106 protein-coding genes, 1 tRNA gene, 1 pseudogene and 2 riboswitches (2 of these 110 only partly in view) are annotated in these 113,918 nt (G+C 59.2%); of the genes and pseudogenes, 59 read left to right on the top strand and 49 right to left on the bottom strand.

Annotation, left to right across the window (positions count from 1 at the left end; genetic code table 11):
• A protein-coding gene (locus tag ACSV9I_RS14360) for a hypothetical protein (RefSeq protein ID WP_054159143.1) crosses the window boundary here: on the bottom strand, positions 1–187 show its 5' portion. Its footprint begins 101 nt before the window's first position; 187 of the gene's 288 nt are visible here — the first part of the coding sequence; the start codon lies at positions 185–187; the stop codon falls past the left edge of the window.
• A 412-nt stretch (positions 188–599) separates the two neighbouring features.
• A riboswitch (SAM riboswitch) is annotated at positions 600–677 on the top strand.
• A gap of 88 nt (positions 678–765) precedes the next feature.
• On the opposite strand from ACSV9I_RS14360, the gene metA reads away from it, so the two are divergent.
• Together metA and ACSV9I_RS14370 are read left to right on the top strand one after the other, a co-directional pair.
• Positions 766–1,695, top strand: coding sequence for a homoserine O-acetyltransferase MetA (gene metA, locus ACSV9I_RS14365; protein WP_438329503.1), 930 nt, complete (start codon positions 766–768; stop codon positions 1,693–1,695).
• Between the two features lie 130 nt (positions 1,696–1,825).
• The gene (locus tag ACSV9I_RS14370; protein ID WP_438329504.1) at positions 1,826–2,836 is read left to right on the top strand and encodes an aldose epimerase family protein; all 1,011 of its coding nucleotides are present in this window, start codon (positions 1,826–1,828) and stop codon (positions 2,834–2,836) included.
• A gap of 124 nt (positions 2,837–2,960) precedes the next feature.
• Here the strand turns inward: ACSV9I_RS14370 and ACSV9I_RS14375 are convergent.
• A tRNA-Gly gene (locus ACSV9I_RS14375) sits at positions 2,961–3,035 on the bottom strand.
• Between the two features lie 268 nt (positions 3,036–3,303).
• On the opposite strand from ACSV9I_RS14375, the gene ACSV9I_RS14380 reads away from it, so the two are divergent.
• From ACSV9I_RS14380 to ACSV9I_RS14395, 4 genes are all read left to right on the top strand, one after another.
• Positions 3,304–3,825, top strand: coding sequence for a prolyl-tRNA synthetase associated domain-containing protein (locus tag ACSV9I_RS14380; protein WP_082352560.1), 522 nt, complete (start codon positions 3,304–3,306; stop codon positions 3,823–3,825).
• 67 nt (positions 3,826–3,892) lie between these two features.
• Complete coding sequence (gene trxA, locus ACSV9I_RS14385; RefSeq protein ID WP_438329505.1) at positions 3,893–4,879, top strand: thioredoxin; 987 nt, start codon at positions 3,893–3,895, stop codon at positions 4,877–4,879.
• A gap of 88 nt (positions 4,880–4,967) precedes the next feature.
• On the top strand, positions 4,968–5,645 hold the full coding sequence (locus tag ACSV9I_RS14390; protein WP_054159146.1) for an LON peptidase substrate-binding domain-containing protein: 678 nt from the start codon (positions 4,968–4,970) through the stop codon (positions 5,643–5,645).
• 8 nt (positions 5,646–5,653) lie between these two features.
• Entirely contained in the window at positions 5,654–5,851 is a 198-nt protein-coding gene (locus ACSV9I_RS14395) for a Trm112 family protein (protein ID WP_054159147.1), read from the top strand.
• 36 nt (positions 5,852–5,887) lie between these two features.
• Here the strand turns inward: ACSV9I_RS14395 and ACSV9I_RS14400 are convergent, their stop codons facing one another.
• Complete coding sequence (locus tag ACSV9I_RS14400) at positions 5,888–7,129, bottom strand: ubiquinone biosynthesis hydroxylase (protein WP_082352561.1); 1,242 nt, start codon at positions 7,127–7,129, stop codon at positions 5,888–5,890.
• 56 nt (positions 7,130–7,185) lie between these two features.
• Here ACSV9I_RS14400 and tesB point away from each other — a divergent pair, with 56 nt between their 5' ends.
• From tesB to ACSV9I_RS14430, 6 genes are all read left to right on the top strand, one after another.
• Positions 7,186–8,070 carry an acyl-CoA thioesterase II gene (tesB, locus tag ACSV9I_RS14405; RefSeq protein WP_054159149.1) on the top strand — a complete coding sequence of 295 codons (885 nt, stop codon included), beginning with the start codon at positions 7,186–7,188 and terminating at the stop codon, positions 8,068–8,070.
• 227 nt (positions 8,071–8,297) lie between these two features.
• Complete coding sequence (locus ACSV9I_RS14410) at positions 8,298–8,636, top strand: P-II family nitrogen regulator (RefSeq protein WP_156318603.1); 339 nt, start codon at positions 8,298–8,300, stop codon at positions 8,634–8,636.
• Positions 8,637–8,663: 27 nt separating this feature from the next.
• Positions 8,664–10,097: an ammonium transporter gene (locus ACSV9I_RS14415; protein WP_054159151.1), complete on the top strand. Its 1,434-nt coding sequence runs from the start codon at positions 8,664–8,666 to the stop codon at positions 10,095–10,097.
• A 212-nt stretch (positions 10,098–10,309) separates the two neighbouring features.
• Positions 10,310–12,946 carry a DNA translocase FtsK 4TM domain-containing protein gene (locus ACSV9I_RS14420; protein ID WP_438329507.1) on the top strand — a complete coding sequence of 879 codons (2,637 nt, stop codon included), beginning with the start codon at positions 10,310–10,312 and terminating at the stop codon, positions 12,944–12,946.
• A 124-nt stretch (positions 12,947–13,070) separates the two neighbouring features.
• A complete protein-coding gene (locus ACSV9I_RS14425; RefSeq protein ID WP_438329509.1) occupies positions 13,071–13,724 on the top strand; it encodes an outer membrane lipoprotein carrier protein LolA in 654 nt (217 codons plus the stop codon).
• A 119-nt stretch (positions 13,725–13,843) separates the two neighbouring features.
• Entirely contained in the window at positions 13,844–14,647 is an 804-nt protein-coding gene (locus tag ACSV9I_RS14430) for an exodeoxyribonuclease III (protein WP_438329510.1), read from the top strand.
• 24 nt (positions 14,648–14,671) lie between these two features.
• Here the strand turns inward: ACSV9I_RS14430 and ACSV9I_RS14435 are convergent, their stop codons facing one another.
• The gene (locus tag ACSV9I_RS14435) at positions 14,672–15,127 is read right to left on the bottom strand and encodes a cyclic nucleotide-binding domain-containing protein (RefSeq protein ID WP_054159154.1); all 456 of its coding nucleotides are present in this window, start codon (positions 15,125–15,127) and stop codon (positions 14,672–14,674) included.
• A gap of 144 nt (positions 15,128–15,271) precedes the next feature.
• Positions 15,272–15,955, bottom strand: coding sequence for a response regulator transcription factor (locus ACSV9I_RS14440; protein ID WP_054159155.1), 684 nt, complete (start codon positions 15,953–15,955; stop codon positions 15,272–15,274).
• Between the two features lie 124 nt (positions 15,956–16,079).
• Here ACSV9I_RS14440 and ACSV9I_RS14445 point away from each other — a divergent pair, with 124 nt between their 5' ends.
• The 4 genes from ACSV9I_RS14445 (at position 16,080) to ACSV9I_RS14460 (ending at position 19,413) form a co-directional block, all read left to right on the top strand.
• Positions 16,080–16,637 carry a L,D-transpeptidase family protein gene (locus ACSV9I_RS14445; RefSeq protein ID WP_438329513.1) on the top strand — a complete coding sequence of 186 codons (558 nt, stop codon included), beginning with the start codon at positions 16,080–16,082 and terminating at the stop codon, positions 16,635–16,637.
• A gap of 160 nt (positions 16,638–16,797) precedes the next feature.
• Entirely contained in the window at positions 16,798–17,628 is an 831-nt protein-coding gene (locus ACSV9I_RS14450; RefSeq protein WP_438329514.1) for an aldo/keto reductase, read from the top strand.
• 125 nt (positions 17,629–17,753) lie between these two features.
• Positions 17,754–18,551, top strand: coding sequence for a basic amino acid ABC transporter substrate-binding protein (locus tag ACSV9I_RS14455; RefSeq protein WP_438329516.1), 798 nt, complete (start codon positions 17,754–17,756; stop codon positions 18,549–18,551).
• 40 nt (positions 18,552–18,591) lie between these two features.
• Positions 18,592–19,413: an amino acid ABC transporter permease gene (locus ACSV9I_RS14460; protein WP_438329518.1), complete on the top strand. Its 822-nt coding sequence runs from the start codon at positions 18,592–18,594 to the stop codon at positions 19,411–19,413.
• A gap of 15 nt (positions 19,414–19,428) precedes the next feature.
• On the opposite strand, the gene ppk2 is transcribed toward ACSV9I_RS14460, so the two are convergent.
• Positions 19,429–20,322, bottom strand: coding sequence for a polyphosphate kinase 2 (ppk2, locus tag ACSV9I_RS14465; RefSeq protein WP_054159158.1), 894 nt, complete (start codon positions 20,320–20,322; stop codon positions 19,429–19,431).
• Positions 20,323–20,657: 335 nt separating this feature from the next.
• Between ppk2 and leuC the strand changes: the two genes are divergently transcribed.
• Both leuC and ACSV9I_RS14475 read left to right on the top strand, forming a co-directional pair.
• Positions 20,658–22,067: a 3-isopropylmalate dehydratase large subunit gene (leuC, locus tag ACSV9I_RS14470; RefSeq protein ID WP_054159159.1), complete on the top strand. Its 1,410-nt coding sequence runs from the start codon at positions 20,658–20,660 to the stop codon at positions 22,065–22,067.
• A gap of 193 nt (positions 22,068–22,260) precedes the next feature.
• Complete coding sequence (locus ACSV9I_RS14475; RefSeq protein WP_438329520.1) at positions 22,261–23,091, top strand: EamA family transporter; 831 nt, start codon at positions 22,261–22,263, stop codon at positions 23,089–23,091.
• A 109-nt stretch (positions 23,092–23,200) separates the two neighbouring features.
• Here ACSV9I_RS14475 and rplS read toward each other — a convergent pair whose 3' ends face one another.
• Complete coding sequence (rplS, locus tag ACSV9I_RS14480) at positions 23,201–23,737, bottom strand: 50S ribosomal protein L19 (RefSeq protein ID WP_054159160.1); 537 nt, start codon at positions 23,735–23,737, stop codon at positions 23,201–23,203.
• Between the two features lie 278 nt (positions 23,738–24,015).
• Between rplS and ACSV9I_RS14485 the strand changes: the two genes are divergently transcribed.
• On the top strand, positions 24,016–24,762 hold the full coding sequence (locus ACSV9I_RS14485; protein ID WP_438329522.1) for a sulfite exporter TauE/SafE family protein: 747 nt from the start codon (positions 24,016–24,018) through the stop codon (positions 24,760–24,762).
• Here the strand turns inward: ACSV9I_RS14485 and trmD are convergent.
• From trmD to ACSV9I_RS14515, 6 genes are all read right to left on the bottom strand, one after another.
• Positions 24,744–25,445, bottom strand: a complete 702-nt coding sequence (gene trmD, locus ACSV9I_RS14490; protein ID WP_438329524.1) for a tRNA (guanosine(37)-N1)-methyltransferase TrmD — start codon at positions 25,443–25,445, stop codon at positions 24,744–24,746. The two genes, ACSV9I_RS14485 and trmD, sit on opposite strands and share 19 nt — an antisense overlap.
• Positions 25,446–25,451: 6 nt before the next feature.
• Positions 25,452–26,030, bottom strand: a complete 579-nt coding sequence (rimM, locus tag ACSV9I_RS14495) for a ribosome maturation factor RimM (protein ID WP_438329525.1) — start codon at positions 26,028–26,030, stop codon at positions 25,452–25,454.
• Between the two features lie 124 nt (positions 26,031–26,154).
• Positions 26,155–26,529 carry a 30S ribosomal protein S16 gene (gene rpsP / locus ACSV9I_RS14500; protein WP_054159164.1) on the bottom strand — a complete coding sequence of 125 codons (375 nt, stop codon included), beginning with the start codon at positions 26,527–26,529 and terminating at the stop codon, positions 26,155–26,157.
• A gap of 64 nt (positions 26,530–26,593) precedes the next feature.
• Positions 26,594–26,914, bottom strand: coding sequence for a chorismate mutase (locus tag ACSV9I_RS14505; RefSeq protein WP_054159165.1), 321 nt, complete (start codon positions 26,912–26,914; stop codon positions 26,594–26,596).
• Positions 26,915–26,924: 10 nt separating this feature from the next.
• Entirely contained in the window at positions 26,925–28,502 is a 1,578-nt protein-coding gene (ffh, locus tag ACSV9I_RS14510; protein ID WP_438329528.1) for a signal recognition particle protein, read from the bottom strand.
• Positions 28,503–28,779: 277 nt separating this feature from the next.
• Positions 28,780–29,364 (bottom strand): hypothetical protein, encoded by a 585-nt coding sequence (locus tag ACSV9I_RS14515; RefSeq protein ID WP_438329530.1) that lies wholly within the window; start codon positions 29,362–29,364, stop codon positions 28,780–28,782.
• A 99-nt stretch (positions 29,365–29,463) separates the two neighbouring features.
• Between ACSV9I_RS14515 and ACSV9I_RS14520 the strand changes: the two genes are divergently transcribed.
• The 11 genes from ACSV9I_RS14520 to ACSV9I_RS14570 all read left to right on the top strand — a co-directional run bounded on the left by ACSV9I_RS14520 (position 29,464) and on the right by ACSV9I_RS14570 (position 40,181).
• Entirely contained in the window at positions 29,464–30,546 is a 1,083-nt protein-coding gene (locus ACSV9I_RS14520) for an MBL fold metallo-hydrolase (protein ID WP_438329531.1), read from the top strand.
• Between the two features lie 76 nt (positions 30,547–30,622).
• Positions 30,623–30,753: riboswitch (TPP riboswitch) on the top strand.
• A 94-nt stretch (positions 30,754–30,847) separates the two neighbouring features.
• Entirely contained in the window at positions 30,848–32,686 is a 1,839-nt protein-coding gene (thiC, locus tag ACSV9I_RS14525) for a phosphomethylpyrimidine synthase ThiC (protein WP_438329533.1), read from the top strand.
• On the top strand, positions 32,683–33,666 hold the full coding sequence (locus ACSV9I_RS14530; RefSeq protein ID WP_438329535.1) for an FAD-dependent oxidoreductase: 984 nt from the start codon (positions 32,683–32,685) through the stop codon (positions 33,664–33,666). Before thiC ends, ACSV9I_RS14530 begins: the two co-directional genes overlap by 4 nt.
• Positions 33,663–33,860, top strand: a complete 198-nt coding sequence (thiS, locus tag ACSV9I_RS14535) for a sulfur carrier protein ThiS (protein WP_438329537.1) — start codon at positions 33,663–33,665, stop codon at positions 33,858–33,860. Before ACSV9I_RS14530 ends, thiS begins: the two co-directional genes overlap by 4 nt.
• Before the next feature lies 1 nt (position 33,861).
• The gene (locus ACSV9I_RS14540) at positions 33,862–34,638 is read left to right on the top strand and encodes a thiazole synthase (protein ID WP_438329539.1); all 777 of its coding nucleotides are present in this window, start codon (positions 33,862–33,864) and stop codon (positions 34,636–34,638) included.
• Positions 34,635–35,240: a thiamine phosphate synthase gene (locus ACSV9I_RS14545; protein ID WP_438329540.1), complete on the top strand. Its 606-nt coding sequence runs from the start codon at positions 34,635–34,637 to the stop codon at positions 35,238–35,240. The genes ACSV9I_RS14540 and ACSV9I_RS14545 overlap by 4 nt, the downstream gene beginning before the upstream one ends.
• 85 nt (positions 35,241–35,325) lie before the next feature.
• Positions 35,326–36,237, top strand: a complete 912-nt coding sequence (gene dapF / locus ACSV9I_RS14550) for a diaminopimelate epimerase (protein WP_438329541.1) — start codon at positions 35,326–35,328, stop codon at positions 36,235–36,237.
• Positions 36,234–37,526: a tRNA (N(6)-L-threonylcarbamoyladenosine(37)-C(2))-methylthiotransferase MtaB gene (gene mtaB / locus ACSV9I_RS14555; RefSeq protein WP_438329543.1), complete on the top strand. Its 1,293-nt coding sequence runs from the start codon at positions 36,234–36,236 to the stop codon at positions 37,524–37,526. The genes dapF and mtaB overlap by 4 nt, the downstream gene beginning before the upstream one ends.
• A gap of 19 nt (positions 37,527–37,545) precedes the next feature.
• Positions 37,546–38,925 carry a signal recognition particle-docking protein FtsY gene (gene ftsY, locus ACSV9I_RS14560; protein WP_438329669.1) on the top strand — a complete coding sequence of 460 codons (1,380 nt, stop codon included), beginning with the start codon at positions 37,546–37,548 and terminating at the stop codon, positions 38,923–38,925.
• A gap of 27 nt (positions 38,926–38,952) precedes the next feature.
• A complete protein-coding gene (locus ACSV9I_RS14565) occupies positions 38,953–39,594 on the top strand; it encodes a septation protein A (RefSeq protein ID WP_438329545.1) in 642 nt (213 codons plus the stop codon).
• Complete coding sequence (locus ACSV9I_RS14570) at positions 39,591–40,181, top strand: DUF2585 domain-containing protein (protein ID WP_438329547.1); 591 nt, start codon at positions 39,591–39,593, stop codon at positions 40,179–40,181. The genes ACSV9I_RS14565 and ACSV9I_RS14570 overlap by 4 nt, the downstream gene beginning before the upstream one ends.
• Before the next feature lie 3 nt (positions 40,182–40,184).
• On the opposite strand, the gene ACSV9I_RS14575 is transcribed toward ACSV9I_RS14570, so the two are convergent.
• Genes ACSV9I_RS14575 through ccmA form a run of 5 tightly spaced genes read right to left on the bottom strand, consistent with a single transcriptional unit; the run spans position 40,185 to position 43,076 of the window.
• Positions 40,185–40,775, bottom strand: coding sequence for a DsbE family thiol:disulfide interchange protein (locus ACSV9I_RS14575; protein WP_438329549.1), 591 nt, complete (start codon positions 40,773–40,775; stop codon positions 40,185–40,187).
• Positions 40,772–40,948 (bottom strand): heme exporter protein CcmD, encoded by a 177-nt coding sequence (gene ccmD / locus ACSV9I_RS14580; protein ID WP_438329550.1) that lies wholly within the window; start codon positions 40,946–40,948, stop codon positions 40,772–40,774. The genes ACSV9I_RS14575 and ccmD overlap by 4 nt, the downstream gene beginning before the upstream one ends.
• Positions 40,945–41,712, bottom strand: coding sequence for a heme ABC transporter permease (locus ACSV9I_RS14585; protein ID WP_054159179.1), 768 nt, complete (start codon positions 41,710–41,712; stop codon positions 40,945–40,947). Before ACSV9I_RS14585 ends, ccmD begins: the two co-directional genes overlap by 4 nt.
• A gap of 60 nt (positions 41,713–41,772) precedes the next feature.
• Positions 41,773–42,432, bottom strand: a complete 660-nt coding sequence (ccmB, locus tag ACSV9I_RS14590; RefSeq protein WP_054159180.1) for a heme exporter protein CcmB — start codon at positions 42,430–42,432, stop codon at positions 41,773–41,775.
• Positions 42,429–43,076 (bottom strand): heme ABC exporter ATP-binding protein CcmA, encoded by a 648-nt coding sequence (gene ccmA, locus ACSV9I_RS14595; RefSeq protein ID WP_438329670.1) that lies wholly within the window; start codon positions 43,074–43,076, stop codon positions 42,429–42,431. Before ccmA ends, ccmB begins: the two co-directional genes overlap by 4 nt.
• Before the next feature lie 274 nt (positions 43,077–43,350).
• On the opposite strand from ccmA, the gene acnA reads away from it, so the two are divergent.
• Positions 43,351–46,044: an aconitate hydratase AcnA gene (acnA, locus tag ACSV9I_RS14600; protein WP_438329552.1), complete on the top strand. Its 2,694-nt coding sequence runs from the start codon at positions 43,351–43,353 to the stop codon at positions 46,042–46,044.
• Positions 46,045–46,235: 191 nt separating this feature from the next.
• Positions 46,236–47,006 (top strand): DUF1223 domain-containing protein, encoded by a 771-nt coding sequence (locus tag ACSV9I_RS14605; protein ID WP_438329553.1) that lies wholly within the window; start codon positions 46,236–46,238, stop codon positions 47,004–47,006.
• Positions 47,007–47,292: 286 nt separating this feature from the next.
• Here the strand turns inward: ACSV9I_RS14605 and ACSV9I_RS14610 are convergent, their stop codons facing one another.
• The 10 genes from ACSV9I_RS14610 to chvE all read right to left on the bottom strand — a co-directional run bounded on the left by ACSV9I_RS14610 (position 47,293) and on the right by chvE (position 60,411).
• Positions 47,293–49,470, bottom strand: a complete 2,178-nt coding sequence (locus tag ACSV9I_RS14610) for a TonB-dependent siderophore receptor (protein WP_438329554.1) — start codon at positions 49,468–49,470, stop codon at positions 47,293–47,295.
• 181 nt (positions 49,471–49,651) lie between these two features.
• Positions 49,652–50,284, bottom strand: a complete 633-nt coding sequence (locus ACSV9I_RS14615) for a 2-dehydro-3-deoxy-6-phosphogalactonate aldolase (RefSeq protein ID WP_438329557.1) — start codon at positions 50,282–50,284, stop codon at positions 49,652–49,654.
• 4 nt (positions 50,285–50,288) lie between these two features.
• Positions 50,289–51,218: a 2-dehydro-3-deoxygalactonokinase gene (locus ACSV9I_RS14620; protein ID WP_438329559.1), complete on the bottom strand. Its 930-nt coding sequence runs from the start codon at positions 51,216–51,218 to the stop codon at positions 50,289–50,291.
• 10 nt (positions 51,219–51,228) lie between these two features.
• On the bottom strand, positions 51,229–52,743 hold the full coding sequence (locus tag ACSV9I_RS14625) for an aldehyde dehydrogenase (NADP(+)) (RefSeq protein ID WP_438329561.1): 1,515 nt from the start codon (positions 52,741–52,743) through the stop codon (positions 51,229–51,231).
• A gap of 21 nt (positions 52,744–52,764) precedes the next feature.
• Positions 52,765–53,694, bottom strand: a complete 930-nt coding sequence (locus tag ACSV9I_RS14630; protein ID WP_438329562.1) for a Gfo/Idh/MocA family protein — start codon at positions 53,692–53,694, stop codon at positions 52,765–52,767.
• An 11-nt stretch (positions 53,695–53,705) separates the two neighbouring features.
• On the bottom strand, positions 53,706–55,451 hold the full coding sequence (araD, locus tag ACSV9I_RS14635) for an L-arabinonate dehydratase (protein ID WP_054159187.1): 1,746 nt from the start codon (positions 55,449–55,451) through the stop codon (positions 53,706–53,708).
• Positions 55,452–55,501: 50 nt separating this feature from the next.
• Complete coding sequence (gene araD1, locus ACSV9I_RS14640; protein ID WP_438329564.1) at positions 55,502–56,467, bottom strand: AraD1 family protein; 966 nt, start codon at positions 56,465–56,467, stop codon at positions 55,502–55,504.
• 9 nt (positions 56,468–56,476) lie between these two features.
• Positions 56,477–57,688, bottom strand: coding sequence for a multiple monosaccharide ABC transporter permease (mmsB, locus tag ACSV9I_RS14645; RefSeq protein ID WP_054159189.1), 1,212 nt, complete (start codon positions 57,686–57,688; stop codon positions 56,477–56,479).
• The gene (mmsA, locus tag ACSV9I_RS14650) at positions 57,688–59,223 is read right to left on the bottom strand and encodes a multiple monosaccharide ABC transporter ATP-binding protein (protein ID WP_438329565.1); all 1,536 of its coding nucleotides are present in this window, start codon (positions 59,221–59,223) and stop codon (positions 57,688–57,690) included. The genes mmsB and mmsA overlap by 1 nt, the downstream gene beginning before the upstream one ends.
• A 117-nt stretch (positions 59,224–59,340) precedes the next feature.
• The gene (gene chvE / locus ACSV9I_RS14655; RefSeq protein ID WP_054159190.1) at positions 59,341–60,411 is read right to left on the bottom strand and encodes a multiple monosaccharide ABC transporter substrate-binding protein; all 1,071 of its coding nucleotides are present in this window, start codon (positions 60,409–60,411) and stop codon (positions 59,341–59,343) included.
• On the opposite strand from chvE, the gene ACSV9I_RS14660 reads away from it, so the two are divergent.
• Both ACSV9I_RS14660 and ACSV9I_RS14665 read left to right on the top strand, forming a co-directional pair.
• Complete coding sequence (locus ACSV9I_RS14660; RefSeq protein WP_438329568.1) at positions 60,410–61,525, top strand: LysR family transcriptional regulator; 1,116 nt, start codon at positions 60,410–60,412, stop codon at positions 61,523–61,525. The genes chvE and ACSV9I_RS14660 overlap by 2 nt on opposite strands.
• 103 nt (positions 61,526–61,628) lie before the next feature.
• Positions 61,629–62,027, top strand: coding sequence for a DUF2794 domain-containing protein (locus ACSV9I_RS14665; RefSeq protein ID WP_054159192.1), 399 nt, complete (start codon positions 61,629–61,631; stop codon positions 62,025–62,027).
• 3 nt (positions 62,028–62,030) lie between these two features.
• On the opposite strand, the gene ACSV9I_RS14670 is transcribed toward ACSV9I_RS14665, so the two are convergent.
• Positions 62,031–62,582 carry a GNAT family N-acetyltransferase gene (locus ACSV9I_RS14670; protein ID WP_054159193.1) on the bottom strand — a complete coding sequence of 184 codons (552 nt, stop codon included), beginning with the start codon at positions 62,580–62,582 and terminating at the stop codon, positions 62,031–62,033.
• A 419-nt stretch (positions 62,583–63,001) separates the two neighbouring features.
• Between ACSV9I_RS14670 and ACSV9I_RS14675 the strand changes: the two genes are divergently transcribed.
• Both ACSV9I_RS14675 and ACSV9I_RS14680 read left to right on the top strand, forming a co-directional pair.
• Entirely contained in the window at positions 63,002–64,036 is a 1,035-nt protein-coding gene (locus tag ACSV9I_RS14675) for an aspartate-semialdehyde dehydrogenase (RefSeq protein WP_054159194.1), read from the top strand.
• A 184-nt stretch (positions 64,037–64,220) separates the two neighbouring features.
• Entirely contained in the window at positions 64,221–65,042 is an 822-nt protein-coding gene (locus tag ACSV9I_RS14680) for a lytic murein transglycosylase (protein ID WP_438329570.1), read from the top strand.
• A gap of 75 nt (positions 65,043–65,117) precedes the next feature.
• Here the strand turns inward: ACSV9I_RS14680 and ACSV9I_RS14685 are convergent, their stop codons facing one another.
• A complete protein-coding gene (locus ACSV9I_RS14685) occupies positions 65,118–65,765 on the bottom strand; it encodes a carbonic anhydrase (protein WP_054159196.1) in 648 nt (215 codons plus the stop codon).
• Positions 65,766–65,819: 54 nt separating this feature from the next.
• Entirely contained in the window at positions 65,820–66,701 is an 882-nt protein-coding gene (gene pdxY / locus ACSV9I_RS14690) for a pyridoxal kinase PdxY (RefSeq protein ID WP_438329572.1), read from the bottom strand.
• A 182-nt stretch (positions 66,702–66,883) separates the two neighbouring features.
• Here pdxY and ACSV9I_RS14695 point away from each other — a divergent pair, with 182 nt between their 5' ends.
• Together ACSV9I_RS14695 and ACSV9I_RS14700 are read left to right on the top strand one after the other, a co-directional pair.
• Positions 66,884–71,674: an NAD-glutamate dehydrogenase gene (locus ACSV9I_RS14695; RefSeq protein ID WP_438329574.1), complete on the top strand. Its 4,791-nt coding sequence runs from the start codon at positions 66,884–66,886 to the stop codon at positions 71,672–71,674.
• A 97-nt stretch (positions 71,675–71,771) separates the two neighbouring features.
• Positions 71,772–73,118 (top strand): MFS transporter, encoded by a 1,347-nt coding sequence (locus ACSV9I_RS14700; RefSeq protein ID WP_438329671.1) that lies wholly within the window; start codon positions 71,772–71,774, stop codon positions 73,116–73,118.
• Positions 73,119–73,180: 62 nt separating this feature from the next.
• Here the strand turns inward: ACSV9I_RS14700 and purH are convergent, their stop codons facing one another.
• From purH to htpX, 4 genes are all read right to left on the bottom strand, one after another.
• On the bottom strand, positions 73,181–74,797 hold the full coding sequence (purH, locus tag ACSV9I_RS14705) for a bifunctional phosphoribosylaminoimidazolecarboxamide formyltransferase/IMP cyclohydrolase (RefSeq protein ID WP_438329576.1): 1,617 nt from the start codon (positions 74,795–74,797) through the stop codon (positions 73,181–73,183).
• A 106-nt stretch (positions 74,798–74,903) separates the two neighbouring features.
• Positions 74,904–76,580, bottom strand: a complete 1,677-nt coding sequence (locus ACSV9I_RS14710; protein ID WP_438329577.1) for a heparinase II/III family protein — start codon at positions 76,578–76,580, stop codon at positions 74,904–74,906.
• A gap of 189 nt (positions 76,581–76,769) precedes the next feature.
• A complete protein-coding gene (locus tag ACSV9I_RS14715; RefSeq protein WP_438329579.1) occupies positions 76,770–78,149 on the bottom strand; it encodes an RsmB/NOP family class I SAM-dependent RNA methyltransferase in 1,380 nt (459 codons plus the stop codon).
• Positions 78,140–79,102, bottom strand: a complete 963-nt coding sequence (gene htpX / locus ACSV9I_RS14720; protein WP_438329581.1) for a zinc metalloprotease HtpX — start codon at positions 79,100–79,102, stop codon at positions 78,140–78,142. The genes ACSV9I_RS14715 and htpX overlap by 10 nt, the downstream gene beginning before the upstream one ends.
• Before the next feature lie 119 nt (positions 79,103–79,221).
• Between htpX and ACSV9I_RS14725 the strand changes: the two genes are divergently transcribed.
• Together ACSV9I_RS14725 and ACSV9I_RS14730 are read left to right on the top strand one after the other, a co-directional pair.
• The gene (locus ACSV9I_RS14725; RefSeq protein ID WP_054159203.1) at positions 79,222–79,428 is read left to right on the top strand and encodes a DUF1674 domain-containing protein; all 207 of its coding nucleotides are present in this window, start codon (positions 79,222–79,224) and stop codon (positions 79,426–79,428) included.
• A gap of 195 nt (positions 79,429–79,623) precedes the next feature.
• Positions 79,624–79,881 (top strand): annotated as a pseudogene (locus ACSV9I_RS14730) (thermonuclease family protein); the annotation flags it as partial.
• A 122-nt stretch (positions 79,882–80,003) separates the two neighbouring features.
• Here ACSV9I_RS14730 and acs read toward each other — a convergent pair.
• Positions 80,004–81,956, bottom strand: a complete 1,953-nt coding sequence (acs, locus tag ACSV9I_RS14735) for an acetate--CoA ligase (RefSeq protein ID WP_438329583.1) — start codon at positions 81,954–81,956, stop codon at positions 80,004–80,006.
• A gap of 232 nt (positions 81,957–82,188) precedes the next feature.
• Here acs and ACSV9I_RS14740 point away from each other — a divergent pair, with 232 nt between their 5' ends.
• On the top strand, positions 82,189–82,902 hold the full coding sequence (locus ACSV9I_RS14740) for a DUF1013 domain-containing protein (RefSeq protein WP_054159205.1): 714 nt from the start codon (positions 82,189–82,191) through the stop codon (positions 82,900–82,902).
• 57 nt (positions 82,903–82,959) lie between these two features.
• Here ACSV9I_RS14740 and ACSV9I_RS14745 read toward each other — a convergent pair whose 3' ends face one another.
• On the bottom strand, positions 82,960–84,888 hold the full coding sequence (locus tag ACSV9I_RS14745) for a propionyl-CoA synthetase (RefSeq protein ID WP_438329584.1): 1,929 nt from the start codon (positions 84,886–84,888) through the stop codon (positions 82,960–82,962).
• 106 nt (positions 84,889–84,994) lie between these two features.
• Positions 84,995–85,654: a YggS family pyridoxal phosphate-dependent enzyme gene (locus ACSV9I_RS14750; RefSeq protein ID WP_438329586.1), complete on the bottom strand. Its 660-nt coding sequence runs from the start codon at positions 85,652–85,654 to the stop codon at positions 84,995–84,997.
• A gap of 192 nt (positions 85,655–85,846) precedes the next feature.
• Between ACSV9I_RS14750 and leuS the strand changes: the two genes are divergently transcribed.
• Genes leuS through holA form a run of 3 tightly spaced genes read left to right on the top strand, consistent with a single transcriptional unit; the run spans position 85,847 to position 90,030 of the window.
• Entirely contained in the window at positions 85,847–88,468 is a 2,622-nt protein-coding gene (gene leuS / locus ACSV9I_RS14755; RefSeq protein ID WP_438329588.1) for a leucine--tRNA ligase, read from the top strand.
• Entirely contained in the window at positions 88,458–88,973 is a 516-nt protein-coding gene (locus tag ACSV9I_RS14760; protein ID WP_438329590.1) for a hypothetical protein, read from the top strand. Before leuS ends, ACSV9I_RS14760 begins: the two co-directional genes overlap by 11 nt.
• Before the next feature lie 10 nt (positions 88,974–88,983).
• The gene (gene holA / locus ACSV9I_RS14765) at positions 88,984–90,030 is read left to right on the top strand and encodes a DNA polymerase III subunit delta (protein WP_438329592.1); all 1,047 of its coding nucleotides are present in this window, start codon (positions 88,984–88,986) and stop codon (positions 90,028–90,030) included.
• Here the strand turns inward: holA and ACSV9I_RS14770 are convergent.
• The 8 genes from ACSV9I_RS14770 to hemE all read right to left on the bottom strand — a co-directional run bounded on the left by ACSV9I_RS14770 (position 90,027) and on the right by hemE (position 98,692).
• The gene (locus ACSV9I_RS14770; protein ID WP_054159211.1) at positions 90,027–90,908 is read right to left on the bottom strand and encodes a ParB/RepB/Spo0J family partition protein; all 882 of its coding nucleotides are present in this window, start codon (positions 90,906–90,908) and stop codon (positions 90,027–90,029) included. The two genes, holA and ACSV9I_RS14770, sit on opposite strands and share 4 nt — an antisense overlap.
• A 26-nt stretch (positions 90,909–90,934) precedes the next feature.
• The gene (locus tag ACSV9I_RS14775) at positions 90,935–91,729 is read right to left on the bottom strand and encodes a ParA family protein (RefSeq protein ID WP_054159212.1); all 795 of its coding nucleotides are present in this window, start codon (positions 91,727–91,729) and stop codon (positions 90,935–90,937) included.
• Positions 91,730–91,751: 22 nt separating this feature from the next.
• A complete protein-coding gene (gene rsmG / locus ACSV9I_RS14780) occupies positions 91,752–92,366 on the bottom strand; it encodes a 16S rRNA (guanine(527)-N(7))-methyltransferase RsmG (RefSeq protein WP_438329673.1) in 615 nt (204 codons plus the stop codon).
• Between the two features lie 5 nt (positions 92,367–92,371).
• The gene (gene mnmG / locus ACSV9I_RS14785) at positions 92,372–94,246 is read right to left on the bottom strand and encodes a tRNA uridine-5-carboxymethylaminomethyl(34) synthesis enzyme MnmG (protein WP_438329593.1); all 1,875 of its coding nucleotides are present in this window, start codon (positions 94,244–94,246) and stop codon (positions 92,372–92,374) included.
• A gap of 32 nt (positions 94,247–94,278) precedes the next feature.
• On the bottom strand, positions 94,279–95,616 hold the full coding sequence (mnmE, locus tag ACSV9I_RS14790) for a tRNA uridine-5-carboxymethylaminomethyl(34) synthesis GTPase MnmE (protein ID WP_438329594.1): 1,338 nt from the start codon (positions 95,614–95,616) through the stop codon (positions 94,279–94,281).
• Between the two features lie 46 nt (positions 95,617–95,662).
• Complete coding sequence (rho, locus tag ACSV9I_RS14795) at positions 95,663–96,928, bottom strand: transcription termination factor Rho (RefSeq protein ID WP_156318605.1); 1,266 nt, start codon at positions 96,926–96,928, stop codon at positions 95,663–95,665.
• Positions 96,929–97,119: 191 nt separating this feature from the next.
• Entirely contained in the window at positions 97,120–97,656 is a 537-nt protein-coding gene (hemJ, locus tag ACSV9I_RS14800) for a protoporphyrinogen oxidase HemJ (RefSeq protein WP_438329595.1), read from the bottom strand.
• A gap of 4 nt (positions 97,657–97,660) precedes the next feature.
• Positions 97,661–98,692: a uroporphyrinogen decarboxylase gene (gene hemE, locus ACSV9I_RS14805; protein WP_438329597.1), complete on the bottom strand. Its 1,032-nt coding sequence runs from the start codon at positions 98,690–98,692 to the stop codon at positions 97,661–97,663.
• A gap of 402 nt (positions 98,693–99,094) precedes the next feature.
• Between hemE and ACSV9I_RS14810 the strand changes: the two genes are divergently transcribed.
• From ACSV9I_RS14810 to dnaQ, 5 genes are read left to right on the top strand one after another with little or no spacing between them, the layout of a single operon-like run.
• Positions 99,095–99,916: a pyruvate, water dikinase regulatory protein gene (locus tag ACSV9I_RS14810; protein WP_438329598.1), complete on the top strand. Its 822-nt coding sequence runs from the start codon at positions 99,095–99,097 to the stop codon at positions 99,914–99,916.
• A 33-nt stretch (positions 99,917–99,949) separates the two neighbouring features.
• Positions 99,950–100,549, top strand: a complete 600-nt coding sequence (locus ACSV9I_RS14815) for a Maf-like protein (protein WP_438329600.1) — start codon at positions 99,950–99,952, stop codon at positions 100,547–100,549.
• Positions 100,542–101,399: a shikimate dehydrogenase gene (locus ACSV9I_RS14820; protein ID WP_438329601.1), complete on the top strand. Its 858-nt coding sequence runs from the start codon at positions 100,542–100,544 to the stop codon at positions 101,397–101,399. The genes ACSV9I_RS14815 and ACSV9I_RS14820 overlap by 8 nt, the downstream gene beginning before the upstream one ends.
• Positions 101,399–102,004: a dephospho-CoA kinase gene (gene coaE, locus ACSV9I_RS14825; protein ID WP_438329603.1), complete on the top strand. Its 606-nt coding sequence runs from the start codon at positions 101,399–101,401 to the stop codon at positions 102,002–102,004. The genes ACSV9I_RS14820 and coaE overlap by 1 nt, the downstream gene beginning before the upstream one ends.
• A complete protein-coding gene (gene dnaQ, locus ACSV9I_RS14830; RefSeq protein WP_054159221.1) occupies positions 101,997–102,698 on the top strand; it encodes a DNA polymerase III subunit epsilon in 702 nt (233 codons plus the stop codon). The genes coaE and dnaQ overlap by 8 nt, the downstream gene beginning before the upstream one ends.
• A 46-nt stretch (positions 102,699–102,744) precedes the next feature.
• Here the strand turns inward: dnaQ and secB are convergent, their stop codons facing one another.
• Both secB and ACSV9I_RS14840 read right to left on the bottom strand, forming a co-directional pair.
• The gene (gene secB, locus ACSV9I_RS14835) at positions 102,745–103,218 is read right to left on the bottom strand and encodes a protein-export chaperone SecB (RefSeq protein WP_054159222.1); all 474 of its coding nucleotides are present in this window, start codon (positions 103,216–103,218) and stop codon (positions 102,745–102,747) included.
• An 86-nt stretch (positions 103,219–103,304) separates the two neighbouring features.
• Positions 103,305–103,793 carry an FxsA family protein gene (locus tag ACSV9I_RS14840; RefSeq protein ID WP_438329604.1) on the bottom strand — a complete coding sequence of 163 codons (489 nt, stop codon included), beginning with the start codon at positions 103,791–103,793 and terminating at the stop codon, positions 103,305–103,307.
• A 146-nt stretch (positions 103,794–103,939) separates the two neighbouring features.
• Between ACSV9I_RS14840 and ACSV9I_RS14845 the strand changes: the two genes are divergently transcribed.
• The 5 genes from ACSV9I_RS14845 (at position 103,940) to gyrB (ending at position 109,263) form a co-directional block, all read left to right on the top strand.
• Positions 103,940–104,638 carry a Tim44/TimA family putative adaptor protein gene (locus ACSV9I_RS14845; RefSeq protein WP_054159223.1) on the top strand — a complete coding sequence of 233 codons (699 nt, stop codon included), beginning with the start codon at positions 103,940–103,942 and terminating at the stop codon, positions 104,636–104,638.
• Complete coding sequence (mltA, locus tag ACSV9I_RS14850; RefSeq protein ID WP_438329606.1) at positions 104,635–105,753, top strand: murein transglycosylase A; 1,119 nt, start codon at positions 104,635–104,637, stop codon at positions 105,751–105,753. The genes ACSV9I_RS14845 and mltA overlap by 4 nt, the downstream gene beginning before the upstream one ends.
• Positions 105,750–106,322, top strand: a complete 573-nt coding sequence (locus ACSV9I_RS14855; RefSeq protein ID WP_438329608.1) for a Smr/MutS family protein — start codon at positions 105,750–105,752, stop codon at positions 106,320–106,322. The genes mltA and ACSV9I_RS14855 overlap by 4 nt, the downstream gene beginning before the upstream one ends.
• A complete protein-coding gene (locus ACSV9I_RS14860) occupies positions 106,319–106,684 on the top strand; it encodes a helix-turn-helix domain-containing protein (RefSeq protein ID WP_054159226.1) in 366 nt (121 codons plus the stop codon). The genes ACSV9I_RS14855 and ACSV9I_RS14860 overlap by 4 nt, the downstream gene beginning before the upstream one ends.
• 143 nt (positions 106,685–106,827) lie before the next feature.
• Positions 106,828–109,263: a DNA topoisomerase (ATP-hydrolyzing) subunit B gene (gene gyrB / locus ACSV9I_RS14865; RefSeq protein WP_054159227.1), complete on the top strand. Its 2,436-nt coding sequence runs from the start codon at positions 106,828–106,830 to the stop codon at positions 109,261–109,263.
• Positions 109,264–109,361: 98 nt separating this feature from the next.
• On the opposite strand, the gene ACSV9I_RS14870 is transcribed toward gyrB, so the two are convergent.
• On the bottom strand, positions 109,362–109,952 hold the full coding sequence (locus tag ACSV9I_RS14870; RefSeq protein ID WP_438329611.1) for a nitroreductase family protein: 591 nt from the start codon (positions 109,950–109,952) through the stop codon (positions 109,362–109,364).
• Positions 109,953–110,199: 247 nt separating this feature from the next.
• Between ACSV9I_RS14870 and ACSV9I_RS14875 the strand changes: the two genes are divergently transcribed.
• The 5 genes from ACSV9I_RS14875 to trpB form a co-directional block, all read left to right on the top strand.
• Positions 110,200–111,489, top strand: coding sequence for a polyhydroxyalkanoate depolymerase (locus ACSV9I_RS14875; RefSeq protein ID WP_438329613.1), 1,290 nt, complete (start codon positions 110,200–110,202; stop codon positions 111,487–111,489).
• A gap of 134 nt (positions 111,490–111,623) precedes the next feature.
• Positions 111,624–112,061 carry a DUF2852 domain-containing protein gene (locus tag ACSV9I_RS14880; protein WP_438329616.1) on the top strand — a complete coding sequence of 146 codons (438 nt, stop codon included), beginning with the start codon at positions 111,624–111,626 and terminating at the stop codon, positions 112,059–112,061.
• A gap of 92 nt (positions 112,062–112,153) precedes the next feature.
• The gene (locus ACSV9I_RS14885) at positions 112,154–112,912 is read left to right on the top strand and encodes a M48 family metallopeptidase (RefSeq protein WP_438329618.1); all 759 of its coding nucleotides are present in this window, start codon (positions 112,154–112,156) and stop codon (positions 112,910–112,912) included.
• Positions 112,913–112,982: 70 nt separating this feature from the next.
• A complete protein-coding gene (locus tag ACSV9I_RS14890; protein ID WP_438329620.1) occupies positions 112,983–113,657 on the top strand; it encodes a phosphoribosylanthranilate isomerase in 675 nt (224 codons plus the stop codon).
• Positions 113,654–113,918, top strand: partial view of a tryptophan synthase subunit beta gene (gene trpB / locus ACSV9I_RS14895; protein ID WP_054159232.1) — the beginning only. It continues 956 nt past the right edge of the window; 265 of the gene's 1,221 nt are visible here — the first part of the coding sequence; it begins with the start codon at positions 113,654–113,656; its stop codon lies beyond the right edge, outside the window. The genes ACSV9I_RS14890 and trpB overlap by 4 nt, the downstream gene beginning before the upstream one ends.

Genomic DNA, 113,918 nt, shown 5'->3' on the forward strand with positions numbered 1-113,918 from the left:
GATCGATATCGATTTCGGCAACGCAACGATCGAAGGTCTCCCCGTCGAAACGCACGCGGTATTGTCGGCTTCCACCTGTTTCCGGCAGGGTGGCGAGCACTTTGCAGGCACCACCTGCACGGGCGAGACGGACAGGACCGTCCTTCAGGACGATCATGTCGCCAATGGCGTATTTATGCTTGCTCATGGGTCTCCTCCGGGTCCGGCCGCGGTCACGATAAACTTCCGGCGGACACGTGGCCGGCCGGATCAGATTTTTCCGTCGATTGATAAAGAGCCCGACTGTCAGTGCACCAAAAGCGCTGGCACAGGTTGTCGGATGGCAAAGTCTGGTAGAAGGCGAAGGTCGGTTGTGTCCCGCACCCGGGGATCCATCCTCGCAGGGATAGGGCGCTCACAATCGGACACATGAAGAAGAACGTTGGAAACAGCCTGTCAGATCCGGTTGGAAATACAAGCTTTATCTCGCATTTGAACCCGGGAACGGCGAGATCACGCAGGGGCCAATGAGACCTGCATCGAGCGAAGGCGCAACTTCGCCATGACGGCTCGACCGCTTAGCTCCCCATTGATTCGCCGCCTCGACAGGCGTAAATAGAATAAGGTTCCGTGGTGATTTGGCCGGCCGGCTTGCAGCCACGTAAAATAAGTCGCTAAAGGGCCGAGGGAGTTATCAAGACTTTCCGAGGACCGGTAGCGATCTGCGCTGCCGGTATTTTTGTTTCCGCGGCTGTGTCCGCCGTGACAAGGAAAGTCGAGAGTAACATGCCGATCAGGATTCCAGACACACTGCCCGCCTTTGAAACCCTCGTGAATGAGGGCGTGCGGGTCATGACCGAGACCATGGCTGTCCGCCAGGACATCCGCCCGCTGCAGATCGGCCTGCTGAACCTCATGCCGAACAAGATCAAGACGGAGGTCCAGTTTGCCCGCCTGATCGGGGCATCGCCCCTGCAGGTCGACCTGACCCTGGTGCGCGTCGGTGGCCACAAGGCGAAGAATACCCCCGAAGAGCATCTTTTCTCGTTCTACCAGACCTGGGACGAAGTTAAGGACCGCAAGTTCGACGGCTTCATCATCACGGGCGCCCCGGTCGAAACACTGCCCTTCGAGGAGGTGACCTACTGGCCGGAACTCGCGGCGATCCTCGACTGGACCGAGACCAATGTGCATTCGACGATGAATGTCTGCTGGGGTGCCATGGCGGCGATCCACCATTTCCACAAAGTGCCGAAGCATGCGCTGAAGGAAAAGGCGTTCGGCGTCTATCGTCACCGCAACCTGGCGCCCTCGTCGGTCTATCTGAACGGCTTTTCCGACGACTTCCAGGTGCCGGTGTCGCGCTGGACCGAGGTTCGCCGCAAGGACATCGAACAGGTCAAGGACCTCAACATTCTGCTGGAATCAGACGAAATGGGTGTCTGCCTCGTCCAGGAGAAGCGGGCAAACCGCCTCTATATGTTCAACCACATCGAATATGATTCGACATCGCTGGGGGACGAGTACTTTCGCGACAAGGTGGCCGGCATCCCGATCAAGCTGCCGCACAATTATTTCCCGCACAATGACGACACGCTGACGCCGCTCAATCGCTGGCGCGGCCATGCCCATTTGCTGTTCGGCAACTGGATCAACGAGATCTACCAGATGACGCCTTATGACCTTGCCGAGATCGGCAAGGACCTTCAAGGTTGACGGTGGTCAGCGACCGCCACCGGAAGCGTTGAGGTCGCGATGCGGGCAATGCGCTCGTCTGCGGGTGGACCGAGACGGCAGCGAGGAAATCGGCACGCGTGCCGGACATGAAAGACAAAGCGAGGAAGACATGACAAGGCAGGTATTCGGCGTGATGCCGACGGGCGAGGCTGTCGAGCAGGTGGTGCTCTCGGGCGGTGGGTTGACGGCATCGATCCTCACCTTCGGCGCCGTTTTGCAGGATCTTCGCCTTGAGGGTCATGACGCACCGCTGGTGCTCGGTTTCGAGGACCTCGCCGGCTATCTCGACCATTCGCCCTATTTCGGCGCGACACCCGGCCGCTGCGCCAACCGCATCGGCAATGGTCGCTTCTCGCTTGAAGGCAGAGACTACCAGCTGGAACTCAATGAAAAAGGCGTCACGCACCTGCATGGCGGCTCCGACGGCATGGGCCGGCGGAACTGGACGATCCTCGAAACCACAGCCGATAGCGTGACCATGGAGATCGAGGATCCCGATGGCCGCGCCGGCTATCCCGGCACCACCCGCACGCGCGCGACCTTCGCCCTGAAGCCGGGCGGCATCTTCTCGGTGATCTATGAGACCGTGACCGACAAGCCGACCATCGCCAATGTCTGCCACCATGCCTATTTCAATCTTGACGGCAGGCCCGATATCATTGGCCACGACCTGATGATTGCCGCCGATCACTACACCCCCGTCGACGAGCGCCTGATCCCGACCGGCGAAATCAAGTCCGTCGAGAACACGGCCTTCGATTTTCGCGAGATGCGGCCGATTCGCCTTGACGTAGACGGACAGCAATTCGGCTACGATCACAATTTCTGCTTTTCCAGCGCCCGGATGGGCAAACGCAGCGTGGCCCTTGCCCGCAGCGTCAATTCCGGCGTGACCATGGAAATCGCCACGACCGAACCGGGCGTGCAATTTTATGCCGGCGGCAAGGTCTCGCCTGCCGTGCCGGGATTGGAAGGCCGCCGTTACGGCGCCTTTGCCGGCTTCTGCATGGAGACGCAGATCTGGCCGGACGCGATCAACAAGCCGAACTTCCCGAACGCCGTGCTGCGGCCAGGCGAGATCCTGCGCCAGGAAACAGACTATATATTCTCGAAGAGCTGAGGATCGATATTGCCGGTTGCGGGTGTTGCCTGCAGCCGGCCTCGGTCAGACCCCGTGCGGGGCCGACAATGGCGACTTCCCGGCGGTGCCGGTTTCATGCCTATCAGTCTTTGGAAGAAGAAAATGGAGCGGGTGAAGCGATTCGAACGCTCGACCCCAACCTTGGCAAGGTTGTGCTCTACCCCTGAGCTACACCCGCTCATAACCGCGATCCTGGGGTAGTGTCTGGATCGTGGGCCGTCCGTCTTGCGGCGACGGGCGGTATATGGCCCAACCGATTTTCAAATGCAACAGGGAAATTACAGTTCGAGGCGAAAAATTTTGAAAATGATCGCCGAGCCGGCGCAAACCACGGAAAATACGGGCTTTTTTGCCGTAAACGAGATTGCCAGATGTCGGCGTCCAGCCTATTTCTGGCATCAGTTCCGGCTAGACCAGTCAAATCGAGCCCGAAAAGAGGATTCTCCATGACCACCGAAATCGCTACCGCAGCACCAAAGACCGCTGAAGACCTTTTTCGCTTCCTCGACGGGCTCGGCATCGCGCACAAGACGAAATACCACCCGCCGGTGTTCACGGTGGCGGAATCCGTATCGCTGCGCGACGAGATCCCTGGCGGCCATACAAAGAACCTCTTCGTCAAGGACAAGAAGGACAACTACTTCCTTCTGACGGTGGAGGAGAATGCAGCCGTGGACCTAAAGACAGTCCACACGATCATTGGTGCCGCGAGCAAGGTATCCTTCGGCAAGCCGGAAAAGCTTCTGGAATATCTCGGCGTTGTACCGGGATCCGTGACGGCCTTCGGCGCAATCAACGACAGCGGAAACAACGTCACCTTCGTGCTTGACGCCGACCTGATGCAACACGAAGTGATCAACGGCCACCCGCTTTCCAACGACGCCACCACCTCGATCGGACGCGACGATCTGCTTCGCTTCATGGAAGCAACTGGCCACACGCCGCTTGTCTTGAAAGTAACGGGCTGACATACGATTTTAAGAGGATCTGCCGGCCTGAAGCGGGTGCTGGCAAACAAGGCGGGAGACGCGCGAGATGAGCGATTACGGAAACCCATACGGCGGATATGGAAACCAGACGATGACGGCCAGCGCCCAGCTGGGCGGCGCGCCGGCGCAACCGCAATCGCCGGCGCCGACGGCGGCCGAGCTGATCAAGGACACGACGACAGCGAACTTCGCCAGGGACGTGATGGAGGAATCGCGTAAACAGCCCGTTCTCGTCGATTTCTGGGCTCCTTGGTGCGGCCCCTGCCGGCAATTGACCCCGATCATCGAAAAGGCCGTTGCCGAAGCAGGCGGACGCGTCAAGCTCGTGAAGATGAACATCGACGATCACCCGGCGATCCCAGGGCAGCTTGGCATCCAGTCGATCCCGGCTGTTGTCGCCTTCGTGGATGGACGTCCGGCCGATGGCTTCATGGGCGCGTTGCCGGAGAGCCAGGTCAAGGCCTTCATCGACAAGATCGCAGGCCCCGCAGGTGCCGACCAGGCCGCAGAGATCGCAGCCGTCCTGGAAGAGGCCGCAATCCTGCTCGGCAATGGCGACATCGATCATGCAGCGCAGCTCTTCGCCGCAGTCATCCAGGCCGACCCTGACAATGGCAAGGCGCTTGCCGGCATGGCGGAATGCATGATTGTCGCCAACCAGCATCAGCGCGCCCGCGAATTGCTGAGCAACCTGCCGGCAGAAGTGGCAGCAGCCCCCGAGATCCAGGCACAGAACAAGCGGCTCGACCAGATTGAGGAAGCGCGCAAGCTTGGTGACCCGGTGGCGCTCGAACATACGCTCTCGCTGAACCCCGATGACCATGTCGCTCGAATGAACCTTGCAAAGATCCGCAATGTCGAGGGTCGCCGCGACGAAGCAGCCGAGCATTTGCTGCTGATCATGAAACGCGACAGGACATTCGAGGACGACGGCGCGCGAAAGCAGCTTTTGCAGTTCTTCGAGGTCTGGGGACCCAAGGAGCCGGCAACGATCATGGCACGTCGGAAGCTGTCTTCGATCCTCTTTTCATGAGGGGCTGCCGGACTTGAGTTTTATCCGGCGCGATCCACATTAGTGGGAAGTGGGCAGGCTTCTGCGCCTGCGAACGGGATGAACATCGATGCAAGTTGGAAATGCCAGATACCTGACTGGGGAAGACCTGCCGGACAAGCTGCCGGTCTTCCCGATCTCCGGCGTATTGCTCCTGCCGGGCGGCCAGCTGCCGCTCAACGTGTTTGAGCCACGCTACCTTGCCATGCTCGACGACGCACTGGCCGGAAATCGGCTGATCGGCATGATCCAGCCGGGAATGACCGAAGTACAGTCGGACATCCTGCCCGAGCGCACGTCGCTCTCCCCTGTCGGCTGTATCGGGCGCATCACATCCTTTAGCGAGACAGGTGACGGTCGCTATATCGTTTCGCTGGCTGGCGTCTGCCGCTTTCGTCTGCTCAACGAGGTGAACAGCGGCAAACCCTACCGCAGTTTCTCGATTGCCCCGTTCATCTCCGATCTGACAAGCAGCGACGAAGAGACACAGGTGGACCGGGCAGGTCTTCTTGCGGCGTTTCGCGCCTATCTGGAGGCGAACAAGCTGGAAGCCGATTGGGAGAGCGTGGAGCGGGCCTCCAACATCACCCTGGTCAATTCGCTCTCGATGATGTCGCCTTTTGGTCCTGCGGAAAAGCAGGCCTTGCTGGAGGCGCCAGACCTGAAGACCCGCGCGGAAACACTGATTGCCATCACCGAGATCATCCTTGCCCGTACCTTCGGCGATGCCGACACGATGCTTCAATAGGCGACATCATGGCTGACAACCCGGCAAGCATGGTCGACATCAAGATGCTCGAACTGCTGGTATGTCCGCTCACCCGCGGTAGCCTGAAGCTTGATCGCGAGAAGAACGAACTCGTTTCGGAAAAGGCGCGACTTGCTTATCCGATCCGTGACGGCATTCCGATCATGCTGGTTTCGGAGGCACGCAAGCTCGAAATGCCGATTTGAGACGGGTGGGCCCGACCCACCCACTTCCTGGCAGTCTCAGATCGACTGCCCGGCCAGAAGCCGCGGTGCATTCCCGGCAGACGTTCCGGCCGCCTCCCGAATGAAGTAGCCCTTGAGCGCTGGAATGCGATCAACGACACCGAGCCCGAAGTCGCGCAGGACCCGGATCGGGGTGATATCGTTAGAAAACAAGCGATTGAGCACGTCGGTGGTGACACCCATCCGGAACGTGTCGAACCGACGCCATGTCTGGTAACGCTCGAGCACATTGACCGAGCCAATGTCGAGGCCGAGCCTGTCGGCATCGACGACGGTTTCAGCAAGCGCCGCAACATCCTTGAAACCAAGATTGAGCCCTTGGCCGGAAATCGGATGAATGCCATGCGCCGCATCGCCCGCCAGCGCCAGACGCGGCGCGATGAAGGCACGGGCCAGGGTCAGACCAAGCGGAAAGGCGCGGCGATCCGCAGTCGCCCGGATCTGGCCAAGCTTATGGCCGAAACGCCGCTCCAGCTCTGCCTCGAAAAGGAGGTCGTCGGATGCGACGAGACGATCAGCATCCGCCGTGCGCTCCGTCCAGACAAGCGAGGAGCGATTGCCCTTGAGTGGCAAGATGGCGAACGGGCCGGCTGGAAGGAAATGCTCTTCCGCGACCCCATCATGCGGGCGTTCGTGCTCGACGGTGGTGACGATACCTGACTGACCATATTGCCAGGTAACTGTCTTGATCCCCGCGAGATCACGCAGTTTCGAGCGCACACCATCACAGGCGACCACGAGGCGGCTCGAGACAATGCTGCCATCCGAAAGCGTCAGCTCGGCAGAGGGGCCGATGTCGCGGAAGCCGGTCGCGCGCAGACCGTGGCGGATTGAAATGCCGCGCTCGGCGCAGGCGTCGCGCAAGGCGGCCACCATGCTGACATTGGGGATCATATGGGCGAAGGGGCGTCCATCCTCAACCGACCCGTCGAAGGTGAGGAAGACCGGACGCACCGGATCCGACGCTTTCGAATCAGTGACGATCATCCGGTTGATCGGCTGAGCGTCCGGCTCGATCCGGCCCCACAGGCCAAAGACATCGAGCATCTTCGTGGCAGCGGAAATAATTGCCGACGCACGCGGATCCTTTTTCCACGCCTCTTCCGGCGCAGCCTCGATCACCTCGATGGTGAGATGGGGCGCCGCCTGCTTGATCGCAACCGCGACAGAGAGACCGACATAACCACCGCCGACAACCAGCACATCCAGCATGGAGGGTTCCTTTGCACTTGTAGACATTCTTCACCCTATATAGATCAGGCTTCCACCAGTGCCTACACGCGGAGCCATGCATTATGTCGCAGCCACACGGACAGACCAAGGCCATGCAGGACCTGATCGATCGGCTCGATCTGGAAAAGCTGGAGGAAAACCTGTTTCGTGGCAGCAGCCCGCAAAATGGCTGGCAGCGCGTGTTCGGTGGCCTCGTAATTGCCCAGGCGCTGATGGCGGCGCAGCGTTGTGTCGAGGCTGACCGCATCGTTCATTCCCTGCATGCCTATTTTATGCGGCCCGGCGATCCGTCCATCCCGATCGTCTACCAGGTTGAACGCATCCGTGATGGTGCATCCTTTACCACGCGGCGCGTCGTCGCCATCCAGCACGGCAAGGCGATCTTCTCGATGTCGGCCTCCTTCCAGGTCGAGGAACCGGGCTTCGACCATCAGATCGGCCTGCCGAAGGTACCAGACCCTGAGACGCTGATGGGCGAGAAGGAGTTCCGCGAGGTCTTTCTGGCCAAGGCACCGGAGACGGTGAAGAAATACTGGGGCCGTGAGCGACCAATCGAGATTAGGCCCGTGTCGCTCACGCACTATCTCTCGGATGAGAAGCTCGACCCGGTGGCCCATATATGGGTTAAAGCCGCAGGGCTGGTGCCTGACGAACGGCACTATCAGTCAGCGATCTTGGCCTATCTTTCCGACATGACGCTGCTCGACACATCGCTTTATGCCCATGGCACATCCATATTCGACCCCGCGCTGCAAGTGGCAAGCCTGGACCACGCCATGTGGTTCCATCGCCCCTGCCGCCTGGATGACTGGCTCCTCTACACGCAGGACAGCCCCAGCGCCGCAGGTGCCCGCGGGATGACCCGCGGCAGCATTTTTTCGCGCGATGGCAGCCTCATTGCTTCCGTGGCGCAGGAAGGCCTGATCCGCAAACGGGCAAATGATTAAAAAAACATCATTGCGGCGAAAATGCGCACTATTTGTGCGCTTAATGGGCATTCATTTGCCCGTTTTATGGATACTCCAGACATAATCTTTATAATTCAATAACTTATGTAACGCGTCGAATCTGGCACGCCTTTTGAATGTCTAACTTCGGTCGCTGAGCGAAACTTCCCGCTGGCGTCAAGGAGAGTCGGCCTTAAGCCGAGGACAAGCAAAGGATGGGAAACCAGATGAAAATTGTGATGGCTATCATTAAGCCGTTCAAGCTGGACGAGGTACGCGAGGCCCTGACGGCTGTGGGGATCCAGGGTCTGACCGTAACCGAGGTCAAGGGCTATGGCCGCCAGAAGGGACATACGGAAATCTACCGTGGCACCGAATATGCGGTGAGCTTTCTGCCGAAGCTGAAAATCGAGATCGCTGTATCGTCCGAACTGGCCGACAAGGCCGTCGAAGCCATCGCAGCTGCCGCGAAGACCGGCCAGATCGGCGACGGCAAGATCTTTGTCTATGCGATCGATCAGGCCGTGCGTATCCGCACCGGCGAAACCAATACCGAAGCTCTGTAAGAACGGCTGTTAGGGGAGTTGTTACTGATGTCACTTGCCAAGTTTAACACCAATCTCGTGCGCTTGGGCGCCGCATCGGCAGCCGTGCTGGCGCCGGTCGTCGCATTCGCCCAGGAAGCTGCACCAGCCGTTGCGGATGCAGCCGCCGCAGCAGCACCAGCCATGACAGTCGACAAGGGTGATACCACCTGGATGCTCGTTTCGGCCCTGCTGGTCCTCTTGATGACCGTGCCGGGCCTCGGCCTGTTCTACGGCGGCCTTGTCCGCGCCAAGAACATGCTGTCCGTGCTCATGCAGGTTACCACCATCGCTGCACTCGCCATGATCCTCTGGGTCGTCTACGGCTACTCGCTTGCCTTCACCAACGGCGGCGGCCTGAACTCCTATGTCGGCGGCTTCTCCAAGATGTTCCTGGCCGGCGTGGATGTCACGACCATGGCCGAGAGCTTCTCCAAGGGCGTTGCTATTCCGGAACTGGTCTTCGTCTGCTTCCAGATGACCTTTGCCGCCATCACCCCGGGCCTTATCATCGGCGCCTTCGCAGAACGCGTTAAGTTCTCGGCCGTCATCCTCTTCTCGGCTCTGTGGCTCACCTTCGTCTATTTCCCGATCGCCCATATGGTCTGGTTCTGGGGCGGCCCGAGCGCCTATGCCGATCCGTCGGGCCTGATCTTCGGCTTTGGCGCCATCGACTTCGCAGGCGGCACCGTCGTCCACATCAATGCCGGCATTGCAGGTCTCATTGGTGCAATCATGGTCGGCAAGCGTACCGGCTACGGCAAGGACATGATGGCTCCGCACTCGATGACCATGACGCTGATCGGCGCAGGCCTTCTGTGGGTAGGCTGGTTCGGCTTCAACGCCGGCTCGAACCTCGAAGCCAATGGTTATGCCGCACTCGCCATGATCAACACCTTCCTGGCAACCGCCGCAGCACTTCTGTCCTGGTCGCTGGTTGAAACCTTCGCCCGCGGCAAGGCCTCCATGCTTGGCGCCGTCTCGGGCGCTGTTGCCGGCCTCGTCGTCGTTACCCCGGCTGCAGGCTTCGCCGGCCCGATGGGCGCGATCGTCATGGGCCTCATTGTCTCCCCGGTCTGCTACTTCTTCTGCTCGACCGTGAAGAACAAGTTCGGCTACGACGACACGGCTGACGTCTTCGGCATCCACGGCGTGGGTGGCATCGTCGGCGCGCTGCTGACCGGCGTCTTCGTCAACCCGGCCCTCGGCGGCGCCGGCATCGTCGATTACTCGACGGCCGACTTCGCAGCGACCTATGCCGGCACGGCCGCCCAGGTCTTCAACCAGCTGAAGGCTGTCGTCGTCACCATCCTGTGGTGCGGCATCATCTCGGCGATCCTCTACAAGATCGTCGACGTGGTCATCGGTCTGCGTGCGCCGATCGAAGCCGAGCGCGAAGGTCTCGATCTCGCCTCGCACGGCGAAGCCGCCTACCACAACTGATCACCGGCAAGATCTGCCGTTCAACCACGAGACAACGCCCGGATCGAAAGGTCCGGGCGTTTTGCTTTGTTTGCCGCCCCTTCGTCACCCGGAGGCCACAGCGCATGGTTAAACGGCCATTAACCATGCCTCATGTAGGGTCTGCGCCACATCATGGCCAGATTCGGCCCCTGACATCCTCGCCAGGACCACCGGAAAGCAAGGCAGAGACAATGACACGAGGCAACGCCGCCATCGAGGATCAACCGACCCGTTTCGTGCTGACGACATTCGTCTGGCGGCAATTCCTCGCCTTGACCGGCTTCGGTCTGTTTCTGTTGCTCGTGGCCGCCGTCGCTGCCCTTGCGACATGGAACGTGTCCGACCCCAGCCTGTCTTATGCAACAGAAAATGCACCGACCAACATCATGGGGCTGAGCGGAGCCGTCTTTGCCGACCTGATGATGCAGTTCTTCGGCCTTGGAAGCCTGCTCGCACTCCTGCCCGTGCTGGCGTGGTCCTTTGCGTTGATCGGCGCACGGCGTTTCTCGCGCGTCCCAGCCAGGCTCTCGGCATGGCTTGTCGGTGCGCTGGTCAGCGCGGCCATGATCGGCTGCTTCCCACCACCCGCAACATGGCCGCTGTCCAGCGGAACCGGCGGCGTGCTCGGCGACCTGATCCTGCGTTTCCCGGCCCTTTTCATCGGCGCCTACCCAACATCCACTTTTGCCATGGTTCTGGGCGGCATACTGGCGGTGCCTGCGGTCTGGCTACTTCTCTTTGCCGCCGGCATCATCGGAAAGGCTCCAGTCGAGCCCGCCGAGCGCATTGACCAGAAGCCCGCCGCGACGGCAACACAGACAAAGACTGTCGCGCGCGCCGCCGATGACGAGAGCGACGATGAAGAAAGCGAGGGTGCGATTGCGCTTGCCATCGGCGCCGCCACCCACAACTGGTATACGACCCGCGCCCGCATCCGCCGTCTCTTTGGCCTGAAGCCGAAGGAGCGCAACCATCGCGACTTCGAACAGCCCTATGACTTCAACGATGATGAATTCAGCCTCCTGAACGAGCCAACCCGCGCCAAGTCCGTGCCATTCAGCGCCCGCGTCGAGCCCTCCCTGGACGGCCCGGCCCCTGGGCGCTCAATCGTGGCGGCTCCTTCCCTGCAGGGATCCAATTTCGACGACGACTTCGATCTTGACGACATGCCAAGGCCGGCGGGCATTCTTTCGGATGACGACGGCCGCGCAGCCCCATCCCGCAAACTTGGCGCTTCTGGCCGGGTGGCACCTTCGGCATCGCGTCCGAAACCCGGCCCCCGCGCTGACATTGGCAGCGCGCGTGTCGGGACGGACGGATTCCAACTGCCCTCGATCCAGCTTCTGGCCGAACCCCGCGCCGTCACCCGCGATGCAACCCTTTCGGCGGAAGCCCTTGAGCACAATGCGCGCCTGCTGGAAGGCGTGCTCGACGATTTCGGTGTCAAGGGTGAGATCATCCACGTCCGCCCCGGGCCTGTCGTCACCCTCTACGAACTGGAACCGGCACCGGGCATCAAGTCGTCCCGCGTTATCGGCCTCGCCGATGACATTGCCCGCTCGATGAGCGCAATTGCCGCCCGCGTCGCTGTCGTTCCCGGCCGCAATGCAATCGGCATCGAACTTCCCAACCAGAAGCGCGAGACGGTCTATCTGCGTGAATTGATCGGCTCCAAGGATTTCGACAGCAACAAGGCGAAGCTCGCCATGGCGCTGGGCAAAACGATCGGCGGCGAACCGGTCACGGCCGACCTGGCCAAAATGCCCCATCTTCTCGTCGCCGGTACCACCGGCTCGGGTAAGTCAGTGGCGATCAACACCATGATCCTGTCGCTCCTCTACAAGATGACGCCGGAGCAGTGCCGCCTGATCATGATCGACCCGAAGATGCTCGAACTGTCCGTCTATGACGGCATCCCGCATCTGCTCTCGCCTGTTGTCACGGACCCCAAGAAAGCCGTCGTCGCGCTGAAATGGACCGTGCGCGAGATGGAAGAGCGCTACAAGAAGATGTCGAAGATCGGCGTGCGCAATATCGACGGTTTCAACACGCGCGTCGCCCAGGCCCTGGAAAAGGGTGAGGTTCTGACGCGGACCGTGCAGACCGGCTTCGATCGGCAATCCGGCGAGGCGGTCTACGAGACGGAAGAATTCGACCTGCAGCCCCTCCCCTACATCGTCGTGATCATCGACGAAATGGCAGACCTGATGATGGTGGCCGGCAAGGACATCGAAGGGGCCGTCCAACGCCTCGCGCAGATGGCGCGCGCGGCCGGCATTCATGTGATCATGGCAACCCAGCGCCCCTCGGTGGACGTCATCACCGGCACAATCAAGGCCAACTTCCCGACACGCATTTCCTTCCAGGTCACTTCCAAGATCGACAGCCGCACGATCCTGGGCGAGCAGGGAGCAGAACAACTGCTTGGCATGGGCGACATGCTCTATATGGCGGGCGGCGGGCGCATCCAGCGCGTCCACGGCCCCTTCGTCTCCGACCAGGAAGTCGAAGAAATCGTGGCATACCTGAAGACGCAAGGGTCGCCGCAATATCTCGAAGCGATCACCATTGACGACGAGGACGGTGAAGAAGGTGGCGGTCCGGCCGGAACCTCCAATTTGGGCGAGTCCGACGATCCGTACGATCAGGCAGTGGCGATCGTTCTGCGCGATGGAAAGGCCTCAACGTCCTATGTTCAGCGCCGCCTCGGCATCGGCTACAACCGCGCCGCCTCGCTGATCGAGCGCATGGAAAAGGAAGGGATCATCGGACCCGCCAACCACGCCGGCAAACGCGAAATCCTCGTGCCCACGGAAAACGACATGTGAGGGCGCGATTTTTCCCCGATGGAACAAGGCGGGGCCCGGACGAGTTGCCGCAGCAATGACGGCAATATGGCCATGAAGCCGCCGCGTTTTTGGGGGAAACCCTCAGCAATTCAAGGAGTACCACATGACACACAAGACTGATGCCCGGATGCCGGTGCTGGCCAGCCGCCGCCAGTTCGTGCTGGGTACCGCCGCCTTCATGGCCTGCGCTGCCCTGCCGCTGCCAGCTTTCGCGGCGACCACAGAGGCCGCCCAGCAGATCGCCGACCATTTCTCAGGCGTGAAGACGATGACGGGCGAGTTTGTCCAATTCGGCCCACGCGGCGAACAGACGGGCGGCAAGTTCTTCATCGAGCGACCGGGCAAGTTGCGCTTCAACTATGAAAAGCCATCGCCGATGCGGGTGATTTCTGACGGCAAGAACGTCGTCATCGGCAATTCCAAGCTGAAGACCTGGGACATCTATCCGCTCAGCAAGACACCGCTCAGCCTGCTGCTGGCCGACCGCATCGATCTGGGCAACAAGCTGGTGCGCGATGTAAAGCAGGAAGCGGATCTGACAACCATTGTCCTCGGCGACCGCACGATCTTCGGCGACTCCACCATCACACTGATGTTCGACCCGAAGAGCTTCGAACTGCGCCAGTGGACAATCACCGATGTCCAGAAGAAGGATACATCGGTCATGATCTTCAACGTCCAGAGCGGCGTGCAATTCGATCCGAGCGTCTTCGAGATCCCCTATGCCGAAGTGCACGGACAGAAGCGCGGCGGCTGATTGATCGGCGGCCAGCCCTGATCTGTGGAGAAAGGCGGCATGACCTCGGGGTCTGCCGCCTTTTCCTGTTCAGGGCCCATCAAATCCCCTAGAACCGCCGAGGCATCGGGGATTTTCACATGACGCTTTCCATCACCACCTGGAATATCAACTCGGTCCGGCTTCGCCTGCCGATCGTGAAAGACCTCCTGGCGCGCGTGAACCCGGATATCCTGTGCCTGCAGGAAATCAAGTGCCAGAATGACCAGTTTCCGATGGAGGACATCCAGGCCCTCGGCTATTCCAACATCGTCATTCATGGCCAAAAGGGCTATCACGGCGTGGCGATATGCTCGAAACTGCCGCTCGCCGAAGATCACCGCCAGGACTATTGCGGGGTTGGCGACAGCCGCCACATCTCGGCAATCTTTTCCTGGAACGGGCGGCGCATACGCCTGCACAATTTCTATGTTCCGGCCGGCGGCGACGAACCCAATCGCGAGATCAATCCGAAGTTCGGCCACAAGCTGGATTTCGTCGAGGAGATGAAGGCGCTGTCGGCCGATGCAGAGCCTGGGACAGGCGCGATCCTTGTTGGCGACCTGAACATTGCACCGCTGGAGCACGACGTCTGGTCGCACAAGCAGATGCTCAAGATCATCAGCCATACACCTGTCGAAACCGAAGGCCTGACCGAAGTCATGCGCCAAGGCAATTGGGTCGACCTGATGCGCCAGCATGTGCCGGCCTCGGAAAAGCTCTACACCTGGTGGAGCTACAGAGCCAAGGATTGGGAAGCCGCCGATCGCGGCCGTCGCCTCGACCATATCTGGTCATCACGCGATCTGGCACCGCTCTTGTCTCGCGTCGATGTGCTGAAGGAAGCCCGGGGCTGGCAGCAACCCTCGGACCACGTGCCCGTCACGGCCCACTTCAAGGATTGATAGCAGGCGATATATAGCCAGCGATCAATCAAATCTCGAGCCGAGCGCTGCAGCACCCTCGATGAGTTCGCCCAGCGTCTGCTTGATCCGGTCCTGAACAAGACGGGCCATGGGCGGATATTCCTCAAGCAGGCGATGAAAGATGGCGCGGGTCAGGCGCAGCACATCGGTTTCCGTGGCAGCGATGGCCGTGTACTTGCGCTCGACCATTGTCACAAGCGCCAGTTCCGACAACATGACGCCAGGACCCGCAGAGGCCTGCTTGTAGGGCTGGTTGCCACGACCCATCACGTAAAGGTCGAGCCTGCCGCGGGCGACGACATAGGCGCAGTCAGCCGGCGCTTTCTCGCGAAACAGCGCTTCACCTGGGCCCACCACGCGATGTTCCGCGCCGAAGGCGATGAGCTTGACCTGGTCCTTTTCCAGCGACGAAAAGAGCGGCAGCGCCGAAAGCAGCTCGATATCCTCGCTCAATGCCATGATGGACCCTCTTTTGCGCTCGTCGCGGCTGGCGTCATGCGCATGCCGGCTGCCCTTGAGCGACAGTCCTAACGCAAAACGGGGAGAGAAACGACCCTCGGTCGCATCTCATCCCCGTCTCAGTCGAAAGCCTGCCGGAATGGCTCAGGGAACGATCTTGTAGCCGCCGTTTTCCGTCACCAGGATTTCCGCATTCGAAGGATCGCGTTCGATCTTCTGGCGCAGGCGGTAGACATGGGTTTCGAGCGTATGCGTCGTCACGCCGGAATTGTAACCCCAGACCTCTTCGAGCAGCACATCGCGCGTGACCACCTTCTGGCCTGCCCGATAGAGATAACGGATAATCGCCGACTCCTTCTCCGTCAGCCGGATCTTCTTGCCCTCTTCGGTGGTCAGAAGCTTCTGGCTGGGCTTGAAGGTGTAGGGGCCGACGCCGAACGTGGCGTCTTCGCTCTGTTCGAACTGGCGCAGCTGGGCGCGGATACGTGCAAGCAACACGGCGAAACGGAACGGCTTGGTGACATAGTCATTCGCACCCGCCTCAAGGCCGAGAATCGTATCGGAATCGGTATCATGACCGGTCAGCATGATCACCGGCGCCTTGAAGCCGCCTTTGCGCAAGAGTTTCACGGCCTCGCGACCATCCATATCTGGCAGGCCGACATCCATGATCAGAAGATCGATCTGGCCTGTCTTCACGGCCTGCATGGCCGTGGTCGCCGTGCTCTCCTGGATCAGCGAAAACTCGTCGTAGAGCGAAAGCTGCTCGACGAGGATCTGCCTCAGGTCGTCGTCGTCATCCACGAGCAGAATGGTCCGCGTCGTCATCCATCATCCTTCCAGCTGACCTGTCGCCCGAGGTCTTGTTGCCCGGACGTGCGACATGTAAGTCTTCGCCCGGTCGTTTGAAGTGCTATGAATACAACATTCTTCACGAACAAGGCAAAAAGTCGTGAGCCAAACGCGGCAGACAAAGAAGAAACCCGGATCAAGACTGAAGCAACTGCTGGTGCGGACCGCGCCCGGCAATCGCAGCCAGGGAATATTGCAGGCAGGCCCATTGCGCATTCGTACCGCATTGGGCCGCAGCGGCACCACGAGCCGCAAGCGCGAGGGCGACGGCGCAACACCCATCGGCAGCATGCGCTTGCTCTATGGCTACCGGAAAGGATGCGGGACTGGTACTGCCAGAACAACACTGCCAGTGTCGGAAATACGGGCCGATATGCTCTGGTGCGACGCGTCCCGCCATCCGGCCTACAATCGCCCCGTCCGCGCACCTTTTTCCGCAAGTCACGAACAGCTGTTGCGAGCGGACGAACTCTATGACCTCGTCATCGTCATGGACTGGAACATCCGCATGCGCAAACGCGGCTGCGGTTCGGCAATCTTCTTTCACATCGCCCGGCCGGGCTACACACCCACTGAAGGCTGCGTCGCGATCCGTCCACGCGACATGCAGCGCCTGTTGCCATATCTGGGAACAGACACGCGACTTCAGGTTCTTTGACCGAAGCTTCAGCGGAATTGCAGACGCGCTGTCTTTTCATCGAAGACCGGCAGCCTAAGTAAGGCTATGGCCGCGCAGCAGAATTGCAGCGCCCTCACATGACCATTCCGCAATGCGCCCGGCCTCGGCCGCAGCTCAAGAATTCCGGGAGTTTCCACCCATGTCCGAACAACTCTACATCGCCCTCAACGACGGCAACCGTATTCCCCAGGTGGGCCTCGGTGTGTGGCAGACACCGAATGACGGAGCCGCCCCTGCAGTCAAGGCCGCGCTCGATGCCGGTTATCGCCATGTTGACACGGCAGCCGTCTATGAAAACGAAGAAGGCGTTGGCGAAGGGATCCGCCGGTCCGGCCTTGCCCGAAGCGAGATCTTTCTCACCACCAAGCTCTGGAACACCGATCAGGGCTATGACCAGACGTTCAAGGCCTTTGAAGCGAGCCTGAAGAGGCTAGGCACCGACTATGTCGACCTTTACCTCATCCACTGGCCATCCGCCCATCGCGGCCTTTTCCTCGAAACCTGGAAAGCCTTCATCAAGCTGAAGGAAGAGGGGCGGGTGAAATCGATTGGCGTGTCCAACTTCTATCCCGAGCATCTGGAAAAGATCATCGGCGAGACGGGTGTGGTGCCTGTCATCAACCAGATCGAATTGCATCCTGATTTCCAGCAGCGCGAGGCGCGCGCCTTCCACGAGAAGCACCGGATCGCCACGCAATCCTGGAGCCCGCTTGGTCAGGGCAAGCTGCTTGATCATCCGGTGATCGGCAAGATCGCAGCGCGTCTTGACCGCACGCCGGCACAGGTGATCATCCGCTGGCATATCGACAACGGCCTTGTGGTCATCCCGAAATCGGTCACGCCGTCGCGCATTACCGAGAATTTCAACGTCTTCGACTTCAAGCTTTCGGCGGATGATCTCGAAGCCCTGGATGGGCTCGACACGTCAAGTGCACGGATCGGCCCCGACCCCAAGACCGCATCCTTCTGACGACCGGACCGGGGCCTCGGCACCTTGCCTTGGCCCCCTCCCCTGCATCACGACCAGAGCGCGCCTCCCTTGCCAGTACCGAACGAGATGTGACAGTGTGCACTGCCATATTTCGGGAGATCTCCATGCTGTTTCGCCGCACCATCCTCGCTGGTCTGTCGACCCTCGCGCTCTTGCCCTTCGCCGCCGTTGCCCAAGGCCTGCCGGACCTCGGCGGCAAGAACATTGTCGTGGTGACGGAAAATGCCTACCCGCCGCTGCAATTCGTAGACCCCAAGTCGGGCGAACAGATCGGCTGGGAATATGATGCGATGAACGAGATCGCCAAGCGGCTGAATGCCAAGATCGAGTACCAGAACACATCGTGGGATGCGATGATACAGGCCGTCTCGGACGGACAGTACAATATTGGCATGACCGGCATCACCATCAAGGAAGACCGCAAGGAAAAGGTCGACTTCTCCGACCCCTACATGCGCTCCGAGCAGTTCATGCTGGTGCGCGGCGACGAAAGCCGCTTTACCGACGCAAAGAGCTTTGGCGCATTCACCGACGGTCTTGTTGGCGCACAGCCCGGCACAACGCCATTCTACACGGCCGTCTATGAAATCCTTGATGGCAATGAGCAGAACCCGCGCATCAAGCTGTTCGAGACCTTCGGTGCAACCGTTCAGGCGCTGAAGACCGGGGACGTGGACGTCGTTCTGACCGATGGTACGGCCGGCAAGGGCTATGTCGATACCTCGAATGGCGGCCTGAAGCTGATCGGCGGGCCGCTCGGTTCCGAGGACTTCGGCTTCATCTTCCCCAAGGGCTCCGATCTTGTTGCACCGGTCAACGCAGCCATCGCCGCGATGAAGGCGGACGGTACGTTCGATGCGCTGAACAAGAAGTGGTTCCTCGACTACAAGATGGGCCAATGAGATTCGCGCAGGCCTGCGATCTCAGCGGCGGCATACCAGCATGACATTCCAGACCCTGCCTGAGGGCAATCAGAAGGGCGACCGGCCATGGTGGCTGGTCGCCTTCGTCGTGCTGGCACTTGCCCTCGGCGTCGTCATTTTCGTCAGTGAGCTTTATGCCCAGGTCTTTGCCACCGTGGCGAAGGGCCTCGGCGTCACCGTCTTCGTGACCCTTGTCGGCTTTGCGCTGGCATCCAGCCTCGGCCTTGGCATCGCCCTTCTCGGCATGGCGGACAGTGTTGTGCTCCGCCAGGTCGCCCGCTTCTATGTCGAAGTGGTGCGCGGCATCCCGATCCTCGTGCTCTTGTTTTACATCGCCTTTGTCGGCGCGCCAGCCTTCGTCGCGCTCTACAATCTCATAACCACACCCCTGGTGTCCGCTGGCATTGCCGAGCCGATGGTGGTTCGCGACATCTCGCTGATGTGGCGCGCGATCATTGCGTTGACGATTGGTTATTCGGCCTTCATCGCCGAGATTTTCCGGGCTGGCATCCAGTCGATCGATAAAGGGCAGATCGAAGCGGCCAAGGCGCTCGGCCTTTCCCGCACGCAACGCTTTCGCCTGATTGTGTTGCCGCAGGCAATCCGGGTTGTCTTCCCGCCGCTATCGAACGACTTCGTCGCCATGGTGAAGGACTCGTCCCTCGTCTCGGTGCTTGGCGTGGCCGACATCACCCAGATGGCCAAGGTCTACGCCTCAGGCTCGTTCCGGTTTTTCGAAACCTATTCGATTGTGGCCTATGTCTACCTTGTACTGACCATCGGCCTCTCGCTCCTGCTACGCGGTTTCGAGAAACGCATGCGGTCCCGAAACCCGCGCTAAGCAGACAGACCTCACTCAATATCTCTCCGGGACATACATCTCCTCAGGGACCGGGTGGCGGATGTAATCCGCCCCGCGGACGCGAGCCGGCAACTCGATCGTTTCCTTCGGCACATGCTCGTAAGGGATCTGCGACAGGAGATGGGCGATCATGTTGAGCCGCGCCTTCTTCTTGTCGACGGCCTGTACCACCCACCAGGGGGCCTCAGGGATATGCGTGCGCTCCAGCATCTCTTCTTTGGCGCGGGTATAGTCTTCCCAATGGACGCGGCTTTCGAGGTCCATGGGTGACAACTTCCACTGCTTCAAGGGATCGTTGATGCGCATCTGGAAGCGGAATTCCTGCTCCTCGTCGGTGATCGAGAACCAGTACTTCACGAGGATGATGCCGGAACGCACGAGCATGCGCTCAAATTCCGGTACGGAGCGAAAGAATTCCTCCAGTTCGTCGGGCGTGCAGAAACCCATGACCCGTTCGACACCGGCGCGGTTGTACCAGGAGCGGTCGAACAGCACCATTTCGCCAGCTGTCGGCAGGTGCTGGACATAGCGCTGGAAATACCACTGGCTGCGCTCACGCTCGGTTGGCGCCGGAAGCGCCACGACCCGGCAGACGCGGGGGTTAAGACGCTGGGTGACGCGCTTGATGGCGCCGCCCTTGCCGGCGGAATCGCGGCCTTCGAAGAGCACAATCATCTTCAGCTTCTTGTACTGCACCCAATCCTGCAGCCGAACCAATTCATGCTGAAGACGAAACAGTTCGCGGAAGTAGATCCGGCGATCAATCGTCGGCTCGGACAGCCCGTCGGCAACCAGCTCGTCCAGCCGGTCTTCCTCCATCTGCTGCTCCAGCTCCTCGTCGAAGCTGTCGATGATCTCGTTCTTGATGCGATTGATCTCGTCATTCATGGCAGGCGGCGTTCCCAAACTATGCTTAAGCTCAACACGATGAAGCATGTTTGCGCGAATTCCATATGACAATTGTTTGTCATATGCCGGCAGCGGCCCGATTGCCGGAAAAACGGAGATCTGATAGAAAGCGTCTCATGGGATCGAAATTCGGATGCCTCGCGAACCAGTTTATCGTGCTGCAGGACCACAAGCGTCTGCCGGCACGGTTTTTTGCGCGCATCCAAGGGGCGCTTGCGAGCCTTCGCGGCTGAGCTCCTGCGACCGCATGAGCGGCGCCGATAAGACCTCACATAACAAAAATCCTGTTACCTCAGTCTGGATGGAACTCACCCATGAGCGCACCCCGCACCCTTTACGACAAGATCTGGGACGACCACGTTGTCGACCGCCAGGACGATGGCACCTGTCTTCTCTACATCGACCGTCACCTCGTGCATGAAGTGACGAGCCCGCAGGCCTTTGAAGGTCTGCGCATGGCCGGCCGCAAGGTTCGCGCGCCGCAGAAGACGCTGGCCGTTGTCGACCACAACGTGCCGACTTCGCCGGATCGCCATCTCGGCATCAAGAACGAAGAAAGCCGCATCCAGGTTGAAGCGCTCGCCAACAACGCTGCCGAATTCGGTGTCGAATATTATTCGGCTTCCGACAAGCGTCAGGGCATCGTGCACATCGTTGGCCCGGAACAGGGCTTCACCCTGCCCGGCATGACCATCGTTTGCGGTGACAGCCACACGTCGACTCATGGCGCCTTCGGTGCGCTGGCGCATGGCATCGGCACGTCCGAGGTCGAGCACGTGCTCGCCACCCAGACGCTGATCCAGCAGAAGGCCAAGAACATGCTGGTCCGCGTCGACGGCCAGCTGCCGGAAGGCGTGACCGCGAAGGACATCATCCTCGCCATCATCGGCGAGATCGGCACGGCAGGCGGCACGGGCCACGTCATCGAATTTGCCGGCGAAGCGATCCGCGCGCTGTCGATGGAAGGCCGCATGACCATCTGCAACATGACGATCGAAGGCGGCGCCCGCGCTGGCCTGATCGCGCCTGACGAAAAGACCTTCGAGTACATCAAGGGCAAGCCGCGCGCGCCGAAGGGCGAAGCACTGGAACAGGCGATCGCATACTGGAAGACACTGCAGACCGACGAAGGCGCACATTTCGATCGCGTCGTCGTGCTCGATGCGGCCAAGCTCCCGCCGATTGTCTCCTGGGGCTCTTCGCCGGAAGACGTCATCTCGGTCCAGGGCGTCGTGCCGAACCCGGATGACATTGCCGACGAAAACAAGCGCAGCTCGAAATGGCGGGCACTTGATTACATGGGCCTGAAGCCGGGCACCAAGATCACTGACATCGCCATCGACCGCGTCTTCATCGGCTCCTGCACCAATGGCCGCATCGAAGACCTGCGCGAAGTGGCTAAAGTCGTGGAAGGCAAGAAAGTCGCATCCACCGTGTCGGCGATGATCGTTCCGGGCTCCGGCCTCGTCAAGGAACAGGCGGAAGCCGAAGGCCTCGACAAGATCTTCAAGGCAGCGGGCTTCGACTGGCGCGAGCCGGGCTGCTCCATGTGCCTTGCGATGAACGACGACCGCCTGAAGCCGGGCGAGCGCTGCGCGTCGACCTCGAACCGCAACTTCGAAGGCCGCCAGGGCTTCAAGGGCCGCACGCACCTTGTATCACCCGCCATGGCCGCCGCTGCTGCTGTTGCAGGTCACTTCGTCGATATCCGCGACTGGCAGTAAGCCAATCCACTATCGAAGATAATTTTGGACCGCCCGCTCTCAAGCGGGCGGTTTCTTTTTGCCCGTCTTTGCGCCGTTGATTGCAAAGACCCGCGAAGCAGCTATCGTGCGGCGTCATAAAACTGTCATCTGTCACGCCGAGATCCTGAATGCCCCTCACCTCCATGCTTTCCTTGACCCATGGGCTGTGGGCGTGAGCGCCCTTGCCGTCGGCCTGGCGCTGCTCGCAGCCATACTTCACGCCAGCTGGAATGCCTTCCTGCGCACCGGAGCAGACCGACTGTGGTCGATTACCGTGATGAGTCTGGCCGGAAGCATCATCACGCTGCCATTTCTCTTCGCCGTGCCGCTGCCAGGCGCGGCTGCATGGCCCTACATCCTTCTCTCTTCCTGCCTGCAGGTGGGCTACAGCCTGTTTCTGGTCGCCGCTTATCGCCATGGAGAACTGGGCCAGGTCTACCCGATCGTGCGCGGCACGGTTCCCCTGCTGGTCACGCTTGGCGGTCTTCTGTTGTTTGGCGAAGTACTCGGCACCTGGCAGAGTCTGGGAGTACTGATGATCGCGGCCGGCATCATGAGCCTGTCGCTTGGCAAGACACGCGCGGCCACCTCGTCGATCCTCTTTGCGCTGACAACCGGCCTGATCATCGCTTGCTACTCGACAGTGGATTCGCGCGGCGTGAAGCTGGTGGATGAGCCCGCAGCTTATGCCTTATGGGTTCTGTTCATCTTCGGCCTGATGATCACACTTGCCTATGTAGTGAAGCGGCGCAGCCTTGTCGTCGATCCGAGATCTCCGGTGACCTGGAAAGCCGTCGGTGGCGGTGTACTCGCCATGCTCGCCTATGGCCTCGTCGTGGTGGCCTATGCCTACGCGCCGGCCGGCCTGGTGACAGCCGTGCGCGAGACGAGCGTGGTCTTCGCCGTTCTGATCGGCGCGCTGGTGCTCGGTGAACAGTTGACGCTGCGGCGCGTACTTGCCTGCCTCATCGTTGCCGGTGGGGCAATCTGCATCAGCCTCTGAGAAAGGCATCGAACGCAATCAATCTCACGGGATAATGCCCCAACGAAAAAAGGCCCCGCAAGCGGAGCCTTTGATCTTGATCTGCAGTCCGGCGAAAGCCGGGACCGGCTTATTCGGCCGAGGTCTCGGCAGCAGCTGCGGCTTCAGCGGCAGCGGCCTTTTCAGCGGCTTCGGCTGCTGCCTTTTCGGCGGCGAGAGCCTGTGCTGCTGCAACCTTCTCAGCTTCGATGCGTGCCTTTTCTTCGGCAACAGCAGCGCGCTCAGCGTCGTTGAGCTTGCGGGCGCGGGTGCCGGTGTTTTCGACGATACGAGCCGACTTGCCGCGACGATCGCGCAGGTAGTAGAGCTTGGCGCGACGGACCTTACCGCGGCGAACGATTTCGACGCCTTCGACCAGCGGCGAGTAGACCGGGAATACGCGCTCGACGCCTTCGCCGTAGGAGATCTTGCGAACCGTGAAGCTCTCGTTGATGCCGGCGCCCGAACGAGCGATGCATACGCCTTCATAGGCCTGTACGCGGGTACGGTTGCCTTCCTTGACGGTGACGTTCACACGTACGGTGTCGCCCGGGGAAAAGTCAGGAAGCTTGCGCTTGGCTTCAATCTTGGCGGCCTGTTCGGCTTCCAGCTGCTGAATGATGTTCATGTCTAACCTCAATTTCTTCTGAAACGGCCAGAGCGCTCAACTGTCATCCTTCGGCCTCAGCCTCCGGATCTTGCCTCGAAAGGCGGGAGCGGATACGCGGTTCTTTGTTTTGGCAGACGGGCGAAACGCCCATTTCCGAGCCGGCCATTACAGCAATTGCTGGCTCTTGTCACCCCTTTGGCTTGAAAATTTGAAGCGGAGCGACACAGCCAAGCGCCTTGCGAGCCATCCTTTTCGCTTTTAAGACTTCGCCGCAAAGACGCACGAGGAAAATTCTAATGTCCATCGCCATGATTCTGCTGCTGATCGGGTCCGGCTTCGTGTCTGGCGCCGTGAACGCAATTGCTGGCGGCGGCACGTTCCTGACCTTTGGAGCGCTGACACTCGCCGGCTTGCCGCCGATCAGCGCCAATGCCACCTCGTCGATCACCCAGTTCCCGGGCTACATCACCTCAACACTCGCCTACCGCAACGAATTTAAGGACATGTGGCGCGGGGCAATTGTCCTGGCCCTGGTATCGGCCGTTGGTGCTGTCGGTGGCGCCCTGTTCCTGATCTCGCTGTCCAACCCCGCCTTTCGCTCCATGGTGCCCTGGCTCCTGCTCGGTGCTACCGCAATCTTCGCGGCCGGCCCCAAGCTGCGACCGAAGACCAAGGGAGAAAGTCATCCCGCAAGCCCCCTCGGTCTGGCGCTGCAGGGTGCCACCTCCTTCTATGGCGGTTTCTTCGGCGCCGGCATGGGCATCATGATGCTGGCATCGCTGGGGCTTGCGAGCGGTGGCGACTATCATCGCCTCAATGCGCTGAAGAACTTCCTGTCGATCGTGATCGCCGCAGTCGCGATCATCATCTTCGCGAGCGCCGGTGCCATTTCCTGGCTGCATGCGGTGATCATGATCCCGGCTGTGGCGCTGGGCGGCTACGCAGGCGTTGCCATGGCAAAGAAGGTCCCGCAGAGCATCATGCGCTGGCTGGTGGTCGCAGCTGGCCTTGGGCTGGCCGTCTACTACTTCGTAACGGGCTGAGCTTTCGCGCCAACAAGAAGATCGGGACGACGCTGCCGCGTCAGCTTCAAGGCCTCGTCACGACGCCATTTCTCGATGGCTGCATGGTTTCCGGAGGTGAGGATCTCCGGAATCTCCTGGCCCTCGAAGACCTGCGGCCGCGTATAGTGCGGATGCTCAAGCAGGCCGCCCTCGAAACTTTCGTGCACGCCCGACAACTGGTTCCCCATCACGCCCGGCAGGATACGCACAACGGCATCGAGCAAGGTCAACGCGGCCGGCTCGCCGCCAGAGAGGATATAGTCGCCGATCGACACTTCTTCGAGCCGACGCGCATCGATGACACGCTGGTCGACACCTTCGAAACGGCCGCAGACAATGACCACACCTTCGCCCGAGGCAATCTCCCGAACTCGGTCCTGCGTCAGCGGGCGGCCTCGCGGGCTCATCAATAGGCGCGGTCTTCCATCGTCGGCTATCGAATCAATCGCACGCGCCAGAACGTCCGGCTTGAGAACCATGCCCGCTCCGCCGCCTGACGGCGTGTCATCGACGCTGCGATGCTTGTCGAGAGCAAAATCACGGATCTGAACCGCTTCTATAGACCAGTCGCCGCGCTCAAGGGCACGACCCGCCAGTGCCTGACCCAGATGGCCGGGAAACATGTCCGGATAAAGCGTGAGAATGGATGCTTTAAACGACATCGGCGATCAGCGTTGACCATTCGGCCGGGGCGTGCCGCCGCCTGCCCCGTAAGGATCGGGTTCGCCATCGTCTTTCAGGCCAGCTGCAATCGGGTCGACCAGCAAACGTCCGCCTTCGAGGTCGATCTCGAGCACAGCCGCTTCGGTGAAAGGAATGAGCACCGGTCGTTTGCCCGGACCTTTCAGCTCAAGCAGATCGCCAGCCCCGAAATCATAGACGGCGGTGACTGCACCATAGTGATTGTTCTCGGCGTCATAGACGTCGAGGCCTTCCAGATCGGCATAATAGAATTCGTCGTCATCGAGATCATCATCCGGCAATGCATCACGGTCGACGAAAAGTTCCAGGCCGTTCAGGGCTTCGGCCGCGTTCCGGTCGTTGATGCCCCGGAAACGAACGATGGCGACGGTCTTGCCGTCGCGGATCTCGAGGATCTCGAACTTGCGGCCATCCGCGCTGTACAGGAAGCCGTAGTCGGCGAGACCCAGCATGTCTTCGGTGAACGACTTGACCCGCACTTCGCCGCGCAAGCCCTGTGCTGCGCCGATCACGGCCATGAGTATGGGGTTGTCGAGCTTGCTCATCAGATGGGAGGTCCTGCGGGCTATATGACGGTTCCCTATCCTTTTAGGCGGAACCGACCGGAAAGAAAACGCAAAAACGGGCGGTGGCAGAAGCCACCGCCCGTCTCATGCGGCATTGAGCCGATTATTCTGCGGAGCCTTCGGCAGCAGCGGCTGCAGCGTCAGCAGCCTTCTGAGCCTTCTCGGCAGCGCGCTCCTGGGCCTTCTTGCCTGGCTTTGCCTTGTCCGGGTTGCTGCGAACAGCGCGCTCGGCGATACCGGCTTCAGCCATGAAGCGCAGAACGCGGTCAGTCGGCTGGGCACCCTTGGCAACCCATTCCTTGATGCTCTCGACATTCAGCTCAACGCGCTTCTCGTTGTCCTTGCCGAGCATCGGGTTCCACGAACCGACCTTGTCGAGGAAACGGCCGTCACGCGGCGAGCGGGCGTCGGCAACGACGATCTGGTAGTAAGGACGCTTCTTGGAACCGCCACGGGCGAGACGAATCTTGAGGGACATGTGTAACTCCTTGAGGTTTTGAACGGGGAGCCGCAGCGCACCCGCTTTCTTGTTGAGGCCGCCGTCAGACGGTCTTTTCGATGGCACCGCCATGTTCGGCGGCAATGGCTTCATGATGCCGGATGACTTCCTTGATGATGAAGTTCAGAAACTTCTCGGCGAAATCCGGATCCAGATGGGCGTCCTGAGCCAGGCGGCGCAGGCGTTCAATCTGGTATTCTTCGCGTGCCGGGTCCGCCGGCGGCAATTCGTGGTTGGCCTTGAGAACACCAACCGCCTTGGTACAGCGGAACCGTTCGGCCAGCATGTGAACAAGGGCCGCGTCGATATTGTCGATCGACTGGCGGTATCCCGCGAGCTGCTGCTTGATGGCTGGATCGATCACCTCAGCGCCCTCACTTCTTCTTCGGCAGGCCGGGAAGGCCGGGGAAACCACCACCAAGGCCCGGCAGCTTCGCACCGCCGAGGCCAGGAAGCCCGCCCAATCCACCTGTGCCACCCATGCCAGGCAGAGAGCCGGGCTTGATGCCGGCGGCTTCCGCCTGCTTGGCGAGCGCCTCAAGCTGTTTCGGATCCATTTTCGAGAGATCCGGCATGCCCATGCCGCCCATGCCACCGAGGCCCATCTTGCCGGCAAGGCCGCCCATCATCTGCTTCATCATGCCGCCGCCCTTCTTGCCGCCCATGGCCTTCATCATGTCGGCCATGCCGCGATGCATCTTGAGCAGCTTGTTGATTTCGGCGGCATCCGTGCCAGAACCGGCAGCGATGCGCTTCTTGCGGGAATGCTTGAGAAGATCGGGATTGGCGCGCTCAGCCTTGGTCATCGAGGAGATGATGGCGAGCTGGCGATCAAAGACCTTGTCGCTCATGCCGGAGGCGGCAAGCTTGTCCTTCATGCCGGACATGCCCGGCATCATGCCCATGATACCGCCCATGCCGCCAAGCGACTTCATCTGCTTGAGCTGTTCGGCCATGTCATTGAGGTCGAATTTGCCCTTGGCCATCTTCTCGGCCATCGCGCGGGCTTTTTCGACATCGATAGTCTCGGCAGCCTTCTCGACCAGCGAGACAATGTCGCCCATGCCGAGGATACGATCCGCGATACGGCGCGGATGGAACTCGTCGAGTTCCGACATCTTCTCGCCGACACCGATCAGCTTGATCGGCTTGCCGGTCACGGCACGCATGGAAAGGGCAGCACCACCGCGCCCGTCGCCATCCATGCGGGTGAGCACAAGACCGGTAATGCCGACGCGCTGGTCGAAATTGCGGGCCAGATTCACGGCATCCTGACCGGTCAGCGAGTCCGCGACCAGCAGAATTTCATGCGGCTTCGAGCGGGCCTTGATCTCGGCCATCTCGATCATCAGCGGCTCGTCGATATGCGTGCGACCGGCGGTATCGAGGATGACCACATCGTGACCGCCGAGCTTGGCGGCCTGGACGGCGCGCGCGGCAATATCGGTCGGCGACTGGCCGGCGATAACAGGCAAGGTATCGATGCCGGTCTGTACGCCGAGCTGGCGAAGCTGTTCCTGGGCGGCCGGGCGACGCGTATCGAGCGAGGCCATCAAGACCTTCTTCTTCTCGCGCTCAGTCAACCGCTTGGCAATCTTGCCTGACGTCGTGGTCTTACCCGAACCCTGCAAACCGACCATCATGATGACGACGGGCGCTGCGGCATGCAGATCGATCGTCACACCCTCGGAGCCGAGCATCTCGACGAGTTCGTCATGGACGATCTTGACGACCATCTGACCGGGCTTGATCGACTTGAGAACAGCAGCACCGACAGCCTTTTCGCGCACCTTGTCGGTGAAGCTGCGAACCACTTCAAGCGCGACGTCGGCTTCAAGAAGAGCCCGACGCACCTCGCGCAGGGCAGCGGAGACATCCGCTTCCGACAGCGCGCCACGGCCGGTCAGTCCATTCAGGATGGAACCAAGGCGGTCCTGGAGGTTTTCAAACATCGGCTCTTCCTTGCATGGTTTCGGGATACCCAAAACCTCGGTCTTCTCGACGCCGAAAACAAGACGCAAAGCCAAAAAGCACCCGAGGGCGCATCGCGCTGTCGGGTGTTGACCTCCGGGATCTCTTTATACCTTTACGGGTCCCGGTCGGTGGCTTGGAGTGCTTGTCTCGTCGCAGATTGCGGGGATAAACAGGAAAAACCGCCGAAAGTCAACGCAAATTGCGAAATGCTACCCGGATCGACACCCACAGCGCCGCGCAGATGACTGCCGCGACTTAAGGAGCTGGGTAGCGAGCCGAATATTCTGCCTTGCGGCGTGCCAGCGTTTCATTCCAGTTACGGATGGCTGCGCCATCTCCAGCGAGCGCTTGCTCCCGGAGTTTCTGCACCCAGTATCCGGCATCCTCGCTGAATTCGTAGACGGTCAATCCATGCTCGGCGAGCACCGCCTGGGGATCAAAGCCTGGAGAGGATGCCGCAGCCTCCAGATGGCCCTGAACGCGGGCATAATCGTCGAAAGTCACCAATTTGCGCTCCCGCGCGATCGAGCCGGTGGTCTCGGCAAAAAGCGCGGCATCCGCCCTGGAGAAGGCTTCGCCATAGCGCGATGTGAGCTTCAGGTCCTTATCTTCACGCAGTGCTTCGAGGAAGCGCTCGTTGACCTCCTCGAACATCTGGTCATCGACCGCCAAGCTCTGCAGCACCTGCTTGCGATCTTGATTGTTCGCGAGCCGCGCCGAGGCTTCCGCCCAGGCCTCGAAAGATACGCCATGCACCGGCGGGGGAATGTCATCGGCAGCGGCAAGGGAAGGAGCGGCGACGAACATTATGGCAAGCAACAGACTTGAAAAGATCTTCATCGGTTCTCAAATGGCTTTGGGCAAAACAACGGTATTGGCAATGGATACCGCGCGGGAGCGCGACTTGAAGGGCCATACGTCACATTCTATGAAACGACGATGAAGAGACGCCAGTTTTTCAAATGGACGGGGATGGGTCTGGCGCTGCTGGGCGGCGGTCTCGCGGCAGGGAGAGCCATGGCGGGCAATCGCTATTATTCTGGACCACTCTCGGACCACTTCGACGGTAAGGTCTTTTTCAATCCCGGCGGCGAGGAACCACGCGGCTTCACCGATCTGTTGCGCTGGCAATTCGAAGGCGGGCGCGTTGCATGGCCGAAGTCCGCAATGGCGGGCTCTCTTCCGGCAACGAAACCCGAGCAGCGCGTCGATGGCACCCGCCTTGTCGTCACGATGGTCGGCCATGCGACACTGCTCATCCAGACGGCTGGGCTAAACATCCTGACGGACCCGGTCTGGTCGGAGCGCGCGAGCCCCGTGTCCTTCGCCGGACCAAAACGCGCCAACCCACCTGGCATCGCCTTCGAGGACCTGCCGCCGATCGACATCGTCATCGTCACGCACAATCATTACGACCACCTCGATGTCGCGACCTTGAAACGGTTGGGTCAGGGGCATGATGCACGCATCATCACGCCGCTCGGCAATGACACGATCATTCATGCCGAACACCCGTTTACCGGCACTTCGGTAATGGACTGGGGCGACCGCCTAGATCTCGGCAACGGACTGGTGGTCCATTGCGAGCCCTGCCATCATTGGTCGGCACGTGGCATGGGCGACCGGCGCATGGCGCTTTGGGCGGCCTTCCTCATCGAAACGCCGGGCGGAAAGATCTACCATATCGGTGATACCGGTTATGCCGAGGGACAGCACTACCGGGAGATCCGCGAGAAGCATGGCGACATTCGTCTCGCCATCCTGCCGATCGGCGCCTACGAGCCGCGATGGTTCATGAAGGCGCAGCACCAGAATCCGCAAGAAGCAATCGAGGGATTTCACCTGAGCGGCGCCCAGTTCGGCATCGGCCATCACTTCGGCACCTTCCAGTTGACCAATGAGGGCATCGACGATCCGCCGAAGGCACTTACGACCGCAATGGCTGCAAAGGGTATCGGCACGGATCGCTTCAAAGGCCTGCGGCCTGGCCAGCAATTCGATGTGCCGATGCGGATTGCCTGACACGGGCCATTGGCACGAGAATTCTCCGACAGCGCAATCGGCGATTGACACGCCGCATCGTTTTGATGAGACTTCACGCATTCACCAGGGGTGTCCCGTCAAGGGGCTGAGATTTCGCTACGCCAAACCGCAAGGGACAAGCAGCGCGATGACCCGTTGAACCTGATCCAGTTCATACTGGCGTAGGGACGGTGCGAGCGCTTGCGAAAACGACGATTCGGACACCCCGAATCCCGTGGCGTCTTTCCATCATTCCGGCTGACATGACTGGGTCTCCAACCTGAACACTTGGAGCTCCACGATGAACATTGCCCCCCAATTCAAAAAACCCGAAGTGACAACCGGGCCGCTTCCGGCCTCGACCAAGATCTTCCTTGAAGGCGAAATCTACCCGGAGATTCGTGTGCCAATGCGCCAGATCGCGCTGCATCCGACCTCCGGCGAGCCACCGGTGACGGTCTATGATTCCTCCGGCCCCTATACCGATTCGACCGCAGAGATCGCCATTGACCGCGGCCTGCCGCGCCACCGCCTCACCTATCTGGCGGCGAGCGGCGACCTGGAAACCTATGACGGCCGATCCTTGAAACCGGAGGACAACGGCCTCGTTTCCGACGAGAAGAAGACGCCCGAGTTTCCCGTGAAACATCGGCCGCTCCGCGCTCGGAACGGCAAGGCCGTAACCCAGCTTGCCTATGCCCGGGCTGGCATCATCACCCCCGAGATGGAATTCGTCGCGATCCGCGAAAATCTCGGCCGCAAGGCGCTGAAGGAGGCTCTTGTTCGAGATGGAGAGAGCTTTGGCGCCGAAATCCCCGACTATGTGACCCCGGAATTCGTCCGCCAGGAAGTGGCGTCCGGCCGGGCGATCATTCCCGCCAACATCAACCATCCCGAACTCGAGCCGATGGCAATCGGCCGAAACTTCCTGGTCAAGATCAACGCCAATATCGGCAACTCCGCCGTGACCTCGTCCATGGCCGAGGAGGTCGAGAAGATGGTCTGGGCGATCCGCTGGGGCGCCGACACCGTTATGGATCTCTCGACCGGCCGCAACATTCACAACATCCGCGACTGGATCCTACGCAATTCGCCCGTTCCGATCGGCACCGTGCCCCTCTACCAGGCACTGGAAAAGGTCGGCGGCATTGCCGAGGATCTGACCTGGGAGGTTTATCGCGACACGCTGATCGAGCAGGCCGAACAGGGCGTCGACTATTTCACCATCCACGCCGGCGTGCGGCTGCATTACATCCCGCTCACCGTCAACCGCGTCACCGGCATCGTTTCGCGCGGTGGTTCGATCATGGCCAAGTGGTGTCTGCATCATCACAAGGAGAGCTTCCTCTACGAGCATTTCGAGGAAATCTGCGATATCTGCCGGGCATACGATATCTCCTTCTCACTGGGCGACGGCCTGCGCCCGGGCTCGATTGCCGATGCCAATGATGCAGCCCAGTTTGCCGAACTGGAGACGCTGGGAGAGCTGACCAAGATTGCCTGGGAGAAAGACTGCCAGGTGATGATCGAGGGGCCCGGCCATGTTCCCATGCACAAGATCAAGGAGAACATGGACAAGCAGCTGAAGACTTGCGGCGAGGCCCCCTTCTACACGCTGGGGCCACTGACGACGGATATTGCGCCGGGTTACGACCACATCACCTCCGGCATCGGGGCTGCCATGATCGGCTGGTTCGGTACGGCCATGCTCTGCTACGTCACGCCGAAGGAACATCTGGGCCTGCCCGACCGCGACGACGTGAAGACTGGCGTCATCACCTACAAGATTGCAGCCCATGCCGCCGATCTCGCCAAAGGGCATCCGGCCTCTCGCCTGCGCGACGACGCGCTCAGCCGCGCCCGGTTCGAATTCCGCTGGGAGGATCAGTTCAACCTCTCGCTCGACCCGGACACCGCACGATCCATGCATGACGAGACCCTGCCCAAGGAGGCACACAAGGTCGCCCATTTCTGCTCGATGTGCGGGCCAAAATTCTGCTCCATGCGGATCTCCCATGACATTCGCGCCGAAGCCCAGAAAGAGGGCCTGGCCGCCATGGCGGAGAAATACCGCGCCGGCGGCGACCTCTACATGACGGGCGAGGAGATGGCGGCACTCGACACGGGAGACCGGCAATGACGGTTCGGGTGAAGGGCGCTGGCGTCGCAGGCCTCGCTGCGGCGGTCGAACTGGCGCGAAAAGACATCCGCGTCGAGGTGGTCGAGATGCGCCGTGATATCGGCCTTGGGGCCTCTCATTGGGCAGGCGGCATGCTCGCCCCCTATTGCGAGCGGGAAGCCGCCGAGGAAATCGTGCTGATATCAGGTCTTTCCGCCGCCGACTGGTGGGAGGAGGCTGTCCCCGGCCTCGTCTCACGAAGGGGAACGCTGGTGCTGGCCAATCCCCGCGATCTGCCGGATCTCAAGCGCTTCGCAAGCCGCACGCGGGGTCATCGCTGGCTGGATGAAGCAGAACTTGGAGCGTTGGAGCCCGGTCTTGCCGGGCGTTTCGACACTGGCCTCTTCTTCACTGACGAGGCCCATCTCGACCCCCGCAAGGCGTTGCGGGGTCTTTACGAGGTGGCACGACAGCTAGGGGTCTCCTTCCGCTTCGGCGAGGACGTCAGTGATACGGAAGACTATTCTGCGACCGTCGACTGCACTGGGCCGCAAGCGATCGGAGAGATCGAGGGACTGCGCGGTGTTCGCGGCGAGATGCTGTATCTGGAAACGTCGGAGGTGACCCTTTCCAGACCGGTCCGGCTCCTGCATCCCCGCCATCCGATCTACGTCGTCCCGCGCGGCAACGGCCGCTTCATGCTGGGTGCAACGATGATCGAGGCAGAGGATGACGGGCCAATCACCGCACGCACGATGATGGAACTCCTGAACACCGCCTATGCCCTCGATCCCGCCTTTGCCGAGGCCCGCATCGTCGAAACCGGCACCGGCATCCGCCCGGCATTTTCCGACAATGTACCGCGTGTCGTCGAAACCAAACAAGGACTGGCCTTGGCCGGCATGCATCGCCACGGCTTCCTTCTGGCGCCGGGTCTAGCCCGGGAAGCGGCTGAGCGCATCGCCGGACGTCTGAACGCCGCCCAAAGGAGGAGCGCATGAACCTCATCGTCAACGGAGAGGCCGTGGAAGCGGACATCCACACTCTCGCAGAGCTGCTCTCAAAGCTGGACTACGAAGGTGACTGGCTGGCGACGGCCGTCAATGGCGACCTCGTCCATCGCGAGGACCGGGCCTCATACATGCTGAAAATCGGCGACCGGATCGAGATCCTGGCGCCCAAGCAGGGAGGATGACATGACACTGGATCTCTATGGGAAGACAATCCCCTCGCGGCTGCTGCTGGGGACGGCACGCTACCCATCGCCTTCAATCCTTGCTGAAGCGGTGCGCCGCTCCGGAGCCCGGATCGTGACCGTCTCGCTACGCCGGGAAACCGCAGGCGGCAAGGCGGGCGGCGCCTTCTTCCAGTTGATCCGCGATCTCGGCGTGCATGTCCTGCCCAACACCGCCGGCTGCCACAGCGCCCGCGAGGCGGTGCTGACAGCGAAGATGGCGCGGGAGGTCTTTGCGACCCCGTGGGTCAAGCTCGAAGTGATTGGCCATCACGACACGCTGCAGCCGGATGTCTTCGAACTGGTCGAGGCGGCGAAGATCTTGAACGCTGAAGGTTTCGAGGTCTTTCCCTATACCACGGACGATCTGGTGGTTGGCGAGAAGCTTCTCGCCGCAGGCTGCCGTGTGCTGATGCCGTGGTGCGCACCGATTGGCAGCGCTATGGGTCCGCAGAACGTTTCCGCCTTGCGTGCGATGCGGGCGGAATTTCCCGATATACCCCTGATCGTCGATGCTGGTATCGGAAGACCATCCCATGCCACGGCCGTGATGGAACTTGGCTATGACGCCGTCTTGCTCAACACGGCGGTCGCGGGAGCCGGGGATCCGGCATCCATGGCCGAGGCCTTTGCCGGGGCGATCGAAGCTGGGTACTTGGCCCACCGTTCCGGCATGCTGGCGCCACGCGACATGGCGGTACCGTCGACCCCCGTGGTTGGAAAAGGAGTCTTCGCATGAAGCTCGATCCCTTCTACCTGATCGTCGATAGCGCCGATTGGATTGAGCGTCTGGTGCCATTGGGCGTCAAACTGGTGCAATTGCGGATGAAGGATGCCGATTCCGTGGCCCTTCGTCAGCATATTCGCCGTTCAATGCGCGTCTGCGCCGATCATGGCTGCCAGTTGGTCGTCAACGATCACTGGCAGATTGCGATCGACGAGGGGAGTGACTTCGTTCATCTCGGCCAGGAAGATCTGGCAGACGCCGATCTCACAGCGATCCGCAAGGCAGGACTGAAACTCGGCCTCTCGACCCATGACGACGCAGAACTGGAAACAGCGCTTGCCGCCGACCCGGACTATGTGGCGCTCGGGCCGGTCTACCCGACGATCCTGAAGAAGATGCCGTGGGCGCCGCAAGGCCTGGACAGGCTGGCGCTGTGGAAGCAGAAGATCGGCGCATGCCCGCTGGTGGCCATCGGAGGGCTGCGACCGGACCGACTGGCAGGCGTGTTCGCGGCGGGCGCCGACAGCGCCGCCGTAGTCACCGACATCACGCTGAACGCCGATCCGGAGGCGAGGACCCGCGAATGGCTCGCGACAACCCAGATGAAGCGTTAACCCCCGGGCGGGTCGGCAAGCGCGCGCACTGGTAATTTGGCTCTCTTTCCGCCATATAGGCAGAGAAAGACAAGGAAGGACGACGATGGCTGATCGGGTTGAATTCGCGAAGATGAACGGGCTTGGCAACAAGATCCTGGTCGTCGACATGCGCGGACGGACCGATCGCGTGACGCCCGAAGCCGCTGTGGCGCTTGCCTCCGATGCCGAGACCGCCTTCGACCAGATCATGGCAATCCATGACCCCAAGCGTGACGGCACCGACGCCTATATCGACATTCTCAACTGCGACGGCACCATGGCGCAAGCCTGCGGCAACGGCACACGGTGCGTGGTCCAGGCGTTGGCGAGCGAAACCGGCCGCAAGACCTTCACCTTCCAGACCATCGCCGGCATCCTCAATGCGGTCGAACATGAGGACGGCACGATCTCCGTCGACATGGGCCGCCCGGTTTTCGAGTGGGACAGGATCCCGCTCTCGGAAGAGTTTCACGACACAAGCCGCATCGAGCTGCAGATCGGGCCAATCGATGCACCGATCCTGCATTCGCCCTCTGCCATGTCGATGGGCAATCCGCATGCCGTCTTCTGGGTGGACCGCGATCCGATGACCTTTGACCTGGAGCGCTTCGGACCCCTGCTCGAGAATCATCCGATCTTCCCCGAAAAGGCGAATATCACGCTTGCCCAGGTGACCTCGAAGGCCACCATGGTGACCCGCACCTGGGAACGCGGCGCCGGCCTGACGCTGGCCTGCGGCTCTGCCGCTTGTGCTGCTGGCGTATCGGGCGCCCGCACCGGCCGCACGGACCGCAAGGTCACGATCACTGTTGCCTCAAGCCCTAACCGCGGCGCGTTGACAATCGACTGGCGCGAGGGCGACGACAAGGTCGTCATGACCGGGCCTGCCGAATGGGAATGGTCGGGCACACTTGACCCGGTCACCGGAAGCTGGAACCGCGACCCAGGCAGCAATGCAGAGGCTGCCACCTCGTGAGCCCTGATCGACAGGGGGCAATCGAGGTCATCACCTTTGGCTGCCGGCTAAACACTTACGAGTCAGAGGTGATGAAGGCCGAGGCGGCAAAGGCCGGGCTAACCGACGCCATTCTCGTCAACACCTGCGCGGTAACGTCAGAAGCGGTGCGCCAGGCACGCCAGGCGATCCGCCGGGCACGCCGGGAGAACCCGGAAGCCCGCATCATCGTCACCGGTTGCGCCGCCCAGACCGAGGCGCAAAACTTCGCTGATATGCCCGAGGTCGATGCCGTCCTCGGCAACGAGGAAAAGCTGAAGGCCGAGCACTATCGCCGCCTGCCGGATTTCGGCGTCTCGGCCGAGGAAAAGGTCGCCGTCAACGACATTATGAGTGTGACCGAGACGGCGCCGCAGATGGTGGCGCATATCGACGGTCATGTTCGCGGCTTTCTCCAGGTCCAGAATGGCTGCGACCATCGCTGCACCTTCTGCATCATCCCCTATGGTCGCGGAAATTCCCGTTCGGTGCCCATGGGCGCCGTCGTGGAGCAGGCCCGCAAGCTGGTTGAGAACGGCTATCGCGAGGTGGTGCTGACCGGGGTGGATGCGACGAGCTATGGCGCAGACCTCCCCGGCACGCCGACCCTCGGTCTTCTCGCCAAGACACTGCTCAAACAGGTGCCGGAGATCCTGCGTCTGCGCCTCTCCTCGATCGACAGCATCGAGGCGGACAGCCATCTCTTCGACCTGATTGCCGACGAGCCCCGCTTCATGCCGCATCTGCACCTCTCATTGCAGCATGGCGACGACATGATCCTGAAGCGTATGAAACGCCGGCATTCCCGCGCCGACGCCTTGGCCTTTGCCGAACAGGTTCGAAGCCTGAGGCCCGGCTTTGCTTTCGGCGCCGACATGATCGCAGGCTTTCCAACCGAGACCGCGGAAATGGCTGCTAATTCCGCGCGCCTCGCCGAGGACATCGGCATCGCACATCTGCACGTCTTTCCCTACAGCCCGCGACCTGGAACGCCTGCGGCACGCATGCCGCAACTCGATAGGGCGCTGGTGAAGACACGCGCAGCCGAGCTTCGCGAAACGGCAGAGCGACTGCGGGCACAGCATCTGGTGTCACGTGTCGGCACACGACAGAAGCTGCTGGTCGAGCGCAACGAAATGGCGCATACGGAAGACTTCACCCTCGTCGCGACGCCCGGCATGAAACCCGGGACTTTTGCCGAGGTTTTGATCGGTGGTCAGAATGGCCGCCATCTGACGATTGCATCAGCAGCGGACAGCGCTGCGGCCTGACAGACGGAACAGAGTGACCATGGCCCTCGGCTTCATCAAGAAAGTCTTCACCTTCGGCAAGGAGAAGCCAGCAGACCCCGCGTCAGACACGAGCGAGACGCGGCTGACCGATGCCGAGAAGGCCATGATTGCAACGGAGACCGAGCCAACCGACAGGATCGAAGACCTGCCGCTGGCCGCAGACCCTGTGCTGCCGGAAGAAATGGAGACCGCAGGCGGACCGGCGGGCGATCTGGAGACAGTTCCGCTGGACCTGCTCCGCGCTGAAGTCGAAGCCGAAAGCGAAAACGCTTCTGATGACCTGGATGCACTCCCGACCATCGAGGAGGCCGCAAGGGCGGACGCGGACGTGAAGCCCGCTCTTCTCGATGAAGCCCATGACGTCGACGAAGAAGAAACCGTAACACCAAGCCTGCCGAAGGGCTTTGCCGCCTATGCTCCAAGCGCCTCCGAACCGAAAGCATCAGAACCGGAGGAGAAGCTCAGCTGGTTTCAGCGTCTGAAGGCTGGCCTTTTCCGTACGTCATCGCAGCTGACTGGCCAGATCACCGCCCTTTTCACCAAGCGCAAGCTGGATGACGAGACGCTGGAAGAACTGGAAGATCTTCTGATTCAGGCCGATCTCGGCGTCGAAACGGCGCTGCGCATCACCGACACGCTGGCCTCCGAGCGATATGGCAAGGACGTGACCGGCGAAGACGTGACCAAGATCATGGCAGCCGAAATCGTCAAGGCGCTGACGCCGGTTGCCAAGCCTCTGGCGCTCGATCTCAATCACAAGCCGCATGTCATCCTCGTCGTCGGGGTCAACGGCACCGGCAAGACAACCACGATCGGCAAGCTGGCGGCAAAACTGTCCGGCTCCGGCCTGAAGGTTATGCTGGCAGCCGGCGACACGTTCCGCGCAGCGGCCATCGAGCAGCTGAAGATCTGGGCCGATCGCACAGGTTCCAGCTTCATCGGCACAAAACTTGGCGCAGACGCCGCTGGCTTGGCTTACGAGGCCTTCGAGAAAGCCAAGGCAGAGAAGGCTGACGTCCTGATCATTGACACGGCTGGCCGCCTGCAGAACAAGACCGAGTTGATGGCCGAACTGGAAAAGATCGTCCGCGTGCTCGGAAAGCTCGATCCCGATGCACCACATACGGTGTTGCAGACACTCGACGCGACCACCGGCCAGAACGCCCTGCAGCAGGTCGAGATCTTCCGCAATGTGGCCGGCGTCAACGGCCTGATCATGACCAAGCTCGACGGCACGGCCCGCGGCGGCATTCTTGTCGCCATCGCCGCCAAGCACAAGCTGCCTGTCTATTTCATCGGCGTCGGCGAAGGCATCGACGATCTGGAACCCTTCGAGGCCGAAGATTTCGCCAGTGCGCTGGCAGGCATCGCCCGCTGAGCCGCATCTACGCAAAGGAACGACATCATGTCGGACACGTCCACCGATACGCATCCCTCCAAGGCAGACAAGCAGCACCCCATGCTGAAGATGGCGCTGGAGCTTGGGCCCCTGCTCGTTTTCTTCTTTGGCAATCTGCGCGGTGAATGGCTTGCCAAGACCTTCCCCGAACTGACCGCGATCGGCGGTCCGCTGCTGATTGCGACCGCCCTCTTCATGGCCGCGACGGCGGTGTCGCTGATCATCTCCAAGGTGGTCTTCAAGCATCTACCGGTCATGCCGTTCGTATCAGGCGTCGTAGTCATGGTTTTCGGCGGCTTGTCGATCTGGTTGCAGGACGACACCTTCATCAAAATGAAGCCGACCATCGTCAACTCGCTGTTCGGCGTCGTGCTGCTTGGCGGACTTGCCTTTGGCATGTCGCTGCTTGGCTATGTCTTCAACGCTGCTTTTCAGCTTGATGCGGAAGGCTGGCGTAAGCTGACGCTGCGCTGGGGGGTCTTTTTCCTGTTTCTCGCCGTGCTGAACGAGGTAGTCTGGCGCAATTTCTCCAATGACGCCTGGGTGAGCTTCAAGGTCTGGGGCACAATGCCGATCACCATCCTCTTTACGCTCGCACAAATGCCGCTGATCATGAAGCATACGGTTGAAGACAAGGACGAGGCATGAGCATCGCAGCCAATGAGCAGACGTCTTCTTCTTCCACGAAGTTCTGGATCACGGTAACGCTGGTCATTATCGCCGTGCAGATGGCCACCCAATACATGATGGGCCGGATCTGGATCTGCGAATGCGGTTACGTGAAGCTGTTCGAGCCTGGCGTAAACACCGCTGGAAACTCCCAGCATCTCTTCGACTGGTACACGCCTTCGCACATCATCCACGGCTTCCTCTTCTACCTGCTCGGCTGGGCAGTCCTGCGCGGCAAGCCGCTTGCAGCAAAGCTCTCGCTCGCGGCATTCATTGAGGCCGCCTGGGAAATCCTTGAGAATTCGCCCATCGTCATCGACCGCTATCGCACCGCGACCATGGCTGTCGGCTATACTGGCGACAGCATCTTGAATTCCGGCATGGACATGGTGTCGATGATAGCAGGCTTTCTGTTTGCCGCACGCGCGCCGGTCTGGCTGACCGTCACCATCGCCATCGTCTTCGAGGTGCTGACTGCCTTCGTCATTCGCGACAATCTGACCTTGAACGTCGTGATGCTGGTCTGGCCGGTCGAAGCCGTCAAGGTCTGGCAGGGTGGGCTCTGAGGCTCAAGGGCCCGACAGAGCCTTCTCGATTGCCGGCATGAGCTGGGTCTGAAACGTCTCCGGATCGAAGGGGCCGACCTTCTTGTAGAGGATCGTACCGTCCGGTCCGACGAGGTAGCTTTCCGGTATGCCGTAAACGCCCCAGTCTATCGCTGCCTTGCCATTCGGGTCGACCCCGATGGCCTTGTAGGGATTGCCGAGTTCGCCCAGGAACCGGAGAGCGTTGTCGTTGCGGTCCTTGTAGTTGATGCCGACCACCGTGACGCGCGGATCCTTCGAAAGCTCGAGCAGCATCGGGTGCTCCTGCCGGCAGGGCACGCACCAGGAGGCAAAGACATTGACCAGCGTCAGCTTGCCTTGGATGGCAGCTGTCGTCAGGGCTGGACGATCAGCCCCTTCAAGCGCCGGCAGGTTGAGCGCCGGCGCCTTGGTACCCAGAAGTGCCGAAGGGATTTCATTGACGTCCCGGCCAGACTGGAGCTGTGTCAGGAAAACGGCGGCAAGACCGGCGAAAACCACCAGAGGCAAAGCCGCCACAAGATAGCGGCCACGGCTCTTCGGCAGGGTTTGTTGTTCATCTTCTGGAGCGCTCATGGAGAGGATGTCTCACCAGTTGCAATCGCGGAACGACGCCGGATGCCTTGCTCTTCCAGAGATTTCAATTCGGCCTGCCGGGCACGGCCATCGAGCCAGGTCCAGGCGATGAGCCCGAGGCAAATGCCGCCTGCGGCAAGATAGGATCCGATGACGTAAAAAGCGTGGCTCATGCGGCATGCTCCCGTCCGGCCTGGCGCGCGGCCAGACGACGTTGGGCAGCCACACGTCGCCGCCAGATCTCGTTCCGCATCGCCATCAGATGCAGCGTGAAGAACAGACAGGTAAAGGCAAGCGCCATGACCAGGAGCGGCCAGAGAAACGCGGGATCGATCGTCGGTCCGTCGAGCCGCATGACGCTGGCTGGCTGGTGCAGCGTATTCCACCAGTCAACGGAGAACTTGATGATTGGAATATTGACGAATCCGACCAGGATCAACACGGCGCTAAGCCGGGCTGCCCGAGATGCGTCGTCCATGGCGCGGTTGAGCGCAATCAGACCGAGATACATGATGAAGAGAATGAAGACCGAGGTCAGTCGCGCATCCCAGACCCACCACGTGCCCCACATTGGCTTGCCCCAGAGCGATCCGGTGATGAGCGCAATCAACGTAAAGGCAGCACCAAGCGGTGCGGCAGCCCGGTGACTGACATCCGCAAGCGGATGACGCCAGACCAGTGTACCGATCGCGGACAGCGCCATCACGGAATAACACATCATCGAGAGCCAGGCGGCCGGCACATGCACATACATGATCCGGACCGTATCGCCTTGCTGATAATCGACCTCGGAGCCGAAACTCATATAGAGGCCGGCGATGAAGAGGAGCAGCGTCAGCCCCGAAAGCCAGGGCAGGATGGCTGCCGCAAGCGCGAGAAAACGCGTGGGATTGGCGAGATCGCCGATCTTGGAAATGGCAAAACTGCTGTTCGTCATGTCTTGCTTCTACCCCTATTCAAACCTGCTCGCAATTGATCCTGGTCAACGGCAGGTGCCTCAGTCTGCGGCATTGCGCAGCGCCAGCGCCGCGGAAAGCGGCCCGATCACGGCGAATAACAATGTGAGCGCCACGAGAAACAGGAAGGGCGGCAGGAAGGGTGCCGGATCCTGGACCGCTGCATAGGAAGCGCCCACCCCGAAGATCAGCACCGGGACCGCCAGTGGCAACACAAGGATCGACACCAGAAGACCACCGCGCGGCAAGGCCACTGCCACGGCGGCACCCGCTGCCCCGATAAAGGTGATGGCCGGCGACCCGACGAGCAGCGTCAGCATCACTGCACCGATCGCCTTTTCGTCCATGTTCATGAACAGGCCGAGAAGCGGCGAGGCAACCACCAAGGGCAAGCCTGTGGCAAGCCAATGGGCAAGGCACTTCACCAGCACGGTCAACACCAGTGGCGTTTCCTGCATGAGAAGCACATCAAGCGCTCCGTCCTCGCGCTCGGCCTGAAACAGACGATCAAGACCAAGCAGAGAAGAGAGCAGGGCGCCGATCCACACGATGGCCGGACCGATGCGCGAGAGGAGATTGAGGTCCGGGCCAACGGCGAAGGGCACGACAGCAACCACTGTCATGAAGAAGAGAACGCCGATCAGCGCTCCGCCGCCGGAACGCACGGAGAGTTTCAGGTCGCGAAGAAGGAGCGCCATCATGCCGCATCCTCATCGTCAGCAAAATCGAAGCCGGTGAGTTCGAGCCCCTGCGCGCCCTCCAGCCCAAGCGGATGATGGGTCGCCGCAATTACAATGCCGCCTGCGTCGCGATGCCCCCGAACCAGATCTTCGAACATGGCATCGGCACGGCGATCCAATGCGGCCGTTGGCTCATCCAGAATCCAGACTGGTCGATGCGCAACGAGCAGACGGGCCATGGCGAATCGCCGCTGCTGCCCGGCCGAGAGATAGCCATAGGGCAGATGGGTGATACCAGCGAGATCGACAGCCTCGGCAGCCGCTTCCACGCTCATGCCCCGCCCCTCGCCGACATCACCCAGATAACTCTTCCAGAATGTCAAGTTTTCGAAAACGGTAAGTTCGCGCTTCATGCCGTTGCGATGACCAAGGTAGTGGCTGAACTCCCGCGCCGGTCGCTCTTCGCTTTCGGCCGCCACAAAGCAAACGGCGCGCCCGCTTTCGGGGGCCAGAAGGCCTGCGACGACCCGCAGCAAGGTCGACTTTCCGGTGCCGTTGCGGCCCGTCAAAATCATCGCTTCGCCGGCAGCCAAGGTAAAGGATATATTAAGGAAAATCAGATCGTCACCGCGTCTGGCGGACAGATTTTCGCAGACCAGCCTGATCATGTGCGCTTTCCGGCAGGATGAGCCCTGCCTCATAAAAATTGTCGCGTTTCGCCCTTCGTCGGTCTGGCACCTTTCTTAGAAATTATCTATAAGACCTGCAACCACGCCAGCGGCCGGCGTGAAGTTCATCCTTGTGCCGAACTTGAGGATCGCAAAGCGCGTTTTTCACGGGCGGACAGCGGAAATGGTCGTACCCGCATCCTGATGTGCATGAAGTGCATAGGCGTCCGCACGATTGTGTTGGCTATCAGAATATGCGGGGTTTCTATCCGTGGCTAAATCTCTCGACAGCTTCAATTGCCGGTCGGTCCTGACCGTCGACGGCAAAGACTATGTCTACTACAGCATCCCGAAGGCCGAAGCGAATGGCCTGGCGGGTGTATCGAAACTCCCCTACTCGATGAAGGTCCTGCTGGAGAACCTGCTCCGCAACGAGGATGGCCGTTCGGTCACCAAGAAGGACATCCAGGCCGTCGCTGAATGGCTGGTCAACAAGGGTCTGACGGAAGCCGAAATCGCCTACCGCCCGGCCCGCGTGCTGATGCAGGACTTCACCGGCGTTCCCGCCGTCGTTGACCTTGCCGCCATGCGTGATGGCATCAAGAACCTCGGCGGCGATCCGGAAAAGATCAACCCGCTTGTTCCCGTCGACCTGGTCATCGACCACTCCGTCATCGTCGACGAGTTCGGCACGCCCCAGGCATTCGCCCGCAACGTCGAGCTGGAATACCAGCGTAACGGCGAGCGCTACCGCTTCCTCAAGTGGGGCCAGCAGGCGTTCAAGAACTTCCGCGTCGTCCCCCCGGGCACTGGCATCTGTCACCAGGTGAACTTCGAATATCTTGGCCAGACCGTCTGGACCAAGGACGAAGACGGCGAAACCATCGCCTATCCCGACACCTGCGTCGGCACGGACAGCCACACGACGATGATCAACGGCCTCGGCGTTCTCGGCTGGGGTGTTGGCGGCATCGAAGCCGAAGCGGCCATGCTCGGTCAGCCGGTTTCCATGCTTCTGCCTGAAGTCATCGGCTTCAAGCTGACGGGCACGCTGAAGGAAGGCGTCACCGCGACCGACCTCGTGCTGACCGTCGTACAGATGCTGCGCAAGAAGGGCGTTGTCTCGAAGTTCGTCGAATTCTTTGGTCCCGGCCTCGACACGCTGCCCGTCGCAGACCGCGCAACCATCGGCAATATGGGCCCGGAATACGGCGCGACCTGCGGCTTCTTCCCGGTCGATTCGGCCACTGTCGGCTATCTCGACATGTCCGGCCGCGCCAAGGACCGCATCGCACTGGTTGAAGCCTATTCCAAGGCTCAGGGCATGTGGCGCGACAATGACGGTTCGCAGCTCGTCTTCACCGACACGCTGGAACTGGACCTCAACGACGTCGTGCCCTCCATGGCCGGCCCGAAGCGTCCGGAAGGCCGCCTGGCACTCGAGACCATCGCACCGAACTTCGCGACCGCGCTCGAAGGTGACTACAAGAAGCCCGGTCAGCTGACCAACCGCTATCCGGTTGAAGGCACCGACTACGATCTTGGCCATGGTGACGTGGCAATCGCCGCGATCACCTCCTGCACCAACACCTCCAACCCGAGCGTTCTGATCGCAGCCGGTCTTCTGGCCCGCAACGCCGTTGCCAAGGGTCTGAAGTCCAAGCCGTGGGTCAAGACCTCGCTGGCGCCTGGATCGCAGGTTGTTGGCGAATATCTGGAAAAGTCCGGCCTGCAGAAGGAGCTCGACGCACTCGGCTTCAACCTCGTCGGCTTCGGCTGCACGACCTGCATCGGCAATTCCGGTCCGCTGCCGGCGCCGATCTCGAAGACGATCAACGACAAGGGCCTGATCACCGCGGGCGTTCTGTCGGGCAACCGCAACTTCGAAGGCCGCATCTCACCGGACGTTCAGGCAAACTACCTCGCCTCGCCGCCGCTCGTCGTTGCCTATGCGCTCGCTGGCACCGTCCAGAAGGATCTGACCACCGAGCCGCTCGGCGAAGACCAGAACGGCAACCCGGTCTTCCTTAAGGACATCTGGCCCACCTCTGCCGAAGTGCAGGAGTTCATCCAGAAATACGTCACCCGCGAACTCTTCGAATCGCGCTATGCCGACGTCTTCAAGGGTGATGAAAACTGGCAGGCCGTTCAGGTTCCGGAAGGCCAGACCTATGCCTGGGACGACAAGTCGACCTATGTCCAGAACCCGCCCTACTTCGTGGGCATGGGCAAGACCGGCTCGGGCCTGAAGAACATCCAGGGCGCACGCGTCCTCGGTCTCTTCGGCGACAAGATCACCACCGACCACATTTCTCCGGCCGGCTCGATCAAGGCAGCTTCGCCTGCTGGCGCCTACCTGACGGAAAACGGCGTTGCCGTTGCTGACTTCAACCAGTACGGCACGCGCCGCGGCAACCACGAAGTCATGATGCGCGGCACCTTCGCCAACATCCGCATCCGCAACCACATGCTCGGACCGAACGGCAAGGAAGGTGGCTACACCATCCACTACCCGTCCAAGGAAGAGCTGTCGATCTACGACGCGGCCATGAAGTACAAGGAAGAGGGCACACCGCTCGTCATCTTCGCTGGTGTCGAATACGGCAACGGGTCCTCGCGTGACTGGGCTGCCAAGGGCACCAACCTGCTTGGCGTCAAGGCCGTCATCGCCCAGTCGTTCGAGCGTATCCACCGCTCGAACCTCGTCGGCATGGGCGTCGTGCCCTTCACCTTCGAGGAAGGCACCACCTGGGCTTCGCTGAACCTGAAGGGCGACGAGATCGTCACGATCGAAGGTCTGGAAGGCGAGATCAAGCCGCGCGAGAAGAAGATCGCCAAGATCACCTACTCGGACGGCACCGTGAAGGACGTACCGCTGCTTTGCCGCATCGATACGCTGGACGAGGTTACCTACATGAACAACGGCGGCATCCTGCAGACCGTTCTTCGCGACCTGGCCGCCTGATAGGGCCACGCATCAACGCAAAAGCCGCCGGATACGTCCGGCGGCTTTTGCATGTGCTGACGCAACATGAACGTGCGAGCGACGCCGGAAGTCTCACCCCATCGTGACTTTTCCGGATCAGATTATGCCGCTATCAGTTCGTCCAGATGATAGGCTTGGACCAAATCAAGAAAAGGCGTGACAGAGTTTACATGGCAATCCTGAAGGTCAAGAACAGCCCCCTGGCTCAGGCTTTCCTGATGGGTGTCGCACTCTGTCTGCCTCTCCCAGCCGCAGCAGAGGAGTTCGTTACGCCCAAGGGCGTTGTTGAACTCTTCACCTCGCAAGGCTGTCGGTCTTGTCCGCCAGCCGATCGCGCTTTCGAGACGATGGTGCGTCAGGGTGACGTGGTCGCCTTGTCCTATCATGTCGACTACTGGAATTACCTTGGCTGGGCCGACACGCTCGCGAAGTCGGAAAACACCAAGCGCCAATATGCCTATGCCAAGGCGTTCGGGCGCAGTGGGGTCTACACGCCCCAGGCCGTCGTTAACGGTATCGACCATCTCAAGGGAACGGATGCGGGCGAAATCAATAGCAGGATGGAGAAGCTGAGCGCTGGTGGTCGGGGTCTGGTGGTGCCGGTGAAAGCCAACCGGCAGAACGACCAGCTTTCCATCTCGATTGGCAAGGGAACGGGCAAGGCGGAAGTCGTGGTCGTCTACTTCCGCCAACGCCAGACAGTGGAGATGATGAAGGGCGAGAATGTCGGCCAGAAGCTCGACTACTGGCACAGCGTGACGGATCTGCAGACCGTGGGCATGTGGGACGGATCGCCTTTGGACATTACCTTGCCGGCGAAAGTCATGGGGTCTGACGACAGCGATGGCTGCGCAATTCTGCTTCAGTCCGTCGACGAAGAAGGCAACCCGGCCGCCATCATGGGCGCGACCATGCTTGTCCCAAAATCTGCTGAACTCTAGGAAATCTGCGAGAGAACTTGGAGCGGTCCGGCCCGGAAGCATTGGGGGGCTGGGGGTAAGGGGTCAATGCGCCAGACCGGACCTTTTGGCGCATCGCGCCAACCAAGTTGGTTATAACTCATCGCGAATATCACCCCTGATTTGTCCAAATTGGGGCAAGCCGGAGCTTCCCACAATCACAGCGTGACGGGCGTCACCTCCTTCTCGCCTAAGCCATTGTCGTTTCACGTGAAAAAAAGAGCCGCGGACAGAAGCCCGCGGCCCTCGTTCCGACCGTGTTACGGTCTTACCAAGTCTTGGATAGCTTGAAGGTAATCGTCCGACCTTCGCCATAGCCGCAGACGAGGGTGCCCTGGCAACCAGCCACATATTGTTTGTCGAACAGATTATTGACGTTCAGAGAGAGGCCCCAATCGTTTTTCTCATAGCGTAGGGCAGCATCCGCAAGCACGACGTCAGGCACCGTCTTGGTGTTGGGCATGTCGGCCCAGCTTTCACCCTGGTAGCGAAGACCTGCGCCGAGGCTCAACCCTTCGAAATACCCAGTCGGCACCTCATAGTCGACCCAGACCGATGCCTGCATATCCGGCGTGAGATAAGGCGTGCTGCCCAGCAGCGAACCATTCTCATCCGCCGTCACCTCAAGATCCTGGTAGGTGAAGGAGCCGAGCAGCTTCCAGCTTTCGGAGAGGTCCACCTTGCCTTCGAGTTCGAAGCCTCTCGCTTCCACTTCGCCCACCTGTGTGGAGATACCGAGCGTCGTGTTCGTCCAGTTTTGTTTTGTGATGTGGAACACGGATGCGGTGATCAGGCCGGAAAAGGAAGTCGGCTCATACTTGATCCCGGCTTCATACTGATACCCTTCTTCAGGAACGAGCGCTTCGCCAAGCGTTGTGCCGACCACCGGATTGAAGAACGTGCCCGCGCTGATGTAGGGGGTTACGCCATTGGCGAATTCGTAAGCTAGGCCTACGCGCCCCGAAATGGCGGTATCGTCCGACTGATAGCTGTCGGTGCCGAGCTGGTCATCGAGATCCGTATGAAGCCAGTCCGCTCGCCCATTGAGCGTCATCACAAAGCCTGAGCCGAATTTGAGCTGGTCCTGTGCGTAAAGCCCTACCTGACGCTGCGTCAGCACTTCATCGATCTGGACGTCGTTGGATGGCTGGATCGTACCATAGACCGGATCGGTAACGCTGATAGGCGTCGCCGACGCGGGCCAAGATGGCCATTTCTGGACATGATCGAGCTGATAGTGCTTGTAGTCCAGGCCCGCCACAATCGAGTGCTCGACCGGTCCTGTCGTCAGTTCCCCAGATAGCCGGTTGTCGAGCGAGAAGCTGTCGACCTCGGTAAGTCCTTCGAAGCCGATGCGCTGGAGCATGGGGATTGTTCCGGGTTCCTGCAGGTACCCCGTATTCGTCGCCGGATCGAAATATCCGTAGGAATAGGGGCTGTTCTCATGCCGGTTGACATGACCGTAACGCGCATTCTGCGCAAAGGTCACCCCATTTTCGAATTCATGCTCGAATTCGTAACCGAGCATGGTCTGACGGATCTTGCTGAAGTCCGTTGACGGTTCGCCATAGTCAGCGTCCGGATCAATCTTGCCGAAAGGCGCATCGACCACCGTGCCTACATAGGGGAAGAAGCCGTTGGTGCCAGTCTGCTGATCCAGATTGGAGTAGTAGCCATACACATTAAGCTTCGTCGCATCGTCAGGGCTCCAGGTCACCTCCGGAGCGACGACACCACGGAACTCGTCGCCCGCCGCCGTATCGCCGCCGTCGATCTTGCCGATGAGACGCGAGGATACGCCTTGTTGCTCAAAGACGTGGTTGACGTCAAAATTGAAGAAGGCGGTCCCGTGGTTGTTGATGCCCGTTTCGGTATAGATCCGGTTTTCATCGAGCGGACGCTTGCCAACGAGATTGACGATGCCGCCCGGATTGGCGCCGCCATAGAGGACCGATGCTGGCCCCTTCAGAACCTCGACACGCTCCAGAAAGAAGGGATCGACCTGGAAGCCGCCGAAGCCATAGCTCCAGAGGTTGAGGCCATCGAGGAACACGCCTGTCTGTGTCGCGTCAAATCCGCGGATATAGATCCAGTCGGTATCGCCATCCGCACCGAAGGGTTGGGCCATCACGCCCGGCGTATAACGCAGGATTTCGTCGACCTTGTTGGTTACGCCCCGATCCTCGATCTCCTCCCGGCCAACGACATTGACTGATTGCGGAATTTCGGTGATCGGCGTGCCCGTCTTTGAACCTGTCGTGCTCTCACCAGCCACATAGCCTTCGACCGGCCCTGTGCCATTGTTGCCGTGTCCCTCGACCACAATCGTCTGCAGTTCCGTACTCGTGTCTTGGCTTTGCCCGAGCGCGGGCGCCGATACGAGCGTCAGCGCGGCGCCTGCAAGCAAAATCCGCTTTAAAGATCGATGACGTGTGAATTCGTTCATGCGCAGTCCCCATACGGCCTTGAATGACCGTCTCTGATCCCGAGATAACGTGACTGGTTATCTCAAGTATTGAGAGACTGCTTGCCGAATCCTGCTGCGATTGGATTGTTCTTGGACAAATTTCATGTTTGAGGCGCACCACCCGCATTGGCGGGGAGCGCACCTCAATGCCGGAATGACTTCAAGCGAGGAGGGAATCGTATGCCGCTACGGATTTTACCGCGCGGTTGCCGATCGTCGCGGCATCGTCACCTGGCTTGTAGAGGTTTGAGCCCAGACCGAATGCACGTACGCCGACCTTCCAGTAGTCGGCAAAATTGGCATCCGAGACACCGCCGACGGCGCCGATCGGCAAATTTGGCGGAAGAATGGCCTTGATCGCAGAAATGCCCGAAGGACCAAGCACGCTTGCAGGGAAGAACTTCAGCGCAGCCGCACCTGACTTGGCCGCCAGCAGCGCCTCTGTCGGCGTAAACACACCCGGCATGGTCACCATGCCGTGCGACACGGCGCGACGGATCACGTCGGGCTCGACATTCGGCGTTACAAGGAGGTTGCCGCCGGCGTCGTGAAGGCGGTCGACCTGAGACACCTCCAGAACCGTACCGGCACCGATCAGGACATTGGCGGGCGCGAGCTTGCGGGCCTTCTCGATGGAAACGAACGGATCCGGCGAATTGAGCGGCACCTCGATTGCCTCGAAACCGGCCTCCACCAAGGCATCGACCGCCGCCTCGATTTCCTCCGGCTTGATGCCGCGCAGGATGGCGACGAGATTGCGGCGAAGAGCCGGCCAGGCGACGGATGCGGTCATACGTTCAGTCCTTGAATTCGTGGTCAAACAGGGAGATGGCTGAGGCCAGAAGACCGCGGCGCACAAGCAGACCGCCGTCGAGCATGATCGCCTCGCCGCCCGCCTTTTGGATGGCGCGGGCATAGAGACGGGTCAGTTTGCCGGTACCGATCAGATAGGCTTTGCCATGACGCAGAAGATCCTGGCGGATTGCGGCAATTTCGGCACCGATCAGCATGCCTGAAAGCCGAGCAGCAGGGTTGGTTTTCGTCTCTGATGTCAAAAGGCTTTCGGCACGGATGGAGAAGAGCGTCGATGTCAGGGCAAAGCCGGGTTCGAGCGCTTGTTCCACTGCGGCATCAAAAATCTCGACATCCGCTTCCGCATCGCCATCTTCCGGAACGGAGAGGCGAAGGATCGATTGCCGGCTTATAAGGTTGAAGAGCTCACCGGTCATCACGGTTGAAAAGCGGCGGACAAGCCCCCCTTCGACCAGAGCCCACTTCGAATGCGTACCGGGCAAGCAAAAGAGGGCGTTATCGAGCCCCTGCTCCAGGGCACCTGCGAGCTGGGTTTCTTCCCCGCGCATCACGTCGAAGGCGCCGCCTTCGCGCTGGCAGACACCCGGCAGAATAAAGACAGTGCGGCTGACACCTTCGGGGCGGACCGCATGCTGGAAAAGCCCGATAAGCGGCGCCGGCGTTTCGACGTAAGGCGCTTCTTTCCAACCCGTGCGGGCGCCGGCCATACCGGCGACCACGACAGGAAGGTCAGGTGAGGCACCGAGGGCCGATAGATGGCCCTCAAGCACGGCAGGATAGGCAGCCTTGTCGAGGCTGCCCATGCCTTCGGCGGACTGCCGCTCACCAATGATCTCACCCTGGCTATCAACGAGCCAGATGCGCAGATTGCTTGTGCCCCAATCAACCAGAGCGGCGAACGGCTGTCCGGTCACTGCACTCTCCTTAGGCGAGATCAACCGGCAGCAGGGCCGCCGGAATATCCTGGAAGCAGACAGGCCGCAGGAAGCGACGGATCGACAGGGTACCAACGGAAGTCGCACCAAAATTGGTGGACGCCGGATAAGGACCGCCGTGAACCATCGAATCGGCCACCTCAACCCCGGTCGGGAAGCTATTGGCCAGCACGCGGCCAGCCTTGCGCTCCAGGATCGGCATCAGGCGCTTGCCCATTGCTTCGTCGCCAGCGTCGACATGCAAGGAGACCGTCAGCTGACCCTGCAGGCTGCGGGCCATCGAGACCATTTCGTCTTCGCTGTCAGCGATGACGATGAGGCCAAGCGGTCCGAAGACTTCCTCGCCGAGCACGTGATTGTCGAGCCAGTCCTTCGCGGTGGTCTGGAAGAGATACGGCGTTGCATTGCGCAGGTCACAGGTCGAGGTCAGGACCGAACGAACACCTTCAGTGCCAGCAATCCGGGTCGCGCCATCGCGGTAAGCCTTGGCAATGCCGTCCGTCAGCATGGTCTGCGGACCAATGCCGGACAGTGCCTCGGTCGCCGTTTCGACGAACTTGTCGGCATCAGCACCCTTGAGGAGAACGACGATGCCTGGATTGGTGCAGAACTGGCCGGCGCCCATGGTAAGCGAACCGACCCAGCCCTTGGCGATGGCTTCGCCACGGGCGGCAACGGCTGCGGGCAGCATGAACATCGGATTGACCGAACCGAGTTCGCCGAAGAACGGGATTGGCTCGGGACGCTGGGCGCACATGTCGAACAGGGCACGACCACCACCGAGCGATCCGGTAAAGCCAACAGCCTTGATCAGAGGATGCTGCACCAGCGCACCACCGACGTCTCGGCTACCGCCGTGAACGAGCGAGAATACGCCGGGGTGAATGCCGCAGCGCTTGATCGCGGCATCGATGGCGGAGGCGACAATTTCGCCGGTACCAGGATGGGCGTCATGCGCCTTGACAACAACCGGGCAGCCGGCAGCCAGCGCTGCTGCCGTATCGCCACCGGCCGTCGAGAAGGCGAGCGGGAAGTTTGAGGCACCAAAAACGGCAACCGGTCCAATCGGACGCTGAACCATCTTGAGGTCCGGACGCGGAAGCGGCTTGCGATCCGGCAGGGCTTCATCATGACGTCGGTCGAGGTAATCACCCTTGCGGATGTGTGCAGCAAACAGACGCAGCTGACCTACGGTGCGGCCACGCTCACCGATCAGGCGGGCTTCCGGCAGACCGGTTTCCTGGGAGCCGATCTCGGTGATGGCATCACCACGCGCGTCGATTTCCTCAGCGATCGCATCAAGGAAGGCGGCACGCTCTTCGCGTGTCGAATAGCCATAAGTCTCAAAAGCTTCTTCGGCGGCCTTTACGGCTTGATCAACCAGGGCTGGCGTGCCCTTCGAGAAGGTATGCGAAGGGCCAGTGGCCGGCGACGAGGCAAAGGTTTCAGTGGTCGCAATCCAATTGCCGGCAATCAGGTGTTTTCCAGTCGGTGTATAAGCCATGGAGTGGGCCTCCTTAATTTCTTAATCTTCAAAGGGAGCGACAACCTTGCGCTCGCCGCAGAGGAACGAATCCGCCACGATGCGCAAAGGCTGATAGTCCGTGTCGCTCTGGCGAGCGTGGATGAGCTTGGCGAAGCGTTCGTAGATCGCGGCATATTCGCGATCCGGGCCGGATGCCTGCTCCTCACCCCCGATATAGAGTTCCGAACCGCCCTTTGAAAGGCGCAGCTCGCCGGCATTTGTCTGAACAGTGATGTCCCAGGTCTGCGGACCTTCCTGGCGCCAGTCGAACTCAGCCGTAACAGGCGCGCCTTCGACGGTGCGCATCACAAGCGATGCAGCGATGGGCTGCTTCTTGTTCTCGGGGAATTCGATGACGGATTTTTCGACCATGATATGGCCAGGAACAATCTCGGTCAGAATGGAGAGCGCATTGATGCCGGGGTCGAAGACGCCGAAGCCGCCCGGCTCCCAGATCCAGGCTTGACCGGGATGCCAGCGGCGCACGTCTTCCTTCCAGACGATCGAGATCGACTGGATAACCTTGTCGGAGAGCCATTGGCGCGCCGGCTCGACGCCGAGCGCAAAGCGCGAATGCCAGGTAGCAAACAAAGTGACGCCAGCGTCTTCCGCAAGCTTGGTCAAGGCTTCAGCTTCGCCGAGCGTTGTCGCCGGGGGCTTTTCCATCAGCACATGACGACCGGCGGCAATAGCCGCCTTTGCCATGTTGAAGCGCACTTCGGGCGGCGTGCAGAGCGACACGACCTTGATATCCGGGCGCGCGGCCAGGAATGCATCAAAATCCGTGTGGTGCTCCGCACCCTCGACCTTGCCATGACGGCTGACGCTGACGGCAACGACAAAGTCGTTACCGCCTTCGATGGACGGGATGTGCTGGTCGCGGGCAATCTTGCCGATGCCGACGAGTGCGAGCGGAATACGATCTGCCATCGTGCGGATCCTCAGTGTGCGTCCTTGCCGACCGGCGAACCGCGGCAACCCTTCAGGAAGTCGAAGTCAGCACCGGTATCGGCACCTTCGACATGATCGTGGAAGAGTTTGGCATAACCGCTTGCTGGCGGCTCGACCGAAGGACGCCAGGCGGCGAGGCGGCGCTGCATCTCTTCTTCCGAAATATCGAGATGGATACGGCGTGAATCAACGTCGAGTTCGATAAAGTCACCGTTCTGGACGATGGCAAGCGGACCGCCACGGGCAGCTTCCGGCGAGGTGTGCAGAAGCACGGTGCCGTAAGCCGTACCCGACATGCGGGCGTCGGAAATGCGGACCATGTCGGTGATGCCCTTGCGCAGCACCTTGGGCGGCAGGCCCATATTGCCGACTTCAGCCATACCCGGATAACCGCGTGGACCACAGTTTTTCAGAACCATGACGCAGGTCTCATCGATATCGAGCGCCTCATCGTTGATCTTTGCCTTGTAGTCGTCGATGTCTTCGAAAACCACGGCGCGACCGCGATGCTTCATCAAATGGGCCGAGGCGGCCGACGGCTTCAATACACAGCCCTTCGGCGCGAGATTGCCACGCAGAACGACGATACCGCCCTGCTGGGTCAGTGCCTTTTCAACCGGCAGGATGACGTCTTCGTTCCAGTTGCGAACGTCCTTGACCTCGTCCCAGATGCTTTCGCCCGAAACGGTCAGCGCGTCCTTATGCAGCTTGCCGGCTTCACCAAGGCGCTTGATGACGACGGGGAGACCGCCGGCATAGAAGAACTCTTCCATCAGATACTTGCCCGATGGCATCAAGTTGACGATGGTCGGGATGTCACGACCGAGGCGATCCCAGTCATCGAGTGTCAGGTCGATCCCAACACGGCCGGCCATGGCGAGCAGGTGAACGACGGCATTGGTCGAGCCGCCGATGGCGCCATTGACGCGAATGGCGTTTTCGAAGGCTTCCTTGGTCATGATGTCGGAAGGCTTCAGGTCGTCCTTGACCATCTGCACGATGCGACGGCCCGAAAGCTGCGCCATCACCTTGCGGCGGCTGTCGACGGCCGGGATCGCGGCATTGCCGGAGAGCGCCATACCGAGGGCTTCAACCATGGAAGCCATGGTGGACGCGGTGCCCATGGTGTTGCAGGTGCCGCTGGAGCGCGACATCGAGGCTTCCGCTTCAACGAACTCTTCCTGCGTCATCTCACCGGCCTTTACGGCTTCGGAGAACTTCCACAGATGCGTGCCGGAACCGACGCGCTCACCGCGGAAATAACCGTTGAGCATCGGACCGCCGGTGACGACGATGGACGGCAGGTCGGTCGAGGCGGCAGCCATGACCAGGGACGGCGTGGTCTTGTCGCAACCGACGAGCAGAACGGCGCCATCGATGGGCTGACCGCGCATCGCTTCTTCCACGGCAAGGGCCGCGAGGTTGCGGTACATCATCGCGGTCGGGCGGAAGGTGTTCTCCGACGCCGAGAAGACCGGGATTTCAACGGGGAAACCGCCGGCTTCCCAAACGCCTGCCTTCACCTTTTCAGCAAGTTCGCGCAGGTGACCGTTGCAGGGCGTGAGGTCGGACCAGGTGTTCAGGATACCGATAACCGGACGACCATCGAACAGGTCGTGCGGGTGGCCCTGGTTCTTCATCCAGCCGCGGTGGTAAATGGTGTCGCGGGAGGTACCGCCATACCAGTGCTGCGATCTCAATTGGCGCGGCCATTCGGCCGGTTTGAACTTGCTCATGGCTATTCGTCCTGTCTCTGTTGGGATGGGCGGGTCGGAGACCGATCCGCTCAGAGCATCTTGACCGTTACGGGTTCTGCTGCGGCACGGGCGAGCCGGTTGCGCAGCGGGAGACCGAATTGCGGCGATTGGATCTCGAAGACATCGCCTTCCTGCGTGACGAATCCGTCCGCGACGGAAAGCGTCGCTGTGCCATACATGTGCACATGGAGGTCGCCTGGCTGGCAGAACAGCGCATATTTGAAATGGTGGTATTCAAGATTGGCGATCGTGTGGGACATGTTCGCTTCGCCGGAGACAAAGGCCTTTTCCCAGGCCGTCTTGCCATCGCGGAGAATGCGCGAAACGCCTTCGACATGATCCGGAAGCGGACCAACCAGGATTTCCGGGCCGAAGGAGGCCGGACGCAGCTTCGAATGCGCCAGATAGAGATAGTTGATCTTTTCGGTCACGTGGTCGGAGAATTCGTTGGCGACCGAGAAGCCGAGGCGGTGCGCCGTGCCGTCTTCACCGATGATGTAGTAGCCAGCCATCTCCGGCTCTTCACCGCCGTCAAGCGCGAAGGACGGCGAGACGAGGTCTTCACCTGGCGCGATCGCGTTGACGCCATTGCCCTTGTAAAACCATTCCGGCTGCACGCCGAGTTCGCCCGGCTTCGGCTTGCCGCCTTCGATGCCCATGCGGAACATCTTCATGGAATCGCTCATACCGGCCGTATCGGCATGCATGCTGTCGCGTGCGGATGCTGATCCCGTATGCGTCAGGCCCGTACCGGTCAGGTACATATGGGCCGGATCGGGATGGCGGATGGGGCAGTCGAGTTTGCCGGCATCGAAAAGTGCCAGAAGATCGACGCTTTCGCCCTGCCCCTGCTTTTCGATGATGGCGGCGACGGATGCCTTGGCGGCAATAGCTGCCTTGGCGAGATCGTATGTGGAGTTAAACCCTGGGACAAGGCGCGCGGCCTCGCCCTGGCGGCAGATAATGCCGCCAGACTTCAATTGCGAGAGAAACATAGCCTATCCTCAGACTGCTTTGTTCTTGTTGTAAACGTCGAAGAAGACAGCAGCCAGAAGCACAAGGCCCTTGATCAGCTGCTGATAGTCGATGCCGATACCCATGATCGACATGCCATTGTTCATGACGCCCATGATGAAGGCGCCAATGACTGCACCGGTGATCTTGCCAACGCCGCCCGAAGCCGAAGCACCGCCGATGAAGCAGGCCGCGATGACGTCGAGTTCGAAGCCAACACCCGCCTTCGGCGTAGCCGAGTTCAGACGTGCTGCGATGATCATGCCGGCAAGGGCTGCGAGAACACCCATATTGACGAAGGTCAGGAAGATCAGCTTTTCGGTGTTGATGCCGGAAAGCTTTGCGGCCTTCTCGTTGCCGCCGAGCGCATAGATGCGACGACCGATTGTCGTGCGGGTCGTAACGAAAGCATAAAGCGCGATCAGCACACCCATCACCACCAGAACGTTCGGCAGTCCGCGATAGGTGGCCAGCTGGTAGCCGAGGAAGATGGCGACGGCGCTGATGATACCCATCTGCAGGACGAAGAAGACGAAGGGCTCATTCTCCGTGCCATGCTCATCGTTCAGGCGGCGGTTCTTCATGCCCGAATAGATCGCGAGTGCGACCAAGACGATGATGCCGATCAGAGCAACATAGTTCTTGATCAGGCTGGTCGCAGGATCGGTGAAGGACAAGAAATCCGGGATGAAACCAGTCGACAGCAGCGTGAATTCCTTCGGGAACGGACCGATCGGGCGCCCCTCAAGCACGACATAGGTCATGCCGCGGAAAACAAGCATGCCGGCCAGCGTCACGATGAAGGACGGGATCTTCTGATAGGCAACCCAATATCCCTGGGCTGCACCCATAAGTCCGCCGAGCACGAGACACAGCGGAACAACCAGCGAAAAATGCCAGCCCCATTTGACGAGCATGATCGCCGCGATGCCGCCGATAAAGGCGACGATCGAGCCGACCGAAAGATCGATATGCCCGGCCACGATGATCAGCAACATGCCGAGCGCCATGATGACGATGAAGGAGTTCTGCAGCACCAGATTGGTGATGTTGACCGGACGGAACAGAACGCCGCCAGTCAGAACCTGGAACAGAACCATGATAACGACGAGAGCAAGCAGAAGCCCGTATTCACGGATATTCTTGCGGAGGTACTCGCCCACGGAGACCTTGGGGGTTTCGGTTCTTGTGTCGATGGCCATTAGTGTTTCTCCCCAGAGCGCATGATGGCACGCATGATGGACTCTTGGCTTGCTTCTTCCTTAGACAGTTCCGCGACAATGCGTCCTTCGTTCATGACGTAGATGCGATCGCAGGTGCCGAGCAGTTCGGGCATTTCCGATGAGATCATCAGGATGCCCTTACCTTCGGCGGCAAGCTGGTTGATGATGGTGTAAATTTCAAACTTAGCGCCCACGTCGATGCCGCGTGTCGGTTCGTCGAGGATGAGCACTTCAGGATTGGTGAACAACCACTTCGACAGCACCACCTTCTGCTGGTTACCGCCCGAAAGGTTGACTGTTTCCTGATAGATCGAGTGCGAACGGATGCGGAGCATCTGACGATAGTCGGAGGCCACCTTGGCTTCCTTGCGATCGTCGATGATTCCGCTCTTGGACACACCACCGAGATTGGACAGGGTGGTATTTTCCTTGATGTTGTTCTGCAAAACCAGACCGAGATGTTTGCGGTCTTCAGTTACATAGGCAAGTCCGGCGTCGATGGCCTTCGGGATCGTCGAGACGTCGACCGGCTTGCCATGCATGCTGACATCACCGGTGATCTTATGTCCCCAGGACTTACCGAAAATACTCATCGCCGTTTCGGTACGCCCAGCGCCCATGAGGCCAGCGATACCGACAACTTCACCTGCGCGCACATTGAACGAGATGTCATGCAGGAACTGGCGGTCGCGATGGTTCTGGTGAAAGACGTTCCAGTTCTTCACGTCCAGAAGCACGTCACCGATTTTCGGCTCGCGCTTCGGATAACGGTCTTCCATGTCGCGACCGACCATGCCCTTGATGATCCGGTCTTCGCTGATGTCCTGCGTATGACAGTCCAGCGTTTCCACCGTGCCGCCATCGCGCAGGATGGTGATCTGGTCAGCAACCTTGCGGATTTCGTTCAGCTTGTGGGAAATGATGATCGAGGTCATGCCCTGCTTGCGGAATTCCATCAGCAGGGTGAGCAGCGCATCGGAATCCGTTTCATTAAGCGACGCGGTCGGCTCATCAAGGATCAGGAGACGCACCTTCTTGGACAGCGCCTTGGCGATTTCGACGAGCTGTTGCTTGCCGACGCCGATGTCTGTGATGCGGGTCGAGGGCGAGTCCTTCAAGCCCACCTTTGCCAGCAGCTCTTTCGTCCGCGCAAAGGTCTGGGGCCAGTGGATAACGCCCTTGTCGGCAATCTCATTGCCAAGGAAAATGTTTTCGGCGATCGACAGAAGCGGGACCAGCGCAAGCTCTTGATGGATGATGATGATGCCAAGCTCTTCACTATCAGAAATCGTGCTGAAGCGACGGGCTTCACCGTCATAGACGATGTCGCCGCTGTAGGTGCCGGCGGGATAGACACCGCTCAATACCTTCATCAGCGTCGACTTGCCGGCTCCGTTTTCGCCGACGAGTGCGTGGATTTCACCCTCGCGCACCTTGAAGCTGACATTGTCGAGCGCCTTCACACCCGGGAATGTCTTCGTGATGCCGCGCATCTCGAGAATGATGTTGTCCATGTGCAGAATTCCAGCGCCCATCCAGCGACCACCAGGTCGAGCCGGGGCGCAAGCTCCCTCAATGCGTATAGGAAATGGGTCCGCGATAAATCGCGGACCCGATTGCGTTGCTGAGGATCAGTTGTCGATCTGCTCGGCTGTGTAGTAGCCGGCGCCGACCAGAATGTCCTTTGCGTTGGACTTGTCGACGGCAACTGGCTTGAGCAGGTAAGACGGAACGACCTTCACACCGTTGTTGTAGGTTTTCTCGTCGTTCACTTCGGGGGTCTTGCCACCCATGATCGCGTCGACCATGGCAACAGTGACCTTAGCCAGTTCGCGGGTGTCCTTGAAGACCGTCGAAGACTGCTCGTCTGCGAGGATCGACTTGACCGACGGAAGCTCGGCGTCCTGACCGGTGACGACAGGCATTGCCATGTCGCCAGAACCGTAGCCAACGCCCTTCAGAGCCGACAGGATGCCGATCGACAGGCCGTCATACGGGGAAAGCGCGCCATGCAGCTTGTCTTCGGTGTAGGTCGAGGAAAGCAGGTTTTCCATGCGTGCCTGGGCGACAGTGCCGTCCCAACGCAGGGTACCAACCTGGTCCATACCCATCTGACCGGACTTCACGACGATTTCGCCACTGTCGATCATCGGCTGCAGAACAGACATCGCGCCATCGTAGAAGAAGAAGGCGTTGTTGTCGTCCGGCGAACCGCCGAAGAGTTCGACGTTCCATGGCTTGGTATCCGGGAACTTGGCCTTGAGGCCGTTCACAAGGCTGGTCGCCTGAAGAACACCGACCTGGAAGTTGTCGAAGGTGGCGTAGTAGTCGACATTGCCCGAGTCACGGATCAGGCGGTCATAGGCGATGACCTTGACGCCGGCGTCTGCAGCCTTCTGCAGGATGTCGGAGAGGGTCGTGCCGTCGATGGCGCCAATCACGAGAACCTTGGCACCCTTGGTGACCATGTTTTCGATCTGGGCCAGCTGGTTCGGGATATCGTCGTCAGCAAACTGCAGGTCCGGTGTATAGCCGGCTTCCTTGAACAGCTTTTCCATGGTCTCGCCATCGGAGATCCAGCGAGTCGACGTCTTTGTGGGCATCGAGATGCCGACCACACCCTTGTCCTGTGCAAAGGCCATAGGTGCGAATGATGCGATGCCGATTGCGAACGACGCAATCAGGGCGCCAAGTTTCTTCATGGTAACCTCCCTGGTCATACCGTGCGGCGCCAAGCTCCTCCTGACGACCGCTGAAACAAAGAACGAAAGGCCGACACGGCAGCCCCCAGCTCCATGCCGAGTCTTATCGTGCTCGATATACCGATCAAATGATTATTTTGACTTTCTGCATACCGTAGTTGATATATTATTTATGGCAGAAGCTCAGATAAATCGTTTGCAACCAAAACATTTCGGCCTGATCGCGTCCATTGCGGAACTCGGTCAGCTGAGTCTCGCAGCCCAGGCAATGGCGCTGACGCAACCTGCGGCCTCCAGAATGCTGGGCGAAATCGAACGCTATGTGGGCTCCCCAATCTTCATTCGCACGCCGAAGGGAATGGAACCGACCGTTGTTGGTGGCGCACTGGCGCGGCGCGCTCAGAACGTTCTCGAAGAAATGCGCGAAGCAGCCCGGGAAATCGAGGCCATCCGCCGGGGTTTTACTGGAAAGGTGCGGGTTGGTGCCGTGACCGGCGGTGCGGTCGGCTATGTTGTGCCGGCGATTAAAGTCTTGAAGGCCGACTCCACTGCTGTCGATATCCATTTGGACGTTGCGGCCAGTGGCGAACTGATCCGCGATCTCCTGTCCGGGCATTATGATTTTGTTCTGGGGCGCGTACCTCCCGGTATCGATGCACGCCAGTTCAACGTCGAGGGTGCTGCGATGGAGGAGATGGAGATTGTCGTCCATCGCACTCATCCACTGGTCAACATGGACCGGTTGAGCTTGTCCGATATGGCCCATTTCCCATGGGTGATGCAGGAACCCGGTACGCCGCTCAGGCAGGCTGTCGAAGCAAATTTTATCGAAGAAGGTTCCGCCCTTCCCAGAAACATCGTCAATACAACGTCGTTGCTGGTCATGATCGCAATGCTGGCTTCTTCGAACGCAATCGCGCCGATGTCGCGCGAGGTTTCGGACCTTCTCTGTCGTCAGACGCCGGTCGGTGATCTGTGCACGCTGAAGGTTGAGACTTCCATTGTCGTTGCGCCCTATCACCTGATCACCGTCCACGGTAAACGCCTGTCGCCTATTGCCGCACGACTGCGCGATCTTCTGCTCGCCGCCTTTGAAGAGCGAGGGCGCGGATAGGCCATGGGCGCGCTGCCACGAAACCCGCACCTCGACTTGCTTTTTGGGAAGCCTCAGGCACACTGTCATTCATCCGTCATGAAAAAGAGCTCGAGGAGCATTGATGACAGAGCTGCCTGAAGGACAGCGCCACGAAAGCGACGGCATCGACAAGGCCGCTGCGAGTGTCGTGGATCTGGGCATTTACCGCCAGGCGGCAGATCCGCTTCCCGTTACATTTCACCGCAGGGAGCTGGACGCCATCCTCTGGATCTATGGACGCATGGTTGGTGACGGCGAATGGCGTGACTATGCGATCGACCACCTGAAGGACAAGGCGGTCTTTTCCGTGTTCAAGCGGGCAGGCGAGTATCCGCTCTATCGGATTGAGAAGAACCCAAAGCTCGCTGCGAAGCAGGGTGCCTTCGCGGTCATTGCAACCGACGGCCGGATCCTCAAGCGTGGCCATGAGCTGAAGCAGGTCCTGAAGGTGTTTGACAAAGGCCTCAAGGCACTGGACTAACCATTAGCCAAGCGTTCCCGGATAGACCGTCAGATCAGGCTTGGTAGTGTTACCTTCGCCGAGCGGTCTCTGCATGAAAATTGTATCCAGCCAGAGACCATGTTTGAAGCCCGTACCATCGAGCCGACCGGCGAGGGTGAAACCGCAGGACCGGTGGACCGCCACTGAAGCATCGCTCGCACCTCCGACCACACCGACCATCTGACGGAAGCCCAATCCCTCGCATCGTTGGACGAGCGCCTGGAGAAGTGCCTTACCGACACCGAGGCCTCGCGCCTGCTCTGCGACATAAATCGAGTCCTCGACGAGCCAGCGATAGGCGGGTCTCGTGCGAAATGCGGAAGCGTAGGCGTAACCCAGCAGATTGTTGTCCCCATCCAAAGCTGCGAGATAGGGATAACCTTTTCCGGTGATCGCCGCGAAACGGGCCGTCATTTCGTCCACCCCGGGCGGCACGAGTTCGTAGCTTGCCGTACCTTCGAGTACAGCTTGCGAGTAAATGGCTGTAACAGAGGGCATATCCTCTGCTGTCAAATTCCTGATGGCCGCGACCATGAAATGCTCCGATGAGAAATGACTTCTTGTTCCATGTGACCGAAGCAGGGGCAAGTCCGGCAAATGTCATGGGGACAGGCTAAGCAAGTGGCTTGCACCACCAATCGTGTTTTCACCTCCGAGACCCCGCCAGCGGCTTGACTCGGTGCAAAAACCTTGTAATGCCTCGCCGTGAAGAGGATTTCGGACCATGCACGCTCTCGGGCATCCCATTGCGGTCTACCTTGACCTGCAGCGTCGCGCTGCCGGCGGCGCATGCCATTCTCTTGCATCCACGACCAAGGCCAAAACGACGACGAAAACCGTCTGACGTCTTCGGCCACCGCTCTCTCCCCGGCACGGCCGGGGACCAGGTAGGTTGCACCCTGTCGCAATCTTCCTCCTCACCATCCGCGGAGAGACAGAAAGAGAGCATAGACATGGGTTTCAAGATTGCAGTCGCAGGCGCCACCGGCAATGTCGGTCGCGAAATGCTGAACATCCTCTCGGAGCGCGGCTTCCCGGCGTCTGAGGTTATCGCCCTGGCATCAGCCCGGTCGCAGGGAACGGAAGTATCCTTCGGCGACAAGGTTCTGAAGGTCCAGAATCTGGAGAACTACGATTTCTCCGACACCGACATTTGCCTGATGTCTGCCGGCGGCACGATTTCACAGAAGTGGTCGCCGAAGATCGGCGCACAGGGTTGCGTCGTCATCGACAACTCGTCGGCCTGGCGCTACGACGCTGACGTTCCGCTGGTTGTTCCGGAAGTGAACCCCGATGCCGTTGCCGACTTCAAGAAGCGCAACATCATTGCCAATCCGAATTGCTCGACAGCCCAGCTCGTCGTCGCCCTCAAGCCGCTGCATGATTTTGCCAAGATCAAGCGCGTCGTCGTTTCGACCTACCAGTCCGTCTCGGGCGCCGGCAAGGAAGGCATGGACGAACTCTTCACCCAGACCCGCGCCGTCTTCGTGGCAGATCCGGTCGAGACGAAGAAGTTCACCAAGCGCATCGCCTTCAACGTGATCCCGCATATCGATAGCTTCATGGAAGATGGCTACACCAAGGAAGAGTGGAAGGTCCTGGCCGAGACAAAGAAGATGCTCGACCCCAAGATCAAGGTCACCTGCACTGCGGTGCGTGTCCCCGTCTTCATCGGCCATTCCGAATCCGTCAACATTGAATTCGAGAACGAGATCACCGCAGACCAGGCACGCGACATCCTGCGCGATGCCCCTGGTTGCCTCGTCATCGACAAGCACGAGAACGGCGGATACATCACGCCGGTGGAATGCGCTGGCGAAGATGCAACCTTCATCTCGCGCATCCGTGAAGATGCGACCGTGGAGAACGGTCTCAACATGTGGATCGTTTCGGACAACCTTCGCAAGGGTGCAGCACTGAATGCAGTTCAGATCGCTGAGCTTCTGGTCAATCGCGGCCTGATCAAGCCCCGCGCCGCTGCTGCTTGAGACAACCAAGCGCGCCCGCCCGCCCTCTGGCGGACGGGCGCTCTTGAAGCTCCGAGAGGCTGATTGTCATACAAAAGTGATGCAATGTGACACCAGTCCCTTGAAAAGCCCATTTCTTCGCGGATGACATGATGCGAAATCGCTGTCATGGTGCAGCAAATCCTAACATTTTGACGAGGCTTGAATGCGACTGACACATCTCTTGTCGGCAGCTGTGATTTCAGCGACCGCCCTCTTTTCCACGATCGGTTCGGCAGAAGCCGCAGCATGCAGCAATACGTCAGCGGGGTTTGAGGAATGGAAGGAAGCCTTTAAGCAGCAAGCGACCGGTTCCGGCATCAATGCGCGTACACTCGATCGCGCCTTTGCGGCAGTGAACTACAGCCGAAGCACAATCAGCGCCGACCGGGGACAGAAAAGCTTCAAGCTCTCGTTCGACCAGTTCATGCAGAAGCGCGGCGGCCAGACCATCATCACCCGTGGCAAGACCATGAAGAAGAACAATGCCGCGTTGTTTGCCAAGCTGGAGCAGCGCTACGGGGTTCCGGCCGGTCCGCTGATTGCGATCTGGGGTATGGAAACCGGCTTTGGCTCCTTCCTTGGCAAGGAACACACGCTTTCGGCCGTAGCGACCCTCGCCTTCGACTGCCGCCGCAGCGAATTCTTCACTGACCAGCTCTACGCAGCACTGGAACTGGTTGAAGCCGGCAATCTCGACGTCAACGCCAAGGGCGCTGCGCATGGTGAGATCGGTCAGACCCAGTTCCTGCCACGCAACGTCGTTCGCTTCGGCGCCGATGGCGACGGCGACGGCCATATCGACATGGTGCGCTCGCGCTCGGATGCATTGGCCTCGACCGCGAACTTCCTGCGTGGTCATGGTTGGCAGCCCGGCGCTGGCTACCAGGAAGGCGAGCCGAACTTCGCCGCGATCCAGGGCTGGAATGCTGCAACCGTCTACCAGCAGGCTATCGCCTACATCGGCGCACGCATCGACGGCGAATAACACGGTCTCGACACAACATGAAAACGGCGGCTCTCTGGCCGCCGTTTTCATATGCGCTTCAAAAATTCAAACGGCTCAGATCGCGTGTTCGATCCGCGAAAAATCCTGGGTTTTCGGATCCATGAGCCACAGTTCGCCATTGCTGATGTCGAACCATGCCCCGTGAATCTTCAGCTTCTGGCGCTCCTCCAGGATCTTCACGCAAGGGAAAGTCCTGAGATTGGCGATGGAATTGCGAATGGAGATGCGCTCAAGGGCAGTCTGCCGCTCCCCGGCAGTCATTTCGGAATTTCCCTGGATCTGCTCTGCCGCTGGTGCGACGAGGTTCATCCACTTCCCGATAAAATCACCAGGCGAGAGCGGTTCTGAATTGGGATCGAGGGCCGCGCTGATGCCACCGCATCGTCCATGCCCCATGACGATGATATCCTTGACCCGCAATGCCTGCACGGCAAATTCAAGTGCCGCAGAGGTGGAATGATATTGCCCATCGGGCTCGTAGGGCGGCACCATGTTTGCCACGTTGCGAACGACGAAGAGTTCGCCAGGCCCGGAATCAAAGATCATCTCCGGTGCGGCACGTGAATCGCAGCACGCGACGACGAGCGTATGCGGCTTCTGACCCTGGTCCGCCAATTGTCGATAGCGATCGCGTTGGTCGACATAACGACCACTCATGAATTCACGATAGCCGTTCAGAAGGGCTTCTGGAAAAGTGCTCATGCGTTTCGATTAGCGCGCCGGGCGCCACATGGCAACAGCTGAGGATCACGAGCCTCAACTGGTGCGACGCGGCTTTTGCGAAGGATGGAGCAATTGCCGCATCTGGACCATCGCCATGGGCGTAGCAAGGCTCGATGCGTCACTTTCGAGGGCGAGCTCGTCTGCTCCGCGACGGGTGGTCCTCGAAAGGATCTCAAAGACGCTGGAAATCGCCAGTTGCAGTGCCTTCTCCTCTCCTGCGCCGGACAAGAGTCGCGCCAGGAAAAGTGCGGCCAGGAGATCACCGAGACCATTGGGGGGATTGTCGATCAAACGGTGCTCCGCCAGAAGTGACCGGCGCTCCGTCACCAGAAGATTGCCAACGCCATTCGCCATCATCGCAACGGCAGACGTGACCAGAACACGTTTTGGACCGAGTGTGAGTGCGGCCTCGGTCAGGGCATGATTATCGGCAAGACTGCGATCCGAAAGCCACTGAAGTTCATAGCGATTGGGCGTCGCGACATCCGCAAGCGGCAGCAGATGATCGCGGATGGCCTCCGCCGTCTGCTGCGGCACGTAGAGGCCACCAAGATCCCCCATGACCGGGTCGCAAACATAGAGCAAGTCCGGATTGACCTTCCGCAAGGCAGTGATCAGCCGCGCTACGCTGGCTGGCTGCGCGGCCGAGCCGAAGTAACCCGTCAAGATAGCTTTGACTTCTCCAAGCCAGGGGGATCGAATCAGATCGTCAATGGCGTGATCGAACTCATCATCATTGAACTTCAGCCGTGTTGAAGGACCATGGCCGGGATGCCAGGGAAGCACAACCGTCGGAACGGCCCAGACCGGGTGTCCTAGCGTCTCAAGCGCGAACACCGCAGCACGATTGCCGACAGAACCCCGCATGACGTGGCTTGATAGGACGATGACGGCACCACCGGATTTGTCTTGCATGCATGCCTTCCGAACCAAAAGCGTCCGTTTTCGGTGATTTCTCATCCCGTATCGGACAGATTTTCATTTTTTTCGGGCAATCAGCTCCGTTTTTCGTCGGATTTGGCCCTAGATTGTTTCCATACACACTTCAGCAAAACATTATCATGAAGATGTGCAAAAGCCGCATCAAGGAGACGAGCATGGATATGACGGGCACCGGTGATCGGGTCGAGCTTTTTCGCTCGGCGGCGGAACACGCCAAGACGCTTAGTGCGGGCTTTATCGCCCCATCGGCAATTTTCGGCCGGGCGAGCAATGACGACCTTGCGCGCTATACGCCCGAGATGCTGGCCAAGGCCTCCGTGCATGCGGCAACGCACCTTGCCGCCTGGGATCGTCAATCACCGAGGATCGTGATCGAAACCCTCGCTGGCGTAGCGCCCGATGGCATTCCGGTTAGCGTCGTCTCGATCGTCGATCACAACAAGTCATTCCTCTATGACAGCATCATGGGCGAAGTGACGAGCCTTTACCGTGACATCTACATGGCGATCCATCCGATCCTTGCTGTGACACAGCAGGGGGAAGTGTCTCTGTCCAATCCGGACGCTGACCCGGAGGGCGCAATCAAGGTTAGCTACATTCAGCTGCATCTCACCCCATTGACGGAAGAGCAGGCAGCCGACCTCATTCAGAAGCTCGAACATGTGTTGCGCCAGGTGAAGGTCACCTCGCGGGACTGGAAACCGATGCTGGCATTGATGGAAACTGCGGTATCCGAAATGCGCCAGCTGTCCCCAGGTCGTTTGGAGGCTGAGCGCGACGAGGCGATTGCCTTCCTCGAATGGCTTCGCAACAACAATTTCACTTTCCTTGGCATGCGCGAATACAACTATTCGGGCGATGGCGAGAGCGCAACGGTCGAGCGCGACAAAGGCAGTGGCCTCGGCATCCTTTCCGATCCGAACGTGCTTGTCCTTCGGCAGGGTCAGAACCAGGTGACAACGACGCCTGAAATCCTCACCTTCCTGCAAGGCCCCGATTTCCTCATCGTCACCAAGGCCAACGTGAAATCCGTCGTGCACCGGCGCGCCTATATGGATTATGTCGGCGTAAAGCGCTTCGGGCCAGACGGCAAGGTTGTCGGAGAGCTGCGGATCGTCGGCCTCTTCACTTCGACTGCCTATACTCGCTCCGTCAACCAGATCCCGCTTCTGCGGGCAAAGGTGGAGAAGGTAGTCTCCCATTTCGACTTCGATCCACGCAGCCATTCCGGGCGCACGCTGCAGAACACGCTGGAAAACTATCCACGCGACGATCTTTTCCAGATCACACCAGAACTTCTGGCGAGGTTTGCCGAGCAAATCAATGACCTCGCCGAGCGGCCACGCGTCCGCGTGCTGCCGCGCATTGATCGCTTTGACCGCTTCGTTTCGCTGATCGTCTACGTCCCGCGCGAGGACTACAACTCGGCCGTCCGCGAACGCATCGGCACCTACTTCAAAACGGTCTACAACGGCCATGTCTCGGCCTACTACCCAGCCTTTCCCGAGGGGGGCGTAGCACGGGTCCACATCATCATCGGCCGCCGCAGCGGCACGACGCCGGAGATTTCACAGTCGACGCTGGAAGACGCTGTCCGCGAGATCACCGCGCGCTGGAGTGACCGCTTCGCCTCACTGGCCGGACCGGGAAGCTCGCAGCTTGAGGTCGGCCAGGCGTTTCAGGAAGCCTTTACGGCTGACGAAGCCGTAGCCGACCTGAAGCATATCGAAGCCTGCCTCGCGGGCGCTCCTTTGTCTATCGCATTTCGCCAGGGCGACGAAGGGAAGGGGCCAACTCTCTTCCTCAAGATCTTCCACTCCGCGGAACACTTGCCGCTGTCCCGCCGCGTGCCGCTTTTGGAAAACCTTGGCTTCAGCGTGATCAGCGAACGCACATTCGACATTGATGTGAAAAGTCCGACCGGAGCAGATCGTGGGACAGTCGTGCTGCATGACATGGAGCTCGAAATTGCCGGCGGCGCCGCTTTCGATCTCGCAAGCCATGCCAGCGCGATCGAGGACACGTTTGTTGCTGCCTTCACCGGTACGGTGGACAATGACAGCTTCAATCGACTGGTATTGAAGGCCGGTCTCTCTGCACGCGAGGTCTCCGTCTTGCGGGCCTATTCTGCCTATCTACGCCAGGCAGGATCGGTCTACTCCCCGGAATATATCGCCGAGACGCTCGCAAAGCACCCGGCGATCGCGGCCGACCTCGTCGCCCTGTTCAAGAGCCGCTTCGATCCTGCTCAACCTGAAAAAGCAAGGAACAAGCGGGATCAGGAACTGCGCGGCGTCCTCGAAACCGAACTCGGCCGGGTGCCGAGCCTTGATGAAGACCGCATTTTGCGCCGCCTCATCAATGCTATCGAAGCTACGCTACGCACCAATTTCTTCCAGAAGGCCTATCTGGAAAGCGAACGCCCGATGCTCGCCTTCAAGTTTGATCCGCATCGCCTGGACGGGCTGCCGGAACCGCGTCCGTTCCGCGAGATCTTCGTCTATGGCGTCGAGGTCGAAGGCGTACACCTGCGCTTCGGCAAGGTCGCTCGTGGTGGTCTGCGTTGGTCGGACCGCGCCCAGGACTACCGGACAGAAGTGCTCGGTCTTGTGAAGGCCCAGCAGGTCAAGAATGCGGTCATCGTTCCGGTCGGCGCCAAGGGTGGTTTCTTCCCGAAGCTTCTGCCGCCACCGGGCAATCGCGAGGCTTGGCTTGCAGCCGGCACCGAAGCCTACAAGACCTACATCCGCACACTCCTCTCGATCACCGACAACATCGTCGGTGGGGCGATCGTGCCGCCTGCTGACACCTTGAGGCCTGATGGCGACGACCCCTACTTCGTTGTTGCCGCCGACAAGGGTACCGCAACATTCTCCGATACGGCCAACGGCCTTGCACAGGCTGCCGGCTTCTGGCTCGACGATGCTTTCGCCTCGGGCGGATCGGCCGGATACGACCACAAGAAAATGGGCATCACGGCTCGCGGTGCCTGGGAAACCGTAAAGCGCCATTTCCGCGAGATCGACATCGACATTCAGACAACCCCCTTCACCGTCGCCGGTGTCGGTGACATGTCCGGCGACGTTTTCGGCAACGGCATGTTGCTGTCGGAGCAGATCCGGCTTGTCGCGGCCTTCGACCACCGCGACATCTTCATCGATCCGAACCCGGTCCCGGCAACTTCGTTTGCAGAGCGCAAGCGCATGTTCGCCCTGCCACGCTCGAGCTGGCAGGACTACGACCGCTCGACCATGTCCGCCGGTGGCATGATCATATCGCGCCAGGAAAAGTCCGTGACGCTGACTCCGGAGGCGGCAGCGGCCATCGGGCTTGAGACCCTGGTGGCAACCCCATTCGACATCATGACGGCTATCCTGAAGGCCCCTGTCGACCTGCTCTGGTTCGGCGGTATCGGCACCTATATCAAGGCCCCTGCCGAGACCGATGCCGAGGTCGGTGACAGGGCAAACGATCCGATCCGCATCAACGGCATGGACGTTCGCGCAAAGGTCATCGGCGAGGGCGCCAATCTCGGCGCGACGCAGAAGGGCCGTATCGCCTATGCCCTGAACGGCGGGCGCTGCAATTCCGATGCGATCGACAATTCGGCCGGGGTCAATTCCTCCGACCTGGAGGTCAACATCAAGATCGCACTGACGCCCGCCATGCAGGAAGGCCGCCTTCCGCGTGAGAAGCGCAACATTCTGCTTGCAGAGATGACGGACGAGGTCGCAGGCCTTGTGCTGCGCAATAACTACCTGCAGTCTCTGTCGATCTCGTTGACGGAAGCCAAAGGCGCCGGCAATCGGGAAGAACTGAGCCGGCTCATGGATTATCTCGAGGGCATGGGGCGCTTGAACCGAAAGGTCGAAATGCTGCCCGACACCACGGCAGTGGCCGAGCGCTATGTCTCCGGCAAGGCGCTCACCCGCCCCGAGATCGGCGTGTTGCTTTCCTATGCCAAGATCGTCCTGTTCGATCAGCTGGTGGAATCGAAACTGCCGGACGATCCTTACTGCAAGACGACACTTTCCACCTATTTCCCTGCCGGCATGCGGGACCGTTTTGCAGACGATATCGGTGCGCACCGGCTCCGTCGCGAAATCATCGCGACCGTGCTGGCCAATCATGCCATCAACCGTGGCGGCCCGGCCTTTATCGTTTCGGTTTGCGATGCGACTGGCGCGACACCAGACGAAGCGGTCAAATCAGCACTGGTCACCCGTGATGCCTTGAGCCTGACCGAGCTTTGGGGCCGCATTGACGCTCTCGACGCAAAGATCTCCGGACAGACGCAGAACCGCCTCTACGCCATTGTATCCACCGTATACGCCGCAATGACGCGGCTCCTCATCGATACCGGCTTCATTGCCGGACCGATTGCCGCCGCAGTCGACCAGCTCCGTTCGGCCTCGAACCGGGCACGCAGCGAGTTTCAGTCAGCGCTCCCGGATGCCGTCAGGCAGCATTTCGACGAGCAAATCGCCGAACTCGTCGCAGCCGAAGTCCCGGAAGAGGTCGCTCGCGATGTGGTCCAGCTGCAGGCGATGCAGCTACTGCCGGAAGTCCTGCAGATTGCAGAGCGGACGGGGGCGAGCTTCCCTGTGGCAATGAACGGCTTCTTTGCCGTGACGGAAACCTTCCGCATTGGCCGCCTGATCGAAAATGCGAACCGACTGCAACCATCCGATCACTATGACAGCCTCGCTCTATCACGCAGCCTGGACCGGATCGGCCAGGCCCGGCGCCAGATCGCCTGCTCGGTCTTGGTGGCCTCACAGAATGAAGAGGCCCAGATGGAAAACTGGCTGTCGCGAGATCGCACCCGGATCGATCGTATCGGCCGAGAACTGACCGCGATTGTCGATAGTGGCGAGCCGAGCATTTCGAAACTGGCGGTTGCCGCCGGCCTGCTCGGCGATCTTGCACAAGACCACGCGAGGTGACAGTGTCCAACGCAGTCAGCCTTAGGGGACCTGCGTGAACACGAGCACAATTGTCAAACCCGTAACCGGACGCCTCGACCGAGGCGTCCTTGGCTGGATGTTCTTCGACTGGGCAGCCCAACCCTATTTTACCGTTGTGACGACCTTCATATTCGGGCCCTATTTCGTGGCGCGCATGACGGATGACCCGGTCTCGGCACAAACTGCCTGGAGCAACGCGGCGACCATTGCCGGCGTCTTGATTGCCATCTTGTCGCCAATCCTGGGCTCGATTGCCGATCAGTCCGGCGCGCGCAAGCCCTGGATCGCCTTCTTCGCGCTCATCAAGATCATCTGCCTGTCTCTGCTCTGGACGGCGGCACCGGGTTCTTCCGTGGCCATGATCATGCTGCTGATCATCGTTTCGAGCATTGCTGCGGAATTCTCGATCGTTTTCAACGATTCCATGATGCCACGCCTGGTCTCACAGGCGGATGTCGGTCGGGTCTCGAACGCCGCCTGGGGACTTGGCTATCTGGGTGGGATGATCGTCCTCATCGCCGTGGTTCTGCTGCTGGCCGGCAGTCCCGAAACCGGCCTCACCCTGCTTGGCATCCCGCCGCTCTTCGGGCTCGATCCAGCCACTGGCGAAGACGCCCGTGTAACCGGTCCCCTATCGGCGGCATGGTATTTCCTCTTCATTCTGCCAATGTTCCTGTTCACCCCGGACGCACCCAAGGGCAAGAAACTCGGAGCAGCGGTTCGCTCTGGCCTGACCGAGATCGGTCACACGCTTTCTGAACTCAGACAACGATCCGGTCTCGTGCGCTTTCTCATTGCTCGCATGATCTATCAGGACGGGGTGAATGGGCTGCTAGTCCTGGGGGGCGTCTTTGCTGCGGCCATGTTCGGTTGGTCGACTATGGAGATCGGAATCTACGGGATCATCCTGAATGTGGTCGCCATCCTCGGCTGCGTCGTAGCGGGACGGATCGACCGGTTGATGGGCTCCAAAGTTGTCGTCCTGATCGGACTTTGCCTGCTGGTTCTTGCGACCTTCGGCATTGTTTCAACGGGGATCGATTTCACGCTGTTCGGCCTGATCAACCTTCCGGTCACCGGCACAGAGGGGATCTTCGCGACCCCTGCAGAGAAGGCCTATATCCTCTACGGCCTCTTGATCGGCCTGTCTTTCGGACCAGTTCAGGCTTCATCGCGTTCCTATATGGCGCGCAGTGTGGCGGTTCACGAAGCCGGACGTTATTTCGGCATCTACGCTCTCTCCGGAAGAGCAACGAGCTTCCTTGCCACGCTGTCTTTCTCGCTGATGACCGCCGCCACAGGATCGGCGCGCCTCGGCATGGCCACGCTCCTGATCTTTCTCGTGCTCGGCCTTCTGCTGCTCTGGTCAACACCCTATCCCGCGAGCCGGGATAGGGCGGCAGCGACAGTGCTACGACAATAGCAAAAGGGCCGGTAAAACCGGCCCTTTCTCAATTTGTCCAAGACTGGTTGACCAAGCGTCGCTCAATGGCGGAAATGACGGATGCCAGTGAAGACCATGGTCACGCCATGCGCATCTGCGGCTGCTATCACCTCTTCGTCGCGCATCGATCCGCCTGGCTGAATGACGGCCGTCGCACCAGCCGCAATCGCAGCAAGCAAACCGTCTGCAAAGGGGTAGAAGGCCTCCGAAGCGACGGCAGACCCTTGCGTCAGTGGTGCGGCAAGCCCGAGAGCCTTGGCCGCATCTTCAGCCTTCAACGCGGCGATACGAGCGGAATCGACACGGCTCATCTGGCCCGCGCCAATACCGGCCGTCTGACCATCCTTGGCATAGATGACAGCATTTGACTTCACATGCTTGGCGATCTTGAAGGCGAACTTCATATCCTCAAGTTCGGTGGCAGTGGGCGCACGCTTGGTCACAACCTTGAGGTCGAGATCCTCGACCATGACGTTGTCGCGCGACTGGACCAGCAGACCACCAGATACCGTCTTCGCCATCAGGCCACGGACACGCGGATCGGGCAGGGCACCTGTGGTCAGCAAGCGCAGGTTCGGCTTGGCAGCGATGACGGCCTTGGCTTCGTCAGACACAGAGGGGGCAATGATAACCTCGGTGAAGAGCTTGACGATCTCCTGCGCCGTCTCAGCGTCGAGATGCTGGTTAAGAGCAATGATGCCGCCAAATGCCGAGGTGGAATCGCAGGCCAGTGCCCGCCGATAGGCATCCGCAAGCGTCGTTCCGGTCGCAACGCCGCAGGGGTTGGCGTGCTTGATGATCGCACAGGCCGGCCCATTTGCCGGATCGAACTCTGCCACCAATTCAAAGGCGGCATCGGTATCGTTGATATTGTTGTACGAGAGCTGCTTGCCCTGCAGGAGCGTGGCCGTGGCAACGCCAGGCCGGTTGTCGCCCGTGACATAGAAGCCAGCACTCTGGTGTGGATTTTCGCCGTAGCGCATGGCTTCCTTCAGCGCACCACCGATCACGCGGTAGGCCGGCATATCGATATCAAGCGCTTCCGCGAACCAGTTGGAAATGGCCGTGTCGTAAGCCGCGGTGCGAGCATAGGCCTTAGCGGCAAGACGTTGGCGCAACGCATAAGTGGTGTGGCCATCATTGTCGCCAAGCGCCGCGATAACGGCGGGATAGTCAGCGGCATCCGTGACGATGGTGACATAGGCATGGTTCTTGGCGGAGGCGCGGATCATCGCCGGGCCGCCGATATCAATGTTCTCGACTGTCGTCGGGTAGTCGCCGCCTGCAGCACGAACCTGCTCGAAGGGATAGAGATTGATCACCGCGAGATCGATCGCCTCGATCCCATGTTCCTTCATGGCCTCGACATGATCGGCGTCGTCACGGATTGACAGGAGACCACCATGGACCCGCGGATGAAGCGTCTTGACACGACCGTCCATGATCTCCGGAAATTCGGTGATTTCCGAAACGTCGGTGACTGGCAAACCAGCGGCACTCAGGGCCTTGTGCGTGCCACCGGTGGACAGCAGCCGCACGCCGCGCTCATGCAGCGCCCGTGCAAAGTCTTCGATCCCCGTCTTGTCGGAAACCGAGATGAGAGCCGTCCGGATACGGACGAGGTCGGGGGCAGGGATCTTCTTGGAAACAACGGCCATGGTTCAGCTCCGGTCTGGCGACGGGCGCCCGCTGCCTCACACGGCGGACGCGGCTGCCGCCGCCTAGCACAGGTTCATCAGCGATGAAACCTTTCAAGGCGATTTGTCACGCCCGATGCGCCAGAAACCAACGTATTTCAGGAGCCTCGAAGGTAACTTCCAACTGCTGCGAAGGGCGAATACCGGAGACATCGGCAAAAAATACATCCTCTGCAATGACGAGCTTTCCAACGGGAAGCGTAAAGGTCCAGCTTTCACCATCAGGCGCGATCATGCGGACACTGCGCTGATCGATCCGTTCAAGCGTGATCGACGGATGAATGTGGAAGCGGGCAACGGCTCCGGCCGAAGGCAGGGCGGGGGCAGGGAGCCCATCAGGAAGCAGCAATCGATCTCGGCCGGCAATCTTTGTGCCCGGCTCGTTGATGCGCAGTTCCCGTTCGTGAAGCACTCCAAAACGTCCGAGATAGCCATCATGGCGCGCTGAGAGCCTGTCGCTGCCATCCGGGCCCGTCTGGCGATCGATATCGATCGTCGATGGAGCGGATACCATGATCGACCCGAGAAACTTCGACGCAGTAATGCGCGCCGACGACACATCCCCGATGCAGACGGTAGAATGGGCTGCCGTCGTGCGGGCCAACTGCCGCAGGCGTTCGCCGGCAAAGAGCGGTGACCCGCTGTTGACGATGAACCTGTTCTTGCCCGAGGAAAGTTCTAAGGACAGACATCCCGCATGCGCCGTATCGGAAAGGCGTGCGGATGGGGGCTTACCCGCATCGACAAGGAGCACTGTCTCGCCCGCTGCCAGCCTGTGATAGCCAGCATGCGGCAATGCCTTGAACGGCTGTCCGGCAGTCTCATCATAACGCAGAACGCTCAGCAGATCCGTCGCAAGCGCGGAACTTGCGCCATTGAACAGCGCCAGGTCGCCGCCGCTGTGGCGGAAGAACCGAACGGCGGGATAGATCCGGTCAATCACCGAAATCAGACGCTGCGGGATGTCGTGGCCGAGATTGATGTAGGTCTGGCGGAGCGGCAATAGATCAAACAGCAGGTCGACAGATGCCTGCGGGTTGCGCGAAGCGTGACTGCCATCTGGCAGGATCTGACGCTCGAGTTCCCGATCGAGTTGGCGACCCGCACGTCGAACGGCCTTGCGCGGCGCCTCCGTCGCAATCGACGCCATGGCAAGCGCGATACGGGCTTTCAGGCGAGGCAGGCCTTCCGGGAGTGTGTGGACCTCTCTGTGCAGATGACTGATCTGCAGGTTCAGAGAACCAATAAAACGGCGGTAGAAGCCGGCTTCTGCCTCTCTGAGGACCACCGGAGAATGCGACAACCAGCTGATGATCCGTCGCGCTGTGACTTCCGGCTCCCATGCAACACCGGTCATGCGGCTTCCATGCAGCCCAATCCACTGATCTACGACACTGCGCGTATTCTGGCAGGCAACCTGGGTTTTGTAGGCGCGAACATGACGAAGCCAGCCGAATCCGTGCAACCGCATCGCAAATTGCCGTGATGGCAATTCAAGCGAGAAAGGCGATTGACCGCCAGTTTCCAGCACTCGACCGGCCAGAGGGAAGCGGCCGGCCAGGATCTCTTCGGCGACAAAGGGATCGATCGCCCGCAGATCTGTCGGAGCCACCACAAGACGGCTTACACGAAAGCCACCGGCAAAAAACACTGACGGCATCGCGCGGCTGATCGCCCGTACGACACGGTGTTTGCCTTCGTCGATGTACAGAGAAGCGATTCTCCGGCGATCGCTGATTCGCATTCTTGGTCTCGTACCGATCTTATTGATCTGACAGCAAATTTCGTCGGATTTAAGGTATGTTGAAAATGGGCTGTCGGTCACACAACACAAGCTATGTGACTCGAATCACAGGACATAGCGTCAACGGCGGGCGCTGCCGAGTGATCGGCCGACCGCTGGCGACTTGCTAACAGATTATTGCAGCATTCGTTAAATTTTAGCGAGTACGCAAGCGTAGAAGCCATCCAACCCGCCAGCGTCACGCAACATCGCGGGCGTCGTGCGGAATTCGCCGCGCGCTGTGACCGCAGCCTCAAGGCCGGGCCAGTTGTCAGCCTGCACAGGATCGAGCACGAGATCCGGGTGATCTGCCAGGACACGGTCTACGAGCTCTTCCCCCTCGCGTGGGTCAAGGGAGCAATTGGAGAAGACCAGCTTGCCGCCGGGCTTCAATTGCGTGACCGCATGACGCAAGAGCCGTTCCTGGACGCTTGCGAGCTTGGAAACGTCAGCATCATCCTTCGTCCACAAAACGTCCGGATGACGACGCGTTGTACCGGTAGAAGAGCAGGGCGCATCGAGCAGGATTGCATCGAAGCCCTCTGCGTCCCGCAGTTCCAACAAATTCGTGTAAAGCGTCTTCGCTTCAAAGCCGAGGCGGGCGAGATTGGATTGCAGCCGCTCCAGGCGTGACTTCGATTGTTCGACAGCTGTCACATCGGCGCCAGCCAGGATCATCTGAGCCGTCTTGCCGCCAGGGGCTGCACAGAGGTCGGCGGCCCGTTTGCCCGTCAGATCACCGAAGAGCTTGACCGGAATGGCAGCCGCCATGTCCTGCACCCACCAGGCGCCTTCTTCGAAGCCTTGAAGCGTCGTCACCGAGCCTTTGAAACGGTCGAGCCGGACCGTTCCGCCCGGAAGCACAGTCCCGCCGAGTCTTTCAGCCCAAACTTCCGGTTCCGCCTTGACGGTGAGATCAATGGAGGGCGGCTCAAGCTGCGCGTCTGCAATCAACCGCGCCTGCTCGGCACCGTAGATTTCAGTCAACCGCGCCATGAACCAGTCTGGAATACAAGGGAGATCGGATACGGCCGCCAGAAGTTCATCCTTCTCGCGCCCGATCCGGCGCAGGAGCGCATTCACAAGCTTGGCAAAGCGACGGCTGCGGGGATCGCGATTGGCCTGCTCGACAGCGAGATCGACGGCGGAGTGATCGGGAATGTCGAGATAAAGCATCTGCGCCGCCGCGATAATCAGCAGGTGATGCAGGGCGCGCGCACCATCCGGCAGCGGCGATGCGAGCAGGCTCGCTAGGATGGCTTCTATACGTGGCAGGTGGCGAAGTGCACTTTGCAGGATTGCCTTGACCAGCGCCCTGTCCGCTTCATTGAGCGCGAGAAAAGCCGGATTACCATGTTCTGAATCGAGCAAGCCATCGAGAGAAGTCTTGCGATCAATAACTGCCCCCATCATGCGGCTTGCCGCAATGCGGGCGTCGAGACCTGGCTTATGCTCGCGTTCGACGGGTCGTCCCCGATGAGTGCTGGTGCTGGTCCTAGGCTTCTTCTTATGATTGTCAGTCAAGACCATGGTCCTTGGGGCGGTGAGGAATTTCCGCGACCCCAACCTGTTTTGGGAACGGACTGCGCTCGCCGCGTCGCCTTAGCAGTGGGTTCCGTCGGCGTCGAGCCCTTTGGGCCAATGTCGTTCATTGCAAGCAGGGCTTCGATACGATTGCGGGTATCCGGATGGGTGGAGAACAGATTGTCCATGCGCTGCCCGTTGAGCGGGTTGATGATGAACATATGGGCGGTCGCCGGATTGCGCTCTGCATCCACATTTTCGATCCGCGACGCATCGCCGGCAATTTTCTGCAAGGCGGAGGCCAGCCACCTCGGTTGACCGCAGATCTCGGCACCGCGTCGATCGGCAGCATATTCCCGCGTCCGGCTGATTGCCATTTGTACGAGCGTCGCTGCCAGAGGCGCTACGATCATCGCGACAATAACACCAATCACTCCAAGCGGATTGTTGCGGTTGTCGCGGCCACCAGAAAACAGGAAGGCAATATTCGACAGCATGGAAATCGCACCGGCCAGCGTTGCCGTGATCGTCATCGTCAGCGTGTCACGATTTTCAATATGGGCGAGCTCATGTGCCATGACGCCTGCCACCTCCTCCGGCGTCAGACGCTGGAGAAGACCCGTCGATGCGGCGACGGCGGCATTTTCCGGATTACGCCCTGTTGCAAAAGCATTCGGCTGGGGGCTGTCGAATACATAGACCTTCGGCATCGGCAAACCCGCATTGCGGGCAAGGTCGCGAACCATGACATAGAACTCCGGCGCCGTCCGCTCGTCGACCTCCTGCGCATGGTATGACCGCAGCACCATCTTGTCGGAATTCCAGTAGGAGAAGAAATTCATTGCCGCCGCAGCGATAAAGGCGATCATCATGCCGCCGCGGCCACCGATCAGGAAACCAACCCCCATGAAAAGGGCGGTCATGAAGGCAAGCAACATCGCTGTACGCATGGTGTTCATGTCTTGCTCCTCAGTCGCGGCGCTACAATGTGTCTGTTGCCGTTTTCGACTGTTGATTTAAAAAGCGAGCCACCCAATTTCAATGGATACACCTCAAAACTCGCCGCGAGGACCGTAGCATGTCAGACGATCATGAAGAAGCAGCAGCACCGCATGAGGAACCGCGCGAACTGACTCCGGCGGCAAAACGTGCCCTGGCCGAGGCCGAAGAGAGACGGAAACATGCGCCAGTCAATCAACCTCCCACCGAATTGGGTGGTCGAGGCGGCGCGGACCCCGCACGATTTGGTGATTGGGAAATCAAAGGTCGTGCTATCGACTTTTGAGAGGAATAAATCCCTATTGATAAGGCGGCCAATACGGAATATGTTCCTCTTATGTTCCGCAAGACAACAAGTGCTGCGATAATCTTCCTCATGCTGTCCAATGGTACGGCAGACGCCACGACGCGCGCAATCAAAGGACCTGTTCAGGCAGAAATCGTCAGGGTTGTCGACGGAGATACAGTCTTGGTCCAGGCCATGCCTTGGCCCGATCACCGCATTGATACCTATGTGCGACTACGCGGCATCGACGCCCCCGAGCTGAAATCTGAATGTCCAAGCTTTCGCCTGGCCGCAGAAAGAGCGAAGGATAAGCTGGAGACCTTGATGCAAGGGCAACGCAGCGTGACACTCACGTCCATCACAGGCGACAAATACTTCGGACGTGTCGTTGCTGATCTGACCCTCGAAGATGGCACCCAACCAGCAGATCTCTTGCTGCAGATCGGTCTGGTCGAGCCGTATCAGGGGCGAGCCAAGCGGAAGCGGCTATGCCCGGATGGATTAGGTCGCGAACAAGAAAGGGGCTCCAATTGGGAGCCCCTCTCTTTTGTCCTGGCAGGACAAAAAGGCCGCCATCAGCTGCCCTTGTTCTGGCGATTGGCGATCAGGTCATCGACAACGGCAGGATCGGCAAGCGTCGAGGTGTCGCCGAGTGCGCCGAAGTCGTTTTCGGCAATCTTGCGGAGAATGCGCCGCATGATCTTGCCCGAGCGAGTCTTCGGCAGGCCCGGCGCAAACTGGATTTTGTCAGGCGTGGCGATCGGGCCGATTTCGGTGCGAACATGCTTCAGCAAGTCGGTTCGCAGGGCATCATTACCCTCATGTCCCGACATCAAGGTGACATAGCAATAGATTCCCTGGCCCTTGATATTGTGCGGATAGCCCACCACGGCCGCTTCAGACACAAGATGGTGAGAGACGAGTGCCGACTCGACTTCCGCGGTTCCGAGACGATGCCCGGAGACGTTGAGGACGTCGTCCACGCGTCCGGTAATCCAGTAGTAGCCGTCCTCGTCCCGACGGCAGCCGTCGCCGGTGAAGTACTTGCCCTTGTAGGTGGAGAAATAGGTCTGCACATAGCGATCATGATCGCCATAGACGGACCGGGCCTGGCCGGGCCAGCTTTCGGTAATGCACAGATTGCCGTCCGTAGCGCCCTCAAGGACGTTCCCCTCGTTGTCGACCAGTTCCGGCTTGACGCCAAAAAACGGCCGCGTGGCAGAACCTGGTTTCAGCGGCGTGGCCCCCGGCAGCGGTGTGATCATGATGCCACCCGTCTCCGTCTGCCACCACGTGTCGACGACTGGCGACTGCTGTTCGCCAACGACGTTGTAGTACCACTCCCAGGCTTCCGGATTGATCGGCTCGCCAACAGAGCCAAGCAGCCGGAGCGATGACCGGTCTGAACGTTTGACGAACTCGTCGCCAGCGCCCATCAGCGAGCGGATCGCCGTGGGGGCTGTGTAGAAGATGTTGACCTTGTGCTTCTCGATTACTTCCCAGAAACGACCCTGGTCAGGGAAGGTCGGAATGCCTTCGAACATCAGCGTGGTCGCGCAGTTAGCGAGCGGACCATAGACGATGTAGGAGTGCCCGGTAACCCAACCGACATCCGCCGTGCACCAGTAGATATCTCCGTCGTGATAATCGAAGACATATTCATGCGTCATCGAGGCATAGACGAGATATCCCCCGGTCGTGTGCATCACGCCTTTCGGCTTGCCGGTTGAACCCGACGTATAGAGGATGAACAACGGATCTTCCGCTTTCATCTTCACCGGTGGGCAATCCGCCTTGACGGTGTGAACTTCCTGGTGGTGCCAGATGTCACGGCCCGGCGCCCAGCCGATCTTGCCGCCGGTGCGGCGAACCACGAGAACCTTGTTGACGATGACATACTGCTTGGCAGCGATGTCGATCGCAATGTCGGTGTTTTCCTTCAGTGGCACCGGCTTGCCACCACGAACACCCTCGTCACAGGTGATCACAAAGGTCGATTCACAGTCGACGATCCGGCCTGCCAGCGCTTCGGGAGAGAAGCCGCCGAAAACGACGGAATGCACGGCGCCGATACGCGCGCAGGCCAACATCGCATAAGCGGCCTCCGGGATCATCGGCATGTAGATCGTGACGCGGTCACCCTTCTTCACGCCATGCTTCTTCAGAACATTCGCCATCCGGCAGACATGGTCATAGAGCTCGTTGTAGGTGATCTTCTTGTCGATGTAGGGGTTGTCGCCTTCCCAGATGATCGCCGTGCGTTCGCCATGGGTCTTGAGGTGGCGGTCAATGCAATTGTAGGAGACATTTGTCAGGCCGTCCTCGAACCACTTGATCGGGACCTTTCCCTTGAACGACGTGTTCTTCACCTTGGTGTAGGGCTTGAACCAGTCGATGCGCTTACCGTGCTTGCCCCAGAACTTGTCGGGATCGTCGATGCTCTCCTGATACCACTTCTGGTATTTATCATCGTCGATCAGGGCGCGAATTTTTGCCGATTTCAGCACCGGATAGGTTTTGGCTGACATGAACTCCTCCTCATGTTGACGGGCCATCACTGGCGACCAGGACCGTCCTCCCCGGCCAATCGCCGACATACATAGCAGGTGAAACTTCGCCAGCAATTAGACAAAGGTCATTCGCGACTTCGCGAATTGCAATTTCGTTACATTATGGCTATAAGGACGCCGAATTCCCGGAAATAGTGGTTTAAACCCACGGCTCGCGACAACCGGCGCGGACCTCAGAAGGATTGTATCCATGGCCCAGACTCTGCTCATGCCGAAGGCGACTGCCGTTTGGCTCGTAGACAACACCGCGCTGTCATTCGACCAGATCGCGCAGTTCTGCAAATTGCACCCGCTTGAAGTCAAGGCGATTGCCGATGGTGAAGCGGCGCAGGGCATCAAGGGCCTGGACCCGATCGCGACCGGTCAGCTTTCGCGCGACGAAATCGTCCGCGGCGAAAAGGACATCCACTACAAGCTCAAGATTTCCGAGCCGAAGGTGCGCGTTCCCGACTCCAAGCGTCGCGGCCCGCGCTACACGCCGGTTTCCAAGCGCCAGGATCGTCCGAACGCGATCCTCTGGCTGGTTCGAAACCATCCGGAACTGAAGGACGCGCAGATTTCGCGCCTTGTCGGCACGACCAAGTCGACCATTGAACAGATCCGCGAGCGCACGCACTGGAACTCCGCCAACCTCGCGCCCATGGATCCGGTAACACTCGGCCTCTGCAGCCAGATCGACCTCGACCTGGAAGTGGAAAAGGCATCGAAGGGCCGTCCGCTTCCGACAGCAGCCGAACTTGGCGCAACCTTGCAGTCAGCAGCTGACACGGAGAACCTCCGCTATGGTTACGATCGCGAGGAAGAGAAGGAAAAGGAAATCGACGCCAACGCCGTTTTCGCCAAGCTCCAGTCGCTCAAGTCGACCCGCAACACTGACGAAGATGAAGACGACGGTCGCTACTGATCTTTATCACGCTGATTGAACAAGCCCCGGCTCCCCGCGCGCCGGGGCTTTTTCATGTCAGGCGACTTTGTCGCCCGACACGATCTGACCATGCACCCGCAAGACAGCTGTTATCTCGTCGAGAATAGCCGGGTCATCGATCGTCGCTGGCATTTTCCATGGCATGCCATCAGCGATCTTTTGCATCGTGCCTCTCAGGATCTTGCCTGAACGCGTCTTCGGCAGCCTGTCGACGATCATGACCATCTTGAACGCAGCGACGGGGCCAATTTCGTCTCTCACAAGCTGTACGATCTCGCGGCTGATCTGCGCGTGATCGCGATGCACATTCTTCTTCAAGACAAGAAAGCCACAAGGCACCTGCCCCTTCAGTTCGTCGGCGATACCTATGACGGCACATTCCGCGACATCAGGATGCATGGCGCAGACCTCCTCCATCGCGCCGGTGGAAAGACGGTGCCCGGCACAATTGATGATGTCATCTGTTCGCGCCATGACGAAGACATAGCCATCCTCGTCGATGATCCCGGCATCCGCGGTCTTGTAGTAGCCCGGGAACTCGTCGAGGCATGAGTGCCGGAACCGCTCGTCGGCGTTCCAGAAGGTCACGAGGCAACCAGGGGGCAGGGGGAGTTTGGCAACGATATTACCAAGCGTTCCACGTGGAACGGGATGGCCGGCATCATCGAGCACATCCAGAGCATAACCCGGCATGGGCTTGGTGGGGGAGCCGTGTTTCACTGGGAGCAAGCCGAGGCCAGCAGGATTTGCCGCGATCGCCCATCCGGTTTCCGTTTGCCACCAGTGATCGATGACCGGAATCTTGAGCATCCGTTCCGCCCATTTCAGCGTCTCGGGATCGGCGCGCTCACCGGCCAGAAAAAGTGCCCGGAGGCCCGAGAGATCGTAGCGCGCGATATGTTCGCCTTCTGCATCGTCACGACGGATGGCCCGGAAGGCGGTCGGTGCGGTGAACAGAACCTTGACGTCGTGATCATTGACCACGCGCCAGAACGTGCCGGCATCGGGCGTGCCGACAGGCTTGCCCTCGAAGATAACGGTGGCATTTCCAGCCAGAAGTGGCCCGTAGACGATATAGGAGTGGCCAACGACCCAGCCGATATCGGAAGCAGCCCAGAAGACTTCACCGGGCTTCATTCCGTAGATGTTCTGCATGGTCCAGTTCAAGGCGACCATATGACCGCCATTGTCCCGGACGACCCCCTTGGGCTCTCCCGTCGTGCCAGAGGTGTAAAGGATGTAGAGCGGATCGGTCGCCTCGACCGAAACTGGGGGAATGGTGAGACCCTTCACCTTCTCGACTTCGATGGCCTGCGCCAGATCGACGTCGCCGTGTTCGTAACGCAGAGGCGCGTGGTACTGCTCCCGCTGCAGCACGAGGCAGTAGTCCGGTTTGACCCTTGCCATGTCGAGGGCCTGATCCAGCAACGGCTTATAGGGAACGATCCGGCCAGGTTCGAGGCCGCAACTGGCACCAATCACCACCTTGGCACCCGAATCATTGATGCGTGTCGCAAGCTCATGGGCTGCAAACCCGCCAAACACAACGGAATGAACCGCGCCGAGGCGAGCGCAGGCGAGCATCGAGAAAACCGCTTCCGGAATCATCGGCATATAGATGATGACCCGATCCCCGCGACCCACGCCGTGATTGCGTAATACCGCCGCAATGGCCGACACTTCGACCAGGACCTCGTCATAGGTGAAGCGGGCGGTCTGCCCGGTCATGGGGCTGTCGTAGATGACAGCAGTTTCGCCGCCGCGACCGGCCGCAATATGGCGATCAACGCAGTTGTGGCAGGTATTGGTTCGCCCCCCTGCAAACCAACGGCCATAGGGGCCTTCATCAGGATCGAAGGTCACCTGTGGTGGCTCGAACCATTCGATCCCCTCCGCCGCCCGTGCCCAGAATGCCTCCGGATCCTGTTTCCACGCAGAATATACGTCTTGATATGCGCCGCCCATGCCATCCTCCCGACCTTGCCTGGTTCAGCCCTGTAAGGGCTATTCTAGGATTTGCCGGGAAAGGGTGGAAGCCAGACCAAAGCGCTATGCCGAAGGTCGAATGCCGCTAGCGTGTTCCAAAGAGGGCGGAGCCGACACGAACACTCGTTGCACCGAAACCGATCGCGGTTTCGAAATCGGCCGACATGCCCATCGAAAGCTGGGTAAGACCGTTTTCAACCGCCAATTTTTGCAAGAGTGCAAAATGCGGTCCGGGATTTTCGTCGGCCGGCGGAATGCACATCAAGCCCAAGACCTGAAGTCCCAGTTCATCACGGCATAGGATCACAAAACTCGCCACATCATCAGGCGCGATGCCGGCTTTTTGCGGCTCAAGCCCGGTATTGACCTGGATATAGACCGGCAAGGGTCGATGCTGGCGCTTCATTTCGTCGGCGAGGACCCGCGCAATCTTTTCGCGGTCGACACTTTCGATCACGTCGAAAACGCCCACGGCGTCAGCAGCCTTGTTAGACTGAAGGGGCCCGATCAGATGCAATTCGATATCCGGCGTCTTTTCCCGAAGTGCCGGCCATTTGGATTGTGCCTCCTGAACGCGGTTCTCACCGAAAACGCGCTGACCAGCCTCGATCACGGGGCGGATATGCTCTGCTTCGAATGTTTTTGAGACAGCGACCAGGGTGACCGAACTCGGGTCTCTCTCGGCTTCATCCGCAGCTTTGGCTATCTTCGCCCGAATCTCGAGCAAGTTGTCTTCAACCGACATCGCGATCTCTTTCTCTTCGACACCTTAAATCTGGATCGCCCAGATGGTGCGACAAGGGGTTAAGTCGCTTGGGTGGGACAGGCAAGCCATGAATGCAGAAAGCATGCTGCGAGCCTCAAAAACTTGACGCTTGGACGGTTTCATGATGAAGGTCAGCCTCACTTTTTGCAGCAATTCCCGGAAATTTGACTGATGGCTACCGAACGTTACAATCCGCGCGACGCCGAACCCCGCTGGCAGGCGAACTGGGCCGAGAACAAGGTCTTCGAGACTGATAATTCGGATCCGCGTGAGAAATACTACGTGCTGGAAATGTTCCCTTATCCTTCGGGGCGCATCCACATGGGTCACGTTCGAAACTATGCTATGGGTGACGTTGTTGCGCGCTACAAACGCGCTCGGGGTTACAACGTCCTGCATCCGATGGGATGGGACGCGTTCGGGATGCCGGCTGAAAACGCCGCGATGAAAAACAAGGTTCATCCCAAGGGCTGGACTTATGAAAACATCGCCACGATGCGCGGCCAGTTGAAATCCATGGGCCTATCGATCGACTGGTCGCGCGAGTTCGCGACCTGCGACGTTGAATATTACCATCGCCAGCAGCACCTCTTTCTCGATTTTCTCGAGAAGGGTCTCGTCTATCGCAAAAACTCCAAGGTCAACTGGGACCCGGAGGACATGACCGTTCTAGCCAACGAGCAGGTCATCGATGGCCGTGGCTGGCGCTCAGGTGCGTTGGTAGAACAGCGCGAATTGACCCAGTGGTTCTTCAAGATCACCGATTTCAGCCAGGATCTGCTTGATGCGCTCGACACGCTCGACCAGTGGCCGGAAAAGGTTCGTCTGATGCAGAAGAACTGGATCGGTCGCTCGGAAGGCATGATTGTTCGCTGGGAAATCGTCTCGGGCAGTACAGAAGGCGAAGTCGCTGTCTACACCACGCGACCGGACACGCTGTTCGGCGCCTCCTTCCTGGCAATCTCCGCCGATCACCCCCTCGCCCGCGAAGCCTCCGCGCGCGATGCTGCAATCGATGCGTTCTGCCAGGAATGCCGCCATGCCGGCACCTCTCTTGCTGCCCTTGAAACAGCGGAAAAAAAGGGCATCGACACCGGTATCCGCGTCAAGCACCCGCTTGATAGCAGCCTGGAATTGCCGGTCTATGTCGCCAACTTCGTTCTGATGGAATATGGCACGGGCGCGATTTTCGGCTGCCCGTCCGGCGACCAGCGCGACCTTGACTTCGCGCGCAAGTATGGTCTGCCAGTCACACCCGTCGTGATGCCGAAGGATGGCGACGCTGCGACCTTCGTTATTGGCGACACAGCCTTTTCCGATGACGGTGTGATGATCAATTCGCGCTTCCTCGACGGAATGACCACCGCGGAAGCGTTTGAGGAGGTGGCGAAGCGCCTGTCCTCACAGACTTTGGGGAACATGCCTCAGGGCGAGCGCAAGGTAAATTTCCGTCTGCGCGACTGGGGCATTTCCCGTCAGCGCTACTGGGGTTGCCCGATCCCCGTTATCCATTGTGATGACTGTGGTGTGGTTCCAGTGCCGAAGCAGGATCTGCCGGTCAAGCTGCCTGACGACGTCAGTTTCGACAAGCCGGGCAATCCACTCGATCGCCATCCGACATGGCGCCACGTCGCCTGCCCATGCTGCGGCAAGGACGCACGTCGCGAAACCGACACGATGGATACGTTCGTCGATTCGAGTTGGTATTTCGCGCGCTTCACCGCCCCGTGGGAAGACAAACCGACCGACCCGGCGGCGGCCAATACCTGGTTGCCGGTCGACCAGTACATTGGCGGCATTGAACACGCGATCCTGCATCTTCTCTATTCGCGCTTCTTCACCCGTGCGATGCGTGAGACAGGCCATCTGGACGTGAAGGAGCCGTTCAAGGGCCTCTTCACGCAGGGCATGGTGGTGCATGAGACCTACAGTATTGGCGAAGGCCTGACCCGCGAATGGGTCGCCCCCGCAGACCTGAGGATCGACGAGATCGACGGCGAACGTCGCGCCTATTTGCTGTCCAACGGGCAGGAAGCCAGGATCGGTTCGATCGAGAAGATGTCGAAGTCGAAAAAGAATGTTGTCGACCCGGATGATATTATCGGCTCCTACGGCGCAGACACCGCCCGCTTTTTTGTTCTGTCCGATTCGCCGCCGGATCGTGATGTGATCTGGTCAGAATCTGGTGTGGAAGGGGCACATCGTTTTGTTCAGCGCGTCTGGCGCCTCATATCAGAGGCAGCAGAAGAGCTGAGGACCGTAGAGAGCAAGCCGGCGCTTGAGGGCGAGGGCTTCGCTGTGTCTCAAGCGGCCCACAAGACGCTCAAGGCCGTTCAGGGTGACCTGGACAAGCTCGCCTTCAACAAGGCAATCGCTCGCATCTATGAACTCGTCAACACGCTTGCCGCGCCGCTGACGTCGGTCGCCGCTGGACAGGCGCAACCCGCGCTGAAATCCGCTCTGCGCAATGCAGCGGAGATCCTGGTTCAGTTGATTGCACCGATGACACCGCATCTGGCGGAAGAATGCTGGACGACGCTTGGAAATAAAGGCCTTGTTTCACAGGCTTCATGGCCGACTTACGAAGACGCTCTCGTTGCTGAAAATGAGGTCACACTTCCGATCCAAATCAATGGCAAGAAGCGAGCCGAATTGACAATCAGCCGCGACGCGGACCAAACTGCCGTGAGCGAAGCGGTACTGGCCCTTGATGCGGTGAAAGCAGCTCTCGCTGGTCAGGCACCTAAGAAAATCATCGTCGTCCCGCTAAGGATCGTGAATATTGTCCTCTAATTTCCAGAGTTCCAAGCTGCTGCGTCGCAGCCTTCTCCTCGGCGCAGCACTTCTGCTGGCCGGTTGCCAAGCAAGACCGCTGTATCTGGACAATGATGGCCAGATGCGCCAGACGCTCGCGTCCATCGCGTTCTCCGAGGCCAAGGACAGAGTTGGGCTCGAGACCCGTAACAGGCTGATCTTCCTCACCGGGGGCGGTGCCCAGCCAACCACGCCGCAATACCGCGTCGACCTCACCGTTTCGAGTTCTGTCGAGGGCGTGCTTCTGGATCGCGCGGCAGACCGCCCGAACTCCGGTCGTGCCGTTGCAATCGGGTCGTTTACGCTCACCCGGATTTCCGACGGTACGGTTCTCAAGACCGGTCGTCGTCAAAGTGTGGCGCTGTTCGACTATCCGCAGCAGGAATACGCACGCCTGCGCTCCGTTCGTGATGCGGAGACGCGTGCCGCCCGCGAGCTTGCGGAACTGGTCTACGCCGACCTGGCAACGGCCCTGGGCCGCTGATAGCGGCACCATGGTCGACGTCAAATCACACGAGTTCGAAGGCTTCCTCCAGAAGTCTGCACGACACTATAGGATCTTTCTGGTCTACGGACCGGATAGGGGTCTGGTCTCCGAGCGTGCAGATCAGATTGCCAAGGCAACTGGTGTCAGTCTGGATGACGGCTTCGCGCTCGTGCGGCTTGACGCCTCGGATGTGCAGGGCCAACCGGGGCGTCTGCTGGATGAGGTCAATGCTCTCGGTCTGTTCGGTGGCGAGAAGCTTGTCTGGATCAAGGGCGCCGCCAATGAAAAGGCGCTTGTCGAAGGCTTCCAGATCCTGGCCAAAGACCCGCCGGACGGCAGCTACCTTCTGGTTGAGGCGGGTGATCTGAAGAAGACAGGAGCCCTCCGCAAGGTCGGCGAATCCGAGAGGACGATTGCCGCGATTGCCTGCTACCAGGACGATGCCCGCGCCCTCAACGCATTGATCGACCACGAACTCTCCGCTGCCCAGTTGCGTATCACGCCGGCTGCACGCGAATTGCTGCTGAATTCAATCGGTGGCGACCGGATTGCATCGCGCAATGAACTGCAGAAACTGCTGCTCTACTGCATGCATGAAACCCTGATCGACGAGCACCACGTCGCAGACATTATCGGCGACGCCAGCGCAATTTCGACCGATGAGGTTGTCGACCACGTTCTGGAAGGAGACCCAGACGGCTTTCTGCATGCCATTCAGAAGGTTATTGCGTCGAAGACGGCCGTGTTTCTTGTCCTGCAGTCTACCTTGAAACAATTTCAGCTCTTGGAGAGCATGCGTCTCGAAATGGACGAACGCCAACAGCAAGTGGCCCAGGTGATGCAAACACTCGGTCGGGGCATCCATTTTCGCAGGAAGCCCATCATCGAAAAGACGTTACGGAACTGGAATAGTGCAGATTTAAGCCGAGAAGCCTCCCGCCTCGGCGCGGCAATCCTCCAGAGCCGACAGAGATCCGCTCTGGAAGATAATCTTGCCATTCAAACTCTGCTTGCCACAACACTACAGGCAGGCAGACGAAATCGCCGGACCTAGCGGTCCTCAAGCAGCCTGCAAATTTCTTCGAGCTGATCCAAACTCTTGTAATTTATACGTAATTGGCCACCGTCACCCTTGTGGCTAATGTTGACGGCCAGGCCAAGACGATCCGAGAGACTGCGCTCCAAGGCAATCGTATCCGAATCTTTCTCCGGCCGGACACTGGCTGCGGCAGGGTTGTTTTGACCCTTAATATGGTTCTGTGCCATCCGTTCCGCATCGCGAACCGATAGTCCCTTATTCACAATCGTTTTGGCGAGTGTAACTGGATCCGGAGTCGAAACGAGTGCGCGGGCATGACCTGCGGAAAGCGAACCTTCAGCCAACATATCCCGAACAGGTTCAGGAAGTTTCAGCAGGCGAAGGCTATTCGCCACATGGCTGCGGCTCTTACCGATGATCTCACCGAGATCGTTCTGCGTATAGCCATGCTCAGCGATCAATTGATCATAGCCAAGCGCTTCTTCCAGCGGGTTGAGATCCGAACGTTGAACGTTTTCAACGATAGCCAGCTCAAGCGCCGTCCGGTCATCAACATCGCGCACGATGACAGGAATTTCGACCAGCCCTGCAAGCTGCGCAGCGCGCCACCGACGTTCCCCCGCGATAATCTCATAACGACCATTGCCAACTGTCCGGACGACGACGGGCTGAACGATACCGTGTTGGCGGATGGACCCTGCAAGATCCTGCAGTTCGCTTTCATCAAAATAGCGGCGTGGATTTTTAGCGCTGCGCGCTACGAATTCGATCGGAATCGTCCGGTCTGGACTAACGCTCGGCGCGGTCGTTCCTGCAGCAACAGGCTGGTCCATCTCACCAATAAGAGCAGCAAGACCACGCCCAAGGCGCCGTTTCGAAATGTCTTCACTCATCCGATTTACCCCGTCGTCTTAGATGATCACGCAGCTTTACGCTGTCGCTCGCGCTGGATGACCTCCGAGGCCAATTGCAGATAAGCCTGGCTACCCGCGCATTTGAGGTCATATAGAATAGCGGGCTTACCATAGGAAGGCGCTTCTGAAACCCGAACATTGCGAGGAATGAGGGTTGCATAAACCTTCTCCCCCAAATGCTCACGAACATCGTTGACCACCTGCTGTGCCAGATTGTTTCGGGAGTCGAACATGGTCAGGACGATACCCTGAATATCGAGGGTCGGATTAACTGTCTGACGAACCTGATTGATCGTCTCGAGGAGCTGGCTGAGACCTTCAAGCGCGAAAAATTCGCACTGCAGGGGCACGAGAATTGAGTGTGCCGCAGCCATGGCATTCATCGTCAATAGATTGAACGAGGGCGGGCAATCCAGCAGAACATAGCTATAGCCTCGCGCATCGTCCAGATTTAGCGCCTGCCTGAGACGGAAGACGCGGTCAGCGTGCTGGGAGATTTCCATCTCGAATCCCAGCAAATCCATGGTTGAGGGCACGATGGATAAATTGGGAACAGCTGTTTCGAGTGCGGCCTCAGAGATCTTATGAGATCCGATCAGAACATCATAGGAAGAAAGCCGGCGGTCTCGTCGGTCGATCCCCAGGCCAGTGCTGGCATTACCTTGCGGATCAAGGTCAACAATCAATACACGCTCGCCAATCGCAGCAAGCGCAGTCGCCAAGTTGATGGCCGTCGTTGTTTTACCAACGCCACCCTTCTGGTTTGCAATAGTGATGATGCGGTTTTTCTCGAGATTCATATGGCACCCGAAGGTTGGCCTTTTACAGGCGCTGGAGCGAGGAAATTTCCAGTATGACGGAATCGGCTTCTACCACGCTCTGATGTACTACCAGATCGAATCGCCACCGGCCACGCGCTTTTTCGATTTCGGCGAGATAATCCCGCCCTTTGTGAAAAACCAGCTTCAAGTTTCGGTTTTTTTCGACCCAAGGAAAGACGTAATCGAAGAGCTTGTCCAATTCTGCAAGCGCACGGGCAGAAATGACATCTGGCGCTTCGAGTTTCGAAACTGCATCCTCGATCCGTAGCGGATGAACAGCACCGCGTGCCTGGCTTTCGAGCAAGGCCATACGCAGAAAGCTGCACTTTTTCTTGTTGCTCTCGACGAGATCAACCCAGCCTTCGCCAGTCTCCGTCAAGGCAATTGCAATCACGATGCCAGGGAAGCCACCACCGCTTCCTATGTCAATCCACCGGGCTGGACCGGGTACGATGGTACGAAGTTGGAGAGAGTCCCGAACATGGCGATTCCATACCTCGCTAAGCGTGGAGGGAGCAACGAGGTTTATGGTTCGGGCCCACTTCTGAAACAGGTCAACAAAGCGGCCCAGCTTTTCCTGCGTTTCACGTGAAACATCCACAGCTTCTTGCATAATTTTCCTTACGAGGCCTGCTGCTGACCCACACCCTTACGTAGATGGGCGACCAGCAGCGCCACAGCTGCCGGCGTCATGCCTTCGATTTTCGCTGCCTGTGCTAAATGAACTGGCCTTAGTGACGAAAGCTTCTGTTTGAGCTCGTTCGATAGACCGGACAGTTTATGATAGTCGAAGCTCGAGGGAATAACGCGTTCTTCTTCGGCCTGAACACGCTCTATATCGGCTGCCTGACGATCAAGATAGGTACTGTACAGCGCATCAATTCCAACAAGTTCCGCCAGCGCTTCGTCCACGTCGCTGAGCTCGGGCCAGATCTTGACAAGGTCAGACCAACCCAGCTCTGGATAGGACAGAAGCTCTCGTGCATTGCGACGACGACCGTCTTGGTTGACCATTACTGCCTTCGTTTTCATTTCGGTCGGTGAGGCAGATAGCTCACCGAGACGAGCATATAAATTCAGCCTATCTCTTTGATATTTATGGAATTTTTCTGATCGAGAAGGCCTGATGCAGCCGATTTCGAGCCCAAGCGGTGTGAGACGCATATCGGCATTGTCTGCCCGCAAGGACAGTCTGTATTCGGCGCGCGACGTGAACATGCGGTATGGCTCTGCCACACCACGGGTCGTCAAATCGTCAATCATGACACCGATATACGCATTCGTACGGCTGAACGTGACCGGCTCACGATCCAACGCGTAAGAAGCGGCGTTCAGTCCTGCAACCAGACCCTGCGCGCCTGCTTCTTCGTAACCTGTTGTGCCGTTGATCTGACCAGCGAGGTAGAGCCCAGTCGCTGACCGCACAGCCAGAGTCAGGTCAAGTTGCTGCGGATCCACATAATCATACTCAATCGCGTATCCCGGTTGGAGGATGACGGCTTTCTCCAACCCCGAGATGGAGTGGATAAAGGCTTCCTGCACCTCTGCTGGAAGCGACGTCGATATCCCGTTCGGATAGATCGTATCATCGTCAAGACCTTCCGGCTCCAGGAAAATCTGATGGCCGTCTCTGTCACCGAAGCGGCTGATCTTGTCCTCGATCGACGGACAATAGCGCGGACCCACCCCCTCAATCTGCCCCGAATACATGGCCGATCGATGGAGATTGTCGCGGATGATCCGATGTGTTTCCATCGTCGTTCGCGTAATTCCGCATGAGATCTGCGGTACCGCAATCTTCTCCGTCATGAGAGAGAAGGGCACGGGTTCTGAATCTGCTTCCTGTCGTTCAAGCTTCGACCAGTCGATCGTTTTGCCGTCAAGGCGCGCAGGCGTTCCTGTCTTCAGTCGTCCCAACTCTAGGCCGAGCGCAGCCAAGTCTTCGCTCAGGCGAAGGGCAGGGGCCTCACCAACGCGACCACCAGGGATCTTTTGATCACCAATGTGAATAACACCGCGGAGGAATGTCCCAGTGGTTAGGACAACAGCCTTCGCGCGGACGACAGACCCATCCGACAAGACAACACCGCGGATAACCGAGTCGTCGCGCAGAAGCCCCTCCACACCCGCTTCGATGATCTCCAGTTTGTCGTACTCAGCAAGATAGGTTTGGACTGCATTTCGATAGAGCTTGCGGTCTGCCTGTGTGCGGGGTCCCCACACAGCCGGACCCTTCTTCCTATTCAGCATACGGAATTGAATGCCACTGGCATCCGCCGCCTGGCCCATGATTCCGTCAAGTGCATCGATTTCACGAACGAGATGCCCCTTGCCGAGGCCACCGATGGCGGGATTGCATGACATAGTGCCGATCTTCTCCGCACTATGGGTCACCAAGGCTGTCACCGCACCCATGCGTGCAGCAGCAGCGGCCGCCTCGGTGCCTGCATGGCCACCGCCCACGACAACAACGTCAAAAATGCGCTCAATGCTCATTACTGACCCTCACTGGGCTCGTTTCACGTGAATCACTTTCCGACACAGAATTCGGAGAAGATTTTGCCCAAAAGCATTTCGGTATCGATACGACCAGTTACCCTTGCCAACTCATCGGCAGCTTGCCTCAGCAATTCTGCTTTCAGCTCCAAGGGAAGGGCCTTCTTGTCCAGGCATTCGCGCAAACTGGCACGAGCGGCCGATAGGCGTTGTGCATGCCTCAACCGGCTCGGGATTGCAAGACTTCCGACTCGCGTCCGCTCCTTGACAATCATCAACATCCGAGCCCGCAATTCGTCGATACCGGTACCGGAAACAGCGGAGAGAGAAACATCAAATCCCTTCTGGGATCCTGCTGTCTCGTCTGGTCGGTCGAGATCCACTTTGGTGCAGATCGTCAAGACATCACCTCGAACCGGCCCCAATTCGGCCTGCGGTGCCCGTCCAAGCTCGGAGAGATGGAGAACCAGGTCTGCATCTGCGATCGTCACAAAGGCGCGCCGTATGCCTTCACGTTCGACTGGCTCGTCGGTCTCTCGTAATCCGGCAGTGTCAAAGAGATGCACCTTGTAGCCATCGAGGTCCAGTTCGCAGTGAACAATGTCCCGTGTCGTTCCGGCAATTTCGGTTACGATGGCCACGTCTCGGCGCACAAGTGCATTCATCAAGCTTGATTTACCGGCGTTCGGTGCTCCCGCCAAAACCACGCGAAATCCGTCGCGAATGATCTCACCCGTTTTGGCTGTCGACAACACAGCATCGATTTCATCGGCCAGTGTCGCCACTTCGGACCAGATGCGATCTGAAACAGATCCTGGGATATCGCCTTCATCGCTGAAGTCGAGTTCCGCTTCGATCATGGCTCGCGCAAAGATCAGGCGCTCACGCCAGCGCTCATAGATGGCCGAGAGATGCCCGCTCGACTGCTCACTGGCGAGACGCCTTTGCATTTCTGTCTCAGCCGCCAGAAGGTCGGCCAGACCTTCTATTTCGACCAGATCAAGTTTTCCATTTTCGAATGCGCGGCGTGAGAATTCACCTGCTTCGGCCAGTCGCAAGCTATCGAATCCGGCTAATTGTTCAAGAACTGCGGCAATGACTGCCTTGCCACCGTGAATGTGCAATTCAGCACAATCCTCACCCGTGAAGGACTGCGGTCCCGGAAAGGAGAGAACCAGTCCTTTGTCCAGAATATCACCGGAGGATGTGCGAAGCGTGCGAAGCGCTGCCACGCGTGGTTCTGGTAATGCGCCGCCGATCAACCTGCCCAAGGCAGCGAGTGCCATCGGCCCGCTGATGCGGATGACAGCGACCCCCGCTGGCGGCGCACCGGAAGCAAGGGCGAATATCGTGTCATGGGCTGCTGTCATCAATAGAGCGCTCCTGACAAAGGAGCCGGCGCAAGGCCGGCTTCCATCAGGTGTTCATCGAGTCGAAGAAGTCACCATTGTTCTTCGTCTGCTTCAGCTTGTCGATCAGGAACTCGATCGCATCGGTTGTTCCCATCGGCGCGAGGATACGGCGCAGGACGAAGATCTTCTGCAGATCCTGGCGCGGTACCAGCAAATCTTCCTTGCGGGTACCGGACTTCAGAATATCCATCGACGGGAAGATTCGCTTGTCGGCGACCTTACGGTCCAGAACGATTTCCGAGTTACCCGTGCCCTTGAATTCTTCGAAGATCACTTCGTCCATACGGCTGCCCGTATCGATCAGGGCCGTCGCGATAATGGTCAGCGAGCCACCTTCCTCGATATTACGTGCGGCACCAAAGAAGCGCTTCGGGCGCTGCAGAGCGTTAGCATCAACACCACCGGTCAGAACCTTGCCAGAAGACGGCACAACGGTGTTGTAGGCTCGTCCGAGACGAGTGATGGAATCGAGCAGAATAACGACGTCGCGACCGTGCTCAACGAGACGCTTGGCCTTCTCGATAACCATCTCGGCGACCTGAACATGGCGTACGGCAGGTTCATCAAAGGTGGACGAAACGACTTCGCCACGCACCGAGCGCTGCATGTCAGTCACTTCTTCGGGGCGTTCGTCGATAAGAAGAACGATCAGATAACATTCCGGATGGTTCGCCGTGATGGAATGGGCGATGTTCTGCAAAAGGACCGTCTTACCGGTACGCGGCGGCGCAACGATCAGGCCACGCTGGCCTTTGCCGAGCGGTGCGACCAGATCGATCACGCGTGCAGACAGATCCTTGGACGTCGGGACATCCAGCTCCATCTTGAAGCGCTCATTCGGGTAGAGCGGCGTCAGATTGTCGAAATGAACCTTGTGGCGGATCTTCTCGGGATCTTCGAAGTTAATTGTGTTGACCTTCAGCAGCGCGAAATAGCGCTCGCCTTCCTTCGGTCCACGAATTGGTCCCTCAACCGTGTCACCGGTCTTCAGCGAGAAGCGACGGATCTGCGATGGAGAAATGTAGATATCATCAGGACCCGGCAGATAGTTCGCATTGGCCGAACGAAGGAAGCCGAAGCCGTCCTGCAAGACCTCAACGACACCTTCGCCGATAATCTCGACGTCCTGGCTCGCGAGCATCTTGAGGATCGCGAACATCAGCTCCTGCTTGCGCATGGTGCTCGCGTTCTCGACTTCGAGCGTTTCGGCAAATGTCAGGAGATCAGTCGGCGACTTGCTCTTGAGTTCTTGTAGCTTCATTTCAGCCATGAAGGGGACCATAGAGATTGAGTTTTGGGAAGGAACGGCGTGCGCCAGGAATTCTTACGATTGCGAAGGCCGCAATTCACTGAATGTTACGCAAGCCATGAAGAGGGGAGTGCGGGGAAAATAGCGATTTCACCACTGCACCGCAAGTGAAAACCGGCACCGGCCGAAATTAAGCCGCAGCCCAGTCTCCACTAGAATGGCTTGACGACGGCAAATATCACAATGGCGATCATCAGCAAAGTTGGTGCTTCATTCATAATTCGCCAGAACCTTGGCGTGCGGACATAGTCGCCCCGGCCAAAAGATCGGACCGACTTGGCGAAATAACCATGGACGCCCGAAAGCGCGAATACAGCGGCGAGCTTGGCATGCAGCCAGCCACCCTGAAAGCCGAACACACTCCAGGCGAGATAGAGACCCAGAACCCAGGACACGACCATGGCAGGCGTCATGATCACTGACATGAGCCGTTCCTCCATCACGGCAAATGTCCTCGCCTGCTCGGACCCCGGAGCACTATCAGAATGGTAGATGAACAAGCGAGGCAGATAGAGCATGCCCGCCATCCAAGAGATGACAGCGATGAGATGCAGCGCCTTGATCCAAGGATAAGCGTCATCCGGACCCGCAAGCATCACGCCAGCAGCAACAACGCCAAAGAACACGAGCGCAACCACGGCCTTTCGTGCAGCCTTTTGGCCAGGGCGTGCGTCGGTCTGCTTTTCCATCACTTTATCCAAAGCTACGAACCCGACGAACCAGATCCGAAACATGCTCCGGGTCGGCCTGCGGCGTAATCCCGTGACCGAGATTGAAAATCAGTGGTCCCTGACCCAGCACCTGCAAGATGGCATCAATCCCTTCATCAAGCGAGCGCCCACCGGCAACGACGCGCATCGGATCGAGATTGCCCTGAACAGGTCCGTCCTTCTGTAACTCAGCGGCAAAGCTGAGCGGAACCGACCAATCAAGGCCAATCGCATCCGCGCCCGTTGCCTGCCGGTAGTTCTTCAACAGGATACCTGCACCCTTCGCAAAGGCGATGATCTTGGCCTTGGGGCGACGTGCACGAACAGAGGCGATCATGCGGGCAACAGGACGAACGCTAAATTTCTCGAACTCGACCTCGCCAAGCACACCTGCCCAGGAATCGAAAATCTGTACGGCGTCAGCGCCGGCATCAATTTGCGAAACGAGGTAATCGGCAGAAACGTCGGCGAGGAAATCCAGGAGCCGCACGAAGGCTTCAGGGTATTGATAGGCGAAAAGCCGCGCCGGTGCCTGATCTGGCGTGCCGTGGCCTGCGATCATGTATGTTGCAACCGTCCACGGTGCGCCACAAAAGCCCAGAAGGGTGGTCTCTGTCGGCAATTCGCGTCTGAGGCGGCTCACCGTCTCAATGACGGGTTTCAGATGTTCAGTGATGCCCTCAGGGCTCAGAGCAGCAATTCCACTCTCATCGATGGGATCCATCTGCGGTCCGTGTCCCTCAGTGAAACGGACATTGCGGTTCAGAGCATCCGGTATCACCAGAATGTCGGAAAACAGGATGGCCGCATCGAAGCCATACCGACGGATCGGTTGGAGAGTGACTTCCGTTGCCAGTTCCGGCGAGTAACAGAGGTCAAGGAAACTTCCGGCATGGGCACGTGTGGCGCGGTATTCGGGCAGATATCGCCCCGCCTGTCTCATGAGCCAGATTGGCGGTGGCGTGACCGTCTTGCCATTGAGGACGTCGAGGACTTTTCGGTTCAAATCACTCAAGGCTCAGGCCCCTTCAAATAAAGAAAAGAGATATAGATTCTTCTTCTATTTCTAAGAGTCTCTGACTATCAAGGATTAAAGCGTGTCCACAGAGACCAGCCTTCTCGCCATTTGTCGCATCAAGTCGCGTCGTGTTCTCCAAGTTTCCCCGCAATCTGTGGAGAAGCTGAAATTAACCCGAAGATTCAACGATCTGGGAAATGTGTTAATGGCTCCGCTCTGTGGATGACGTGGTGACTGACCAATGTGAAATTGTGTTATCCACACTATCCACAGATGCGGCGAAACGATCTGCGCTCAGGCTTTCGCTGTGGACAAATCGGAGGTTTTCCCGCCTCCTCCGAAGCGCGGGTGCAGAAGCCTCTCGTTATCCCAGTCTATCAACAGGTACCGGAGAAGATCGTGGAGAACAGGAAAAGCTACTTCCATCTCCACCTGATTTCTGACTCAACGGGTGAAACGCTCATTTCTGCCGGGCGGGCTGCGACAGCCCAGTTCCGCGGCGTCAATGCGATCGAGCACGTCTACCCGCTCATCCGCAGCAAGAAGCAGGTCAAATCCCTCATTGAGGCCATCGACCGCGAGCCCGGCATTGTCTTGTACACTCTGGTTGATCAGGATCTGGCGGCACTGATCGAAGCAGGTTGCCACGAGCTCGGTTTGCCGTGCGTCAACGTCTTGGCGCCGATCGTGGAGACGTTCCAGAGCTATCTTGGCGCGACGTATCGCGGACGTGTCGGTGCACAGCACGTTCTCAACGCCGACTATTTTGCGCGCATCGAAGCCCTCAACTTTGCGATGGATCATGACGACGGTCAGGCGACGGAAGACTATGACAGTGCCGAGGTTGTCATCATCGGCATCAGCCGCACATCGAAGACACCCACCAGCATTTATCTCGCCTATCGCGGTATCAAGACTGCCAACCTTCCGATCGTTCCTGGTGTACCGCTTCCGGAAGGTTTGCTGCGCGCAACGCGGCCGCTGGTCGTTGGGCTGATCGCGAGTTCGGATCGCATCTCCCAGGTGCGGGAAAATAGAATCCTTGGCGCAACACCTGGCTATGATCACCGCGACTACCTTGATCGCGCAACGATCACCGAGGAGCTCAAATACATGCGATCCCTCTGCGCAAAGAACAATTGGCCCTTGATTGACGTCACACGCCGTTCGATCGAGGAGACCGCCGCGGCCATCGTTGCCCTGCGGACGAAGCTACGGTAAGCCCAGCCAAAGCGTCCGTATTTGGGGTCCACCATGACAGTCTCTCTTGTCCTCGCTTCCGGTAGTGTTGCTCGGCGCATGCTGTTGATCAATGCTGGATTACAGTTTGCTGTCGAGGGAGCGCAGATTAACGAACGGGAGGTGGAAGAGGCTCTTCCCCCAACTCAACGCGGTCCAGAGGACGTTGCTCTGCATCTTGCAATCGCGAAAGCGCGAGACGTGTCCGAACGACATCCGGACGCAATCGTTATTGGCTGCGATCAGACCATGTCTCTGGGTGAGCGGATTTTTCATAAAGCCAAAGACGTTTCGGAAGCGCGAGAGACACTCCTATCGTTGAGGGCGGCTGCTCATCATCTGAATAGCGCCGTTTGCCTCGTTCGAAATGATCAAGTCCTGTGGTCTCATGTAGGCGTGGCGTCTATGCACGTTCGTGCTTTCTCAGAGCAGTTTCTAGACGCTTACCTTGATCAGGCTGGTGACAAGATCCTGTCGAGTGTCGGCTGCTACCAACTTGAGGGTGAGGGGGTGCAGCTGTTCGACAAGATAGAAGGTGATTACTTCACCGTGTTGGGACTGCCTCTGCTACCGCTTCTCGACGCTTTGCGTAAACTGGGTGTTAACCATGAATGATTCACGTGAAACAATCGGACCCCAGGCATTTGTCGCCGGCTATCCGATTTCTCATTCCCGCTCTCCGCTCATTCATGGCTATTGGCTGCGCACGCTGACCCTGGCAGGGCGCTATGAAAAAGTCGCGGTTACACCCCAGGAGTTTCCCGCCTTTATCCAAGACCTGAAAACGGGAGCGAGAGGATATCGGGGCGGCAACGTGACCATCCCGCACAAGGAAGCGGCGATTGGTCTTGCCGATGTTGTTGATCCCATTGCCGAGGAGATCGGCGCTGCAAACACCCTCTGGTTAGAGGATGGCAGTTTGCATGCGACGAACACGGACGCTGAGGGTTTCCTGGCAAATCTCGATGCAGGCGATCCCGGTTGGGATAAATGCGGACGAGCAGTCGTACTGGGAGCCGGCGGAGCGAGCCGGGCAATTCTCCATGGCTTGCGAGAGAGAGGCCTTTCGGAAATTCACGTCGTTAACCGCACGGTCGATCGGGCAAAGGAATTGGCAGATCGGTTTGGGGCTCCCATCGAGGCGCATGCACTTGAAGCTTTGCCAGAGTTGCTGGCCGGAGCAGGGCTTTTCGTCAACACGTCATCTCTTGGGATGGACGGCAGCCCGGCGCCTGTTTTGCCATTTGACCGGATGGTCGACGGCGCCCTCGTAACCGACATTGTGTATGTGCCACTCAAGACAGAATTCATGCGGCAGGCGGAAGAAGTTGGCCTCAGAACAGTGGATGGTCTTGGCATGCTGCTGCATCAGGCAGTCCCTGGCTTTGAAAAGTGGTTTGGACAAAGACCGCACGTGACGGACGATCTGCGGCAAGTGATCCTCGACGACATTGGGCACCACTGATGATCATCATCGGACTGACGGGCTCTATCGGAATGGGAAAGTCGACCACGGCAAAACTGTTTGCCGAAGAGGGCGTGCCTGTGAATGATGCCGATCAAGTCGTTCATGATCTCTATCAAGGAGCAGCCGTTGAGCCCGTTGGCCTGGCCTTTCCAGGCACTGTTTCAGATGGTCTCGTGGATCGCGCGAAGCTCAGTGCAGTGCTGGCTCAGAATCCGGCTAACTTTGCCACACTCGAAGCCATCGTTCATCCGCTGGTCAGGGCAAGGGAAACTGAATTTCTCTCCCGCCATCGGGCATTGGGAACTGAGATTGTGCTCCTCGATATTCCGCTCCTGTTCGAGACTGGCGGCGAGAAACGCGTGGATGTGGTTGTCGTGGTCAGCTGTGAGGCTGCAATCCAGCGCGAGCGCGTCCTTGCACGGACTGGGATGACGCCTGAGAAATTCGAGCTTATCCTTTCAAGACAAGTTCCCGATGCTGAGAAGCGGGCACGCGCTGACTTCGTCGTGGATACGGGGCAGGGCATTGACGCTGCACGCCAACAAGTGCGAATCCTGCTTGAGCAATTGCGTAACCGGCAAACGGAGACCCCCCATGCGTGAAATCGTCTTCGATACGGAAACAACGGGCCTCGAAAACAAGGTCGATCGTGTCATCGAAATCGGCGGGCTCGAACTGCTCAACCACTTCCCCACGGGACGGACGTTCCACGTCTATATCAATCCCGGTGATCGCAAGGTTCATCCGGATGCGTTGGCTGTCCATGGCATTACCGATGACTTTCTGAAGGACAAACCGAGCTTCGCCGACATCGTTGCCGACATGCAGGCATTTTTCGATGGTGCGAAATGGGTCGCCCACAATGCGAACTTCGATATCGGCTTTATCAATGCCGAGTTTGATCGCTTGGGTCTGCCGCCTGTGGCGCCGGAGCTGGTCGTGGATACATTGTCGCTTGCCCGGCGGAAACACCCGATGGGCCCCAATTCGCTCGATGCGCTCTGCCGGCGCTATGGCATCGATAACTCGCACCGCACGAAGCACGGCGCCCTGCTCGACTCCGAGCTCTTGGCGGAAGTCTATATCGAGATGCTCGGCGGCAGGCAGGCAGCACTTGGATTTGGCAGTGTCGACACACGCCAGACCGAAAAGACGGAAACCACCGAACTGGTCGAGTTTTCCTACGAACGTCCTCGTCCGCTTGCCGCACGGATTTCGGAAGAAGAAGCCAGGGGGCACGCGGCTCTCGTCGCACGACTTGGTGAGAAGGCGATCTGGTCCAGATACACGGCATAAAAAAAGGGTCCCTCGGGACCCTTTTCAGTCTGTGAGAGCCGAAATTTCAGTTCGGCACGGCCTGCTTCGAACGGCCCTGTTCTTCTGCCACGCGCTGGGCAAACATCTGGGCGAAATCGATAGGGTCGATCATCAGTGGCGGGAAGCCACCATTGCGGCTTGCGTCGGCGATGATCTGGCGAGCGAAGGGGAAGAGCAGGCGCGGGCACTCGATGAAGAGAACCGGAAGCATGTGCTCCTGCGGGAAACCAGTAATGCGGAAGACGCCGCCATAGACGAGCTCGGTGACGAAGACGACCTTGTCGCCATCCTTGGCTTCGGCACTCAGCGTCAGGACAACGTCAAAATCATTGTCCGACAGCGGATTGGCATTGACGTTGACATTGATGTTGATCGCCGGGGCCTTGTCGCGAGCCTGAAGCGAACGCGGCGCACCGGGATTCTCAAACGAGAAATCTTTGATGTACTGAGCAAGGATATTGAGGGACGGAGAAGTCGTTCCCTGATTGTTGTCTGCCATAGGGCGTGTCCTCGAAGATGAATGCTTAGGCCATCTAACATTTGCACCTTCGCCTTACAACCCTTGGGCCTGTGTCTGCCAGAGGCCTAATCTTTGCCGATCTGCGGTCCGCGCCACGGGGTGTCTGTCCGGGATTCGGTGCGGTACTCGTCAGCATCAAGATCGACGACATTGTTGTCTGCCGTCGGGTGCGAGAACCCGTTGGCTCGGGTAAAGCCACCACGAACGATGACGCGTGGGCGGACCAGACGCCAGGCGAGATCGCGGACGACCGGAATGAAAAGAAGAAGGCCGATGATATCGCCCAGGAAACCCGGAATGATCAGCAGGACGGCAGCGACGACGAGAAGTGCTGCGTGAACCAGCTGCCGGCCCGGATCAACCCCGCGTTTTGCTTCATCCTGGAGCCGCTGCAAGATCCCAGCCCCCTGGATGCGCAAGAGAGCGAAGCCCAACATGGCAGATAGAATGACAAGACCAAGCGTTGGCAGGACGCCGATGGCGCTGCCGACAAGGACGAAGCCTGCAATTTCGAAGAGGGGTGCTAAAACAAAGAGCACCAGAGGAAGGCGCATCGGCGGCTCCAAACAGCTTTTTGATCCGGATTATCGCAACATCAAGCCGGCCGGTGGCAAAGAATGCGTTACGACGTTTGAATGATTGTCCCGTCAAGACTATATGGGAAGCTGAAAAAGCGAATTCAATCAAACTGGCGGTCTTCATGGGGTCTAGCGATTTTGTCACTCTGTTCTTCCTGGTCGCGGCGGTGCTGATCTTTTTTCAGCTGCGCAGCGTGCTGGGCCGTCGAACCGGTCATGAAAAGCCGCCGGTTGATCCGTTCACCCAACGAGATCTGTCGAAGGGACCTGCGGCAGATGACGGCAAGGTTGTCACTCTGCCCCGACGCGAAGAGCAGTCGGCTGAAGAGCGCTTCGCTCTGATCGATAGCTATACGCCTGCGGGCTCTGCCCTGAATGATCAACTGCGGGAATTGCTGCGTCACGATGCTGGCTTTAACCCGAAGGAATTTCTCAATGGTGCAAAGATCGCCTACGAGATGATCGTGATGGCTTATGCCGATGGCGATCGCAAGACCCTGAAGGGTCTGCTGTCCCGGGAAGTCCTTGAGGGTTTTGAAAGTGCCATTGCCGAGCGTGAAAGCCGGGGAGAAGTGGTCAAGTCGACCTTCGTGGGAATTGAGAAGGCAGAAATCACCCATGCTTCGGTTCGCGATAACGAGGAGCAGATCACGATCCGGATCGTCTGCCAACTGATCACTGCAACCTATGACCGGGACAACAAGCTGATTGACGGTGATGCCGAATTGGTCGCTGAAGTAAACGATGTCTGGACCTTCGCGCGTGATGTTCGCTCGCGCGATCCGAACTGGAAACTGGTTGCGACCGAAGCTGAACAATGAGCGCCAACGGTCGGAATTTCAGCCTGGAGCCTGTCTCCTTTGTCGACATGCCAGGCTGGCAGGATGACGATCCGTCTATCCTGTGGCCAGCGATGGCCGATTGCCTGGCCCATATCGAACAGGTCAAAGCCTATCGTGCGGGATCGCTTGGCCTGACCACTGATGACCTCCGCCCCCTGTTGTTGGCGGCAGTCCAACGATTGCCAGACGGGCCAGACGACGCCCGTCATTTTTTTGAGCAACATTGCGTCCCAATGCGGATTGTCCCAAACGACAATGTTCGCGGTCTGGTCACGGCCTTTTATGAGCCGGAGGTGGCTGTCTCCGATTGCCCTGACACGGTCTATCGCTATCCTTTCTATCGCCGGCCCGCTGATCTCATCGATCTGGACGCGACCAATCGACCGACGGATCTTGATAATTCATACGTCTTCGGACAGCGAACCGGGGACGCCATCTCTGCCTATCCGGACCGTGAGGCGATCGATCGCGGATATCTTGAAGATCGTGGTCTTGAGATCGCTTGGGCACGTTCTCGCGTCGACGTCTTCTTTACCCATGTCCAGGGCGCCGCGCGTCTGCGTTACCCCGACGGCCACGTCAGACGCATCACCTATGCTGCCAAGGCCGGCCACCCGTTTTTGCCGATCGGGCGCAAACTGATTGATCTCGGTGAAATCCCGGAGGCCGAGATCTCGATGCAGTCGATCAGAGCTTGGCTCGACGCTCATCCTGATCGCATGGACGAGATCCTCTGGCATAACCGCTCCTATATCTTTTTCCGTGACGCTGATGTTGATGATCTGTCTCGTGGACCGATCGCAGCCGCGAAGGTGCCGCTGATCGCCGGACGCTCACTTGCGGTTGACCGTCAGATCCACACGTTCGGTTTCCCCTTCTTTATAGCAGCTGAGGGGCTTACTCGGCTGGACGCGGGAAAGAGCTTCGCCCGCCTGATGTTGGCCTTGGACACTGGTTCTGCGATTGTTGGCCCCGCGCGAGGTGATATCTTTACGGGCTCGGGTGACGAGGCGGGCGATCTTGCCGGTGCGGTGCGCAATGCGGCAGATTTTTATATACTCTGCCCAAAGGAAGCGGCTGAGAGGTTCCTGTGAGTGGCTCGGGTTCAAAACTGAAAGGCGAGGATCGTGTCCTTTGGGGCAAGGTTGCTCGTTCGACCAGGCCGCTGCCGGGCCGGATGGAAGATCTGCTCGCATTTGACGATCAGTTCCAGGAAGACAAGATTCTTGAGAATCCTGCACCGCCCGCCTTCCAGAAAACGGCTATGTCGTCAACGGCGCTGCAGACCCCCGAAGTCGATCGAAAGCCCGATGCCCATCGACATCATCCGCTCGAGCGCCCCGTCAAGCGCAAGATTTCCCGAGGCCACCTGGCACTGGAGGCCCGTATCGATCTGCATGGACTCTTTCAGAGCGACGCGCATGGCATGCTTCTCGATTTTCTGATGCGCGCCCATGAGCGCGGACTACGTCATGTTCTTGTCATCACAGGTAAGGGAAGTTCGTTCGGCAGCGAGGGCGCGTTGAAGAGAGCAGTCCCGCTCTGGTTTTCGCTCCCGGAATTCCGCTTCCTCATTTCGTCCTACGAGCCCGCTGCGCGTAAACACGGTGGCGATGGAGCGCTCTATGTCCGCCTGTCGCGCAAGGGGCAGGACCCGCGATGACGCCCTTCGGCGAAGCTCTGCGCGCATTGCGCAACGGCAAGGGTGTTTCGCAGAAAGAGATGGCAGCGGCGCTCGGCGTGTCTGCGGCCTATCTGTCGGCACTCGAGCACGGCAAGCGCGGCCTGCCGAACTTTGATTTTCTGCAGCGTGTGGCCGGCTATTTCAATGTCATATGGGATGAAGCCGAGGAGCTCTTCGCCGCGGCCGGCCTGTCTGATCCGCGCGTTGTCATCGATACTGCCGGAATGAGCGCCGAGTACACCGCTTTCGCCAATGAACTGGCCAAGGTGATTCGCCACCTGTCACCCGACGTGATAGAAGAATTGCAGATGGTGCTGGACAAAGGCAAAAAACGGTCCTGAAGGGGCTTGAATGCTTTGTCTATCCACGACAAACGGCGCGCGCGCCTTTGGAACTCTAGCCAAAACACCTATAGTCGTGAGCTCGAAGCGGCCTGATTCGCGTCATGCTAAAGCTTCGGAGACCGATTGGAAAGATTTGCTGAATGACCGACTTGCCGACCACGGATAATGGTGCACCGGCCGAATACGGCGCGGATTCGATCAAGGTATTGAAGGGGCTCGACGCTGTCCGTAAGCGGCCGGGCATGTATATCGGCGATACCGACGACGGATCTGGCCTGCATCATATGGTCTACGAAGTCGTTGACAACGCGATCGACGAAGCTTTGGCCGGCCATGCAGATCTGGTGACTGTTTCGATCAACGCTGACGGTTCTGTCACCGTAACGGACAACGGTCGTGGTATCCCGACTGATATCCATACGGGTGAGGGTGTATCGGCTGCCGAAGTCATCATGACCCAGCTCCATGCGGGCGGTAAGTTCGACCAGAATTCCTACAAGGTATCGGGCGGCCTGCACGGCGTTGGTGTGTCGGTCGTGAACGCCCTTTCTGTCAAGCTCAGCCTCAAGATTCGTCGTGTCGGGAAGATCCATGAGATGAGCTTCACCCATGGCGTCCCCGATTCACCGCTAAGGGTCACTGGTGAATATGAAGGACGTTCCGGAACCGAGCTGACGTTTCTGCCCAGCGCGGAAACCTTCACCAAGACGGAGTTCGACTACAACACGCTGGAACACCGTCTGCGCGAGCTGGCGTTTCTGAATTCAGGTGTGCGCATCGTTTTGACCGACAGGCGCAAGTCCGACATTCGCCAGGAAGAATTGCTGTATGACGGCGGCCTCGAGGCTTTTGTCCGGTATCTCGATCGGGCCAAGAAGCCATTGGTCGACAAGCCTGTTGCCATCCGTGGCGAGAAAGATGGGATCACGGTTGAAGTGGCGCTGTGGTGGAACGACAGCTACCACGAAAACGTCCTGTGCTTCACCAACAACATTCCGCAGCGCGATGGCGGCACCCACATGGCAGGCTTCCGCGCCGCCTTGACCCGCCAGGTTACATCCTACGCAGATACGTCCGGCATCCTGAAAAAGGAAAAGGTCTCATTGCAGGGTGAAGACTGCCGCGAGGGCCTGACGGCTGTACTGTCGGTAAAGGTACCGGACCCGAAATTCTCGTCGCAGACCAAGGATAAGCTCGTTTCGTCTGAAGTGCGCCCCGTTGTCGAAAATCTGGTCAGCGAAGCTCTAAGCACCTGGTTTGAGGAGCATCCGACGCAGGCCAAGGTTCTCGTCGGAAAGGTCGTTGAAGCGGCAATCGCGCGTGAAGCTGCCCGCAAAGCCCGCGAACTCACCCGCCGCAAGGGAGCGCTCGATATTGCATCATTGCCCGGCAAGCTTGCCGATTGCTCGGAACGTGATCCGGCAAAGTCCGAACTCTTCCTCGTCGAGGGTGACTCGGCAGGTGGATCGGCCAAGCAGGGACGTTCCCGTGAAAGCCAGGCCATCCTGCCGCTGCGCGGTAAGATCCTCAACGTCGAGCGTGCACGTTTCGACAAGATGCTGTCCAGCCAGGAAATCGGCACCCTGATTACCGCGCTCGGCACCTCGATCGGCAAGGATGAGTTCAACGCGGACAAGCTGCGCTACCACAAGATCATCATCATGACGGATGCCGACGTCGACGGAGCTCATATTCGGACGCTGCTGTTGACCTTCTTCTTCCGTCAGATGCCGGAACTCATCGAGCGCGGCCACCTCTACATTGCCCAGCCGCCGCTTTATAAGGTTTCGCGCGGCAAGTCGGTTCAGTACCTCAAGGACGAGAAAGCCCTTGAGGATTACCTCATCACCATGGGGCTTGAAGAAGCGACGCTGACGCTCACCAATGGCGAGGTGCGCGCAGGCCAGGATCTGCGCGATGTTATAGCCGACGCGCTCCGGCTCCGCTCTTTGATCGACGGTCTGCACTCTCGCTATAACCGAAATGTCATCGAGCAGGCAGCGATAGCAGGTGCACTTCACCCAGATCTCACCGAGAACCGTGCAAAAGCGGAAGAGACTGCCGCGAACGTGGCACGCCGTCTCGACATGATTGCGGAAGAAACGGAGCGAGGCTGGCAGGGCTTTGTCACGGACGAGGGCGGCTTGCGCTTTGAACGTATGGTTCGTGGCGTAAAGGAACTGGCCTCCGTCGATGTCGCGCTGATCGGCTCCGCAGATGCACGCCATATGGATCAAATGTCGGCGAGACTGCGTGACATCTATTCCGAACCACCGGTTCTGGCCCGCAAGGACGGCCGGACAGAAATTTCTGGACCCCGTGCCCTACTCGATCAGATCTTCACGGCTGGCAGGAAGGGTCTTTCCATGCAGCGCTATAAGGGCCTTGGCGAGATGAATGCCGAGCAGCTCTGGGAAACCACGCTGGACCCGAACGTCCGTTCACTGCTCCAGGTGCGCGTCAATGATGCGACTGATGCGGATGGTCTCTTCTCAAGATTGATGGGGGATGAGGTCGAGCCTCGACGTGAGTTCATTCAGGAAAACGCATTGAGCGTTGCCAACCTCGACATTTGAGACTGCATGAAGGCCGCGAAAGCGGCCTTTATCTTTTACAATGGTTTCACGTGAATCATGGTTAATCTGATTCACGTGAAACCCTTAATGCCCGAAGCTCAGAACGAACCCTCGAACGCGATTTCTGATAGCGGCTTGCGGTTATTCGGAATTTCGCGCTCGCGAAGCTTCTCGGACAGATCATCCTTGTTCCCCAGCCTGCCAATAGCGATGGCAGCCTCGAAATGGTATTCCTCCGGCGCGGCAAGCTCTGCGCTAGCACGCTCGAAATGTACCCCCGTCATCCCGTGGGCAAAATATCCCGACTTCAAGGACTGAAGGGCGAGATAACCCCAGGCGGTGCCGGTATCGAAGCTGTGGTTCCGGATCGGTTTTGACAGGGACCCATCATCTGCCGTGGCGAGTTTCTGCGAGAACACGAAGACAAGGGCTGACGCAGCCTTGGCCCAATCCTGATTGAAATCGATCAACAGGCCGAGCATCCGATCAAACTCCGCAGTGTTTCTTTGGGCATAGACAAACCGCCAAGGCTGGGAGTTAGAGGCAGAAGGCGCCCAACGCGCAGCGTCCAGTATTGCCAGCAGATCCTCCTTCGGCATCGGCTGGCCGTCGAAGGCTCTTGGCGACCAGCGCTGCAGGAACATTGGATCGATGTCGTATTGTGAGTGGCGGTTATTGGCGGTCGTCATAAGGGCCCCATAGTGGTTGACCGCCTAGACATAGCGGAAACCAGCAGAATGGGGAGGGGGCAACGAAGCTCACTCTGACACGTTTTCCCCCATAAGGCGGACAGAGATTGTTCTTAAGCTTTCTCGGATAATCTCATGATAACTGAGGCACAGGACATATGCCCGCCTCCGGGGCTTTTGCAGCGCAAAAACTCTGATACTCTGTTGCAAACAAAGCAAGTTCGTCCATACGGACCGAGGTCACACGATGTTCTATCAACTCTATGAACTCAATCATGCTGTCATGGCTCCGTTTCGCGCTACGGCCGATGCCATGAACCTCGCCTGGAAAAATCCGCTCAATCCTTGGTCCCATACAGCGGTTGGTCGCACCTTTGCTGCTGGTTTCGAGGTCTTCGAGCGGATGACGCGCCGCTATGGCAAGCCATCGTTTGGGCTGCCATTCACAAATGTCGATGGTGAATCGACAGCTGTTCACGAAGAGATCGTCTGGCGCCGTCCTTTCTGCGACCTCATTCATTTCAAACGTGACCTTCAGGCGGGCGCCGACAAGGGACCCCGTATACTGATCGTCGCTCCGATGTCCGGACATTATGCCACGCTTCTGCGCGGCACCGTGGAGGCTCTGATCCAGAGCGCCGATGTGTACATCACCGATTGGATTGACGCGCGGATGGTGCCTGTCACCGACGGCGATTTCGATCTGGATGATTACGTCGACTATGTCATCGAAATGCTGCATCACCTTGGGCCTGATACCCACGTCGTGGCCGTATGTCAGCCATCAGTGCCGGTTCTCGCGGCCGTGGCGGTGATGGAAGCAGATAATGATGTCTGTGCTCCCGCATCCATGACCCTGATGGGTGGGCCTATCGACACGCGCATCAATCCGACGGCAGTCAACCAGCTCGCCCAGGATCGGCCGCTTGAATGGTTCCGCGACAATGTGATCATGCAGGTGCCATGGCCGCAGCCAGGCTTCATGCGCAATGTCTATCCAGGCTTCCTGCAGCTCTCCGGTTTCATGTCGATGAACCTCGACAGGCATATGATCGCACACAAGGAATTCTATGGGCACCTTATCAAGAACGATGGGGACTCCGCTGAAAAGCACCGTGACTTCTATGACGAGTATCTTGCCGTCATGGACTTGACTGCCGAGTTTTATCTCCAGACCGTCGATACGGTCTTCATCAAGCACGCTCTACCAAAGGGCGAGATGATGCACCGCGAGAAGCGCGTCGACACTGCGGCAATCAAAAATGTTGCGTTGTTGACGGTCGAGGGAGAGAACGACGACATTTCCGGTGTCGGTCAGACCCATGCCGCGCAGACGATCTGCACGAACATTCCGGACCATATGCGGATGCACTACGTACAGCCGGATGTCGGCCACTATGGCGTATTCAATGGCTCGCGCTTCCGCCGCGAGATCGCACCGCGCATCATACAGTTCGCAAAGACCCACTCGAAGCGAGCAAAGACAGCCGCCGCCAATCCGGTAAAGCGCGTGATACGCGGGGGTAAAGCGGGCTAAGCAATTCAGGGAGGTCTGAATTAAACCAGTTCTCTCAGGCGCTTCCCCGATTGCATCCTATCCATTCTTGAACCTGGGCCTGCCCTTTCCCACATCGGATCACGGGCATTTCCGCCCTGTAAGAGGAATGGATAATGAACCAGTCAGCACTGCTCCGGCCGGATTGGACTCCGGCTACCGTCGCTCTGATGGTGTTGGGCTTCGTCGTCTTTTGGCCGCTGGGTCTGGCAATGCTTGCCTACATCTTGTTCGGCGAAAAGTTTCAGACCTTCAAGCGTGGTGCCAACCGCAAGGCAGACGATGCTTTTGCATGGTACCGTGGAGCCCGCACCTCCGGCCCCTTCGCCTCGACAACCGGCAATGTCGCGTTTGACGATTGGCGCGAGACTGAGCTCAAGCGCCTTGATGAAGAGCGTCGCCGGCTCGATGAGATGCGCGCCGAGTTCGATACCTACGCCCGCGAACTGCGCCGCGCGAAGGATCAGGAAGAGTTCGATCGCTTCATGCGCCACCGCCATGAACTGAAGGCGACAGGTGAAGTGACCCCGCCGAAAACGCAAACCGACTATTGATTGGTCGCGGTTCGACACATTAGCTAGACCGGCGCCCTAAGCGCCGGTCTTTTTTATGTCTTGCCAAGCGGCGAATCGGCTAGAAACCAGACATGTTTCCACTGCTCAAAAAGCTCGCACCAACTCGAACACCGGCACTCCAGCTGGAACGTATGGTTTCGGTAGACGGACGCTCGATCCCTCTCACGATCCGAAAGAACAGTCGGGCCACACGCATCACGCTGAGGATTGAGCCGGGTGGGCGCTCGCTCAAGATGACGATACCGCCGGGCCTTCGCGAGCGCGAGATCGCGGATTTTCTCGACCGGTATCAAGGTTGGCTGAGCAACCGGTTGAAGCGCCAGAAGCACGGTGGTGTGGTCGAGGATGGCGGTGAGATCCTACTGCGCGGTGTCAGCCACCGTATCGTGCATACGGGAGAGATCCGCGGGCTGACCCGCTCGATCGACAGCGAACTTGGCCATATCCTGAGCGTCAGTGGTGCAGAGGAGCACCTATCCCGGCGGATTGCGGATTTCCTGAAAAAGGAAGCGCGCAAGGATCTCGAAGCACTTGTTGCGCTCCATGCGGCCCGGGTCGGAAAGCCGGTGCGAAGCATTTCCCTCAAGGATACCCGCAGCCGCTGGGGCTCGTGTTCCTGGGATGGGAAGCTGAGTTTTTCCTGGCGTATCGTTATGGCCCCGCCTGCGGTGATCGATTATCTAGCCGCCCATGAAGTCGCGCATCTGCGCGAGATGAACCATGGTCCCGCCTTCTGGGCGCTTTGCAAGGATCTATGTCCGGGAATGGATGAAGCCAAGGCATGGCTTAAGCGGCATGGCTCGGCCCTTCACGCCATCGATTTCGCCTGAGAACCGCGACCAATCAGCCGCTGTCGCAATTTGGCTCGACTCTTTTTTGATTTCGTGCGACTTCGCTGCCATGAGACCCGATATCAAGATCTGCGGATTAACAACGCCGGAGGCGGTCGATCGCGCTGCTGAACGTGGCGCGAGCCATATTGGCTTCATCTTCTTCGAGAAGAGCCCTCGGCACATCGAGCCTGACCTCGCCGGAAAACTTGCCGACCGGGTGAGGGGACGGGTCAAGACCGTCGCCGTCACGGTCGATGCCGATAATGATGACCTTGATGAGATCATCGCATTGATGCGTCCGGATATCCTGCAATTCCATGGCAAGGAAACGCCCGAGCGCCTTCTGACTGTGAAGGCTGTGACCGGACTTCCGATCATGAAGGCATTTTCCGTTCGCGATGCCGATGATCTGAGGCGCATAGAGCCCTATATTGGAATTGCAGACCGTTTTCTCTTCGATGCAAAGCCGCCTGTTGGTTCGGATTTGCCCGGGGGCAACGGGGTGACCTTCGATTGGAGCCTGTTGCGCTCGCTTGACGAAGGTGTGGATTACATGCTTTCCGGTGGATTGAACAAGGATAACATCGCCGAGGCGCTTGCCGAGACCGGAGCGCGCGCCGTCGACGTCTCGTCCGGAGTGGAGAGCGCCCCGGGTGTGAAAGATCTGCAGTTGATGGACGAGTTTTTCGCGGCCATTGCCGAAGCCTCTCGGCAAGGGACGTTATCAGGGAGCGTCAAGTGAACCAGTCACCGAAACCCAATTCCTTCCGTGAAGGGCCAGATGAAGATGGCCGTTTCGGCATTTTTGGCGGGCGCTTTGTCGCTGAAACCTTGATGCCGCTGATCCTCGATTTGCAGGCAGAGTGGGAAAAGGCGAAGACCGATGAGACCTTCCAGGCTGAACTGGCGCATCTCAACAAGCACTATACCGGCCGTCCTAGCCCGCTCTATTTCGCCGAAAGGCTGACAGAAGAGCTGGGTGGCGCGAAGATCTATTTCAAGC

The organism is Rhizobium sp. G187 (assembly GCF_051549525.1).
Lineage (GTDB): Bacteria > Pseudomonadota > Alphaproteobacteria > Rhizobiales > Rhizobiaceae > Allorhizobium.

Bases quoted from the DNA above. Each gene is read 5' to 3' on its own strand.
- metA (WP_438329503.1), top strand. From the start codon at position 766: ATGCCGATCAGGATTCCAGACACACTGCCCGCCTTTGAAACCCTCGTG.
- ACSV9I_RS14370 (WP_438329504.1), top strand. From the start codon at position 1,826: ATGACAAGGCAGGTATTCGGCGTGATGCCGACGGGCGAGGCTGTCGAG.
- ACSV9I_RS14380 (WP_082352560.1), top strand. From the start codon at position 3,304: ATGACCACCGAAATCGCTACCGCAGCACCAAAGACCGCTGAAGACCTT.
- trxA (WP_438329505.1), top strand. From the start codon at position 3,893: ATGAGCGATTACGGAAACCCATACGGCGGATATGGAAACCAGACGATG.
- ACSV9I_RS14390 (WP_054159146.1), top strand. From the start codon at position 4,968: ATGCAAGTTGGAAATGCCAGATACCTGACTGGGGAAGACCTGCCGGAC.
- ACSV9I_RS14395 (WP_054159147.1), top strand. From the start codon at position 5,654: ATGGCTGACAACCCGGCAAGCATGGTCGACATCAAGATGCTCGAACTG.
- ACSV9I_RS14400 (WP_082352561.1), bottom strand. From the start codon at position 7,129: ATGTCTACAAGTGCAAAGGAACCCTCCATGCTGGATGTGCTGGTTGTC.
- tesB (WP_054159149.1), top strand. From the start codon at position 7,186: ATGTCGCAGCCACACGGACAGACCAAGGCCATGCAGGACCTGATCGAT.
- ACSV9I_RS14410 (WP_156318603.1), top strand. From the start codon at position 8,298: ATGAAAATTGTGATGGCTATCATTAAGCCGTTCAAGCTGGACGAGGTA.
- ACSV9I_RS14415 (WP_054159151.1), top strand. From the start codon at position 8,664: ATGTCACTTGCCAAGTTTAACACCAATCTCGTGCGCTTGGGCGCCGCA.
- ACSV9I_RS14420 (WP_438329507.1), top strand. From the start codon at position 10,310: ATGACACGAGGCAACGCCGCCATCGAGGATCAACCGACCCGTTTCGTG.
- ACSV9I_RS14425 (WP_438329509.1), top strand. From the start codon at position 13,071: ATGACACACAAGACTGATGCCCGGATGCCGGTGCTGGCCAGCCGCCGC.
- ACSV9I_RS14430 (WP_438329510.1), top strand. From the start codon at position 13,844: ATGACGCTTTCCATCACCACCTGGAATATCAACTCGGTCCGGCTTCGC.
- ACSV9I_RS14435 (WP_054159154.1), bottom strand. From the start codon at position 15,127: ATGGCATTGAGCGAGGATATCGAGCTGCTTTCGGCGCTGCCGCTCTTT.
- ACSV9I_RS14440 (WP_054159155.1), bottom strand. From the start codon at position 15,955: ATGACGACGCGGACCATTCTGCTCGTGGATGACGACGACGACCTGAGG.
- ACSV9I_RS14450 (WP_438329514.1), top strand. From the start codon at position 16,798: ATGTCCGAACAACTCTACATCGCCCTCAACGACGGCAACCGTATTCCC.
- ACSV9I_RS14455 (WP_438329516.1), top strand. From the start codon at position 17,754: ATGCTGTTTCGCCGCACCATCCTCGCTGGTCTGTCGACCCTCGCGCTC.
- ACSV9I_RS14460 (WP_438329518.1), top strand. From the start codon at position 18,592: ATGACATTCCAGACCCTGCCTGAGGGCAATCAGAAGGGCGACCGGCCA.
- ppk2 (WP_054159158.1), bottom strand. From the start codon at position 20,322: ATGAATGACGAGATCAATCGCATCAAGAACGAGATCATCGACAGCTTC.
- leuC (WP_054159159.1), top strand. From the start codon at position 20,658: ATGAGCGCACCCCGCACCCTTTACGACAAGATCTGGGACGACCACGTT.
- rplS (WP_054159160.1), bottom strand. From the start codon at position 23,737: ATGAACATCATTCAGCAGCTGGAAGCCGAACAGGCCGCCAAGATTGAA.
- ACSV9I_RS14485 (WP_438329522.1), top strand. From the start codon at position 24,016: ATGTCCATCGCCATGATTCTGCTGCTGATCGGGTCCGGCTTCGTGTCT.
- trmD (WP_438329524.1), bottom strand. From the start codon at position 25,445: ATGTCGTTTAAAGCATCCATTCTCACGCTTTATCCGGACATGTTTCCC.
- rimM (WP_438329525.1), bottom strand. From the start codon at position 26,030: ATGAGCAAGCTCGACAACCCCATACTCATGGCCGTGATCGGCGCAGCA.
- rpsP (WP_054159164.1), bottom strand. From the start codon at position 26,529: ATGTCCCTCAAGATTCGTCTCGCCCGTGGCGGTTCCAAGAAGCGTCCT.
- ffh (WP_438329528.1), bottom strand. From the start codon at position 28,502: ATGTTTGAAAACCTCCAGGACCGCCTTGGTTCCATCCTGAATGGACTG.
- ACSV9I_RS14515 (WP_438329530.1), bottom strand. From the start codon at position 29,364: ATGAAGATCTTTTCAAGTCTGTTGCTTGCCATAATGTTCGTCGCCGCT.
- ACSV9I_RS14520 (WP_438329531.1), top strand. From the start codon at position 29,464: ATGAAGAGACGCCAGTTTTTCAAATGGACGGGGATGGGTCTGGCGCTG.
- thiC (WP_438329533.1), top strand. From the start codon at position 30,848: ATGAACATTGCCCCCCAATTCAAAAAACCCGAAGTGACAACCGGGCCG.
- ACSV9I_RS14530 (WP_438329535.1), top strand. From the start codon at position 32,683: ATGACGGTTCGGGTGAAGGGCGCTGGCGTCGCAGGCCTCGCTGCGGCG.
- thiS (WP_438329537.1), top strand. From the start codon at position 33,663: ATGAACCTCATCGTCAACGGAGAGGCCGTGGAAGCGGACATCCACACT.
- ACSV9I_RS14540 (WP_438329539.1), top strand. From the start codon at position 33,862: ATGACACTGGATCTCTATGGGAAGACAATCCCCTCGCGGCTGCTGCTG.
- ACSV9I_RS14545 (WP_438329540.1), top strand. From the start codon at position 34,635: ATGAAGCTCGATCCCTTCTACCTGATCGTCGATAGCGCCGATTGGATT.
- dapF (WP_438329541.1), top strand. From the start codon at position 35,326: ATGGCTGATCGGGTTGAATTCGCGAAGATGAACGGGCTTGGCAACAAG.
- ftsY (WP_438329669.1), top strand. From the start codon at position 37,546: ATGGCCCTCGGCTTCATCAAGAAAGTCTTCACCTTCGGCAAGGAGAAG.
- ACSV9I_RS14565 (WP_438329545.1), top strand. From the start codon at position 38,953: ATGTCGGACACGTCCACCGATACGCATCCCTCCAAGGCAGACAAGCAG.
- ACSV9I_RS14570 (WP_438329547.1), top strand. From the start codon at position 39,591: ATGAGCATCGCAGCCAATGAGCAGACGTCTTCTTCTTCCACGAAGTTC.
- ACSV9I_RS14575 (WP_438329549.1), bottom strand. From the start codon at position 40,775: ATGAGCGCTCCAGAAGATGAACAACAAACCCTGCCGAAGAGCCGTGGC.
- ccmD (WP_438329550.1), bottom strand. From the start codon at position 40,948: ATGAGCCACGCTTTTTACGTCATCGGATCCTATCTTGCCGCAGGCGGC.
- ACSV9I_RS14585 (WP_054159179.1), bottom strand. From the start codon at position 41,712: ATGACGAACAGCAGTTTTGCCATTTCCAAGATCGGCGATCTCGCCAAT.
- ccmB (WP_054159180.1), bottom strand. From the start codon at position 42,432: ATGATGGCGCTCCTTCTTCGCGACCTGAAACTCTCCGTGCGTTCCGGC.
- ACSV9I_RS14605 (WP_438329553.1), top strand. From the start codon at position 46,236: ATGGCAATCCTGAAGGTCAAGAACAGCCCCCTGGCTCAGGCTTTCCTG.
- ACSV9I_RS14610 (WP_438329554.1), bottom strand. From the start codon at position 49,470: ATGAACGAATTCACACGTCATCGATCTTTAAAGCGGATTTTGCTTGCA.
- ACSV9I_RS14615 (WP_438329557.1), bottom strand. From the start codon at position 50,284: ATGACCGCATCCGTCGCCTGGCCGGCTCTTCGCCGCAATCTCGTCGCC.
- ACSV9I_RS14625 (WP_438329561.1), bottom strand. From the start codon at position 52,743: ATGGCTTATACACCGACTGGAAAACACCTGATTGCCGGCAATTGGATT.
- ACSV9I_RS14630 (WP_438329562.1), bottom strand. From the start codon at position 53,694: ATGGCAGATCGTATTCCGCTCGCACTCGTCGGCATCGGCAAGATTGCC.
- araD (WP_054159187.1), bottom strand. From the start codon at position 55,451: ATGAGCAAGTTCAAACCGGCCGAATGGCCGCGCCAATTGAGATCGCAG.
- araD1 (WP_438329564.1), bottom strand. From the start codon at position 56,467: ATGTTTCTCTCGCAATTGAAGTCTGGCGGCATTATCTGCCGCCAGGGC.
- mmsB (WP_054159189.1), bottom strand. From the start codon at position 57,688: ATGGCCATCGACACAAGAACCGAAACCCCCAAGGTCTCCGTGGGCGAG.
- mmsA (WP_438329565.1), bottom strand. From the start codon at position 59,223: ATGGACAACATCATTCTCGAGATGCGCGGCATCACGAAGACATTCCCG.
- ACSV9I_RS14660 (WP_438329568.1), top strand. From the start codon at position 60,410: ATGGTAACCTCCCTGGTCATACCGTGCGGCGCCAAGCTCCTCCTGACG.
- chvE (WP_054159190.1), bottom strand. From the start codon at position 60,411: ATGAAGAAACTTGGCGCCCTGATTGCGTCGTTCGCAATCGGCATCGCA.
- ACSV9I_RS14665 (WP_054159192.1), top strand. From the start codon at position 61,629: ATGACAGAGCTGCCTGAAGGACAGCGCCACGAAAGCGACGGCATCGAC.
- ACSV9I_RS14670 (WP_054159193.1), bottom strand. From the start codon at position 62,582: ATGGTCGCGGCCATCAGGAATTTGACAGCAGAGGATATGCCCTCTGTT.
- ACSV9I_RS14675 (WP_054159194.1), top strand. From the start codon at position 63,002: ATGGGTTTCAAGATTGCAGTCGCAGGCGCCACCGGCAATGTCGGTCGC.
- ACSV9I_RS14680 (WP_438329570.1), top strand. From the start codon at position 64,221: ATGCGACTGACACATCTCTTGTCGGCAGCTGTGATTTCAGCGACCGCC.
- ACSV9I_RS14685 (WP_054159196.1), bottom strand. From the start codon at position 65,765: ATGAGCACTTTTCCAGAAGCCCTTCTGAACGGCTATCGTGAATTCATG.
- pdxY (WP_438329572.1), bottom strand. From the start codon at position 66,701: ATGCAAGACAAATCCGGTGGTGCCGTCATCGTCCTATCAAGCCACGTC.
- ACSV9I_RS14695 (WP_438329574.1), top strand. From the start codon at position 66,884: ATGGATATGACGGGCACCGGTGATCGGGTCGAGCTTTTTCGCTCGGCG.
- ACSV9I_RS14700 (WP_438329671.1), top strand. From the start codon at position 71,772: ATGTTCTTCGACTGGGCAGCCCAACCCTATTTTACCGTTGTGACGACC.
- purH (WP_438329576.1), bottom strand. From the start codon at position 74,797: ATGGCCGTTGTTTCCAAGAAGATCCCTGCCCCCGACCTCGTCCGTATC.
- ACSV9I_RS14710 (WP_438329577.1), bottom strand. From the start codon at position 76,580: ATGCGAATCAGCGATCGCCGGAGAATCGCTTCTCTGTACATCGACGAA.
- ACSV9I_RS14715 (WP_438329579.1), bottom strand. From the start codon at position 78,149: ATGGTCTTGACTGACAATCATAAGAAGAAGCCTAGGACCAGCACCAGC.
- htpX (WP_438329581.1), bottom strand. From the start codon at position 79,102: ATGAACACCATGCGTACAGCGATGTTGCTTGCCTTCATGACCGCCCTT.
- ACSV9I_RS14725 (WP_054159203.1), top strand. From the start codon at position 79,222: ATGTCAGACGATCATGAAGAAGCAGCAGCACCGCATGAGGAACCGCGC.
- acs (WP_438329583.1), bottom strand. From the start codon at position 81,956: ATGTCAGCCAAAACCTATCCGGTGCTGAAATCGGCAAAAATTCGCGCC.
- ACSV9I_RS14740 (WP_054159205.1), top strand. From the start codon at position 82,189: ATGGCCCAGACTCTGCTCATGCCGAAGGCGACTGCCGTTTGGCTCGTA.
- ACSV9I_RS14745 (WP_438329584.1), bottom strand. From the start codon at position 84,888: ATGGGCGGCGCATATCAAGACGTATATTCTGCGTGGAAACAGGATCCG.
- ACSV9I_RS14750 (WP_438329586.1), bottom strand. From the start codon at position 85,654: ATGTCGGTTGAAGACAACTTGCTCGAGATTCGGGCGAAGATAGCCAAA.
- leuS (WP_438329588.1), top strand. From the start codon at position 85,847: ATGGCTACCGAACGTTACAATCCGCGCGACGCCGAACCCCGCTGGCAG.
- holA (WP_438329592.1), top strand. From the start codon at position 88,984: ATGGTCGACGTCAAATCACACGAGTTCGAAGGCTTCCTCCAGAAGTCT.
- ACSV9I_RS14770 (WP_054159211.1), bottom strand. From the start codon at position 90,908: ATGAGTGAAGACATTTCGAAACGGCGCCTTGGGCGTGGTCTTGCTGCT.
- ACSV9I_RS14775 (WP_054159212.1), bottom strand. From the start codon at position 91,729: ATGAATCTCGAGAAAAACCGCATCATCACTATTGCAAACCAGAAGGGT.
- mnmG (WP_438329593.1), bottom strand. From the start codon at position 94,246: ATGAGCATTGAGCGCATTTTTGACGTTGTTGTCGTGGGCGGTGGCCAT.
- mnmE (WP_438329594.1), bottom strand. From the start codon at position 95,616: ATGACAGCAGCCCATGACACGATATTCGCCCTTGCTTCCGGTGCGCCG.
- rho (WP_156318605.1), bottom strand. From the start codon at position 96,928: ATGGCTGAAATGAAGCTACAAGAACTCAAGAGCAAGTCGCCGACTGAT.
- hemJ (WP_438329595.1), bottom strand. From the start codon at position 97,656: ATGGAAAAGCAGACCGACGCACGCCCTGGCCAAAAGGCTGCACGAAAG.
- ACSV9I_RS14815 (WP_438329600.1), top strand. From the start codon at position 99,950: ATGACAGTCTCTCTTGTCCTCGCTTCCGGTAGTGTTGCTCGGCGCATG.
- ACSV9I_RS14820 (WP_438329601.1), top strand. From the start codon at position 100,542: ATGAATGATTCACGTGAAACAATCGGACCCCAGGCATTTGTCGCCGGC.
- coaE (WP_438329603.1), top strand. From the start codon at position 101,399: ATGATCATCATCGGACTGACGGGCTCTATCGGAATGGGAAAGTCGACC.
- dnaQ (WP_054159221.1), top strand. From the start codon at position 101,997: ATGCGTGAAATCGTCTTCGATACGGAAACAACGGGCCTCGAAAACAAG.
- secB (WP_054159222.1), bottom strand. From the start codon at position 103,218: ATGGCAGACAACAATCAGGGAACGACTTCTCCGTCCCTCAATATCCTT.
- ACSV9I_RS14840 (WP_438329604.1), bottom strand. From the start codon at position 103,793: ATGCGCCTTCCTCTGGTGCTCTTTGTTTTAGCACCCCTCTTCGAAATT.
- ACSV9I_RS14845 (WP_054159223.1), top strand. From the start codon at position 103,940: ATGGGGTCTAGCGATTTTGTCACTCTGTTCTTCCTGGTCGCGGCGGTG.
- mltA (WP_438329606.1), top strand. From the start codon at position 104,635: ATGAGCGCCAACGGTCGGAATTTCAGCCTGGAGCCTGTCTCCTTTGTC.
- ACSV9I_RS14860 (WP_054159226.1), top strand. From the start codon at position 106,319: ATGACGCCCTTCGGCGAAGCTCTGCGCGCATTGCGCAACGGCAAGGGT.
- gyrB (WP_054159227.1), top strand. From the start codon at position 106,828: ATGACCGACTTGCCGACCACGGATAATGGTGCACCGGCCGAATACGGC.
- ACSV9I_RS14870 (WP_438329611.1), bottom strand. From the start codon at position 109,952: ATGACGACCGCCAATAACCGCCACTCACAATACGACATCGATCCAATG.
- ACSV9I_RS14875 (WP_438329613.1), top strand. From the start codon at position 110,200: ATGTTCTATCAACTCTATGAACTCAATCATGCTGTCATGGCTCCGTTT.
- ACSV9I_RS14880 (WP_438329616.1), top strand. From the start codon at position 111,624: ATGAACCAGTCAGCACTGCTCCGGCCGGATTGGACTCCGGCTACCGTC.
- ACSV9I_RS14885 (WP_438329618.1), top strand. From the start codon at position 112,154: ATGTTTCCACTGCTCAAAAAGCTCGCACCAACTCGAACACCGGCACTC.
- ACSV9I_RS14890 (WP_438329620.1), top strand. From the start codon at position 112,983: ATGAGACCCGATATCAAGATCTGCGGATTAACAACGCCGGAGGCGGTC.